The following is a 100,808-nucleotide window of genomic DNA, read 5'->3' as shown; positions in this document are numbered from 1 at the left end:
GCCGGCGCCGGGGCGGCCGCGGCGATGGGCTCGGCGGCAGCGGTGGGCTGGGTCTTCTCGGCGGCGGCGATCAACGTGGACGCCAGCGCGACCGGCTTCACATCGTCGCTCTCGTGCCCACCGGCGGAGGTGATGGCGGCGAAGGCGGCAAGGGCCAGGGTGGCTGATCCGGCGGTACGCGCGACCGCCTTGGCTCTACTGCTTGTCGTGGTCTTCGACATTCGATGTTCTTCCCTACTGTGTGTCGGCCTCGGTGGCCTGCGGCAGGCAGCACTGGACCAGGGCGGGCCCGGTGGGACTCACCTCGCGTACTGCATGCTTTTTTCGGATGACGATCCGGCTACTGACTCAGACTCGACGTCTGACAACCAACGAGGTCACAGGATGATTGCGGTAGGTGAACGTAAACTGAACTCAAGATGAACAGACGGTGCCGCTACCCGCATTTCGCATCGATTGCCACTCGCTATATAGCGCTGACCTGGGAATCTCCCAGTCTCGAGGCAGTGCTGCGCATCACAGAAAAATAACGCGTGTCGTTGCAAACGAGGGTGTTTTGTCCGCTTTTCCGGCCGTTCGGCAACTGTTCGGTAACGATCGATAACGCTCGGTAACCCCCGCCGAGATGCGCTCGATGAACAAGGTTTGCGGACCGATCGGATTCGCCGGCCAGGCACGCCGCGCGCGGCGACACGGTGAACGGCCGGCAGATCGGCCGCGGGGACCCCGAAACGCGCTCACCCGGCCGCAGGTGCGCGGCCGGGTGAGCGCGGGGTCGAAATCTGCTGTTGTGCGCCTGACGGGATCAGTGCGTGGGCAGACCCGATCCGCTGAGGAATCCGAGCAGATCGTGGCGCGTGATGACGCCGATCGGCTTACCGTCCTCGACGACCATCAGCGCGTCGGTGGATTCCAGCTCCTTCGTCGCCGCCGACACCGGCTCGCCGGACCCGATCAGAGGGAACGACGGGCTCATATGCTTCGACACCGGATCGGTCAGATGCGCCCGGCCCTCGAACACCGCCGACAGCAGATCGCGCTCGGTGACGCTGCCGGCCACCTCGCCTGCCATCACCGGCGGTTCCGCGCCGACCACCGGCATCTGGGATACGCCGTATTCGCGCAGGATCTCGATGGCGTCGCGCAGCGTCTCCTGCGGGTGGGTGTGCACCAGATCCGGCAGCGCGCCGGACTTGCCGCGCAGGACGTCGCCGACCGTCGGCTCGGCGGTGCTGCCGTCGAGGCGGCTCTGCAGGAAGCCGTAGGAGCTCATCCAGTTGTCGTTGAAGATCTTCGACAGATAACCGCGGCCGCCGTCGGGCAGCAGCACCACCACGACCGCCTCCGGATCGCGCTCGGCCACGCGTAGCGCGGCGACCACCGCCATGCCGCAGGAGCCACCGACCAGCAGCCCCTCCTCGCGGGCGAGGCGGCGGGTCATCTCGAAGCTGTCGGCGTCGGAGACGGCGATGATCTCGTCCGGGATCGCGGGGTCGTAGGCCGAGGGCCAGAAGTCCTCGCCGACACCCTCGACCAGATACGGCCGGCCGGTGCCACCGGAATAGACCGACCCCTCCGGATCGGCGCCGACGACCTTGACCTTGCCGCCGGACACCTCCTTCAGATACCGGCCCGCGCCCGTGATGGTGCCGCCGGTGCCCACGCCGGCCACGAAATGAGTGACCTTGCCCTCGGTGTCGCGCCAGATCTCGGGACCGGTGGTCTCGTAGTGGCTGGCCGGACCGCCCGGGTTGGAGTACTGGTCGGGCTTCCACGCGCCCGGAATCTCACGGGTGAGCCGGTCCGAGACGCTGTAGTAGCTGTCCGGATGCTCCGGCGGCACCGCGGTCGGGCAGACGACCACCTCGGCGCCGTAGGCGCGCAACACGTTGCGCTTGTCCTCGCTGACCTTGTCCGGGCAGACGAAGACGCATTTGTAACCGCGCTGCTGGGCGACCAGGGCCAGACCCACTCCGGTGTTTCCGGAGGTCGGTTCCACGATGGTTCCGCCCGGCTTCAGCAATCCCTGCTCCTCGGCGGCGTCGATCATCCTGACCGCGATGCGGTCCTTCGAGCTGCCACCGGGGTTGAGATATTCGATCTTCGCGGCCACCACCCCGGAGTTCGGGCCCACCACAGAGTTCAACCGAACGAGCGGGGTATTTCCGATCAGGTCGACGACGTGGTTCGCGATACGCATAGCTACATCGTCGCAGAACCGCGCGGACGACTTGCGTTTGGTACGGCGAGCGCTGCGTTTGATCCGGCGAGGACATGGCCGTGCGGTTACTATGCCGAACGTGAGGATGCCGAAGACAGCTCGCGCCGCCGCAGCGGTGGCCGCGACCGTCGGGGCCGTGACCGCCATCGCGTCCGCCTCGGCCAGCGCACAGACCGTCGAATTCCCCCAAACGCCGAGTGTGTTCTACGGCGGACTGTGCGGGGGCAATATCCGGACCTGGGTGGATACCAGTCCCGACTGGCCGGGCCGGGCGGTGTTCAACGTCCAGGCCCTGGCGATTCAGGGTGTGGGCCCGGGACAGTATCCGCTGGCCCCGCTGTGCAACGTCGACACCACCGTCGCGTGGCGCAACACCAATACCGGTGCCGCCGGCGAGTACCGCCTGAACGTCGTCTCCGGGATCTACGGCAGCATCCTGTACGCGGAGTTCCAGAACACCGGGCCGGGTCATATCGAGGTCACGGTCACCACGAACAACCTCAACATTCCCGCGCACGGCGCATTCGACGTTTCCTGACGCGCGCCGCCTCGTCCCTGGTCGGCGCGTCGCAGGCACCGCATAATCGGTAGGGCCGGACCGGACGCGCCCCCTCGTGGCCGCACCGGATTCACACCGCCGCGGGCACCGGGGCCCGCCGCGGGAGTCCGGTCGGTGGCAGCGTCGGAGTGAGACGGGAGGTTGGCGCGTGGCTTCCAGGACGTGGCGGACGGTCGCGGCGAGCGCGGCCGCCGCGGTGGCGGTCGGCTCCGGGGCGGGCACCGCGGGCTGGGCGACCTATCGCCTGCTGATGTCGCAAGCGCGCGCGGCGCGCACCGTGATCGGCCGCGACACCTCCAAGCCGCCGGAGGCCGACGGCGTGTACACCCGCGACTGCGCCGCTCCGGAACCGTGGCGCGCGGGCGTGCCGTTCGACCTCCATCTGATGATCTTCGGCGATTCGACGGCCGCCGGAGTGGGCTGCGCCGATGCCGAGCAGGTGCCCGGCGTCCTGGTGGCCCGCGGACTGGCCGATGCCACCGGCCGGCGAATTCGCTTGAGTACCAAGGCGATATCGGGCGCCACGTCGAAGGGCCTGGCCGGTCAGGTCGACGCCATGTTCATCGCGGGCCCGCCGCCGGACGCCGCGGTGATCCTGGTCGGCGCCAACGATGTCACCAAGAAACATTCGATCTGGCGTTCGGCGCAGCGGCTGCGGGACGCGGTCGGGCGCCTGCACGAGGCGGGCGCGGTCGTGGTGGTCGGCACCTGCCCGGATCTCGGCACCGTGGCCGCGATCCCGCAACCGCTGAGCACGGTCGTGCACCGCTGGAGCTCGCGGCTGGCCCGGGCCCAGGTCGGTGCGGTCCGTTCGGGCGGCGGCACGCCCGTGGCGATGGGCGATCTGCTCGGTCACGACTTCCGCAGCACCCCGGAGGTGCTCTTCTCCGCCGACGGGTTCCATCCGTCGCCCGCCGGATACGCGTTGGCGGCTCGGCACCTGCTCCCGGCGCTGCTGCGTGAGCTCGATGAACGGGATCCATCCCGACCGGGTGTTCCGAGCCACACCGCGGCGACGTAGATTCGGGGTTGAATTGTCGTACCCCTGTACCGAAACGGTCGGCTGACCGATTCGGCGACCCCGATATAAGGAGTCCTCATGCCAGAGGCCGTCATCGTTTCGTTCGCCCGCTCCCCCATCGGCCGCGCAGGCAAGGGTTCGCTGGTGACCATGCGTCCCGACGACCTCGCCACCCAGATGGTCCGCGCCGCCCTGGACAAGGTTCCGGCGCTGAACCCCGCCGACATCGACGATCTGATGCTCGGCTGCGGACAGCCCGGCGGCGAGGCCGGATTCAATATGGCCAAGGTGGTCGCCACCCAGCTCGGCTACGACTTCCTGCCCGGCGTGACCCTGAACCGGTACTGCTCGTCGTCGCTGCAGACCACCCGGATGGCGCTGCACGCCATCAAGGCCGGTGAGGGCGATGTGTTCATCTCCGCCGGTGTCGAGACCGTGTCGCGGTTCCCGAAGGGCACCTCCGACGGCTGGCCGGACACCCACAACGAGAAGTTCGGCGAGGCCGAGGCCCGCACCGCCAAGCGCGCCGAGGGCGGCTCCGACGGCTGGGCCGACCCGCGCGAGGGCGGCGACCTGCCCGACATCTACATCGCGATGGGCCAGACCGCCGAGAACGTGGCGCAGTTCACCGGTATTTCGCGCGAGGACCAGGACCACTGGGGCGTGCGGTCGCAGAACCGTGCCGAGGAGGCCATCAAGGCCGGCTTCTTCGAGCGTGAGATCACGCCGGTGACGCTGCCCGACGGCACCGTCGTCTCCACCGACGACGGCCCGCGCCCCGGCACCACCTACGAGAAGATCTCGCAGCTCAAGCCGGTCTTCCGCCCGGACGGCACCATCACCGCCGGTAACGCGTGCCCTCTGAACGACGGCGCCGCCGCACTGGTCATCATGAGCGACACCAAGGCCAAGGAGCTGGGCCTGACCCCGCTGGCGCGCATCGTGTCCACCGGCGTGTCCGGTCTGTCGCCGGAGATCATGGGCCTGGGCCCGATCGAGGCCGTGCGCAAGGCACTGAAGATCGCCGGCAAGACCATCGACGACATCGACCTCTACGAGATCAACGAGGCCTTCGCCGTGCAGGTGCTGGGCTCGGCTCGTGAGCTGAAGATGGATCTGGACAAGCTGAACGTCTCCGGCGGTGCCATCGCCCTCGGCCACCCGTTCGGCATGACCGGCGCCCGCATCACCGCCACCCTGATCAACAACCTGCAGACCCACGACAAGCACTTCGGTCTGGAAACCATGTGTGTCGGCGGTGGCCAGGGCATGGCCATGGTCATCGAGCGCCTGAGCTAGGAGTACCGCTGTCGGCCGGTTCCGCACCGAAAGGTGGGGAGCCGGCCGATTGTCGTTGCGGGGCCATCGAGTCGGTGGGCCTTACCCGAGAGGTAATCGACTCGGCTACGTCAGCGCGGAAGTATCAATGGCGTCAACACAACTCGGTTCGAGGAGTTCGAGATGCCTGCCTACGCCGTTGCCCACCTGCACGATGTGGATGTCAATGCCGAGATCGTCGAGTATCTGCGCCGGATCGACGGCACGCTGGCACGGTTTGGCGGCAAGTTCATCGTCCACGGCGGCCGGCAACTGGTCGCCGAGGGACCCGCGAGCGCCGTCGCGATCGTCATCGAATTCCCCGATTACGAAGCGGCACAGGCCTGGTACGCCTCGCCGGAGTATCTGGAGATCCTGCCGCTGCGCCTGAACAATGCGGCCGGAGTCGCGATTCTGGCCGATCACTGCGGCAACGACCACGTCGCCACCGATGTGCTCCCGTGATTACCACAGACCGACGAAACGGTATCTCCAGGTATGGCGGGACACCGAAACCCATTACGAGCGAAGACAGCGCGGTCGAGGGCGAGTCTCAGCCGGCAGTCTCGGCGCTCAGCCGACCATAGGGCACGAGGTGGTGCGGGTCTATCCGGCTCTGCCACCCCCACTCCGTCGGCTCCAAGGCGCGCCCACCGGCCAGCGGGTCTTTCGGCCACGGCTCCCGTAGGTGAATTTGGATGTCGTCCTGAAGAATTCGAACCAACTCCATCGCGAATCCCTCAGCTGTCGTACTGCCCGGCTCGGTCGGGTCGAGCGCGGCAGTAGTGCCGACCTGCGGCACGGCGATACTCACCCAGGCACCAGGTGCGGCACGCCCAGTCTGCTCGTCAAACCGCTGCCAGTCCTCGGTGTATTCGGTGGTGACCCGCGCCTCGAACCCCAGCGAGCCTTCGATATCAGCGGCCAGTAACCGAGCCCCGCGAACCGCTTCGTCAACGTCCACAATCCCATCCTGCCATCCGGGTCAGGGAACCGAACACTTGTTGAGTGGCGTGACGTAGACAGTTCCGTCGGGTGCGGTATGGAGTGCGTCTACATGGAGGATGTCACCGCTGAACCAGAGGTACTTACCACTGGCATAGCGCGGCTGTCCGAAGTGGAGCATGTCGTCCTTGTCGGCACTTTGTATCCTGGTGATCGGCGAACCGTTGACGAATAGTTGCCATTCGTACTTTCCGGGCCGGTGTTCGAGGTCATCGATGAACCACCACCACGTGTAGTAGCCGATGGGATCGCCCTCGTAAGGCCTGATTTCGGATTTGATCGACCCGTACTGTGTACCAACTTCGTAATTCGTGCACGGTGGTGGTCCAGCTACAGCTGTTGCCGTATAGACGGCCTGGCCTACTACGCAAAGGAATACGATGATGCTTGTAACAAGTAGGCGGAGCATACTTGATGGGTACCAACGAAAAGAACGCATGATCCCCCCCTGGATCGTAAAGCCGGCAAGGCAATCGCTGTATCGCGTGCCAACCGTATCCGCTCGAGTTGCCGTCCGAGCGCGGGTTTCATGCACCCGGTGGGCTATTCGCGCCTACCATTCACGAAACCAACAGGAGAATAGCGTGATTCATCGTGGGGTGCAATGGATTTAAGCTGTCGGAGTCCCGATCGACCGCCCTCAGCGATCGTCGGGGACGCTGTGGCGCAGTTCCGGAAAAGCTCTCGCGATGACGAAGCCCGATTGTCCGAACGAACTGGATCGGAGGGCCACAACAGCGGATCGCTGTAAGAGACGGTCGAACGCGCCGGCGAACAGAACGATCACGAAAGCGGTTCACTACCCGCCGCATACCGCGGACCGGCGCGGAGTGCCGTTGCAGCCGAGATATTCGGCAATTCTCATGCTCACGTGTGCGGTCACCCGCCATTGACCGGCCTCCAGGGATCCGATGCATGCCTATGTCCTTGGGACCTGCTGAATCGACGTGTGGCACGGAGGGAAATGGCAAGGGCAAGAACTGGCGGACGAGTTACGGTGAAAAGGTCGTCGGTGTAGACGAATTGGTGGTCCGGGCTCAGTGCGAGCCCTTCCGAACGCGGGACCAGTGACCACTTCGGTCTGGAAACCATGTGTGTCGGCGGTGGCCAGGGCATGGCCATGGTCATCGAGCGCCTGAGCTAGGAGTACCGCTGTCGGCCGGTTCCGCACCGAAAGGTGGGGAGCCGACCACTGCGGCAACGACCACGTCGCCACCGTGCTCCCGGCCGAACTGCTCGCATGAGCACCTCCCGATACGCGAACGGGTGGCTGCCAGACGGCAGCCACCCGTTCATCGTCCGGTCGGGAGCAGGTCCCGCCAGGATCAATCGTTCTGCAGATAACTCAGCAGGCGCAGGATCTCCAGGTACAGCCAGACCAGGGTGACGGTCAGGCCCAGGGCGACGCCCCAGGCGGCCTTCTCCGGCGCGCCGGCGCGGATCAGCTGGTCGGCGGCGTCGAAGTCGAGCAGGAAGCTGAAGGCCGCGATCGCGATGCAGACCAGGCTGAAGATGATCGCCACGGTGCCGCCGTCGCGCAGGCCGAAGCCGCCGGGGGTGAAGAAGGCGGCGATCAGGTTGCCCAGCATCAGCACGATCACGCCGATCATGGCGCCGACCAGCATGCGGGTGAAGCGCGGGGTGACCCGGATGGCTCCGGTCTTGTAGACCACGAGCATGCCGAAGAACACGCCGAAGGTGCCCAGGACGGCCTGGGCGATCAGACCGCCACCGCCGACGCCACCGAATTCCACATTGGTGAACATGAACGACAGCGCGCCGAGGAAGAGGCCTTCGGCGGCCGCGTAGCTCAGCACGATGGCCTTGTTGTCCTGCTTGCGGCCGAAGGTGGCGACCATGACCAGCACGAAGCCGACCAGACCGCCGACGATCACGAACAGCGGGGCCAGCGCGTGGTTGGCCGCGGTGGCACCGTAGGCGATGATCGCGGCGAGGGTGACCACGCCGAGGGTGATGCCGGTCTTGGTGACGACATCGTCGATCGTCATCGGCCGGGTGGCCGGCGCCTGCTGATACGGCTGCTGGACACCGTACGGGCTCTGCTGTCCGTACTGCGCGAACTGCCCGGCGCCCGCTGCCGCCGAACCGAATCCCGCGTATCCACCGCCCTGTTGTTGCGGCAAATTTTTGAAGATCGGGTTACTTGTGGTGCGCAAGGTCCCGTGCCTTTCCGAAGTAGCGGTCCACGTCCGTCGTGTCCGTTCTGAGTATCCAACGATCCGCTCCGGGAGCAAGTTCCCGAACCGGACATCAAATCGGACATATCAGACTGTACTGCCCGTAATCTACTCTCGCCGGGCGGTGTGCAGGCCACACACGGACCGAGTCACGGTGAATTTGCGATTACGGCCCACCACGTCGGTCGTGCCGACCAAGCGGTCCATGACGCCGCGATAGTTGAGATGGCTGTTGTATACGGTCCACAGTTCCCCGCCCGGGCGCAGTACCCGTCCGGTCTCGGCGAACATCTTGATCGCCGAGCCGGTGTGCACGGCGGCGCCGACGTGGAAAGGGGGGTTGCACAGCACCAGGTCGGTGCTGTGGTCGCCCACCGCCGCCATCGCGTCGTCGCGGACCACGGTGACCCGGTCGCCGACCCCGTTCGCGGCGGCGGTGGCGCGGGCCGAGGCGACCGCCGCGGCGGACTGGTCGGTCCCGACCACGGTGATGTGCGGACGCGCCTTGGCCAGGGCGGTGGCGAGTATGCCGGTACCGCAACCGAGATCGATCGCCTCGCGCGCGTCGGGCTTCATCCGATCGAGGTGTTCGAGCAGGAAGCGGGTGCCGATGTCGAGCCGCGCCCCGGAGAAGGCCGCTCCGTGCGCGACCACCTGCAGCGCGATGTCGTCCAGTTGCTCGCGCAGCGGAAACTGCGGTGGCCCCGGCATTTTCGGCCCTGTCGCGGTGATCGTCCGCGACTTCTGCCGGCCCCGGCTGGCCTGGACACCGGAGAAGTATTCCGCCAATACGTCGTTCATCGCCGGTGTCAGATACTTGTCGCGGCCGCCCGCGATCACGGTGACCTGCGGATCGGCGTAACGGGCGACGGCCTCGGCGATTTCGGCGAGTCCGGACAGCATGCGGGGTAATCGCAACAGGACGACGGTGGCCCCGTCGAGCAGAGCCGGACCCAGATCGTGCGCGGTATAGCGATCGGCCAGATCGATGACGCGGGCATTGTTGGCCAGCGCCTGCTCACCGGTCAGCAGATCCTGATGGACCCGGATACCACGCAGGTCGTGGGCGGCGGCCGCGCCGAGAGTCAGTGCGCCGTAACAGTCGTCGATCACCGCGACCCGGCCCGGGCCGGCCGCGGCGAGCAGTTCCGCGGCGGTATCGAGGATCAGGCGATCGGCGGCATCGACGGCGTAGAGGTTCACTGCTTCCACATCCGGATAGCGCCGCAATCGGCTCAGTATGTCGTCGACCTCCAGCATTCCTCTAGTGTGCTAGACCGTTGCCGTGTCGTCACCACGGCCCCTGGCGCCCGACGGCATACCATCGGCCCCATGCGTAACAGGCTGGCATTGACGGTGGTCGCCGGGCTCGTACTGCTGGCGGGTTGCTCGGACGGCGGCTCGAATCCGGCAAGCCGAACGCCGATGCCGCCCGCGACCGGCGCCGTTACGGCGACACCCGAGCCGAGCCAGGCGCCGCCCTCGGGAACCTCACCACAGCAGGCCACCCCGGCCCCCGATACCCGGCTCACCGTGACCGATGTGCGCATCGGCCACCACGACGGTTTCGACCGGGTGGTGTACGAGTTCGGCGGCACCGGCGGGGCGCCCGGATGGACTGTGCGCTACACCGACCGCGCGGTGCAGAACGGCAGCGGCCGGCAACTGCAGATCGCCGGCGCCTCCATTCTCGAGGTCCAGATCCTGGCCACCGCCTACCCGTGGGACAGCGGGGTGACGCCCTACAGCGGCCCGGACCCGGTCACCGATCCGAGCGCGCCGAATATCGCCGGGGTCTACGGCGCCCAGGACTACGAGGGCACGACGCAATCGTTCATCGGCGTGAACGCGGACCGGCCGCCGTTCTCGGTGACCGCGCTCGACCGGCCCGTACGGCTGGTGATCGACATCGCCACCGGGTGATCGTCGCCACCCATACCGCCCGGGGGTAAGTGAACGATGCGTAGACTGGGGGCCGTGCTCGCAGTGGGTCGCCTCCGTCGCGCGCCCGGATTCGTCCGGGTGCTCGGTGTGCTGACCCTGCTGATCGGCGTCGCCGTGATGCATGCGGTGGTCTTCTCCACCGGGCACGCGATGGGTGCCGTCGCCGAGCCCGCCGCATCGTCTCCGGCCGCCGCTGCGCCGGTGATGGCGGGCCGGTCGGTATCACCCTCGAGCGACTCGCGCCGAGCGCCGATCATGCTTGCCGCACAAGGGATTTCGAAGACCGCTCCCGACGACCACGCGGTGCCGGCCACCGCGCACGTCGAAGCGGCCGCGTCGACCGTCCGGAACGAGCAAGCCCCGGTCGCCGACCGGGACTCGGCCGCGCCCATGCGCGCGCCCGCGGTAGCCCGCGGCTCCGACTGCGACGGCTGCACCACCCACGCCGGTATGCACGCCTGTGTCTTCGTGCTGGTGACCCTGGCACTGGCCCTCGGGCTGGCGGTGATCGCCTGGCTCGGCGCCGATCGGATTCTCGGCGCCGGGCACCTCGCGCGCGCCCGGCTGCGCCGGCGCACCCGGCCACCGCCGTGGACCGTGCTCTCCCTGGCCGAATTGGCGATTCTGCGGATCTGACCGGCCCGCCGGATCGGCGTGCGAACGCGCGCGGATACCGGCCCGGCAGGTCATCGCCCTTCGCAATTCCCCAGGAGCACACTTATGTTCACTTCTCGTATCCGCATGCTGTCGACCGCCGCCCTCGCCGCTGCCGCCCTGATCGTCGCCGGTTGCGGCAGCGACGACTCCGCCAGTTCGAACACCTCCGCACCCGCCTCGTCGTCGCATTCGCCGATGGCCGATATGCCCGGGATGAATCACTCCGGCGCACCGACCACCGCGGCCCGCACCGATGACAACAACGCCGACGTCAGCTTCCTGACCATGATGTATCCGCATCACGCGCAGGCGGTGGAGATGGCGAAGCTGGTACCCGGCCGATCGCAGAATCAGGAATTGATCACCCTCGCCGCGAATGTGGAGAAGGCGCAGGCCCCGGAGATGGAGCAGTTCGCCGCGCTGCTGCACAGTTTCGGCAAGCCCGCGCCGCAGGCGACCATGAACCATCCGATGGACGGCGTGATGACGCCGGAGCAGATGACGCAGCTGCGCGACGCGTCCGGCGCCGACTTCGACCGGATGTGGCTGCAGATGATGATCGCGCACCATCAGGGCGCGGTCGATATGGCGAATACCGAGATCGCCGACGGCACGAACGCCGACGTGAAGGCGCTGGCGCACAACATTCTCACCGCGCAGCAGGCAGAGATTCAGCAGATGCGCGGGATGCTCGGGCAGAACTGATCGCCCGCGGTCGCACCGTCGCATCACGCTCGCACGGTGTCGACCGCGGCTCGCGGACGAGCCCGGGAACCACACGCATGCGGGTGTGCCGGAATATCCGGCACGCCCGCGCGGGTGGGGTCGGTCAGCTCCCGATGACGGCGTTCATGATGGTGCCCGCACTGGTCGCGACACCACCGCCGATCATCGCGCCGGCCACCATCTTCGGCGACTCCAGCCCGCCGCCGCTCCACTTCTCCCAGGCGAAGCGGCCGCCGCCGTAGGTGATGGCGGTGACACCGGACAGCAGGACGAACCAGGTGAAGTAGCGGACCAGCTTCAGCAGTTTGTCCGCGGCCGGCGGAGTTTCCGGCGTGGGGTTGCCGACCTGAGCCAGCACGGTGGTGTACATATCGTGTACGGCGAGAACCATGCTCACGTTCGTTGTCCTCTCGGATGCTGAGGTGATGCCGGTACTGAGGTGATGCCGGTTGGAGCGCAGAGCATGCAGTGACAACTCGTCAAACAGAACCAATTGAACCGCACCGGCGCCTCGCCCGCAGCCGGACACACCGCATTCGCGAAAGCGGCCACTACCTGCGGTTCCAGGTCAACTGACCGGTCCGCCGACGATCATGCGCGCGACCGGCCGCTCTCGGCGATCGAAGCGTGCGGGGAGCGCACCGCACCGGCATCGGCACCGCCGCCGATGTCTCTCGGCGGCGCACCCCGGATTCGGCGTCCGGTGAGCAGCCGAAGGCTCAGCGCGGCCAGCCGGAGGTGCCCCGCCAGCGCGCGCCGGGTCACCGCCACCGACCACACCGTGCGTGTCCCCGGAGTCGTCGGCCGTCCGGCGAATCGGTCGGCGAGCCAGTCGACCATCACCGGGATGGCCAGGAATTCCAGCGGCAGATGTGCGCTGAGCCGATCGCGCAGATAGCCGATATCCGCTCCCGCCGCTTCGTAGCGCCGTACGAGAGCATCGACATCGTCGACGGCGATCACCTCGTCGTGGACCCCCTGCACGATCAGCATCGGCATACGCGGCGCCCGGCGACCGGGCAGGATGTCGGCGAGTACCGCACGCAATTCGGCGGTGTCCAGCAGGCCGGGCAATCCGCCCGCGGCGTAGCGCCCGACATCGCGGCGGGCGAGCCGCGCCAGCAGCGGAAAGGTCGCCGACACTTCGGCTTCGGCCAGCATCGCCAGATAGCGGGGCTGCAGGGTCGCCCGCAGTGCGGTATCCAGATCCGGATAGCCGCGGCGCAGCCCCGCGGTGAAGACCATGGCGAATCCGGCGAACACCGTGCCGTTCAGGCGCTCGAACGCCGCGCCGGGGTCGCCCACCGGCGAGCCGGCCACGGCGCCGACGATATTCAGTTCGGGCGCATGGGTTTCCGCGAGTTCGGCCGCCCAGGCGGTGGCCAGGCCGCCGCCGGAGTAGCCCCACAGCGCGATCGGAGTGTGCGAATTCAAGCCCAGCGGAACGAAATTCAGCGCCGCCCGGATGCCGTCCAGCGCGCGGTGTCCCGGCTCCCGCGCCACCCCGAATCTGCCTTCACTACCACCGTGGTCGGGCACCGACACCACCCAGCCCCGATCCAGCGCCGCCACGATCAACGGCAGTTCGAGTTGCGGGATCGCGCCGACCGCGCGGGCGCCGCGCCGCAGCGCGTAGGACGGAAAGCACTGCGGTGCAACGGCATCGATCGCGCAATGAAAGGAGACCAGCGGCCGCCCGGGCGCGCAGTCCCGGGGCAGCAGCACCGTGGTGACCGCCGCCTCGGCGGTACCGTTCAGATCGCTGGTGCGATAGAGCAGCTGCCAGGCCGAAATCCGCAGCGGGACAATACCGAAGGCCGCCAGCTCCACGACCCGGCTGCGCAGGATGGCGCCCGCCGGTTGCGCTTCGAAGCCTTCCGGCGCTCGATGGAAAGGATCGGCGTCCGGCCGCGGCGGCAGCGGCCGCCGGCCGCTCACAGTCCGCCCCCGCCACCGACGAGCCACGGGTTGAAGCTGCAGCTCAGCGTCGGATTCCGCTGCGGATCGAGCGCGTGCAGCGCGATCGAGAGCGCCCGCGGGGAATACATCATCGTCAGGTGGTCGGACAGGTCCTGCTCGCAGCCGTCCTGGAGGGTGATGTCGTTCACCGTGGCATCCGGCCCGGCCCGCAGGTACGCCAGCTCCACCGGATTCATCACCTCGTCGTAGCGCGAGGCAACAACCGTGTACGCCACGCCGGGCACCGTGTCGCCGGCGACGTTGAGCTGGTTCAGAAACGGCGAGCCGACGGCCTGCTGAATATTCGCCGGGCCGATCAGCGGACGGTAGAAGCCGAGGATATCGATACCCAGATTCGTGATGATCCGGCCCAGCGTGGCCATGCCCAGCAATGTCGTTCCGTGGTGGGTGCCGCCGAAACTGACCAGCTGTCCGACCTTTTCGGCGCCGCCGTCGAATTTCAGATATTGATCGGCTACCGGCGCCCCCTGGGAATGCGCGACAATGTCGACGCGATCGGAATGTGTGGTAGCGCGCACCCGGTCGACGAAGGCCGCCAGTTGCCGCGCCGAATCCTCGATCGGCCCGACCGCATAACGGCCGGGAAGTACCGCGCCGAGACCACCGCCGTCGAGAAGACCGGACCGTCCGTAATTGAAAGCGAAAACACAAAAGCCCGCACGAACGAGTTTCGGGGCCATATAGGCGAAACTGTCGTAGGCGTTGAGCCACGTGCCGTGCACCAGCACCACCGGCTTCGGATGGTCGGCGCTCGGCACACAATCCCAGCGGTTCGCACCCGGCGGTGCGGCATCCGGACGGGTGAGGCCGTAACCGAATGCGGCCAGGTAGGAGGTCATTTCGGGCCCTTCGCCCACCGCCTCGCTGGCGTGGCTGGCGACCCGGCCGCCGGAACCGGAACTGCTGCCGGTGTCCAGCACCGGCTGCGGCACAGCGCCGTCCACGGAATGCAGACCCGCGGCGATCAGTTCGGCGAGCTGTGTTTCCGGGGCGTCGGGCGGCGATGCGGTCGCCGTTCCGGAGCCGATGACGGCCACGCAGATCAGGGCGGCGAGCGCCGGGATTCGATGACGAAGCTTCATTGCAACCTTCCCTACCGGCACGCCGACAAACGTTTTCGGCGGCCGCATTCAGCGTCATCGGCGGGGGCGGGAAAGTCACTGCACTCGGATACACAGATCCAGTGGTGAGATTTGTCGCCGGAAACGAATTCCCGCCGCAGCGCCGCGACCTCTTGCCGCCGCCCATGTGGCCCGCGACAATCGGCGCATGCCGGTTGCCGTCAATTCCGCACCCCCGAGTCTCGCCGCGCGCATGCTCGACCGACTGCCGCAGTTCGCCGAACGCGTCCTGGCCTCCGGCCTGGGTCTGTCCGCATCGGCCGCCGATCTGCCCGCGGACCATTTCGCCGAGGTGCTTCCGGCCATCTACGGATGTGCGCACGCTTTCCTGCACTCCCTCGCGCAACAGCGGCAATTCACCCGTGCGGAGGTCGCCACCTTCGTGCAACCGGTGGTAGAGCGGCATGCGGAGGACCGGCTGCCGCTGCCGCTGCTGATGGAGGCCGTGCACCGTTCCGGCCAGCAGGTTCTACAGGAGGCGGTGGCGGTGAGTGGACCCGCGGATGGGGACCAGCTGATCGAGTTCGGTTCGCGCGCACTCGAATTGCTCATGCACATCAATCTGATCACGGTCGAGGGATACGCGGCGGTCGAGCACTCGATCTACCATCCGGAGCGGGAGGCCAGGCGCGCCCTGTGCGCCGCGCTGGTCGGCGGGCAGCCCGCCGAGGAGCAGGCCGCGCGCGCCGATACCGCCCTGGCCGAACGGTATTCGGTTCTCGCCGTCCAGGTGCGCGCCGATCCACAACCGGCCGCCGCCGCGAATCTGGTTGTCCGCCGCCGCATTCGGATCCTGCAGCGCGTTCTGGACCGGGTGGCGGGGCCGACCGCGCTGCACACCTTCGACGGCGAGACCGCGGTCGTTCTGCTTCCCGGCGTCCTCGGATGGCCGGAGAGCGCCGGCGCGGAGTTGGCCACCGGACTCGCCGAGCAGTTCGGCACCGATGTGGTCGTCGCCGAAACCCCGGGCACCGGGCGCGAATCCGTGCCCGAGGCAGCACGCCAGGCCGCGGAGGTGGCGCAGCTGGCACACATGTCCGGGCGGCCGACCGGGGTGTACCGGCTCGACGACCTGCTCCTGGAATACCAGCTCACGCGGCCCGGCGTGGCCCGCGACCGGCTGGCCGAGCGGATCGAACCGCTGCGCCAGGCACCACATCTCATGGAGACGCTCGACGCCCATCTGCGCCACGGCTCCGATCGCAAGGCGGCCGCCGCCGAAATTCACGTCCACCCCAACACGTTCAGTTATCGACTGCGCCGCATCGGCGAACTGACCGGCGCCGACCCGAGCGATCCGAACGGATCACGATTGCTGTCCGCGGCGCTGGTCGCCCATCGATTGCGTCCGGCGCCCGGCCGGCCGGCCACATCCTGAGCAGTGAGAAGGTAGTACGACGATGAACGCCCGCCCCCGCCACGACGTCCGGGTGCTCTCCCGCCAACTGGTCGGGCATTTCGCCGAACACGTGGCGCCGTGCTCCACGCTGCCCGGTGACGCCCTGCACGGCGACATCACCGCGGTGACGAGGGTCTGCCTGGAACTGACCGTCGACATCCTCGAGGGCCGCGAACCGGACGAGAAGGTCGGGCGCCTGCAGCGCGCGGCCGCGAACTGGGCACGCGAAGGTATCCCGATCGACACGGTGCACCACGCGGTGCACGAGGGCTTCCGGCTGGCCTTCGACCTGCTGCTCACCCAGACCGATCCGAAGCAGCGGCCCGAGAATCCGGCGCAGCTGCTGTTGCGCATTCTCGACACCATCACTCCCGCGGTCGCGCTCGCCTATGTGCGCGAACATCAGGCCGCGGTCACCGAACACCACACCGCGGTGCACACGCTGGTCTCGGCACTGCTGGCCGGGCACCCCACCTCGACCATGGCCCGCGCGAGCGGGATCGAGATCGAACCGGCGTATGTCGTGGTGGCGATGAGCATTCCGCCGCACCCCGACGAATCCCATCCGAACGTGGACGGGAAAGTGGTGGCGCGCCGCAAACTGCGCCGGTTGCAGACCGCCCTGGCCAACCGCAGTGGTGGACGGGTGCTGTCGTTGCTGAGCGTGGACGGCGGCACGATCCTCGTCCCGGAGGCGATGTTCGGCGAGCCCGAACTCGACGAGCTGATCGCCGAACTGTCCGAGGCGGCCCAGGTCGGGCTCACCGCCACCGCGCTCGCGACGCCCACCGAGCAGATCTCCGCGGCCGCCGACCGCGTGCACGAACTGCTCGACACGGTGCTGCGGCTGGCCAGCCCGCCCGGGCTGTACCGGTTCGCGGATCTGGCGATGGAATACCAATTGACCCGTCCCGGACCGGGTTTGGACCGCCTGGGCACACTGCTGGATCCGCTCGACGACCATCCGGATCTGCTCGAGACGCTGCGGCGGCATATGGCCACCGGGCTCTCCCGCCGTCGCACCGCCCGGCAGTTGCAGGTGCACACCAACACCGTCGACTATCGGCTCAAACGGATCGGACAGCTCACCGGGCTGGACCCCTCACAACCGAGCGGCCTCTGGTATCTGCGGGCCGCGCTGGTGGCGCGCACCTATCGGGACGCCGAGGGACCGCCGGTGGCCGAGGTCGCGGATCATTCGCCGGACGGTATGGGCAAAACATTTGCTAGGAGGTAGCCTGTGTCCCGATGGCTACCACTGCGCAACTGCGGGCCGCGCTGGCGGTACTGCACGCCGATACCGACGAAGCCGCCGAGCAGGCCCGTATTTCGGAAATGTCCGGAACCGATTCGGCCGGGGTCGAACATGCCCTGCTCGCCGGTTTGCTGTACCGCATGATGGGTGATGATCTGCGGCACTCCCTCACCGGCGCCCCCGATCTCATCGCACTCGAGGAACGCGCCCGCGCCGCCGGGCCGGGCACCGTCACCGACGCCACCGACGATCCCGGAAACCGCGAAGAGCAGTGTGCGCAGGCGCATTTCGAGGCGTACTGGCTCGCCCATCGGATCGCCGGCCTGCATTTCACCACCGTGCCCTCGGCCCCGGCGCTGCAGGCGGCCGCACACGCCGCCGAGGCCACCCGCACGCTGCTGCGCATCCATCGCGATCTGCTGCACGCGCCGGACGCCGGGCACCCGGCCTGGGAGGTGGTGATCGATCAGCTCGATCGAGCCCGCGAGCTGGCGCTGGCGGCGTATGCGGGTGCCCAGCCCTCAGGTGCCCAGCCCTCTGATGCTCAGCCTTCCGACGCGTGGCCTTCCGAAGCGCGGCCCTCGGATGCCGGCGCGGTAGTGCCGGAGACCGGTGTCGACCGCAACACCGAATGCCGCACACCGTAGGTGAAGTAGACGACCAACCCGACCACCATCCAGATGACGAATCGCAGCCAGGTCTCCACCGACAGATTCAGCATCAGCCACAGGCACGCCAGCACGGCGAGGATCGGAATCAGCGGCACCAGCGGCACCCGGAATCCGCGCGGCAGTTCGGGACGGGTGCGGCGCAGGATGATCACACCGACCGACACCAGCACGAAGGCGAACAGCGTGCCGATGTTCACCATCTCCTCGAGCGTGCCGAACTGCACGAATCCGGCCAGTACGGCACAGACCGTGCCGACACCGATGGTGAGCGTGGCCGGAGTGCCGAAGCGACCGGTCCGGGCCAGGCGACGCGGGAGCAGGCCATCGCGCGACATCGCGAACAACACGCGGGTCTGGCCCAGATACAGCACCATCACCACGGTGGTCAGCCCGGCCAGCGCGCCGACGGAGATGACGTTCTTGGCCCAGGTGACCCCGTGCAGTTTGAACGCGGTGGCGAGGGTGGCGTCGTTGCCGGCGAGCTCGGTGTAGGGCACCATGCCGGTCAGCACCAGCGTCACGGCCACATACAGGATGGTGCAGATCACCAGCGAGCCCAGGATTCCGCGCGGCACATTGCGCTGTGGATTCTTCGTCTCCTCCGCGGTGGTGGCCACGACATCGAACCCGATGAACGCGAAGAACACCAGGCTGGCCGCGGCCAGCAGGCCGTACCACCCGAAGTTGCTGTCACCGGCGCCGGTCAGCCATTGGAACAGCGTCTGGTGCAGGCCCTCCCCGGTACTGCTGGGCTGCGACGGCGGAATGTAGGGCTTCAGATTCGACGGCTTGAAATAGGTCAGCCCCACCACGATCACCACGGCGATCACCGACAGTTTGATCGCGACCGCGATCGCCGACACCCGTGAGGACACCTTGGTGCCGATCACGAGCAGCACCATCAGGATGACGATCAACAGGGCCGCGCCCCAATCGAATGCGACCGACCCGAAATGCACGATCGGCGAACGCGATCCCATCACCTCGCCCAGGTACTGCGACCAGCCCTTGGCGACAACCGATGCGGCGAGGGCGAATTCGAGGATCAGGTCCCAGCCGATGATCCACGCCACCAACTCGCCGAAGGTGGCGTAGGAGAAGGTATAGGCGCTGCCGGCGACCGGAACGGTGGAGGCGAATTCGGCGTAGCACAGCGCGGTGAGACCGCAGGCGATGGCGGCGAAGACGAAGGCCAGCGAGACCGACGGCCCCGCCACATTGCCGGCCGTGCGGGCGGTCAGCGTGAAGATGCCCGCGCCGACCACCACGGCGACGCCGAAGACGGTGAGATCCCAGGCGGTCAGATCCTTGCGGAGTTTGGAATCGGGTTCATCGGTATCCCGGATCGATTGCTCGACCGATTTGGTTCGTAGCAGTCCACCCCACCGGGGGTTCGGCACCGATCCGGCCGTGTCCTGCGTTGGCGTCGGCTCAGCCACACCCGTCTCCTCCGTTGTCACCGTTCCCCCGTGACCCGCAGACAGCAACCTAACAGCACTCGGCAGTCAGTCGTCGCAACATGGTCGTGAAGGCCTTGCCCTCAGCCGATGCGGCCCAAACCGAGCGACCGAGAAAGTAGTTACGGTAAGCGATCCGGGCATTGCGCACCTGCCGACGAGGCGGAATCGTAAGAAAGTAATCGATCTCGGACAATTCGTAGACGATGTGCACGAGTGGGAAGAGGTCCGGCAGCACGTCGCGCTCGACCCGATGCAGCGGCCGGATCTCGCCGTAACCCCGCAGGAACGCGGCGAGCTGCGCGGCCTGCACGCGGGCCGGGCCACCCGCCGCGACCGAGAGCCAATCGATCGCGAAGCGTTCGATCGCGGTGGCGATATCGAAGACGGCCACGGTCCGGTTCGCGAGACCGAAATCAAGGACGGTGGCGATTCCGCCGTCCGACCAGAGCAGATTCGTGCCGTGCCAATCGTTGTGGGTCCACAGCGCGGGCAGGGTCGCGACCGCCGCGGACAGGTCGTCGACGGCCGGGCCGTCCGGGGCCGGCGCGTGGCCGTCGGCGTACTGCGCGACGATCGGCTCCCAGTCCGCTCGCCAGTGTCGCTCTGCCAGGAACCGGGCGACGGGCGGGCGGTGCGCGGCGTATCGCTCGATGCCGGCGATGGGATCGGCGCACAGCGCGGCCGACAGCGGATGCGGCGGGCGCTCCGATGCCTCGAATCCGGTGGCCGCCACATGCAGGCGGGCCAGCATCGCGCCGGCCGCGGTCGCATCGGCGAGCGAGTGATACGGACTCCACGAGAAGTCGTCACGATAGCGGTCCGCACCGATCCCGAGTTCCTGGATCTCGTAGGTGAACTCGCCGTGCTGCTGGACGGATCGCACCCGCGGAATCGGGATACCTTGTCCGCGAAGGTGATTCATGAACGCATGTTCGGGAGCGAGGGTGCCGGGATCACGCAGGGCCGAGGGCATCCGCTTCACCACCACGCGCGTTCCGTCGCCGAGGCGCACCCGCGCCGTGGCAGACAGCGGACGGCGGCTGTGCCACTCGATCACGAGGGCGCCGCCGGACTCGGCCGTTTCCGCCAGCAGCGTTGTCAGCTCGCCGGTCGTCAGCGGCGGGAAATCGGGTGTGGCCGAACCGCTTTCCCCCATCGCGAAGACCGAATCCGCGGCGTTCGCCGGTTCACCGGATCGGGAGTTCATGCCCTGCACTCACGACGCGCGCTCCCGCTCGCGAACGGCCCGCACACGCTCCAGACGGGCCAGCACGCCGGTACACGCGGCGGCGGCCAGGAACGAATACAGCGACGCGGACGACCACCAGCCCGGGTGCACACCGACGATGTCCTGTACCCGCAGCCAGATCCGCGCCCACCACTCCACCGAGCCCGGATTGAGCACCTGATACACCACGAAGCCCAGCAACCACGGCAGCAACAGCAGTGGACGGGCCGGAGCGGTGTCGGACAGATCCCACCCGCGCCGGCCGCGACCGAAGAAGTAGTCGACCACCAGCACCGCGCACAGCGGAACGAACACCGATCCGATCAGCAGCAGGAAATTCGAGAATCCGGTGAAGTCGTGCACCCCCATCGCCAGCACGGTCGCGAGCGCACCCACCGCCGCGGCCAGGAGGCGCCGGTCCACGCGCGGCAACAGATTCTGCAGCGACATCGCGGTGGAGTACACATTGGCGAACGACTGATCCGATTCCCGCAGCACGAGCACCGCGAAGAACAACCATCCGGCCGCGACGCCGAGGAAGGTGTCGAAGATGCGGTCCGGATCGCCGCCGGCCTGCAGCAGCGCGACGATGCCGAGCAGATAACACCAGGTCTGCGCGATCGAATAGCCGACCATCGTGGCCGCGGTGGCGGCGCGGGCGCCGCGGGCGTGCCGGGTGTAGTCGGCGGCCAGCGGCACGAACGACACCGCCACCGCCAGTGCGGTGTCCACGCCGGGGAAGAATCCGCTCCACGACGTGCCCGTCACCGGCGGCAGCGGTTGGCGCAGGAACTGAATTGTGAACCAGCCCATGGCCACGGCCACCGCGACCGTCACGTACTTGCGCAGAATGTGCAGCACGTTCAACGGCCAGATCGCCATCGCGGTACACAGCACGCCGGCGCCGATGATCACCGCGCCGTGCGGCAGCTTCCCGTGTGTGAGGGCCGCGACCCCGCCCGCGATCACGGTCAGCTCGAACACGCCCCATCCGATGCACTGCACGATGTTGGCGACGGTCGGCACATACGAGAGCCGGGTGCCGAACAATCCGCGGAAGTTCGCCATCGCCGGCGCGCCGGTGCGTGCGCCGACCGCGCCGGCGGCCGCCACCATCGCGGTGCCCAGCACCGTGCCCACCGCGGTGGCGAGCACGGCCGCCGCGACCGGCAACTGCGGATGGCCGGCCGGCTGCAGCACGTAGAAAGCCCCGGTGAAGCCGATCAGGCTCACCCCGAGATTGGCCCAGAACGCGGCCTGATCCCCGAAGGACAGGGTGCGGGGCGGCGCGGTGGTCAGCAGCAGCGGGGCCTCGGCCGAGCGGTCTCCCGGCTGCTCGGGCAGAGTCGTCATAGCGGCATTCATGCTATCGGGGTGTCCGGTGGAAATTCGCCCCCAGCTTCGCTCCGGCGCCCGGAGTCGGTAACCTCGTCCCGGATGGTTAGCGTCTCCACATCCGCCCGGCCGCTGCCGGAGCCTCGCATGCCGGGAGCCCACCGCATCGGTCGGCTCGTCTGGCTGGTTCCGGTACTGCTGGTCGCCCTGAGCGTGTTCTGGCTGTTGCGGCCCAGCTGGCCGCTGCTGCCGATCAAGCGCGAATTCATCGACCTCCAGGTGTATCGCCTGGGCGTGCAGGCGATGTGGGACGGCGCCGATATGTACGGCAGCCTGCCGAAGACCACGCTCGGGATCAGCCTGCCGTTCATCTATCCGCCCTTCGCCGCGGTGGCGCTGGGACCGTTCGCGCTGCTGCCGTGGAATGCCGCGGCGATCAGTTTCTTCGTGGTTTCCACGCTGGCGCTGGCGATCACGCTGTATCTGGTGGCACGCCGGGTCTGGGGCAGCGGCGGCACCGAGGTGGTGCTGTGGGCGAGCGCCTGCGCGATTCCGCTGGGCATGCTGCTGGAACCGGTGCACTCGACGCTGGATTTCGGACAGGTCAATCTGCTGCTGATGGTGCTGGTCGCCGCGGACTGCCTGCCCAAACGCACCCGCTGGCCGCGCGGCATGCTGGTCGGCATCGCCGCGGCGATCAAACTGACACCGGCCGCTTTCGTCCTCTACTTCCTGGTGCGGCGCGACTATCGCTCGGCGATCACCGCTGCGATCACCGGTGCCGTCGCGAGCGGTATCGCCTTCGCCGTGATGCCGCACGAATCGGTGAAGTACTGGTTCGGCGGGATGGGCAATGTCTCCGGGCTCAGCGGTTCGGCCTTCCGGACCAATCAATCGATCCAGGGCGTGCTCTCGCGCTTCCGGGTCCCCGAACCGGCCTTCACCGCCCTGTGGGCCCTGCTGAGCCTGGCCCTACTGGTCCTGGTGGTGGCGGCGATGCGGCGCGCGGTCGCCGATCCGGCGCTCGCCCTGGCCTTCAATGCCGTCTTCACCCTGCTGGTTTCGCCGATTTCGTGGTCGCACCACTGGGTCTGGATCGCGCCGGGCCTGCTGGCCGCCGTCGGTGTGGCGACTCGGCTGCCGCGCCGGCCGGCCATGATCTGGTACGCGATCATCATCGCGACCGCGGTCGTGTTCACCATCGGCCCGCAGAACTGGGAACCCGGCGACGACAACCGCGAACTGGCCTGGACGCCGTGGCAGCATCTGGTCGGCGATACCTATGTGTGGCTGAGCGTGCTGCTGGTCGCCCTGTACGTCGTGACCGGGCCGCGGCCCACGACGCAGGAACCGCTGTTGCCCGCGTCGCTGCGTTCGCTGCGGACCAAGGTGCCCACCCGGTCCTGAGCCGACACGCCAGGCGCAATCGATCGGTAAATCTCCGGGCCACCGTCCGCCGGCTGCGAACCGGTGACGGCGACACACCACCGGTGTTTCCACAACACCCCGGTCACGCTGCATTTCCGTCGTACCGTAGATAAATATGGACGACAACACGCCGACCGCGGAAGGTGACGCCACCCGCCCGGATCGGCAGCTGATCCAGCGACGAGAGCAAGCCTGGAGCAACTACCAGCGGGCGTGCGCCGAACTCGCCGGCACCCGGATCCGCGCCAATCTCGACGGATGGAAACGCTGGCTGCGCATCCGGCCGGGCGCCGCAGTCGATCAGGCCGAACGCCGCCGCGACGAGATCCGGGCCGAACTGGCCCGCCATTGCGTCGGGTCCGACGACCATGTGTGGGGTGTGCTGTCGGGCGGCGACACCGGAACCTTCGGTGGTTGTTTCGGACTCGAGCACACCATCGGTCAGCTGGCCGAGCTCTACGGCAAGACCGACTCGCACTGGGTGCGCGCGCTGCGCGAGACGGCCCGCCGGACCACCGATATCCGGCCGCTCGCCGCCGACGGGGACCGTTCGGCCGTCAGCGATCTCACCGAGCGCGTGGTGCAAGCCGTCCGCATGGCGCCCGACGACGAGGCGCGGCGCCGGCTCACCGTCCACTTACCCGGCGAGGCGCGGCCGGTACCCGCGGATCCGGCGACGCTGGCCGAGAAGCAGGGACCGGCGGCGGTCCAGTTCGACATCTATGCCAGCACGATCAAACTCGACCACATCGACGTGATCCCGCCGCTGCGACGGATGGGCCTGGGCACGGCGACACTGCGCCATCTGTGCCGGACCGCCGACGCGCACGGTATGCATATCGTCGCGCAGCTGGTGCCCACCTTCCGCGACGACGATTCGGCGGTCCCGATTCTGGCGCGCTGGTTCCGCGAACAGGGTTTCGAGGTGACCGAACGGCTGGGCGGGCGGGTCGTGCGGGCTCCCGCCAGCATCCGCTAGCCGGCCGTCGCGAATCTGGTGCCGCGTCCGATCACCGTGTGCGCGTGAGGAATTCACCGATCGCCGGGGCGAGCTCGGCGGCGACCGGATCGTTGCTCACGCCGGGCAGCTCCCGCAATTCGGCATTCGGGAGCACCTCGGCCATCGTCTTGGCTCCCTTGGTCAGCGCCGGAGCGGAACGATCGCCGATCAGCAGCAGCGTCGGCTGAGTGAGCGTGGCCCAATCCTCCGGCTGGATCGTCCGACCGCGCGAAAACGGTTTCAGCACAGCGAAATCGTGGGCCGTCGAATCGGCGGTGGCGACCAGCTTCTTCCATACCGACGACATCCGCATCACCGCGACGACCAGCTCCGGCACGCCCATCACCTTGGTCATGTAGTACCGGACCGCACCGCCGCGCTTGCCCGCCGCGATGCGCTCACGCAGCTTCTCCTCCGCATCCTTGGGCGGCACGTGATCCTTCGGGTCGACCACGAACGGCGGTTCGAAGGCGACGACGCCGGTGACTCCCGTGATCGCGCCCGAGCGCGCGGCCAGCAGCGCCAGTATCGCGCCCGAACCCCAGCCGAACAGGGCGGCCGATCCGCCCTCGGCCTCGACCAGCGCGCGAATGTCGGCGATCTCGTTGGCGCTGTCGTAGACACCCGGGGAGTCCGCGCTGTCGCCGCGGCCGCGCCGGTCGTAGTTGAGAACGCGCAGGCCGTAGTTCTCCGCCAGCGCCTGCGCCAGCTCGACGGTGTTGGGGACCTCCCGATAACCGAATGCGCCGCTGATCAGCACAACGGTTCCCGCACTGCCGGAACCGATCCGGTCGAAGGCGATGGTGGTGCCGTCCTGCGACGTCACGGTCTGCATGTCCTACTCCTTCGCGGGCCGGGGTTCGGTTCGAAAGTACGCGATGGGTTCGCGAGCACCGGCAGGGCCGGTCGGTAGGCTCGCACGGACAGTATTCACGGGCGAGGGGGTGCAGTGGTGACGATCATCGCCGGACCGCACGGACTGCCGCGCATCAGCGGATTTCCGAGTTCGGATTTCGATCCCGGCTCGGACAAGTGGTCGGGTGTCGCCATCGGCGAGGATCGCATCCGGGCGCTGGCCATCGGCGCGTATTACGGCCGCAGCTGGAGCTCCTACAACGACACCGTGGCCTTCCAGCCCGAACACCCCGGAAGTTCGGAGACCCGGCGCGAATCCACCATCGAGGGCCTGCACGAATCGTGGGGTGTCGACAACGCCGAGGACGCGCGCGACACCATCGGCCGGCTGCTGAGCGGGATGCACGCGCCGCTGTTCGCGATGGTGCATCCGCTGGCCACCGCGGCCGCTCAGGACACCACCCGCGTCGACCGCACCGGCCTCGCCGACAGCCACCGCGAATTCCTGCACACCGTGTCCGAGGTGCGCGGCTATCGCGGTGTCAACGGCATCGACCGCGATTACGACGCCTGGTTGCAGGCCATCAAATTCGGCATCGTCGACCGGCTGCCGCAACCGCTGAACACCGACGCGACCGCCTGGGACCTCTCGCGCATCGTGTTCATCGCCAGGGCCGCGCACACCGCCGGATATCTGGACGAGGACGAGGCGTGGACCCTGCTGGGCCGCGCGCTCGCCAAAGCCCAGCAGCACTACCGCAATTGGCGGCAGTTCGCGGCCGGCTTCCTCACCGGCGCCATCTTCTGGGCGGCCACCCAGGACCTCGCCGCGGCCAAGGAGCAGGTCGACGAGCGCCGCTGGATGATCCGCGGACTGCTGATGCGCCCGTCGAGTCCGTGGCGGCGGGTGGCGCTGCATCCGGGCGCGCCGGTGTTCGGCCTCTCCCCGTTCCACTGACAGGGTTACTGCGGCATCGCGCGCAGAATGCCGACGCCCTCCCATTTGAACTGCTCGGTGTCGACCATGCCGAGTTTGCGCCGCTCCACCAGCAACTGCCATTCGCCGAACAGGTCCAGCGAGGACGGGCGCGCCATCACGATCGAGCCGTCGACATGTTCGATCTCGCAGGCCAGCCGCACGGCGCCGTCGACCCGCAGCAGATCCTCAGCCTCGGTGGAGACGAATTCCAGATCCGTATTGCCGTCCGAAATGCGCAGCGTCGCTACCGATCCGGGCGGCGCCGCGACATCGGTGCGATCCAGCGCGGCCACCGGGAACTCGTAGGTCGCCCCGGCCGAGACGAACAACAGTCGCAGGGTGGTGATCACGACCAGGCCCGGCGCACCGCGATGCCCGCACGGCGCGCATTCGAGGACGTATTCGTCCGGGCGGGCGTAGGCGTGCAGTGCCGCCAGCTCCCGCGCGCACAGTCCCGGGGTGCGCATCCGCTCGGCCGCCCGCGACACATCGGGGCGGATCGGACCGTACTGCCCCGGAACCGGCCGGGGCGGAGCCAGATTCGGCCGCTGCCGCACGATCCGCCGCATCTCGAGCAGATCGTCGCCGATCGCGCGGACGAGTGTGGCCGCCTGTGTGAACACCTCGGGTTCGAGGAAGATCGTCGCCGGATTGCGCCGGGTGGCAACGCCTTTGATCACATAGTCCGGCGCCCGGAAATACAGCAGGATCAGCAGGTCACCGCTGTCGGCTTCGGCGAGGCAGGCATCACGCAGATCGCAGACCCGCACATCCATGGCGACATCGTCGTCGATGCCCAGCGGTGTGGTGGTGATCCGCCCGTCGGCATATCTGACCGCGGTCCGACGCCCCCACACCTCCAGCACTGCCGCATCCTCCCCACTCCGACCCGGTGAGACCTCATCGGGGACGGATTCTACCGAGAGACCCCCCCTCGTTCCGGGTATCCGGGGAACGCCGATCAGAGGTTACCGGCGAACATGCTCGCGAGTCCGGTGGCGGTCGCCACGGCGGCGCTGCCCGTGCTGAGTGCGGCGATGAGAAGTGCGATGATCACGGCCCCGACCTTTCGATATGGTGCGTACGCTCGAAACGTACTGCGGCCCAAGGGCCTTCACCAGCGTGCGGGCGCGATTCACGGCAACCTCCGCGCCGATTGACAGCACATTGCCAGCAAGGCCGGCGCCGCGATGGGTCGCCCGGGATCGCGGGTCCGGCGCGACACGCGAACCGGATGAGCGTGTCCGGCCTGTGAACTCGAGTGGCACACTGGCCGAATGCTCGGTGTACATCCGGAGACCACCGAAATCGCGGAGCCGACCGTCCCACGGCGGGTGATCCGCTATGCCGTGCGGTTCGCCTACCTGGCGGCCCTGGCCGTGGCCCTGATCACCGGAGCACTTCCCGGTGGCCGGGTCCAGGAGGCGGCGTGGATGATCGGCGGGGTCCTCGCCTTCACCATCGACCGGCCCTGGCGCCAGCACATCCGGGTACTGACCGACTGGCTGCCGCTGATCGCGGCGCTCATGGTCTACGACTACACCCGCGACCTCGCCGACAAACTCGGCATGCCGCTGCGCATGCACGAACTCGTCGACATCGACCGCTGGATGTTCGGCGGCACCCTGCCGACGATCTGGTTGCAGGACCATCTGGCCGGCGACGGTCAGCCGTGGTGGACGCCGATCATCGGCGTGGTCTATACGACCCACTTCATCCTGCCCTGGGCCGTGGCGGCGATCTTCTACGTCTACTCCCGGCCGCTGTGGGTCCGCTACATGCGCCGGATTCTGCTGCTGTCGTATCTGGCGCTGGTCACCTATGTGCTGGTGCCCGCGGCACCCCCCTGGTACGCCGGGCGCGAAGGGGCCATCCCCGAACACGTCCGCCGCATATCCGGATTCGGGCTCGGCGTGGTCGATCCCGATGTGAGCGCGCAGTGGCTCGAGGATCACGGCAACTACGTCGCGGCCGTGCCCTCACTCCACACGGCCTTCTCGGTGCTGGTGGCCGCGACGCTCTGGCCGCTGACGCGGCAGTGGTGGCTGCGCGCGATCCTGGTGATCTACCCGTGCGCGATGGGCTTCACCCTCGTCTACGGCGGCGAGCACTGGGTCTTCGATGTGCTGCTCGGCGGTGTGTACACCGCGGTCACGATCCTGATCACCCGCATGTGGGAGAACTGGCGGGCCGGCCGGCCACTTCTCGGTCCGCTCCCCGCGGTCGGCCGCGGTGACGGGTCGGAGGCGGCGGTGCCCGTGAAACCGGAGGGAATCGAACCGGCCGCGGCGGTGCCCACCGGTCCGGCGAACGCGGCCGCGCCTCGCGGGTCGGAGCGAGCCGGGTAGGGGTGGCCGCATCGGAATCGGTCCGAGCGCGCCGGGGTGTGACGAGCGTCTCTCCGACCCGAACCTCACGGTACAGGCGCAGGTGAGCGAGCATTTCTCGCGGCTATCAGCGCGGTTCGGCACGGAAAATCGGATGCTCGCCTGCCCGATTCACCGGAATACTTGCGCGGCACCGATGAGTTGAGTGGGTCACGGTCGTCAGGTCTGATGTGGCGTTCGAGGCACTACAGGGGTGACTCGGCGTCGGTCAGACATTCTGCGTTCGCGACCACCCGGAGGTACAGATGCCCGCCGAACCAGTCCATCGCCCGGCCGGACGAAGAACCCCCGCGGTGATCCGGCTGCTGGTCCTCGCGACCTTCGTGGTGATCCTCAACGAGACCATCATGATCAACGCGATCCCCCGCCTGATGACCGATCTGCACGTCACCGAGCGGTCCGCGCAGTGGGTGTCGACCGCGTTCATGCTCACGATGGCGGCCGTCATCCCCGTCACCGGATGGTTCCTGCAACGGGTCACCACCCGCCGCGCCTATGCGCTGGCGATGGGCGTCTTCCTCGCCGGCACGCTCTTGTCGGCCGCGGCGCCGTCGTTCGCGATCCTGCTGGTCGGGCGCGTCGTGCAGGCCGGCGGCACCGCTGTGATGATGCCGCTGCTCATGACGACCCTGATGACCGTGGTGCCCGAACACGACCGCGGCCGCGTCATGGGTAACGTCACCCTCGCCATCTCGGTCGCCCCCGCCATGGGTCCGGTCATCTCCGGTCTGGTGCTCCAGATCGGTTCCTGGCGTTGGCTTTTCCTGCTGGTGCTGCCCATCGCCGGTGCGGTGACCTTCTTCGGCCTGCGCAAACTGGAGAACGTCGGCGAACCCGAGAGCGGCGCGATCGATTGGGCCAGTGTCGTTTTCGCGGCCCTGGGCTTCGGCAGCCTGGTCTACGGCCTCAGCCGGTTCGAGGTCGGCAACATCGTGATCCCGGCGCTGATCGTCGCGGCCGGTGTGGCCTTCATCGCGGTGTTCGCAGCCCGGCAGATTCGCCTGCAGCGCACCGGCTCTCCCCTGCTGGATCTGCGAATCCTGTTGTCCGGCACCTACACCAAGGCGCTGGTGCTGATGGCGGTCGCCTTCCTGGCGATGATGGGCTCGATGATCCTGCTGCCGCTGTACCTGCAGAACCTGCGCTCGCTCTCGCCGCTGGAAACCGGCCTGCTGGTGATGCCGGGCGGGCTGGCGATGGGTCTGCTGGGGCCGACGATCGGGCGGCTGTTCGACCGCTTCGGCGGGCGCATGCTGGTGATTCCCGGCGCGGTCGGCATCACCGCGGCCCTGGCCGGTTTCACCCGCATCTCGCTGACCATGCCGTACTGGCAGCTGCTGGCACTGCACATTCTGCTGATGGTGTCGCTGGCCGCGGCCTTCACCCCGGTCTTCACCCTCGGCCTGGGTGCACTGCCGCAGCATCTGTACTCGCACGGCAGCTCGATGCTCGGCACCCTGCAGCAGGTGGCCGCGGCCTTCGGTACCGCCCTGGTGGTCACGGTGATGACCGCGCGCGCCACCACGCTCACCGACCGCGGGATCGAACCGCTCGTCGCCCATCTGTCGGGTATGCGGCTGGCCTTCGCGATCTCCGCCGGCCTGGCGGTGATCGTGATCGTGATGGCGGTGCTGCTGCCCAACCGCTCGGCCTCCTCGGAGGCGGTCGTCCTCGATTCCGAGGACGCCGAAGATACCGAGATGGTCCGCGGCTGACCACGGACCGAAACGCCCGCGAGACCGTCCGCCGGTCTCGCGGGCGTTGTCGTGTTCAGCCGCGATCAGGACCGGGACTGACCGGCACCGACAGCGGTCCTACCGTGAAGAACGAAGGGGTATAAGGGATTTCGGCCGGCTCGATCGCCAGTGTCAGCTCGGGGAACCGGCGATACAGGCTCGACAACCCGAGCCGGCCCTCCAGCCGGGCCAGTGGTGCGCCGATGCAGTAGCGCGGTCCGTGGCCGAATCCGAGATGTGGCCGCGGCGGGCGAGTGATGTCGAATTCGTCCGCGGTGTCACCGTGGTACGCGGTGTCCACCCCGGTCGCCTGGTAGACCACACCGACCGCATTGCCCTTCGGAATCGACACCCCGTCGATGGTCACGTCCGCCAGCGTGAATCGGAAACTCGTCATCATCACCGAGTGCCGATAGCGCAGCGTCTCCTCCACCACGTCGGCCCACCGATCTTCCGCCTTCACCAGGGCCAGCTGGTCGGGATGCCGGCCCAGCGCGACCACCGCGTTCCCGAGCAGGTAGACGGTGGTTTCGTGGCCGGCGATCAGCATCAGCCACAGCACGGCGACCAACTCGTCGGTGGTGAGCCGGTCGCCCTCGTCGCGGGCCCGGACCAGATCGGAAGTCAGATCGTCACCGGGCTCGTGTTGTTTGCGTTCGACCAGCTCGTAGAGGTAGCCGCGCAGCGCCACCTGCGTCGAGAACGCCTCCTCGGCCGAAATCTCCTGCGACAGTGAGGTCAACGTCCACTGCCGCAGCTGCGCCCGCTCCGATTCGGGTACGCCGAACAACTCGCTGATCACCGCCATCGGCAGCGCGTCGCAGAACGCCGGCACCAGATCGACCCGATCACCCGCTGCGGCCACACCGTCGAGCAGGCGGTCGATGATCGCCTGGACCCGCGGCTCCAGAGCCCGGACCCGGGCCGGAGTGAAGCCCTTGCCGACCAGGCCGCGCAGTCGCCGATGGTCGGCGCCGTCCTTCGTCGACAGATGATCACCCTGCACGATCGCCCGGAACGGCCAGTCCTCGGGAATGGACCCGTCGTAGAGCGCGGGCCAGTGTTTCGGATCCCTGGCGAAGGTCTTGTTGTCGCCCGCGAGAATCTCCTCGACCGCCCGATGGGAGAGCGCGAGGTAGGCCGGAACGCCGCCCGGGAAGTCGACTTCGACCACCGGAGCGGTCTTGCGTAGGCGGAGGCAGGTATCGAGGGGACGTTCGTTCGCATCGGGAAAAGCAGGTCGGTTCGTCATCACGGAACCCTTCGACTGTCGACGTGACCGCGCACGCGGGATGAGACCTGTTGCCCGCGAAATCATCTCAGAGTTCCGCCGCGGCCGTGCCGAGTCGCGCACCAGCCGTGGGGAGAGTGCGCGCCGCGGCGCGAAGACGACGCGGCAGCCGTCCCGAATTAGAACGTGTTCTATATTCGAGGGGACCGTTCCGGCCATCCTCGGGAGTTGACGACATGTACAAGTGGTCCGACGAAGATCTGATGCTTCGCGACGCCGTGCGCGGCTTCATCAAGAAGGAAATCGAACCGCATGTCGACCGGCTCGAGAGCGGCGCGCTGCCGCCGTTCGACATCATCCGCAAGTTGTACGCCACCTTCGGCCTCGACGAGATGGCGCGCGAGGGGCTGGCGAAATCCCTGGCCCGCGAGGAAGCCGGAACGCCGGGCAAGTCCGGCGGGTTCAGCGGGTCCGGCAGTATGGGCGTCATCCTCAACAGCGAGCTGGCCGGAGTGAGCCTGGGCCTGGTCGCATCGATGGGCGTGAGCCTGGGCCTGGCCGTCGGCACCATTCGCAGCCGCGGCACCCTCGCGCAGAAGAAGCGCTGGCTGCCGGAGCTGGTGACGTTCGAGAAGGTCGGGGCCTGGGCGATCACCGAACCCGATTCCGGCTCCGACGCCTTCGGCGGTATGAAGTCCTATGTCCGCCGCGACGGCGAGGACTACATCCTCAACGGCCGCAAAACCTTCATCACGAACGGCCCGTACGCCGACGTGACCGTCGTCTACGCCAAACTCGACGAGGAGGACGGCACCGACCGCCGCGACCGCAAGGTGCTGACCTTCGTCCTCGACAAGGGTATGCCCGGCTTCGTGCAGAGCGCGCCGTTCAAGAAGATGGGCATGAATTCGTCTCCCACCGGCGAGCTGGTCTTCGACAACGTCCGCCTGACGCCCGACCGCCTGCTCGGCGAGACCGAGAATCCGGCGAAGGGCGACGGCAAGGACAGCGCGAAGGAATCCTTCGCCGCCGAACGCATCGGCATCGCCTCCCTGGCACTGGGCATCATCAACGAATGTCACCGCCTCTGTGTCGATTACGCGAAATCGCGCACCCTGTGGGGTAAGGAGATCGGCCACTTCCAGCTCATCCAGCTCAAGCTCGCCGAAATGGAAATCGCCCGGATCAACGTGCAGAACATGGTCTTCAACGCCATCGAACGCACCGCCGCCGGCGAATCCGTCTCTCTCGCCGAAGCATCCGCGATGAAGCTCTACTCGTCCCGCGCTGCCACCGAGGTCGCCATGGAAGCCGTCCAGCTGTTCGGCGGCAACGGATACATGGCCGAGTACAAGGTGGAACAGCTTGCCCGCGACGCGAAGTCGCTGATGATCTACGCGGGGAGCAACGAGATCCAGGTGACGCATATCGCCAAGGGTTTGTTGAACGGCTAGTCCACAGGCCCCTGCCCGGCGCGGGCGGGGGCCTCGAATCCGTTCCGCCCCGAACAGGACCTCTGAGGCCTGCATTTTTCGTGCAAACCTGCGACGAATTGCGAGAAACCCGCACAATCGGGCGAGGTTTGCACGATTAGTTCACCCCCTCAGCTCCGATTCGAGTCCGCGCCGGCCGATCCGCCCGGTTCAGATGCGCTGATCCGCGAGCTGCAACACCAGGCAGGCGACGGCCAGGGGCAGGAACAGCCCCACAGCCAGATAGAAGGTCTGCGCATAGTCGGCGACGCGGATGTGGGTATAGGCCGCGCAGACGAAGTAGAGCACCAGGCCGATCGCGGCGGCCGTACCCACGTACGGCACCCCGAGCACACCCAGCAGCAGCCCGGCCGCACCCGCGAGTTTCAGGGTGCCGATCGGGAAGGTGAGCCATGACTGCGGAATTCCGGCGGTCGCCATCGCAGGCGCCAACGTGGCCATGACCGGGGTGAATCGGGTGACGGCGGCGACCCCGGAGAAGGTGTTGGCGGCGATGGTGACGAGCATGACGGTCAGATAGGCGATAAACATCAGAGCCCCGCTCGATCGAAAACTAATACGATTTCCCAACTATATCGTTCTCATACGATATGAGATAGAGTGGATTCGTATCGAGCAGTCGCCGCGGCGACGCTCTCAGCCGAGCAGAGGACCGCACATGTCCGATGACCTCTCCGCATCCTCGATCGACCCCACAACGGTGAATTTCGAGCAGCTCTACCGCGGTGCCGCCCTGGCCCCCGGCCTCCGCCTGGAGAAACCACCGTGGGACATCGGCCGCCCCCAACCACTCCTCGTCGCTGTGGAACGCGCCGGCCGGATCACCGGCGAGGTGCTCGACATCGGTTGCGGCTCGGGAGACACCGCCGTCCACCTGGCCGAACGCGGCTACCGAGTGACAGGTGTCGACATCGCCCCCACCGCGATCGACCAGGCCCGCACCCGCGCCGCCGGCCGCGACCTCCCGGTCACCTTCGCCGTCGCCGACGCCACCACCCTCGCGGGCTACGACAACCACTTCGACACGGTGGTGAGCAGCGCCCTCCTCCACTGCCTCTCCCCCACCCAGCGCCGCTCCCACATCTCCGCCCTCGCCCGAGTAACGAAACCCGGCGGCCACCTCATCCAATTCAGCTTCGCCGCAACAGAACACGCACACCTGTACGCGCCGTACCCGCTCTCCGAATCCGAGCTACGCAACGAATTCACCACATCGGACTGGAACGTCACGACCCTGAGGCCGCAGTACATCGAGGCAGTGAATCCGCCGGACGCGATCCGAAAAGTGTTCGCTTCCAGTGGTTTTCATCCGGAGACGGACGAGACCGGCGAGCTCCGACTGCCCGTCCACCTACTGGAGGCTCAGCGGGTGTAACCGATCCGCTCGCCGGCACCACGGCACACGCGATCAGGGACGTGCGGAATCGTCGAGCCCGCTCACCGCCCGCAAGCCGCTCAATCGAGTCGCCGGCGGCCCGACCGAACACCCGGCCACCACACTCCACAATCAGGGTTTCGGCAGGCTTCGCCGGATGCCGGCCATGTGATGAACAGCGCCCTCCTCCACTACCTCTCGTCCCCCCGGGCGCTCCCACACACTCGATCGAGTCGCCGGCAAACCCCGCCGGCAGCCCGGTTACTCCCGCCATCACGGCACATTTCATCGAGTTCGCCCGGCTACCGGCTGCCGTGCCGAACCGTCACTCAGTGAGCGTCCCGGGCCGCCTGTTCGATCACCCCGGCCACCACATCGGGGTGGGAGACCGCGACGGAATGCGATGCGGCTACCTCGGTGACATGGGCGTGGGCGCGTTCGGCCATGAAGCGCTGGGACGCGACCGGGATGTTCTTGTCCTCGGTCGTGATCACGTCCCAGCTGGGCTTCTCGGTCCACGCGGCAACGGTGGCCTTCTCCTCGAGTGCGGACTGCGCGATCGGCCGTTGTGTCGCCGCCATCAGGGCGGCGCGGTCCTGGGTGACGTCGGCGGCGAACTGGTCGCGGAACTTGTCCTGCTGGATGTAGAGGTCGGTGCCGATGCTGCCGTCGATGTTCGTGACCGGCACCGGATTCAATGTGCCCGGCAAAGTGGAGCCCGGGAACTGATTGGTCAGCCCCAGTGCCGTCTCCCCTGGCGCCGGCAGGAACGCCGCCACATAGACCAGCCCCTTGACCTGATCATTCCCTGCACCCGCCGCGCTGATCACCGAACCACCGTAGGAATGCCCGACCAGAATCACCGGCCCGTTGATATGGCTGATCAAGCCACGCAAACCGGTGGCATCCGCGGCAGGTCCGCGCAGCGGATTCGCCGCGGCGACGACCGGATAGTGGGCACCGCGCAGCCTCTCGATGACACCGTCCCAACTCGAGGCGTCCGCGAACGCGCCGTGCTCCAGCACGATCGTCGGCTTCGGCGCATCCTCGCCGGGCCCCGCCTGGGATGTCGTTTCGGCAGCGCAGGCAACGGCCACACTCCCCGCGACGACAACCGCCGCGACCGCCGAGACCGTCCGGACAACGCGCCGCCGCGTGCGGCCACGTCCGACTACGACCATGTGATTTCGCCCTTCGAACAAGTGATGCGGATACGGGTTCCACTGTGCGAGGCGGGCCTGTCGCCAGGCATCCGTCATATGACGCTGTCGGCGACGTAATAGGAGCCGACACGAGCGATTACGTCGTCATCAGCGTCATGCGACGGATGTCGCGACCGGTTTCCCGGACGACAGTGAAGTTCTGTTCGTTCCCAACCGAGGAGAATTCGATGAGCACCCTTGCCGTCACGAAATCCGAACGCGCCGCGCTGGTTCGGCTGTATCTCGGCCGCGGCGTACTGGCCGTCGCATGGGCGGCCGTCTTCGCCACAGCACACCACACCCTCGACGCACTCGCCGTCGGCCTGCTGGTCGCCTACCCGCTGATCGACGCCGTTTCCTCGCTGATCGACTACAAGGCGACCGACGCCGGTCCCGAACGCCGCGTCACCGGCTTCAACGCCACCCTGAGCACGCTGACCGCCGTCGCGGCCGGGACCGCCGCCATCACCGGTGGCGTAGCCGCAACCCTCGCCACCTTCGGCGCATGGGCGGTCCTCTCCGGTGCGGCCCAGGTCGCCGTCGGCCTGTACCGTCGTGGACCCGAACTCGGCAAACAGTGGCCGATGCTCATCGCCGGCGGCCTGTCGTTCCTGGTCGGCATCTTCTACATCGGCCAATCCCTCGGTGACGCACCGAGTTTGGACGTGCTGTCGGTGTACGCGACGGGCGGTGGCGTGTTCTTCATCGTCCAGGCCGGACTGCTGGCCTGGAAGGGACGTTCGACTTCGCTCGTCGCCGGATGATCGTCCGCGACATCGGCCCACACCCTCGCCCACGTATCCGCAGCCCACGCCCCGGATACGTGGGCAGTCGCGCACTCGGGTGCGGGCGGAGATCGTGCACAGCGCCGGGATGGGGTGCTCATTCCGGGCACCAACGAGCCGCAGCCGTCGTGCGGTGGACGCTCCTATCTGCGGCTTCTGCGGCGGCGTCGAATCACCCGTACGGCCTCCTCGACGCACGCATCGAGGTACGAGTACACATCGGCGGCGGCATATCGCAACACGAACCACCCGGCACCCAACAGGGCGTTCTGCCGCCGCCGATCACGCCGGAACGTCAGCGAATCACTGTGGAATTCACGACCGTCGATCTCGATGATCGTTCGCGACCGTTCATCGACGAGGTCACCGACGTACTGTCCGATCGGCTGATTCGACAGCAGATGAAGACCCCGCCGTGCCAGCGCGCGGGCAAACAACCGTTCCGGCTCCGACGCGGCATCGAATGCCGCGCAACGCAATTGCTCACGCAAGTGCGGCGAGCCGTACTGTCCCGTGGTCAGGCCCGACAACGCGGGTGCCACCGCGCGGGCATGATTGTCGACCATGCGGCCCGCCTCGGCGTCCGGCAGGATCGGCACACAGTCGAGCAACGTGCGAGCCTGTGTGGTCACGGGTAGCCCCCAGACCTCATCGATCGAATCGGGTCGTAATTCGCGGCGGCTCAGCCGAAGCCACTCCGGTGTGGCTCGATACCGGCCCCGGGGCACAGTCGCTTCGACCGATTCGGGTTCCGGCAACATATCCCACAGCCACGCCGCGGTGCGATGACTCAACACCGCCTCGGGCAACCACGCGAGCACGGCCTCACACCTGGTGCGCTGGGTAACCGTCCCGACCGCATAGATCCCCGGCAACACCCGCGTATATTGCCCGCGGCGACAGCGAGCGGCAATCGCGGCCGCCGAAACCTCGCGCATCAACTCCGCCCTGGTTCGAATCATGAACACCGATGATTCCGGGCGGCCGAGAGTGAACCCCGAAGCTCACCTGGGCGAACAACAGACCTGTGGATCAGCGCGAGCCTGTGGATAGGGTGAACAGATCGTGCAAACCTCGGCACGAATGCGAGAAAACCGCAGAATCAAGGCCGGTTTGCACGAAAAATTCACCACTCACCTCCGCCGGTCGTAGCGTGGTAACCATGGGTGTGGGGAAGAAATACGACGACAGCGGCATCCCGCCGAACGACCTCGGCCGCCGCCTCCGCGAAATCCGCGCCTGGCGTGGACTGAGCCTCGAAGCCGCCGCCGGACTCGCCGGAATCTCCTACGGATACCTAGGAAAACTCGAGCGAGGCGAGAAGTCGCTGGAGAACCGTCGCACCCTCGAGGCGATCGCGGCCGCACTACGCGTGGCACCGAGCGAGTTCACGGGGCGACCGTGGGAGGTTACCGAAGGGCCCAGCTCGGAAGCCTACGGAGGAATTGCCGATGCGGAGCAGGCGCTCGACGCGTGCGAACTGGGAGAAGACCCCGGCGTGGCGATTCGGGAGTGGCCCCTCGTTGCCGCTGATCTCGTAACACTCGAAGAGCGGCGAGGGGCGGGCGACTATCAGGGCATCGCACAGATTGCGCCCTCGCTACTGCTCGAACTGCATGCCCTGTACGTGCGCCGACCCGAGCACCGCGAACCGATCCTGTGCGGCATCATCGGCGCGCTGTTCGCGGTGATGGTGATGACCAAGCGTTTCGGTGCCCGTGGCCTGCCGCTGCTGGCCGGGAAAGCAGCGCAAGCGACCGCCGATGAACTGGACCGACCCGAGTGGCGCGGCGCGGCTATGTGGATGCGCAACAACGTGACCGGCTCGCTGTCCCGACCCCAGCACTACGCCCGAGCAGTCGCGACCGCCGACCAACTGACATCGTCGCTGAACGATGAAACAGTTTTGCAGTCCTACGGCATGCTGCACCTTTCGGCCGCACTGGCGGCGGCTGTGCAATCGGACCGGACGACCGCGGCGACCCACCTCGACGAGGCGGCCGCGGTAGCCGAACGTATGGATTCCGATGTCGGCAGCTTCGGACGTATGTGGTTCGGCCGCACCAATGTTGCGGTCTGGCGTGCCTCGGTCGGGATGGAACTCGGCGATGGTCCGAAAGCGCTGGAGTCTGTTTCGGGAATTGGTATCGAGGCTATCCCCGATCGCGCCCGCCTCGCCGGTTTCTACTCGGAGGCCGGACGGATCATGCTCGCGGAACCGAAAACGCGCGACTCCGGCGTCGCAACACTCTTGAAAGCAGAACAGCTTGCGCCACAACGCATCCGCAGTGACCTGTTCGTGCGCGAGGCGATAGCCGACCAACTCCGCTCCGCCCGCCGCGATGCCGGCGGCCGCGAACTGCGGGGCCTGGCATGGCGGATCGGCATCGCCCCGGACTCCGGCGAGACCCGCCGCTGACCTCGTACGGCTGAACTCACACGGTGAGTCCTCGCACTATCCGCTGCACAGCGGGTCCGAGCGTTGGTGGGGTGAACAGACCGTGCAAACCTCCGCACGAATGCGAGAAAACCGCAGAATCAAGGCCGGTTTGCACGAATAGTTCACCACTCCACACGACCCCGTTGAGACTGGCCAACCGGAGCCGTGGTGCAGCAGCGCGCGACGTCGAAACCACCGTCTCGCGATCACCGCGCACCCATCCCGAGCACCGAGCCCGAGCGCTGCCCCGCACGCCAGGTCCGAGCATGGACCCCACACCTCGAGTTCGAGCGCCGAGTCCGTGTCCCCGCACAGTGTCCAGGCAGAGTCCGCACACCGACCCACGCGCTGAGTCCGCACGCCTGGTCCCGAGCCTCCGGGTCCGAGCGCTGCCCGCGAGCGCCGAGCCCGCACGCATCCCTCTGTCGCGCTTGTCCTTTCAGGACAGACGGCGCCTGACTCGTCTCATACGTTGAGCTACGGCCCCATCGCCGGGTCCGTAGCCGGCCGAACCCCGGCTCCTCGGCGGTGGGCGCTCTTACCGGCCGAGGGGATGGAGGGGTGCGTTATGAAAGGCTGTGACTGGATCCTGTTGCTGCTCATCGCAGCACTGCTCGGACTGACCTTCGCCTTAGCGCGCCTACCGCTGCGAGGTGAACGCCGCCGCAAGGACTCCCAGCGGTGACGCCCGCCCACCCGATCGCGCTCGGCTGGGTTCATCCCGAATCCACCGCCCCGGACTGGGACACCGCCCAAGTACGCCGCCTGGCCACCCGCCTCGGCTACCGCCTGGTCTGGCCCCCGGAATCCAGCCGCATCCCCCTACCCGACCAGGTCCGCGCCACCGGCGCCGAAGCCGTAATCGCCCCGTCCACCCACCATTTCGACTTCCTCACCCTGAACGCGCTGATGATGATCGCCGACGTAGAAACCGTCCACCCCAGGCTCTCCTTCGCCCGCTGGGCGACCAGACGATGACGAAACCGCCGCCGCTCCTCCAATTCGGCAGCAGCGGCGACGCCCTCACATGAGCGCGAACGCCCCACCCACGTGACCAGTTGACGACCGCGACCAGCGACGACCCCCATCCGGCGCTGCCGGTGCCAGCGATGTCGTTGGCCTGGTCACCAATGGAGCCGGTCCACATGCGCCTGCCGACAACTGCGTCGCGTCACTAGATCCGACCTTCCGACCGTATGGAACGTGCCGACACCGTACGGAACCAAATCCCATACCCATCACGGACCTCCATAGGAGAACGGACCGATGAACCCCCAACTGCCCGCCTGGAGGGCAGGCGAACATATCCTCACCCCTGGCCAACTCGCCGACCTGGCCGGAAGCTGGGAACGGCGGAACACTGCGCTGACAGCAATCGCCCACGGTTGGCACGTCGATGAGGCCGTTCGCTTCCTCGCCGGTCCGACGGCGGAACCACGCAGCGTCGGTGTGCGTCATATAGTTCAGACCGATCTGTGTCCGGCCGGCGATGTAGGGGAATCAGTGCGGCGATATGTAGCAGCAGCGGCAATCTGTGCGGCGCTGGCGGCGGCGGGGTGCTCGTCGACCACAGAAGGCACACCCACCACCAACGCCGACAAGGCAGCCGACCTGTGGGACCCGTGCTCCCTCGATCAGGCAACGGTCCAAGCGATGGGAGTCGATCCCGCCACCAAGGACAGCGGCATTGCCGGCGTCCAGCAGTCCGGGTGGAAGATCTGTGGATGGGAAGGTAAGCAATACGGGCTCACGGTCTATTCGACCGCCAAGGGTGTCGACCACTACAAGGCCAAATCCGAAAACACAGATTTCGCGCCCGTAACCGTTGCCGGTCGCAGCGGTCAGCAGTTCCGCGTCAATGGCACCACGCGAGACCTGAAGTGCGACATTATCTTTCCGAACAAGCAAGGGGTCGTACAGATCACGTTGCTCGGATGGCCCGGCAACGACACTCCGATCGCAGACCCTTGCGGAAAACTCACAGAGGTGGCCGGGCAGCTGGTTCCGAAGCTGCCTGAATAGCCGAGGGGACAGCGGCAATGAGTGAAGACCTGACGACGTGGCAGAGCCACGCTGCCCAAGCCAAGGCGGGCGAACTGTACCTAGCCGACGAGGCGGTCGCCCGCGAATGCCTCAAAGCGTGCAACGACCGCATCGACGAGCTGAACCACATGCTGCGGCTGGTCGATGCGACCAAAAACGTAGCCGGCTTCGGCGATTTCGAGATGGCCGAACAGCTACGGCAGAAGTTCCTGACCCAAGCGACAGGCACCGACAACTCGATCGACGCGGTGATCACCGACCACATCGAGACGGTGAAGAACATGCGAGAGGTGATGCGGTTGTCGATCTCCCGCATCTCCGGCCAGGACGTCGACAACGCCGGGAACATCAAGAAGACTTGAGGGTTACTTCGATCGGCGACGTGTCATAGGGGTGCGATAGCTTCGGCCCGTGACAAAACTGGGGTGGCCCAAGTACTTTCGCGCCGATTTCCATGTGCAATGGATCGATACCGAGCAAGCAAACGCCGTCTTGCCGATGCTGCGAACTCTGTTCGATCGAGAGGGCATGTCCACCGACGGCACACTCACTCCGCGCGATAGCGACGGACGCTGGCGCTTGGACGGAGTGACCGCCGAACTGGACTACGCGGCGTTCACGGAGCGGCACGGCGGCGGCCGCGGGTTCGAGGATTATCAGTTCGCCGTACAAGACGAACTCGTGGCAGAGATCCGGAAGCTCGCTCCGGACGCCGTCCTGTGGATGGAGTGGGACTACTCCGACTCCTGGGGTCACTACTGCGACGGGCCCGATACCTGCGAGAACTGTCCAGGACTATGAGGCGCGCCATCGTCCCGCAATACCATCCGGCCGAACGTCCTCAACCGGGCGAAAACCGCAGTCCACCTGCACCTTCTCGGTGCCCCCGGTCGGACTCGAACCGACACTGTGCGGATTTTAAGTCCGCTGCCTCTGCCAATTGGGCTACGGGGGCGGCTGGGATAGCGTACCTAAGTCGTACGTCCGTCTCGGAATTGTCCGGGGATTTGCTCAGTGCACGCCTTTCATCAGGCGGCTGACCTGCGGGGCTAGGAAGTAAACGATGATTCCCACTGCGATCGCGACCAGGCCGATGCTGCCGAAGTAGGCGACTTCGTGGCTGGTGTCGTAGAACTCGGACAGGACGCCGGACATCGAGGTGCCGATGCCGACGGAGAAGAAGTAAAGGGCCATCATCTGGGCTCGGAAAGCCTCCGGGGCGAGCTGAGTGGTAACCGCGAGGCCGATCGGGGACAGCAGGAGTTCGGAGATGGCGAAGCCGGCCAGGATGACGAAGACGAGCAGGGCGGGAACGGTCTTGTCGTCGAAGCCGGCCAGGGGGACGAACAGGAGGAACGATGCGCCCATCCCCATCACGCCGTAGGCGAACTTTCGGGGGGTGGTGGGGGCTCGGGTGCCCAGGCGGGTCCACATGAGCGCGAACAAGGGCGACAGCACGATGACCCAGATCGGTTCCTCCGAGCCGATCCAGCTGGCCGGCGCGGTCCACCCGAACAGCGTCCAGTTCATCCGTTCGTCGGAGTAGACGGCCAGCACCGTGAAGATCTGCTGGAACAGCGACCAGAACACGGCGTTGGCGATGAACAGCGGTATGAAGGCCCGCACTCGGACTCGTTCCACCGCAACCACTTTCGGACTGGTCAACATCAATCCGAAATAGAGTATCGATACCGCCGCGATCACGCCGGTGGTTACCCACGACAGATTCGACAACCGGACCAGCCCGGTCCACATCGCGAGGGCGACCACCACCGCGACGACCAGCACGAAGGTGATCACCTTCCCGATCTGGCTGCGCGGCAACGGGTTCGGCACTTCCCGTCCGTGGGTACCCAGATTGCGCCGGAAGATCACGTACTGGGTGAGCCCGAGCGCCATACCGACCGCCGCCGCCCCGAATCCGTAGTGGAATCCGAGGTGGGTCTGCAGCAGGCCGGTGATCAGCGGGCCGACGAACGCGCCCAGATTCACACCGAGATAGAACAGCGTGAAACCACCGTCGGCGCGCGGGTCACCCTTCTCGTAGAGCGTGCCCAGCAGGGAGGACGCATTGGCCTTCAACGCGCCGGAACCGAGCGCGACGAGCACCAGACCCACCCCGACACCGGCCAGTCCGGGCAGCACCGCCAGCGCGATATGCCCGGCCATCACCACGACACCGCCGTAGAAGACGGTCCGCTCCATCCCGAGCACCCGGTCGGCCAGCCAGCCGCCGAGCACGGTCGACAGATACACCAGCCCGCCGTAGGCGCCGACGATGCCCGTCGCGGTGGATTTCTCCAGCCCCAGCCCGCCGTCGGTCAGCGAGTAGTACAGGTAGTACCCGAGGATGGTGAGCATGCCGTAGAACGAAAACCGTTCCCACAGCTCCACTCCGAACAAATTGACCAGCCCGATGGGATGGCCGAATATCGTGCGCGTCTCCGGCAACGCCTGCTCTCCCGGGACGGGTTCCACCCTGCTCATGAGACGCAATTGTCCAGCAACGAGGTACGCCGATCGGGGGAATCGCCGATCACGCGGGGTGTCGGGGCCGCACCATCAGAAGGTGCCGATCGCGCCGGAGGGACCGGACCTGTGTGGTAGCGCCGCGCTGCCGCACTCTCAGGCGATCGACAGCGCGATACCGTCGAGAATGTCGTGCTCGCTCACGATCAACTCCGAAATCCCGGCCCGGCGCGCCAGTTCGTCGGCCAGCACCTCGGTGATCACCGCACCGCCGCCGATCACATCGACCCGGCCCGGATGCATGGGACCCAGGGCGGCGCGTTCGTCGTGATTCATCCCGATGAGGCGGTGGCAGACCTCGCGGAGCTGATCGAACGTGAGCCGGGTCAGATGCACCCGCTCCGAATCGTATTCGGGCAGGTCCAGCGCGACGGCGGCGATCGTGGTCATGGTGCCGGCCACCCCCACCCAGGTGCGGGCGCGCTCGACCGGAACCACGCCGAAGGCCTGGGCCAGCTGCTGCGAGGCGAAGAACCGCGCGGACGCGACCTCCTCGCCGGTCGGCGGATTACCGTGCAGGCAACGTTCGGTGATCCGCACACAGCCGATATCGGCCGAGTAGGCCTCCTGCACGCCGGAGCTGTCGCCGAGCACCACCTCGGTGGATCCGCCACCGAGGTCGACGACCACGAACGGCCCTTCGGCACTGGACAATTCGCCGACCGCGCCCGCGAACGAGAGCCGCGCCTCCTCGTCGCCGGTGATCACCTCGGCCTGGGCGCCGGGCACGACTCGGCCCAGTTCCACCCCGGTCATGGTGAAGAAGTCGTCGCGGTTGCGGGCGTCGCGGGTGGCGCTGGTGGCGACCATGCGCACCCGGCTCACCCCGGCGTCGATCATGCGGTCGACGTAGTCGTGCAGGGCGACGCGGGTGCGTTCGATCGCCTCCGGATTCAGTTCGCCCGTGGCGTCCACGCCCTTGCCGAGCCGCACGATCCGCATCTCGCGGTGCACGTCGGTGAGGTGGCCGTCCGCGCCGACATCGGCGATCAGGAGCCGGATGGAATTGGTGCCGCAGTCGACGGCGGCAACCCGGTCACTCATCACTGTCTCCCGCATCGGTATTCGGTTGGTACTGCTCGTATTTCGGCCAGTCCTGCGGAATCGCGGTGCCGCGCAGTCCGGTATCGGCCGCCAGCGCGACCGCCTCGTCACCGAGCGGGTTCAGTCCCGGCCCCTTGGCCAGCGAATGCGCGATCAGCACGTGCAGGCATTTGACCCGCTCCGGCATCCCGCCACCGCTGAAATCCGTTCCCAGCGACTCGATTTCGTCGCGTTCGGACAGGTAGCTCTCGTGCGCGACGCGGTAGGCGGCGGCCAGTTCCGGGTCGGCGGCCAGGCGTTCGGTCATCCCGCGCATCAGCCCGGCGGCTTCCTGCCGGCTCGCCTCGGCGGTCAGGCGCGGATCGGTGAGGTAGTAGAGCGTGGGGAACGGGGTGCCGTCGGGTAACCGCGGCGCGGTCTTCACGACCGCCGGTCGGCCGTCGGGTGTGCGATAGGCGATGGCGAGCACTCCGCGCGGCTCCCGCCCGAGCTGACGGGCCACGATCTCGAGATCCGCCGCGGCGGGCGCACCCTGCTCCTCACCCGCCTCGCCGGACGAAGGCTCGGGCGTAGCGGGGTCGGTCACCTGGGTTCTCCTTCGGGATGGGGCGGGGGCGGTGGTGGAGGGGGCGGCGGGGGCGCCGGCGTCGTGGGGGTGGGCTGCGGCTCGGACATACTGCGCCACAGCTGGGTGTACCAGGGATCGGGGCGGCGGGCCTGACTCGTCGGCACCGGCACCGCGGGCTGCTCGATACCGGGGACCTGCACGATGTAGGCGGTGTCGCCCGGCATCACCAGCCGCAGCCGGTCGCGGGCCTCGGAGCGGATGTAGGCGGGATCTTCCTGCTGTGCGCGACGGTCGCGCAACCGCGTCAGATCGCTTTCCAGATCGCGGCGCTGTTCGGCCAGCTGCGCCGATTCCGAACGCTGGCTGAAGTAGGTGCGCATCGGCACGGCGAGCGTCAACGCGAGCGCGCACAGCACCGCAGCCAGGATGACGGCCCGGCCGGTGGACAGCCCGAGAATCCGGCGCTCGTGGCGATCCTCGGACTTCTTCGACTTCGCGCGCGTAGTGCGCGGTTCGGATTTCGTGCCGGCCGGACGCCGTTGCGCGGCCCGTTTGCCGGCGGACGTGCGCGCGGAGCCGTTCGCGGCCCGTTCGGGTCTGGGCGACCGCGTCGAGCGGCGGTCACCGCGTCCTGCCGGACTGGTACCGCGCGCCCGTCGCTCCGTCATCCCCACACCTCGAAATCGCCTGCCTCCGCAGCGGTGCTGCGAATCCGTGCAGCAGCGGTGCTGCAAATCCGTGCCGTAGCGGCGCTGCGATTCGACCGCACAGCGCAACGGTTGCGCACGGTGACCGGCCGCTGTGTCGACCGGCACCGCACGCCACACCCGTTGTCGAGGCTACTACCCCTCGAAGACGAACCGGGGGAATGCAACGTCACCGGCGTAGCGAGCCGAATCGCCGAGCGCGTCCTCGATGCGCAGCAGCTGGTTGTACTTGGCGACGCGTTCGCTGCGGGCGGGGGCACCGGTCTTGATCTGACCGCTGCCGACCGCGACCGCCAGATCGGCGATGGTGGTGTCCTCGGTCTCGCCCGAACGGTGACTCATCATGGTCTTGTAGCCGTTGCGGTGGGCGAGCTCGACCGCGTCCAGCGTCTCGGTGAGGGTGCCGATCTGGTTGACCTTCACCAGCAGCGCGTTGGCGGCACCCTTGGCGATGCCGTCCTCGAGCCGCTCCGGGTTGGTGACGAACAGGTCGTCGCCGACCAGCTGGATCTTGTCGCCGATCAGATCGGTCAGCGCGACCCAGCCGTCCCAGTCGTCCTCCGACAGCGGGTCCTCGATCGAGACCAGCGGGTAGGCGCCCAGCAGGTCGTTGTAGAACTCGGCCATCTGCTCGGCGGTGCGCTCGGCGCCCTCGAACTTGTAGCCCGTTCCGGCGGTGTAGAACTCGGTCGCGGCGACGTCGAGAGCCAGCGCGACATCGCTGCCCAGGTTGTAGCCGGCCTTGCCGATCGCCGAAGCGATCAGGTCCAGCGCCTCGCGGGTGCCGCCGGCCAGATCCGGGGCGAAACCGCCCTCGTCACCGAGACCGGTGGACAGGCCCTTGGTCTTCAGCTCGGCCTTGAGGGCGTGGTAGACCTCCGCACCCCAGCGCAGCGCCTCGCGGAAGGTGGGCGCGCCGATCGGGGCGATCATGAATTCCTGCACGTCGACACTGGTGTCGGCGTGGGCGCCACCATTGAGGATGTTCATCATCGGCACCGGCAGCACATGCGCGTTCGGGCCGCCCAGGTAGCGGAACAGCTCCAGCCCCGAGGACTCGGCGGCCGAGCGGGCCACCGCCAGCGAGACACCCAGCAGGGCGTTGGCGCCGAGGCGCGACTTGTCCGGGGTGCCGTCCAGATCCAGCAGCACCTGGTCGACGGTGCGCTGCTCGACCGCGTCCAGGCCGATCACGGCCGGTGCGATCTCGTCCAGCACGCCCTCGACGGCCTTGCGGACACCCTTGCCGCCGTAGCGGTCGCCGCCGTCGCGCAACTCCACGGCCTCGTGCTCGCCGGTGGAGGCGCCGGACGGCACCGCCGCGCGGGTCAGCGTGCCGTCGTCGAGAGCGATCTCGACCTCGACGGTGGGGTTACCGCGCGAATCCAGGATCTCGCGAGCTCCGACCTGTTCGATGATGGCCACGAAACGACACTCCTTCGGCTGCTGGCGATCAATTCAGGGCCCTGCCCACCGCCGTCCATGAGCAGGTCGCACGGCGGGCCCGTGCGTCTGCGAGCCTAATGGGTGCGGTGCGGAACGCACGACACAGGTGGGCGCGCGGTCGCGGTCGTTCGCGCGCGCAACGAATTGCGGCGGGGCCGGAGCGTGCGCGCGGCCGCGGGGCGGGTCTCAGGCGCGACGGCCGACGCTGTACGCCGCCGCCTTCGTCCGCACGGTCGCCATATAGGTGGTGGACTGGTTGTAGGTCAGCACCGCCTTCTGCCACCCCTCCGCTGTGCGCAGATCGCCGCCGCTGGCGCACAGGTAGCGCGCGGCGGTCAGCGATGCGTCGTCGATGCTGTCCGGATCCACCCGGCCGTCCCCGTTGGCATCCACACCCCAGTGCTGCCAGGTTTCGGGCAGGAATTGGAACGGACCCTCGGCGCGCACGTAGACCGGAGCGCCGGCGCGTGCGGTGGCCTCGTTGTCGAGAATCCTTGCGACACCGGGTGATCCGTCCAAGGGGATGCCGCGGATGGGCGGGCGGACCTCACCGTCGGCATCCAGGTCGGAACCGCCGTGGCGGCCGTGCTTGCTCTCCACCCGCGCGATACCCGCGATCGTGGTCCAGCCGATGCCGCAGTCGGGACGCGATCGCTCCATGACCTCGGCCGCGTATCCGTAGGCCTCGAGCGCGACCGCCGGGATGCCGAGCGCGTCCGACTGCCCTTCCGCCCAGCCACGCAACTGTTCGGCACTACGGCCGGGCGCATCGAGGTCGATCAGCGGAACCGGGCTGCCCGCACCGGGCGGGAAACCGTCCGGAATCGGGGGCAGGTTATCGGTTCCCGCACATCCGGACAGCAGCGCGACCGCCGCGACAGCGGCGAACGCGAGGGGCCGGAATCCGGGGATGGTCGAACGCACCTCTCCATCATCCAGATTCGCGCGCGGATGGCACGCATCGTGACGGTGCGCTCCACCCGACTCGGCATACGATCAGCTACCTTTCCCGGCAACCGTTCGATACCGAAACGCTATGTCCAATGACGTACTTTAGGTAAGCCTTGCTTAAGATCAACGGAGCGACTAACTTCGCAGTCCGAGTCTTCACCACCTGCTTCATCCCCATTGCGAGGAAGGGAACTCCTGGTGAAAAACGTTCTCCGCGAACGTAAGACACCCCAGCACGAAGAAACCGCACCGATCGACCGCCGCACGCTTCCGCCCGAGGCCGCGGCGGCCGTCTTCTGTTCGGCCGAAGAGATCGCGATCACACTCGACCACACGCCCGGCGGCTCCGCCCCGATCCGGCGCACCCTCTCCGATCCGGCGCTGATCCGGCTCGTCGACGCCTACGCCGCCGACCTTCCGGCGGCGGTGCGAACCGCGTTGCGCCCGCCCGACACCGCCGCCGGAGCGACGATCATCGGCCGCCTGCCGGTGCGCGACGACGAGCTCGGCCCGACGCCGCCCGACTGGGCCCATGCCGCCGAACCGGCGAGTCCGGCCTCGTTTCGCCTGGATATCGCCCTGTTGCTGCTCGCCCGCTGCGCCGGCGAACCGTTCGGCTGGCAAGGCCAGCAGGGCGGGCGGCTGGTCAACAACATCCTGCCCACACCCGGCCACGAACACGAACAGTCCGGCGCCAGCAGCACCACCCTGCTGAGCCCGCACACCGAGGACGCCTTCCATCCCGAACGCGCGCATCTGCTGCTGCTCGGTTGTCTGCGCAATCCCGATAGGGTGGGCACCACGGTGTCCTCGGTCCGCCGGGTATACCTGGACGCGGACGGGCGGCGGCTGCTCGCCGAACCGATCGTGCCGATCCTGCCCGACGTCTCCTACGGCGAGGATTTCAGCGGGCATCGCCCCGCCCCGGTGGCCACCGTCGCCGCCGGTGACGGTGGGCCGACCCTGCGCTACGACCCCGCCTATACCCCGCTCGACGAGGCCGGCCCCGAATACCGTTGCGCCTACGCCCATCTCGGTGCGGAACTGGAACGAGTCTGTCACCGCGCGGTGTTGGAGCCCGGCGAGTTGCTGCTGATGGACAATGATGTCGTCGTGCACGGCCGGGTTCCGTTCACGCCCCGTTACGACGGGACCGACCGCTGGCTCAAACGGGTCAACATCCGGCTGGCACGCCGCCGCGCACCGGCCGAGGCCGGCGAAAGCGGATACGGGCAGCGGACGGTGCGGCCGTTCGCGCCCGATCCCACTGCGGCACCGAAGATCTCGCACCGATGAACCGACCAGTGAACCGAGGAACGCAGTGAGCAGCCGCCCCACCCCGTTGCGCGTACTCAGCCGCAGCGATCTCGCCGATGTCCCGATCGCCCCCAACGAGGTGGTGCGCGCCGTCGAGGACGCCTATCTGGCCCTGGCACAGGGTGATTCGGACAACCCCCGCAAGCTCAGTGTGGCGCATCCGGACGGCTGGTCGGTGGCGTACGCGATGCTGGGGCGCGACGGGCGCCGCCGGGTGGTGGCGATGAAGACCTCGTACAAATTCGATCCGAGCCACGACCGCAGCACCAAGCGCTACTACACCACCATCACCCTCTACGACGACGCCACCGGCACGCCCATCGCGATGATGGACTGCGCGCGGGTGGGCGCACTGCGCACGCCGGCGGTGTCGGCGCTGCTGGTGCGTGAAACGGTGCGGCCGGGTGCGCGCAGCGTCCTACTGATCGGCACCGGCACCCAGGGCCGAAACGCGTTGCCGCACTTGCTCGCCGCGAATCCGCAGCTGAACCGGCTGATGGTGTACGGCACCCATCCCGAGGGCCTGGAAGCGGTGGGCACCCACCTGCGCGCGCACGCTCCGCACCTGGATCTGGACGTGGTCGAGGATCCGCGCGCCGCGGCGGCGACCGCCGATGTGGTGCTCGCGACCGCCGGTCCGGGCACGCAGGTCGCCCTCGAATCCGATGATCTGGCACCGGGTTCGGTGGCCGTGCTGGTCGGTTACGGACTGGCTCCCTCGACGCTCACCGACGCCGATCGCGTGGTCGCCACCAGCGCCGAGCAGATGGCGCTGACCGGCACCGATATGGCAGGGCCGGATGGGCGGTTGCGCTCGGTCGACGCCGAACTGCCGGCGATTCTGGGCCGCCGCGCGACCGCGCGCACCAGTGCCGACGAACGGCTGTTCGTCTACAACAGCGGCTTGGTCCTCACCGATATCGCCGTCGCGCACGCCCTGGCCGAACGCGCCATCGCCGAGGGCCGGGGCACGGAGGTGCCGCTGTGGGACTGACCGGGACGCCCACCCCTAGCGCTACGCGGTCGTCCCGGCCGACCGCGAACCGGACGACGATCCGGCCGCTCGCTACACCACGTGCGGGCCGACCGGCGACACCGCGGCGAGCGCGCCCATGGGGTATGCCCACTGCGCAAACAACTTTCGGTGACTCGAAGCGGTCGTCGGCCTCGGAGACGAGGCGGTGACCGCGAGCCGGAGTACGCAGGCGCCCAAGGATACGTTGACCCCTCGTTCGATCACCGCACCTCCCCTCCCCGCACACCGAGACGAATGGGAGCACCGGCTGCTGGCCGACGCCCGTCTGCTCGACGACATCGCCTACGCGGTCGGCGGCCCGTTCCACGTGCTGTCCCCGCAGCGGGTGGGCGTGAATATCGACGGCTTCCGCGAACAGTTCCGCCGCCACGGCGTCGACGGCGCGATCTACTACGGCAAGAAGGCCAACAAGTCCACAGCCGTGGTGCGGGTCTGCGCCGAACACGGCGCCGGCGCCGATGTCGCCAGCGTCGGTGAGCTGAGTTCGGCTCTGGCGCATGGCATCCGGGGCCACGATCTGATGGTGACCGGCCCGGCCAAATCCGATGAGCTGCTGTGGCTGGCCACCCGGCACGGCGCCCTGATCGCCATCGACGAACCGGGCGAACTCGACCGGCTCGCGGGCCTCGGCGCCACCGCCCGGGTGCTGCTGCGGGTACTGCCGCCGGATTCGACCAGCCGATTCGGCATGACCGACATCGAACTCGACACGGTGCTGCACCGCACCGATCCGGCACCGATCAAGGTGGAGGGCTTCAGCTTTCACCTGTCCGGCTACGACCCGATCGCCCGCTCGGAACTCGCGGCGGCGCTGGTCGAGCGGTGCCTGCACGCGCGCGCCCTCGGACATCCGGTCACCACCGTCTCCATCGGCGGCGGATTCGGCGTGGACTATCTGCCGGATACGGCCTGGCGCGCCTTCACCGAGGACCACGATCCGCACTGGTTCCACGCGGACAAGACCTTCGATTCGTACTATCCCTACCATCAGCGTCCCGCCGGACCGGCCGCGCTGGCCGCCGTCCTCGACCACGACGACCTGGCGAAAGTTCTACGCGCCCACGCTATCCGGCTCGCGATCGAACCCGGGCGCGCGCTGCTCGACCGCGCCGGAAGCACGGTGTTCCGCGTCCAAGGCGTGAAAACCCGCACGGCACAGTCATTTCCCTACCAGCTGCTCACCGTCGACGGCACCAGTCTGAGCCTGTCCGAACAGTGGTTCGACAGTGAATACCTGCCCGATCCGGTGCTGTGGCCGACGCGGCCGGGTGCGGTGACTCCGGCCTGCGTCGGCGCGGCGACCTGCCTGGAGTCGGACATGCTGAGCTGGCGGCGCATTCCACTACCGCGTCCGGCGGTCATCGGCGATCTGCTCGTCTATCCGAATACCGCCGGATATCAGATGGATTCGAACGAATCGTCGTTCCACGATCTCCCCCTCCCGCCGAAGGTGCTGCTGTCGAGCAGCCCGGACGTGGATCCGGCGCAGCCGCCGCGGCTGCGCTGGACGCTCGAACGCTGACTCCCCTTCCCATCACACTCTCGAGGAGACTCGCATGCCGATCGTCACGCGCGTGACGGACCTGATCGGAAACACTCCCCTGTTCGAGCTGGCCGTCACCGAGGGCGGCACCCGGCTACTACTCAAACTCGAACAGTTCAATCCGACCGGCGCGGCGAAGATCCGGATGGCCCGCGAAATGGTGCTCGATGCCGAACGCCGAGGTTTGCTGAGAAGTGGCGGGCATATTATCGAGTCCACATCCGGGAATACCGGACTGGGACTGGCGGTGGTCGCGGCCGAACGCGGTTATCGATTCACCGCGGTCGTGGACCACCACGCCTGTAAGGACAAACTGCGCGCGATGCGAGCCATGGGTGCCGACCTCGTCTACGTCGCCGCCGAGGGCGACGACAGCCTGGCCACCTCCGCCCGGGAGGACCTGGCCGAGGCGATGGCGGCCGCGCGGCCGGACGCCTACTTCACCGAACAGCACAACAACGAGGCCAATCCGGTCGGCTACTACGCGGTCGCGGAGGAGTTGCTGGCCGATCTCGGCCATGTCGACATCCTGGTGTCCGCGGTCGGCACCGGCGGATCGCTGTTCGGCACGGCGCGGCGGCTGCGCGACCTGGGCCATCCGGCGCGGGTGATCGGCGTGGAACCGGTCGGGTCGATCGCGTTCGGCGGGCCCGGCGGACCGTACTGGCAGTCGGGCACCGGCACCCCGCCCGGCGCGACCGTCGGTACGGCCGTGGACTACTCGCTGCTGGACGAGGGAGTCACCGTCTCGGATGTGGACGCCTTCGCCACCGCCCGCGCGGTCGCGCAGCGTTCCGGTCTGATGATCGGCGGGTCGGCGGGCGGGTCGGTATATGTGGCGCTGCAGCGACTCGAGGAATTCGAACCGGGCTCGACGATCGTCACCATCGTCTGCGACGGCGGGGAAAAGTACCTCGACACGGTCTTCGACGACGAATGGATGAGCGACCGCGATCTGCTCGACCGCACCGCCGAGCACGCGGTCACCGACCTGCTGGACCGCTACGCACCGGGTACACCAGCGGTATCCGAGCCGCGAAACCTGGTGGGTGTCCGATGAATCAGATGACCGAGGGTCGCCGATGACCGCGGTCGCGGCCCGCGGCGACGGGCGGCGGCTGACGGCGCTGGCCACGCCGATCGCGCTGACGCAGCTGGCCCAGGTCGCGATCTCCACCACCAATATCGCGCTGATGGGCAGCCTCGGCGTCGACCAGGTGGCCGCCGGCGGGCTCGCGCTGGTGTTGTTCAACCAGATCCGGACCATGTGCGTCGGGTTGATCACCGCCAGCGGCAATCAGGTGGCAACCGTGGTGAGCCGGGCCGAGAAGCAGCGCCGCGACCCCGAACACGAGATCCGCGATGTGGTCCGATCGAGCTTCCTCATCGCCACGGCGGCGGGGTTGCTCGGCGGCCTGATCCTGGTCGGCCTGGGCTGGTCGCTGCAATGGCTCGGCCAAGACGCCGCGGTGCTGGCCGAAGCGCGGCCGATGATGGTGGCGCTGGCCCCGGGTCTGCTGCCCTGCCTGTGGTTCCAGGTGTTGCGGCAATACACCGTCGGCATGCAACGGCCGCAGGCGCTGCTGGTGGTGACGCTCGGCTCGGTGGCCGTGAACGCGGTGGTCGCGCTGGCCCTGATCCACGGCTGGGCCGGACTGCCCGCCCTGGGCCTGACCGGTGTCGGCGTGGCGTCCTCGGTCGTCTTCCTCGTCACCTTCGCGGTGTTCTGGGTGATGGTGCGCCGCGACGCGGCGCTGGGGCCGACGCTGCCGGTGCGGATGTGGCCGGTCCGCCGGCGAACGGTCACCGCGGAACTGCGGCTCGGCGCGCCCATCGCGCTCACCTACGGCTCCGAGGCAGGCATGTTCTCGGTGCTGGCGCTGGCGATGGGCACGCTCGGCCCGGCGGCGCTGGCCGCGCACAACGTGGTGTATCAGCTCGTCTACATCGTGTTCCAGGTCGCGGTGGGGCTCTCGCACGGGGTCTCGATCCTGGTGAGCCGGGCCGTGGCCCGCGAGGAGTTCCGCCGCGCCCAGAACCTGGCCTGGCTGGCATTGCGGCAGGCGGCCGTGGTGGCCGCGGTCGTCGGCGTGCTGTACGTCGCCGCGCCCGATCTGGTGCTGCGCCCGTTCCTCGCCGGCCGCGACGGCGCCACCGTCGAACTCGCGCACAGCCTGCTGCTGATCGCCGTCGTCCTGCAGTTCTTCGATGCCGCACAGAACATCGGCAACGGGCTGCTGCGGGGTGTGAAGGACACGCGCGCCGGATTCCGGCTTTCGCTGGTGGGGTATTGGCTCGTCGGCCTGCCGACCGCACTGCTGCTCGCCTTCCCGCTCGGCCTGGGCGCGAACGGAGTCTGGTGGGGTCTGACCGCGGGCTTGGCGGCCACCGCCCTGCTGATGCTGCGCCGGTACTTCTCCCTGCTGCACCACCGGGAGGACAGCGAACCACGCGAGCTCGCCGATAGCATGAACTGACGGTTCGTCCCGATCCGATCCACACTTACGCGCGACGCGGGGCCGACCACCCGTTCGCACCCCTACCACCAGCGCCGCTCGAATCCGGCCTGCACACCCAGCACGTAAGCGGCACAACGGTTTACACTGGGGTGCCAGTCGCGGCCGACGCCGCCGCGTAAGCCGACCGTGAGGTGACGAGATGGTAGCCAGTGCCGGAGAACGTCAACAGCCCGCGGCCGAGCATCCCGAACTGGACGTCCTGCCGACCTGGCCACTGGACACCATCGCCGTCCTGGTGACCACCGATCCGTCGCCGCACGCGATACCCGTCAGCTGGCCGGTGCGTGCCGACGACCGGCGAATCCTGTTGAGCCTGAAGTTCGATCGCGGTTCGCTGGCGCGGCTGCGCAAACGTCCCGATGTCGCGCTGCTGATCCTCGGTGGCGGCAATGTGGCACTGTGCGCCCGCGGTCGGGCGCGCGTCATCGCCGATCCGATGCCCGGCGCCGAGGACTATGTGGCCGTCGCCATCGATGTCGAGGTGATCGACGACCACCGCCAGGGCGCGTTCGAGGTCGAAGCGGGCATTCAGCGCACGGTCCTCGACGAACCGGAACTCGAATACCTCCGCTCGCGTGTCGCCACCCTGCAGGAGATGGTCGACGCGAAGAATTGACGCCCATGATCGCCGCCTTCTCGGTCACCCCGATCGGCACCGGCGCCGATGTGGGCCGCGCCGTCGCCGAAGCCGTCCGCATCGTCCGCGCCAGCGGGCTGCCGAACGAAACCAATGCCATGTTCACCACACTCGAGGGCGAATGGGACGAGGTGATGGGGGTGATCAAACAGGCCTCCGACGCCGTCCTCGCGGTCGCGCCGCGCTGCAGCCTGGTGATCAAGGCCGACATCCGTCCCGGCGTCACCGGCGCCCTGACGTCGAAAGTCGAGACCGTCGAACGCTATCTGGCGGAAGGCTCCTGACCACCCGACACGGGCGAGCCGACCGGGCGTGACCTCACGGCCGGCGCTGCCGGTCCCCCAGCGCGTCGGCGAAGGTTTCCCAGTGAGCGCGCCACTCGTCGGGACCCAGTGGTCCGCGTACGCCGCGGGTCTGCTCGGCCGCGTCCTCCGCGGCCCGGATTCGCGCCGCGAAGTCCAGCGTGGCCTTGCGGAGCCGCTCCTCGGCGCTTTCGGGTCCACCCAGGTGAATCACCCGCAGCTCCTCGGGGACCAGATCCTGGGGTAATCCCGCCTTCGCGCTGCGGGAGCGAATCTTCTCCGCCAGCGCCAGCGCGGGTTGCGCCATCGCGATCCCGTCCAGGCAGGAGCGGCGCGCCTTCTCGGTGAGTTTGCGTTCCTCCCAGGCTCGTTCCTGCGCGGCGACCTTCGCGGCCACATCCGCTCCGGCGTCCACCGCCGGATCGGACAGATGCGGGCTGCGGTGCACCAGTTTGGCGACCAGCGCGGCGGCCACCTCGTCGATGGTGAATTCGCCCGCGGCCTCGGCGATCCGGGAATGGAACAGCACCTGCAACAGCAGGTCGCCGAGTTCCTCCTTGATCGTCTCCGCATCGCCGTGCTGAATGGCGTCGAGGAGTTCGTAGGTCTCCTCCAGCAGATACGGCCGCAGCGAATCGTGGGTCTGGGTGACCTCCCAGCCGCCGAAATTCCACAGCCGGTCCATGACCTCGACGGCCTCGGTCAGACCGTGCGCGACCCGCGCGGAATCAGCCGCGGCGTCGTCGGAGCCATCCGACGGGCGCTCGACCCGGTCCTCGCTCACCCGACCGCGACCTCCGCGCGCACCGCGAGATCGACCATGCCCTTCGGCTTCCCGTCGAGCGCCAGCAGCAGATCGGCGACGAACTGCAACAACTGCACATCGCGCACCCGCGCCGCGCCCACGCTGTCCTCCACGCGGGGCAGCGGCAGTTGCACGATGCCGGTGGTGGGCCGATAGCTCGCACTCGGATACAGCCGCTTGAGCCGCATCTGCTTCGAATCGGGCAACTGCAGCGGCGATACCTTCAGTGTGGTGCCCGTGACGCCGACCTCCTGGATGCCGTACTCGCGGCACAGCAGTCGCAACTTCGCGACCGACACCAACCGGCCGACCTCCACCGGCAGCGGGCCGTACCGGTCGACGAGCTCCTCCACCACGGCGGCCAGCGCCGAATCATCCTGTGCCGCAGCCAGTTTGCGGTAGGCCTCCAGCCGCAGCCGGTCGCTGGCGATGTAGTCGGGCGGAATGTGCGCATCCACCGGCAGGTCGATCCGCACCTCCTTGACCTCTTCCTCGGTCGTGATCGGGCGGCCGTCGGCGGCGGCGCGATAGGCCTCCACCGCCTCACCGACCAGTCGCACATACAGATCGAAGCCGACGCCGGCGACATGGCCGGACTGTTCGGCGCCGAGAACGTTTCCGGCGCCGCGGATTTCGAGGTCCTTCATCGCCACGGCCATACCCGCGCCGAGATCGGAGTTCTGCGAGATGGTGGCCAGGCGGTCGTAGGCCGTTTCGGTGAGCGGCTTCTCGGCCGGATACAGGAAGTAGGCGTATCCGCGTTCCCGGCTGCGCCCGACCCGGCCGCGCAGCTGGTGCAGCTGCGAAAGGCCCAGGGCGTCGGCCCGTTCGACGATCAGCGTATTGGCGTTGGAGATGTCCAGACCGGTTTCGATGATCGTGGTGCACACCAGGACGTCGAATTCGCGCTCCCAGAAGCCCTGCACGGTCTTCTCCAGGGTGTCCTCGTTCATCTGGCCGTGCGCCACCGCGACCCGCGCCTCGGGAACCAGATCGCGAATTCGCTTGGCGGCCTTGTCGATCGAGGACACACGGTTGTGCACGTAGAAGACCTGGCCGTCGCGCAGCAGTTCGCGGCGCACGGCGGCGGCGACCTGTTTGTCGTTGTAGCCGCCGACATAGGTCAGGACGGGGTGGCGCTCCTCGGGCGGGGTGAGGATGGTCGACATCTCCCGGATCCCGGCCAGGCTCATCTCCAGGGTGCGCGGAATCGGGGTGGCCGACATGGTCAGCACGTCGACGTGGGTGCGCAGCGCCTTGATGTGTTCCTTGTGCTCGACGCCGAACCGCTGTTCCTCGTCGATGATCACGAGGCCGAGTTCCTTCCACCGCAGACCGGTCTGCAGCAGCCGGTGGGTACCGACCACGATGTCGACCGCACCGGTGGCCATACCGTCGATCACCTCGCGCGATTCGGCCGGATCGGTGAAGCGCGACAGGCCCTTCACCGTGACCGGGAAGCCGGCGACGCGTTCGGTGAAGGTCTGCAGATGTTGCTGTGCCAGCAGCGTGGTCGGCACCAGCACCGCGACCTGCTTACCGTCCTGAACCGCCTTGAACGCCGCCCGCACCGCGATCTCGGTCTTGCCGTAACCGACGTCGCCGCAGATCACCCGGTCCATCGGCACCGGGCGTTCCATATCGGCCTTCACCTCGGCGATGGCGGTGAGCTGATCGTGGGTCTCGGTGAACGCGAACGCGTCCTCCATCTCCTGCTGCCACGGCGTATCGGAGGCGAACGCGTGACCGGGCGCGGCCTGCCGCGCGGCGTACAACTGCACGAGTTCGGTCGCGATCTCACGAACGGCCTTGCGCGCCTTGCGTTTCGTATTCGCCCAGTCGGAGCCGCCGAGTTTGGACAGACTCGGCATCTCCCCGCCCACGTAGCGGGAGAGCTGGTCGAGCGAATCCATCGGGACGTACAACCGGTCGCCGGGCTGACCGCGCTTACTGGGCGCGTACTCGATCACCAGGTACTCGCGTCGCGCGCCGCCGACGGTGCGTTCGATCATCTCCACGAACCGGCCGATGCCGTGCTGATCGTGCACGACCATATCGCCGGAACTCAACGCCAGCGGATCGACCTGATTGCGCCGGCGAGCGGGAAGCTTCTTCCCCTCGCCGGGCGCGGTGACGCGGTTGCCGGTCAGATCGGATTCGGCGATGACGACCAGTTTCGCGTCGTCGAACACGATGCCGTCGTGCAGCGAACCGCACAGCACCCCGACCAGCCCACGCACCGGTTCGGTGCCCGGCTCGAGCGCCGCGGCCGGAACCTCGGCATCGGCGAGCCGCTCCTGAATGCGTTGTGCCGTACCGTGTCCCGCGACCACGATGACCGCGCGTCCACCGGTGGTGACGTGCGCGCGCAACGAGGCGAAGACGGTCGCGACCAGCTCCTCCGAGCCGCGGGCCGCCGGCGCCGACAGCACGGGCAGCACGACCTCCGCGGGATCGTCGGCGGCCAGCGGGCTCAGCGTCCACCACGGCAACCCGCGCGCCTCGGCATCGGCCCGCACGACGTCCAGACCGCGATACGCCGAGGACGCCAGATCCAGGCCGTGCGCGCCCAAGGGGGCCGCCCCGCCGAAGGACGCGGCCGTCCACGACGCCTCGAGGAATTCCTGTCCGGTGCGGACCAGATCGGCGGCGCGGGTGCGGATCTTCTCCGGATCGCACAGCAGCACATGCGATTGCGTCGGCACCACATCGGTGAGCAACTGCAACTCACCCGGCCGCAGCACCGGCAACAGCGCCTCCATCCCCTCCACCGGAATGCCCTGCGACAGCTTCTCCAGCATTTCGACCAGCGCCGCGTCGGCCGGATTGTCCGCGGCCACCTTCGCCGCGGATTCGCGCAGCTCCTCGGTCAGCAGCAGTTCCCGGCAGGGCTGCGCCACAACGAGATCCACCTCGACCTCGGTGAGCGAACGCTGGTCGGCGACGGAGAACGCGCGCAGTTCACTGATCTCGTCGCCCCAGAATTCCACGCGCACCGGATGATCGGCGGTGGGCGGGAAGATGTCGAGAATGCCGCCGCGCACCGCGAATTCGCCGCGCTTGCCGACCATATCGGCGCGCTCATAAGCGAATTCGACCAGACGCGTGGTCAATTCGTCGAAATCGAATTCGGCGCCGACGCGCAGCACGATGGGTTCGATCTCGCCCAGGCCCGGAGCCATCGGCTGCATCAGCGACCGGACCGTGGTCACCACCACCTGCAGCGGTTCCGGGTGGCCCGGATCCTCCGGATGCGCCAGCCGCCGCAGCACCTGCAACCGCCGGCCCACGGTGTCGGCACTGGGCGACAACCGCTCGTGCGGCAGCGTCTCCCAGGACGGGAACAGCGCGACCCGATCGCCGATGATCTCGCTCAGCTCGACGGTCAGATCGTCGGCCTCCCGCCCGGTGGCGGTCACCACCACCAGCGGCCGCGCGGCCGCGACGGTCGCCGCCACGAACGGCCGGATCGCGGACGGCGCGACCAGCTGCACCGAGGAGCGCCCGATCAGTTGCCGAACCTGGCTCAGCGCGGCATCGGCACCGGCCACCTCGGCCAGTCCCGCAAGAGGTGGGCGATGGCTCGGCATGAAAGAAACTCCCGCTGCACAGATCGGCGATTTTCAGAGCGACCAATCGAGTGTAGTCACGCGAATGCGCCGCCAGCACGGTGGTCCCCGCCACTCCACGCGACCAGCACGTGCAGGGCACACCAATACCCGAAGAAATACCACCAAGGCGTACTTCTACGGGCCGAGACCCCGCCGAAGCGAAGCGAGGGCCAAAATTACGGCACGTAGCGACGCAACCGCCGCGCGGCGAATTCCCGGAAGTACGCCACCTTCTCGTCCGGCACGATCGAGGGCAGCAGGAAGTACCACATGCGTTCCATGCGCACTGCCATCTGGTCGATGGATTCGGTACCGACGGCGGTGATGTGGACTCCGGCGGTCATCTCCTGCAGGAGAAGGCCGATGGTTTCGGGGTCCAGGTCGGGTTTGAGGTCGCCCTGCGCGATGGCCCGCTCGGCGAGCAGGATCTGGGTTTCGCCCCAGGTCTTGGTGATGTTCTCGCCCGAGGCGCCGCGGTAGTCGCCGATCTGGTGGGTGAGTTTGAGCATCGCGCCGACCATCGGATCGTTCATGGTGAGGTCGGCGACGACGTAGGTGATGCCGATGGCGGCTTCGAGTGCGGGTACCCGCGGGTCGAAGAAGCCCTGACAGGCGCCGCGCAGTCGTTCGTTGCCCTGGTCGACCACGGCGCGCGCCAGTTCTTCCTTGGATCCGAAGTGGAAGTACAGTGCGCCCTTGGTGACGTTGGATTGCGAGATGATCTCGCTGAGGCTCGCATTCGCGTAACCGAGTCGCAGAAAGACGTCGGCCGCGCCTGCCAGCACCGAATCGCGGGTGATTTCCGCACGCGCTTGCCTAGCCATCAGATCCGCCTGTCCTCAAACCAGCCATCCTGAAGTAGACCGATATCCCGAAGTTGACCGACATCACAGCTCGAACAGCACTTGAAGGATGGGTGAACCGTACCATCCGACCGGCCGTCGCCAGCGGAATCGAGCATTAAGACCAGTCTCCTTCGCAAACAATGGGCTAACCGTCCAGTTCGGTCCCCTATTACCCCCCGGCGGCGCCACCGCCGGTCAGCCGGGTGTCGTGCTCGGCCATTCGGAGCCGAGCTGGGGATCGGCCTCGAGGTGGGTGAGCCCGTTCCAGCACAGGTTGACCAGATGCGCGGCGACCACCTCCTTGGACGGCTGCCGTTCGTCGAGCCACCAGGTGGCGGCGGTGGCGACCATGCCGACCAGGGCCTGCGCGTAGAGAGTGGCGAGACTGGTGTCGAAGTCGCGGCGCTCGAAATCGCCGGCGAGGATGTGCGCGACCTGGTTGACCGCCTCGTTCAGCAGGCTCGAATAGGTACCGGCGGCCGCCGAGGCGGGCTGATCGCGCATCAGGATGCGGAAACCGTCGGTGCGCTCCTCGATATAGGTCAGCAGCGCGAGGGCGACCTGTTCGAGCCGGACGCGGGAGCGGTTCTGGGTCAGCGACGAGGTGATCATGTCCAGCAGCGTCGACATCTCGCGGTCGACGACCACCGCGTAGAGTCCTTCTTTACCGCCGAAGTGTTCGTACACAACGGGTTTCGACACTTGGGCGCGCTGGGCGATCTCCTCGATGGAGGTGGCGTCGTATCCGCGTTCGGCGAACAGCGCGCGTCCGATCTCGATCAGCTGCTGCCGGCGCTGCGTTCCGGTCATCCGCGGACGCGGCGCCCGTATCGGGTCGCCCGAAGTCATCTCCCCCGCCTCTCTCCCCCGCCTCTCCGGGAATCTTGCCGGTCGTAGGTGTCTGGAGATTTCTCGGCCGGGCCGGCGGTCGGCGACGCCCGAGGTCAGGCGTACCCGCCGAGTTACCCATGTGCTTTCGAAATCAATTGTTGCGTTGCGCAAATTTACCCGATCGCGACCGGGCCATCTCCTCGACCCGCGACCCGCGCAGGGAAATCTGCCCGTAATTCGCGAAGCGATGGGGAAACGTGCGAGGATATTGCGCGCATGCCGTGGCGCAGCGGTGGATCCAGAGGGTTCATCGGTGCGACGATCCGCCGTAGTGTAATGGCAGCACCACTGATTTTGGTTCAGTTAGTTCAGGTTCGAGTCCTGGCGGCGGAGCTGGCGATGGGGCTGTGACCTGCGTGAATACCGGGCAAAGCCCCGAGCCGGTGCTCAGGCCCGGGTGGACTAGGGTGTGGGCGGACGGCCAGCCGCCGAGCCCGCCGCAGACCGAACCTGCGAAGGCCCGGCGCAGGCAGCGACAGCCGCAGGCCGAAGACAGCGCAGACCAGCACGATGACAGGCAGCCGAGGGAGATCCATGCCACAGCAGACCGCCGTCGTCGTTCTCGCCGCCGGTGCCGGAACTCGAATGCGGTCCAAGACACCGAAAGTGCTGCATTCGCTCGCCGGGCGCAGCATGCTCGAGCACGCCCTGCACGCGGCGAACGAGATCGACCCCACCGACCTGATCACGGTGATCGGCCACGACCGCGAGCAGGTCGGCGCCGCGGTGAATTCCGTTGCGGCAGAACTGGGTCGCGAGATCACCTCCGCGGTACAGGAACAGCAACTGGGTACCGGACACGCGGTGCAGTGCGCCCTGTCGGCGCTGCCCGCGGGCTTCACCGGAGATCTGCTGGTGACCTCCGCCGATGTGCCGCTGCTGGACGGGCACACCCTCTCGGCGCTGCTGGACGAACATCGCAGTTATCAACCGCGTTCCGCGGTCACGGTTTTGACCTTCGTTCCCGAGGATCCGAACGGTTACGGCCGGATCGTGCGCGATCCCGACGGCGGCGTCCTCGAGATCGTCGAACACGCCGATGCCACCCCGGAACAGGCGGCGATCAACGAAGTCAATTCCGGTGTCTACGTTTTCGACGTCACCGTGCTGCGGACGATGATCAGCCGGCTGACGACCGCCAACGCCCAGCACGAGCTGTATCTGACCGATGTCCTGAAGCTGGCGCGCGAGGCCGGCCATCCGGTGCACGGCGCGCGCCTGGTCGATGCCGCCAAGGTCACCGGCGTCAACGACCGGGTGCAGATGGCTCAGGCGGCCCGCACCCTGAACCGCTACATCCTCGAGCGCCATATGCGCGCCGGAGTCACCGTCATCGATCCGGCCAGCACCTGGGTGGACGCGAGTGTGCGCATCGGCCGCGACGCGGTGCTGCGCCCCGGGGTCCAGCTGCTCGGCAACACCGTGATCGGCGAGGACGCCGAGGTGGGACCCGATTCGACCCTGACCGATGTGCTCGTCGGCGAGGGCGCGAAGGTGGTCCGCACCCACGGCGAGGGCGCCACCATCGCCGCGGCCGCCACGATCGGGCCGTTCGCCTATCTGCGCCCGGGGACGATCGTCGGCGAATCCGGCAAGATCGGCGCATTCGTGGAGACCAAGAACGCCTCGATCGGCGCGCATTCGAAGGTCCCCCACCTGACCTACGTCGGCGACGCCACCATCGGCGAGTACAGCAACATCGGCGCATCGAGCGTGTTCGTCAACTACGACGGCGTGAAGAAACACCACACCGTCGTCGGTTCGCATGTGCGCACCGGCAGCGACACCATGTTCGTCGCGCCGGTGACCGTGGGCGATGGCGCATATTCGGCAGCGGGTACTGTGCTGCGTAGAAACGTTCCGCCGGGAGCGCTGGCAGTATCCGGCGGGGCGCAGAAGAACATTGAGGGCTGGGTGCAGCGGTATCGTCCCGGGACGGCCGCGGCGCAGGCGGCGGCGGAGGCGATCGCGGCCGATGACAGAGCGAGTCAGGCAACCGAGCAAAAGGATGGCAACACAGAGTGACCGCGTTCTCCACCGATAACCAGAAGAACCTGATGCTGTTCTCGGGGCGCGCTCACCCCGAACTGGCCGAGCAGGTCGCGAAGGAACTCGACGTCGCGATCACGCCGCAAACCGCCCGCGAGTTCGCCAACGGCGAGATCTTCGTTCGCTTCGAAGAATCGGTGCGCGGCTCGGATGCCTTTGTGTTGCAGAGCTTTCCGGCTCCGCTGAACCAGTGGCTGATGGAACAGCTCATCATGATCGATGCGCTCAAGCGCGGTTCGGCCAAGCGGATCACCGCCGTCCTGCCGTTCTACCCCTACGCCCGCCAGGACAAGAAGCACCGCGGGCGCGAGCCCATCTCCGCCCGCCTGGTCGCCGATCTGCTCAAGACCGCCGGCGCGGACCGCATCATCACCGTCGACCTGCACACCGATCAGATCCAGGGCTTCTTCGACGGCCCGGTGGACCACATGCACGCTCTGGTCCAGCTGTCGGAGTACGTGCGCAACCACTACAGCACCGAGAACGTCACCATCGTCTCCCCCGACGCCGGTCGCGTGAAGGTGGCCGAGAAGTGGGCCGACGCGCTCGGTGGCGCGCCGGTGGCGTTCATCCACAAGACCCGCGACCCGCTGGTGCCGAACCAGGTCAAATCGCATCGTCCCGTCGGTGACGTCGCGGGCCGCACCTGCATCCTGATCGACGACATGATCGATACCGGTGGCACCATCGCCGAGGCCGTGCGCGTGCTGCGCGAGGCCGGGGCCGGCGATGTGGTCATCGCCGCCACCCACGGCGTGCTGTCCTCCCCCGCGGCCGAGCGCCTCGCCTCCTGCGGCGCCAAGGAAGTCATCGTCACCAACACCCTGCCGATCACCGAGGACAAGAAGTTCCCCTCGCTGACCGTGCTGTCGATCGCCCCGCTGCTGGCGCGGACGATCCGCGAGGTATTCGAGAACGGATCGGTCACCGGCCTGTTCAACGGTTCAGCCTAAGCTTCCCCGCCTCTCCGCGTATTCAGCGTGTCGTTGGGTGGGCGGTGAGTCGGCAGCCGGTCTCGCCTCGGGTGCGTGTCGGCTTTTGGGCGTGCCCGGGGCGTTACCCACGTGCTCGCGAAATCGGTCGTTCCGTCGGATGTCCATCCGTCGGGGCGACTGATTTTGTATTGGTCTTTGTCCTCTCCTCTTCTTTCGTGATCAGCGGTAGCGTTGGTTGTAGGGTGCACCGCGAAATGTTGAGGGTGTGCCGGCCTGCGAGAGAGGTGGGCCTGATGGCCGACGACGACACTTACCCGTTGATGGACGAGGTGTTCGAGATGGGCGATGACGAGCGCGAAGACCTGGACTACGACCTCGGGGACGATGAACAGGCCGATGAGATCCGCGAATATCAGCGCTACATCGACGATCCGCCGGCCGATCTGGAAATCAGGTATCACGAGAACGACGACGACGGCCGCCTGGGGATCCGCAGCGAACTCGACCAGGAATGGACTCGTCGCCGGCATCGTCAGGAGTTGCGCGACGAGGACGAGCGGCCCGCCGAAGTCGCCGCCATCGAGGTGGTCGACGAGCCGGGGGACTGAGCGGCGGGCGGGCGCCGCGGAAGGTGTCCGCGGCGGTCGCTAAGTTGGCGGTATGAGCGGATTCGCGGGGTTCCCGTTCGCCGGGCTCGACTTCTACGAGGATCTGGAAGCCGACAACTCGAAGGCTTTCTGGACCGCCAACAAACATGTCTACGAGCAGTCCGTGCGGGCGCCGATGGTGGCGCTGACCACGGAACTGGAAAACGACTTCGGACCGGCGAAGATCTTCCGGCCGTATCGCGACGTGCGGTTCTCCAAGAACAAGGCGCCCTACAAGGACCATCAGGGCGCCGTCGTCCGTACCGCCCCGGGAGCGGGCTGGTACGTGCAGATCGGCGCGCCCGGACTGTACGTGGCCGGTGGGGTGTACGCACCGACGCCCGAACAGCTCGCGCGGCTGCGCACCACCATCGACGACGAGGTGCGCGGTCACGAATTGCGGGCGCTGCTGGACGGTGTGGCGGCGGTCGGCTATGTGATCGGCGGGGAGCAACTGAAGACCCGGCCCAAGGGTTTTCCCGCCGACCATCCACGCATCGACCTGCTGCGCCACAAATCCCTGGTCGTCCACAAGGACTTCGGCGCACCGCCCTGGCTGGAAACACCCCGCGCCGCCACCGAAGTCCGGGCCGCGTGGGAGGATCTGCGGCCCGTCGTCGAGTGGCTGGCCGCGGTCATCGGCAACTGACCTCGGCGGACAACCCGGGCCGGGCGATCAGCGTCGTTCGGCCAGGACCAGCACGAAACGCTCGTCCGGATCGGTCCACACCTGTTCGGTGGCGAATCCGGCGCTGTCCAATTCCCGGCCGAGGCCGTCCACGCGGAACTTGGCCGAGATCTCGGTGCGCATCTGCTCACCGTGGGCGAAGTCCACGATCAGGTCGAGATCGGCGACGGTGACCCTCATATCCCGGGTCGCCGCCAACCGCATCTCGATCCACTCGTTCTCCGCGTCCCAGTGCGCGATGTGCGCGAAGGCTTCCGGGTCGAAGTCGGCATGCAGCCGAGAGTTCAACACGTGCAGGACATTTCGATTGAATTCGGCCGTCACGCCCGCGGCATCGTCGTAGGCGGGCACCAGCACCGCCGGATCGGTGACCAGGCCGGCCCCGAGCAGCAGCTGCTCACCCGACTCGAGGACCTGCTGAATGCCGGCCAGGAATTCGGCCCGCTCCTGCGGGACCAGGTTGCCGATGGTGCCGCCCAGGAATGCGATCATCCGCCGACCACCGCGCGGGAGATTGTGCAGGGTTTCGGTGAAATCGCTGACCACCCCGTGCACCGCGAGATTCGGGAATTCGGTACCGATCTGCTCGGCGGCACCGCGCAGCGCCGAGACCGACACATCCTGCGGCACATACGTTTTCAGTGGACTCTCGGCCAACAGGGCCGACAGCAGCAGACGCGTCTTGGCCGCCGAGCCGGCGCCCAGTTCCACCAGCACCTCGGCCTGGGCGGTGCGCGCGATATCGCCGACCACGCGCTGCAGCAGCGCGCGCTCCGTGCGGGTCGGGTAGTACTCCGGAAGTTCGGTGATCGCTTCGAACAGTTCGCTACCGCGCGCGTCGTAGAACCACTTCGGCGGCAACGTCTTCGGATCGGCGGTGAGTCCGGTCCGAGCGTCCGACCGCAGGGCGGCGTCGAGATCGTCGTCGGTGAGATGGATGTCCAGCGTCGGTTCGCTCATGAACGGGCCCTTTCGGATTCATCAGGTCCTGCGGAGAGAGTGGGTTGTGCGGCGTCCAGCGGCTCGACCACGAGAAGACCGGGCCGCACCGTCACCACCTGCCGGTCGGTGATCGCCTGCCAGCGTGGATCGTCGTCGTACGGTTCGGAGGAAACCACCGCGACCTCGTCGGTGACCAGCACCGACAGCGAGTGGTGAACAGTTGTCGCCCACAGCGTTTCGCCGTCCCCGAGCAGCAGGTTCAGCCGCGCGCTCGGCGCCTGCGCCAATACGGCCCGCACCGTCGCCGACACCGCCGCCGCGACGGCCCGGAGTCGGGCATCGGACTCGCTGCGACCCTCGAACGACGACGACAGCGCGCCGATGCCGTCCAAGGCGGCGCGCAGCACCACCCAGAGCGCGGCGGAATCGGTCGCGGATTCGGCATCCAGCAGATCCGGCGACCCGAATTGCTTTGCCACCACGGGCAACACCGTGCGCCAGTTCTGGACCACGCCGTTGTGGCTGAACGCCCATCCACCGTCGGTGAACGGAGCGCAGGCGGACCGCTCCACCGGCATGCCGACCGTCGCCGAGCGCACCGCGGCCAGCACCGCCGGTGCGGACAGTTGCGGCAGCACCTCCTCCACCGCGGGGTCGGTCCAGATCGGCGCGGCATTGCGGTAGCGGCTCGCGGCACCTTCGCCGGTCCACCACGCCACCCCGAAACCGTCGGCGTTGACGGTTCCCCCATGACGCATATCGTTCGGCGCCCACGACTGGGTGCGCAGCGAATGCGTTCCGCGAGTGAGCAGTTCACCGACCGGAGCCGGTGGTCCCAGATAGCCGAGATGTCGGCACATCAGCGCTCGTCCGGTCGCAGGTCGCGGGCGAGGCGGAAGCCGGAGAAGATCTGGCGGCGGATCGGGTGGTCCCAGTTGCGGAAGGTACTGCGGCAGGCGACCGGGTCGGTGCCGAAGGATCCGCCGCGCAGGACGCGGTAGTCGCCGCCGAAGAACACCTCGGAATATTCGCGGTAGGGGAACGCGGCGAATCCCGGATACTGCTCGAAACCCGAAGCGGTCCATTCCCATACGTCGCCGATCAGCTGATGCACCCCGGACGGCGACGCACCGGCCGGATAGGCGCCGACATCGGCCGGTTCCAGATGGCGCTGCCCCAGATTGGCGGTGGTGTCGTCGGGTTCGGCGTCGCCCCACGGATACCGACGGGATCGCCCGGTAACCGGATCGAATCGCGCGGCCTTCTCCCATTCGGCCTCGGTGGGCAAGCGCTTGCCCGCCCAGTTGGCGTAGGCCTCGGCCTCGAACCAGCACACGTGCACCACCGGCTGCTGCGGGCGCACCGGCGCCGACGTCCCGAAACTCCGCCGCCACCAGCGATTGTCGCTGTCGCGCTCCCAGAACTGTGGCGCGGTCAGATCGGCCTCCATCCGGTGGGCCCAGCCCCGCGGTGACCACAACTCGGGCCGGTGATAACCGCCGTCCTCGATGAACGCCAGATATTGCGCATTCGTCACCGGCGCCGCATCGATCGCGAAGCCGGGCAGGTGCACACGATGTTCGGGCCGCTCGTTGTCGAGGGCCCACGGATCCGAGGAGGTGCCCATGGTGAATTCGCCCGCGGGCACCACGACTTCGTCGCCGACCGCGACACGCGCTCCCGGTGCGGGCGCGGCGGTCAGCACCGCGGCGCCGGCGCGCAGCTGATGGGTGGCGAGCATGGTCTCGTCGTGCTGCTGTTCGTGCTGGGCGATCATGCCGAAGGCGAAACCACTGTCCACCAGGCGGTTTCCGCGCAACGGGCTGGAATTCAACACATCCAGCACCTTGTCCCGCACGGTGCCCACGTACCCGCGTGCCTGCGCGGGATTCAGCAGCGGCAACGCAGGGCGGTCGGCGCGGGCATGCCGGAAGGCGTCGTAGAGGTGGTCGATATCGGCCCGGACCGGCTCACGCCCGCCGACATCGCGGACCAGCCACAGTTCCTCCTGGTTGCCGATATGCGCCAGATCCCACACCAGCGGGCTCATCAGCGGCGAATGCTGGGCCACCAGTTCGGCCTCGTCGACCGCCTCGGTCAGCACCGTCGTGCGGGCGCGGGCGCGGGTCAGGACCTCCGCGATCTGTGCGCGTAATCGCTCGGTGGCGGCGTGATCGGTTCCCGTGTGAACGGTCATCAGTGCTCTCCCAAGGGTCGTGCCCGGCGGCCTCGTCGCACCGAGGCGCCGGTCGTACTCATTCGGCCGTCTCGGCGGGTGCGCAGCGGGCAATCTCCCCGTCCGGAATGCGCCCGCTGCGACATCGCCGTACCGCGGCCCAGATCTGCTCGGCGGCCTCGTCGCTGCGGGCATGCTCGGCGGCGAGGGTCAGCAGTTCCACCGCGACGGAACGGATCTGGGGGTCGGCCAGGCCACAGCGGGCGGCCGAGGCCCATTCGTCGGCGACCGGTTCGGCCAGCGCGGTCGCCTCCTCGACCACCGCCGGAGTCGACATCAGCGCATCGATGACGTGGATCGGCACGGTCCACTGCTCACCCGGCTGTGCGTCCAGATAGCGGACCTCCAGATGTCCGGACGCGCGCACGGGAGGAAAGACCGTGGTCAGGTGGTAGTCGAGATCCTCGACTTCCGGGCGGCGGCCGATCTCGTCGTCGAGCGCACCGCACAGCCAATCCGCGAAGGTGGCGCCAGGCGGCGCCGTCCAATCCGCCTCGGCGGGGCCGCGCCGCACGCACAGCAGCGGGGTGTCCAGCGCCCAGCGGCCGTAGTCGGTGACCGGATCGGCCCAGCTCCGCACCGGCGGCCGGGTGCGGGCGTGATCGAGCCGCAACCAGGTGCGCATCCGCTGCGACGCCCAGGCGCCGGTGGGAGCACCGTGCAGATCAGGGGAACAGGCGAAGGCCGCCACGAGAGCCGGACCGACCGCGTAGAGCGCGTTCCAGCGGGCCGCGATCTCGGCGGGGTCGGCCCCCGCGTCCACGCTGACCTGCGTGGCGGCGGTATTGCACATCATCAGCTTGCCGTACGGGCCGAGGCCCGCGAACGCCCGTTCCATCGCGCGATAACGCGGCAGGCGAAGCACCCGGCGGGCCTGCCGACCGGCATCGGCGGCGGCGGAATACGTTCGGATGGACCGGGTTTCGAGCAAGTCGGAGAGAAAGCGAGAATCCTCGAGCAGCCGGGCGCAGAGTTGCGCGGCATCGGCGAAGGGGGCGCTGGACAATTCGATCTGGCCACCGGGTTCGAGGGTGATCCGGCTGCCACCGGGAAGTGCTTTGGCGGGTGAATCGGGCGAAACAGACTGCGGGGCATAAGGCCCCAGCGCATCCGCGAACATCGACAGACGCGGACGCGAATCCGGCGCCGACAGCTCCCCGCGAGCGGTGAGCCACTCCAGTTCGGCACCGATCAGCGTGGGCGGGCCCTGTTTGAAACAGACACCTCCCACATAGGCCTCCGCCGCGGCGCGCGAAGACAAACCGGCACCCAATCCGGCCGGCGCCTTGTCCACCGTTACCGCCATGCCAACCTCCGCTCGAGCCTACGGGGATCACCCACCGCGTTCCGCCCACCCGGAGCCGATATCGGCGACAGTGCCGCATCGACCGAGTGCCGGTATTGCGTGTAGCAGTGCAACGAGAGACCGCGCCCGGTTCTTCCGTCGCTCGAACCAGGGTAGCCGCGCGCACCGACACAGAATCCGTCGAAACGGTGAACATGCTGTTCGCAGCGGCACCACCAGCACCACAGCCCCCAGCCGGCCGCCGCTGTTTCGCCTCTCGCCGGCCCCCTCGGCGGCGGCGCCCGCGCAGCTGATCCGGCCGGTTCCCGGGACGGCCTCGGGCGTCGGCGGCCGACGATGGCCTACCGTCGACAGGGTGCTCGATATTGACCGACTGCGCGCCGACATACCCGCCTACGACACCGCCGGACCGCCGCCGGTCTTCCTCGACAGCGCGGGGTCCTCGCTTCCCCCGCGGATCGTCGTGGACACCGCCGTGGCGCATCTGCGGCGCGAGGCCGAGATCGGCGGATATCGCGCCGCCTCGGAGCGGCTCGACGATCTGGCGGCGGTCAAGACCGCGATCGCCACACTGATCAACGCCGACGCCTCGGCGATCGCCCTGAGCGACAGCGCCTCCCGTTCCTGGTCGGATTTCTTCTACGCCGTACCGCTGCGGCCGGGCGATCGCATTCTGGTCTCGGGTTCGGACTACGCCAGCAACGCGATCGCGGCCCTGCAGCGGGCGCGGGCGGCGGGTGCGACCGTCGAGGCCATTCCCAGCGACGAGACCGGGCAGATCGACCTGGTGGCCCTCGACAGCATGCTCGACGACCGCGTGAAGATCGTCTCGCTGCTGCACGCTCCCACCAACGGCGGGCTGGTCAACCCGGTCGCCGAGGCCACCCGCATCGCCCATCGCGTCGGTGCGCTGGTCCTGCTGGACGCCTGCCAATCCGTCGGTCAGATCAGCATCGACGTCGCGGAGCTGGGCGTCGACGCGATGTCGGCCACCGGACGGAAGTGGTTGCGCGGCCCGCGCGGCACCGGCTTCCTCTACGTCCGCCCGGACGTCTGCCGCGAACTGGAACCCAGCCGTCTCGATCTGCACAGTGCCGTGTGGACCGGGCCGCAGGACTACCGTGTGGCCTCCGATGCGAGCCGCTTCGAATTCTGGGAATGCGACGTGGCGGCACGACTGGGCCTCGGCGCGGCGGTGAACTATCTGCTGGAGCTGGGACCGGAGAACGTCTACGCCGATGTCGCCGCCAAGGCGCGGCATCTGCGCGAGAATCTGCCGTCGATCCGGGGAATCACGGTGCGGGACCTGGGAACCGAACATTCCGGCATCGTCTCGTTCACCGTCGACGGCGTCGATCCGGGCGAGGTGCGCGAGACGCTGCGTGCCGCCGACATCACGGTGACGGTCAGCTACCGTAGCTCCACGTTGCTCGACATGTCCGCGCGGCGGCTCGAATCGGTGGTGCGAGCCTCGCCGCACTGCTTCGTCACCCTCGAGGAGCTCGATCGCTTCCTCGAGGCCGTCGACCGCCTCGCGGGTTGAGGCGGCCGAACCGAGTTCCGATTTTCATCGTGTTATTCGTAGTGCGACGCTGAAACGATCACGCTCCGGCGCCGGCTAACGCCGCGCCCGCGCACCGAGATAGTGCAGATGTGCCGACCGCCGGTCGGGTGGAGACGGGAGTTCGAGGGTGAGCCGGTTCACCGAGGAAATGTTCGCGACCGCACAACGTTCCCGCCGGGGGCTGATCACCGGGGAGCCGGAGACGCCGCTACGCCGGGGTTGGGACGAGATCCACCGCCTCGCCCGGCGCATGGCCGGCGGGCTCGCGGCGGCCGGGATCGAGCACGGCGACGCCGTCGGAGTGCTGGCGGGTATGCCCGCCGATATCGCGCCGGCCTGCCAGGCGATCTGGATGCGCGGGGCGTCGATCACCATGCTGCATCAGCCGACGCCGCGCACGGATCTGCAACTGTGGGCCCGCGACACCGAGACCGTGCTGCGGATGATCGAGGCCCGCGCGGTGGTACTGGGCGCGCCGTTCGAGGTGGCGGCACCGCTGCTGGCCGAACGCGGCATCACCGTGGTCCTGACCGACGAGCTGGCCACCGGACCCGACACCGATCCGGTGCCGACCGGGGAATCCGATATCGCGCTCCAGCAGCTGACCTCCGGTTCCACCGGATCGCCGAAGGCGGTGCGGATCACCCACGAGAACTTCTACGTCAACGCGTACGCCATGTTCGATCGGGTGAAGTTCCAGCTCGATCAGGACGTGATGGTCAGCTGGCTGCCGCTGTTCCACGACATGGGCATGGTCGGATTCCTCAGCGTGCCGATGCAATTGGGCGCCGAGGTGGTCTGTGTGACGCCGTTGGATTTCCTGAAACGGCCGATCCTGTGGGCCGAACTGATCTCGAAATACCGCGGAACGGTCACGGCCGCACCCAATTTCGCCTATTCGCTGCTGACCCGCCGCTTGGCGCGCGCCGAGGACGGCATCGTGGATCTGAGCAGTGTGCGGTACATGTGGAACGGCGCCGAACCGGTCGATCCCGACACGATGGACGCCCTCGCGGCGGCCGGGAAACGTTTCGGGCTCAGCGCGTCCGCGCTCACGCCGGTGTACGGCATGGCCGAAACGACGCTGGCGGTATCGATTCCGGACCCGGGCGTCGGGCAGGTCGTCGACATCGTCGACGCGGATCTGCTCGAGGCGCTCGGCAAGGCGGTTCCGGCGACGGATCCGGCGGCCCATCACGGCAATCTGCGCCGCCTGCCGCTGCTGGGCCGCCCGGTGGACAATCTCGAGATCCGGGTGGTCGACGACGAACACCGGCCGTTGCCGACCCGAACGGTGGGCGTGCTCGAGGTGCGGGGGCCCGCGGTCACCGCGGGATATGTGACCGTCGAGGGCTTCCGGCCCGCTCGCGACGCCGAGGGCTGGCTCGACACCGGCGATATCGGCTACGTGACCGAAGACGGATCCGTGGTGGTCTGCGGCCGGATCAAGGACGTGATCATCATGGGCGGGCGCAACATCTTCCCGACCGATATCGAACGCGCCGCGCTGCGCGTCGCCGGGGTGCGGCCGGGCAACGCGGTCGCGGTGCGCCTGGACGCCGGGCAGAAACGCGAGAGTTTCGCGGTCGTAGTGGAGAGCAACGACTTTCAGGATCCCGAGGCGGTGCGCCGGATCGAGCACGAGGTCGTGCACGAGGTCTTCACCGCGGTCGGCGCCCGCCCGCGCAGCGTCACCGTCCTCGGCCCGGGCGCGCTGCCGAAGACGTCCTCCGGCAAGTTGCGCCGCTCCGCCACCGCGGCGCACCTGAACTGATCGGCACGAGAGTTACTGCGGTACCCGATCTTCCGGCGCGTCCACCGGATAGCGGTCGCCGAGGGGGTTCCGGTCGCGGTACACGAAAGCGGCGACCAGATCGTCGGCGACGCGGGCCAGATCGTCGCGGCCCTCGACCGCACCGCACCAATCCAGCGGCAGCGCGTCGAGGCCGTGGCGGGCGCCGAGGATATTGCCGGCCACCGCACCGGTGGAATCGGAATCACCGGAGTGGTTGACCGACAACAGGAATGCGCGGCGCACATCCCCGGTCCGCTCGGCATCGAGCGCGCAGTAGACCCCGACGGCCAGACATTCCTCGGCCACCCAGCCCGCACCCACCTGTTCCACGCCCTCCGAGGTTCCGGCGCCCGCGTCGGCGGTGGCCACGGCCTTGCGCAGGGCGGCGGCGGTTTCCGCGCCACCGGCCACCACCTCGACCTGACTCGTGGTGTCCTGCACCGCCGTTCGCAGATCGGCGCCGTTCACGAGCCGGTCGATCAGGGCCGCGAACGCCCCGGCGGCCAGATATCCGGTGGGATGGCCGTGGGTGAGCTGGGCACACCGCGCCGACGCCTGGAAGGCGGCCTCGGGTCCGAGGGCGGCCAATCCGAACGGCGCGGACCGCATGACCGTGCCGCATCCCTTGGAATCCTCGTTCACCGGACCCGGGACGCCGAAGGGATGTGGTTCGCGATAACTCTGCGCCTGCCGGTTCAGCCCGCGCATACACGCGTTGCCCGGTGCGCGCACCGCGTACAGATAGGGCAGACTCGCCAGCCAGCCGTCGGGACGCGGGTCGGGCGCGTGTTCGCGTTGCGTCCGCAGCCAGCGCAGATAGGCGCGCCGCAGGACAGGCACCGGATCCGCCCCCGGCGCACACCGCAACAGCCCCTCGGCGGTGAACAACGTCATCTGGGTGTCGTCGGTGATCTGCCTGGGCGCGGATTCGTCTGCCGCCGGCGCGAATCCGGTGAGCCCGTCGGGACCGAACCGGTCCCGGATCTGTTCCAGTTTCAGGAATTCGATCGGCCAGCCCAGGGCATCACCGACCGCCCCGCCCAGCAGCGTGCCCCGATACCGATCGAAAATCGTCGTGTAGTCCTGCACGGCCACCGATCTTCGCAGAGGATCGCTCAGTGCAGTTGGTTCTGGGCGGTTTCCAGACCCACGCGCAGCAGCAACTCCACCGCGTCGGCGGTCTGTTCGACCAGCACCGGAACCTCTTTGCGTTCGGGCGCGGAGAACGGTTTGAGCACGAAATCGGCCGGATCCTGCCGGCCGGGCGGGCGGCCCACACCGAACCGCACCCGCAGATAGTCCTTGGTGGACAGGGCATTCGAGATCGAACGCAGCCCGTTGTGACCACCTTCACCGCCGCCGCGTTTGAGCCGGATGCTGCCGAACGGCAGATCCAGTTCGTCGTGCACGACGATGACCTCGGTGGGCGGGACCGAGAAGAACCGTGCCACCGCCGCGACCGGGCGGCCGGACAGGTTCATATAGGTACGCGGCTTGGCCAGCAGCACCTTGCGCCCGTCGAGCCGGGCCTCGACCAGGTCGGCGCCCGACTTCTTGTGCACGGTGAACCGGCCGCCGATGCGCTCGGCGAGCACATCGGCGACCAGGAAACCGGCATTGTGCCTGGTGCGCTCGTATTCGGGCCCGGGATTACCCAGCCCCACCACGAGCGCGGGGGCAGTAGATTCCGTCATCGAAATCCGTTGAACGACCGAATTATTCGGCGCTCTCGGCCTCGCCCTCGGCCTCGCCTTCAGCCTCGCCCTCGACGGCCTCGGCGGACGGAGCGACGATGATGTTGACGATCAGCTGTTCCGGGTCACCGGCCAGGGTGGTGCCCTTCGGCAGCTCGATCTCACCGGCGGTGATCTGGGTGCCGGCCTCGACGCCCTCGATCGAGATCTCGATGGACTCGGGCAGCTTCATGGCCTCGGCCTCGACCGACAGCACGGTGGTCTCCTGGGTGACCAGGGTGCCCGCTGCGGCATCGCCGGTCAGCGCGACCGGCACGTCGACGACGACCTTCTCGCCACGCTTGACGATCAGCAGGTCGGCGTGCTCGATGTAGCGGCGGATGGGGTGCACGACCACCGACTTGGTCATCGCGACCTGCTTCTTGCCGTCGATCTCCAGCTCCAGCACGGCGTTGGTGCCGTGCTCACGCAGGATCGCGGCGAAGGCCTGGGCGTTGACGGCCAGGTGCTTGGGCGCCTCGCCGTGGCCGTACAGGACGGCGGGAACATTGCCGTCGCGACGGGTGCGGCGCGCGGCGCCCTTGCCGAATTCGGTGCGGGTCTGAGCTGCGAGAACGCTGACGTCGGACATGACTGAAATACTCTCCTACGGCTTTCCGGGGCGGACGGTGTGCTGGCCAGGTACTGTCCTGAATTCGGACGGCCCTGGCGAAAGGGTCTGCTCGTCGGGCGATGACCGCACGACAACGGCCGGAAGCCGAGCCGCGTCGATCACGGTGTGCACTGGGTGCGACACCCTCGCCGAGACAACCTGAGAACAATAGCATGTAGCGGAAATCGCTTCCGCGCAGCACCCCGATGCGGTAATGCACACCGGACGGGCAAACTCCCACCCCCTCGGCTCCGGGCCCGGTTCAGGCGGATTCGGCGCGGAAGTGCGCCGCGTAGCAATCCACGTAGCGGCGGCCCGAACGCATCGCCAACTCCACCATGAGGTCGTCGGTCGCGGTGCGGACCGCGTCCCGATCCACCGGCAGGAAGGTGCGAGGCGCACCGAAGACGATGCGAACCTTGCCGAAACGCAGCAGCCGCCGCCCACGCCGATTCACCCGATCGGTGCCGCTCAGCGCCACCGGCACGACCGGTGCGCCGGTCTGCATCGCCACCCGGATCACCCCGGTGCGGCCGCGATAGACCCGGCCGTCCGGCGACCGGGTCCCTTCCGGGTGAATACCCCACACCCCGCCCGACTCCAGAATTCCGACCGCCGCGGCGAGCGCATCCGCCGAGGCGGAACCACCGGAGCGATCGACGCGCACCTGCCCGGTCGCCGTCATCACCCAGCGATTGATCCGCCCGCGCCATCCCGGCTCGTCGAAATACTGACTCTTGGCGAGAAAGGTGATCCGCCTCGGCAGCACGAGCGCCAGATAGAGGGAGTCGATCGCGGCCAGGTGATTCGCCGCGATGATCACCGGACCGTCCTTCGGAACGTGATGCAGCCCTTCGACTTTCGGCCGCCCCAGGATCCGCAGTACCGGTCCGAGCAGGACGAACTTCAAAAGCCAATACCACATACACCCTCCGTGGCCGGATCGTAGACACTGTCTACGCAAGCGTAGTAGACAATGTCTACGCACACAATGTCTATGCCGTCACGCTCGGTGAGGGCGACCACCGCGGCACCGCACGCGACAATATGCGGCATGGGTGTGGACGAACCGGTGCGGGAACGGCTGGTGAGTGCGGGTGTGGGCTTGCTGGAGGAGGTCGGAGCCGCGCAGCTCGGACTGCGGGCTATCGCGCGGGAGGCGGGGGTTTCGCACGGCGCGCCGCGGCGGTACTTCCCGACCCACAACGCACTGCTGGCCGCCGTCGCGGTACACGGATTCGCCGATCTGAGTGAGCGTTTCGCGGCACACGAGAGCGAGATCCCGCGGGTGCGGATCGACCGCATGGCCGGTGAATACATCGACTTCGCGGCACGGCGGCCGGAGATGTTCACGCTCATGTTCCGGCACGATCTGCTGCAGGGCTCCGGAGAGAACCTGCGCCGCAAGACGATTCCCATCTACCGGGCGTGGGCGGATCTGGTCGCCGGTTGTGTGCCCGATCGCGCCGAGGAACGGGCCTTCGGACTGTGGACGAATTTGCACGGAGTCGCCACGCTCGTGGCGAACCGGAGCGTGGAACTCATCGCGCCGGGCATCGACCTGGAGCGGCTCGTACTGCGGACCGTCGCCCGGCACCTGTCCGACTGAGCTCGCGCCCCGGCACACCCGCCTTGACCGGCGGCTTTCCCCTGCCCGGCGCGGGCCGGGCGGTGTCGTTCACGTATTCTGATGCTTTGCCCTGTCCCGTGAAGAGGAGCCGATCGGTGAATTCCCCCTCAGCCAGCACGACCACATCCGGGCGGGTGGCGCAGGAGGCGGAACGGCGGCGCACCTTCGCGGTGATCTCGCACCCGGACGCGGGTAAATCGACGCTGACCGAGGCCCTGGCCCTGCACGCGAAGATGATTTCCGAGGCCGGCGCCATTCACGGGAAATCCGGCCGGAAATCCACCGTTTCCGACTGGATGGAAATGGAGAAGGCGCGCGGTATTTCCGTCAGCTCGACGGCGCTGCAGTTCGAATACGGCGAGTGCGTGATCAATCTGGTCGACACGCCCGGCCACTCCGATTTCTCCGAGGACACCTACCGGGTGCTGACGGCCGTCGACGCCGCGGTCATGCTCATCGACGCCGCCAAGGGCCTGGAGCCGCAGACGCTCAAACTGTTCCAGGTGTGCCGCCACCGCGGCATCCCGGTGATCACCGTGATCAACAAGTGGGACCGTCCCGGACGGGCGCCGCTGGAACTGCTCGACGAGATCAGCGAGCGCATCGGCCTGACCCCCACGCCGCTGTTCCTGCCGGTCGGCATCGCGGGTGATTTCCGTGGGCTGCTGCGCCGCGGTCCCGAGGGTGCCGCCACCGAATACATCCACTTCACCCGGACCGCGGGTGGCGCGACCATCGCGCCGGAGGAGTCGTACACGCCCGACCAGGCCGCCGCCCGCGAAGGCGAGCCGTGGGAGACCGCGGCCGAGGAGAGCGAACTGCTCTCGGCCACCGGCCAGGACCACGATCAGGAACTGTTCCTCGCCGGGCAGACCTCGCCGGTCATCTACGCCTCGGCGATGCTGAACTTCGGCGTGCGGCAACTGCTCGACACGCTGGTGGCGCTGGCCCCGCCGCCCGGTTCCCGCGCCGACGTCGACGGCTCCCCGCGGGAACCGGCCGACCCGTTCAGCGCGGTCGTGTTCAAGGTGCAGGCGGGTATGGACGCCGCGCATCGCGACCGGCTGGCGTTCATGCGCATCGTCTCCGGGGAATTCGAACGCGGGATGGTCGTCACGCACGCTCAGACCGGACGCCCGTTCGCGACCAAATACGCGCTCACCGTCTTCGGCCGCGAGCGCGCCACCGTCGACACCGCCTATCCGGGCGATGTGGTCGGTCTGGTCAACGCGACCGCACTCGCTCCCGGCCACACCCTGTTCGTGGACAAGAAGGTGGAGTTCCCGCCGATTCCGTCCTTCGCGCCGGAACATTTCGCCACCCTGCGCGCGCGCAGCGCGGGCAAGTACAAGCAGTTCCGCAAGGCCATCGATCAACTCGACTCCGAGGGCGTGGTCCAGGTGCTGCGCAACGACCTGCGCGGCGACGCCTCCCCCGTCCTCGCGGCGGTCGGCCCGATGCAGTTCGAGGTGGTCACCGCCCGCATGCAGGCCGAATTCAACGTCGAAACGCAGCTGGACTTCCTGCCCTATCAGCTGGCCCGGCGTACCGACGCCGCCTCGTCGGCGGAGCTGGACCGCCAGCGCGGAGTCGAGGTCTTCACCCGCAGCGACGGCGTCATCCTGGCTCTGTTCAGCGACAAGTGGCGGCTGCAGTACATCGAGAAGGAAATGCCGGAACTGACGCTGGAACCGCTCGTCGCGACCGCGGACTGACGGGTCGACCGGAGGCGGCAGCGGAGCGTCACCACCTGACGGGTCGGCCGGGGACTGTTACCCGATCGCCTCGTCCGGTTCTTCCTCGGCCGGCCCGCCCGGAGTGTCCTCGATATTCGACACCACGGCCGGGATATCGGGCACCGAACCCGGCTCCCCGGTGATCACGCCCCACCGGCTGGCGGTCAGGCGCAGACTCGGCAGGTCCGACAGCGACAGCACCACCTCGTAGGTCCGCTCGTAGCCGGTGTGGGCGATGCGCCAATGGCCGTCGTCGCAGCGGACATACCGGTCGTTGTAGAACGCCGCCCCGCGCAGCAGCATGTTGTGACCGGGGATGAGCACGGTGTCGGCCAGGTACCAGGTGCCGGTCGCCGCATCGCCATCGATATCGATCTCGGGGTGGTCGCACCGATGTTCGGTGATGACGTGGGGCCCGAGGGTGTTGCGCATGAATGCCAGGAACGCATCACGCGACTCGAACTGCAGGTACTCGCTGTAGGTCGCCGTCGCCTCCGGGATCATCGTGTCGGCGAAGTCTTCCCACGATTTGGTGTCGAGGGCTCTCAGGTACCGGAACTTCAGCCGGCTGATCGCGGAGACGGCATCGGAATCCATACCCTCAACAATCCCACCGGATCCGGCGAATCTGCGCAGATCGGAAAATAGGTATCGGATCGCTACACACCGTTGACCGGCGGTAGCGGTTCAGGACCCGTTGATGGTGAAGCAGGTTTTGCAGAAGTCCTCGCCGAATTCGGTGAGGCGCAAGCTCTTTCGCACGATCTTGGGCACCCGGCCGGCCTGCTTGAGCGCCGATTCGACGATCGGCTGTACCTCGAGCACCATATAACGGCTCAGCACCACCGGATCGTCGGAGGTGGTCAGCAGACCGAGCCGGTTCAGATTGATCAGATACAGCCGCGACCGGTCCGGATACCGCACGCCGGCCTGCTCCGGAACCGAGGTCAGATCTCCGGCGACCAGCTCGGAACCGATCCCCAGCGGCCGGTTGGTGCGCACGTCGACCGAGGGCTGCGGCCCGTTGATGGCCATGAACCGCAGAATCCGCGCCTCGTCCGAGGACAGTTGATCGAGGATGCGGTCGTAGGCCGGGTGCACTTCCTCGGTGAAGTACACGTCGGCCGAGCGCGCGAGCAGATTGTCGCCACGGCGGCGCAGATCGACCAGGGTCGACGAGCGGACCAGCCCGCCGGCCGACGGGCCGGGCGCCTGGCCGTTGGTGGGGACGTAGCTGACGATCTCGCGCACCGAGCCCTCGGTGACGCCGAGGACACTGCGGGCGACGGACTGCAGTGCGGCTCCGGTGCGTTCGGCGATCTCGGTGGAGGATTCACCGTCGAGCGCGGCCTGGGCGATCTGCTTGGTGACCTCGAGGCCGGTGCCGACAGCCCATTGGCCGCCGCGGACCGCGGTCCCGGCAGCCAGGCCGGCAGCCCGGAAAACACCGCGGATCATGCGGGCTTCGTTGCTGATCTGCCGCTTCTCCACGTCCGAGCTGCGTTCCACAGCGCGGGAACCGGGTCGGACCACATCCTGTCCGGTCCTGTCGTCTGTCACGTCATTCTCCGAATATCGCCAGGTGAACGAGTCCGCTCACATATTCTTACCGCACCCCGACGGCCACCGGCCATGTTCGGCGGCTCTCGGCCATGAGCGCCGACACCCGCCCAGCGATAGCGGCATGAATGTGGTTCCGGTCATTCTTGCGGCTGCCGCTGTCCGGTGCGACATTCCGATCACGCGATGTGATCGAAGTCTCCGCCATACGCTACCGCGTACCAGCTTTCCAACCCGAATTGGACCCGTTTCCGGAATTCACAGTAAGGTTCGCCTGGCCGACGGGGTACGTTGTAGTGCCGGTGTGACGGCGGTCACCGGTAAGGGGTCGGCAGGAGGGTGTCGTGCTGGATAGTTTGCTGGGTTTTCACCCGACGATTTTGCTGGAACTGATCACGATCCCCCTCTTCACGGGTGTCATCGGCTATATCACCAACTGGACCGGCATCCTGATGCTGTTCAAGCCGCTACGCTTTCACGGGTTTCGGGTACCGGGTCTGAAATGGTTGTTCCCCTATCTTCCCAAGCGCATTCAGGTGCTGCCGTTGCTGCAGTACGACGGGCGCATGGGCTGGCAGGGAATCGTGCCCTCGCGCGCGGACAAGATGGCCTCTATCGCTGTCGACAAAGGGCTCTCGAAACTCGGTAGCGTCGCCGACTTCTATCGCGAACTCGAGCCCGACGAACTGGCGGCGCATCTGACCGATATGGCGCAGTCGCAGATCCGCGAGATCGTGGAGGATATCGCCCAGCGCGAACATCCGCAGCTCTGGTACAACCTGCCCGTACAGGTACGGGAGCTGGTGCACGAGCGGGTCCGTGAACAACTGCCCGAGATCCTCAAGGAACTGACCGACGAACTCGGGTCCAACATCGAACAACTGCTCGATGTCAAACAGATGGTGATTCGCTATTTCCAATCACGGCCGCAGCTGCTCAACACGGTATTCCAGGTGCTGGGCGCCAAGGAGTTGCGGTTCATGCAGAACTTCGGCTTCTATTTCGGCGCGCCGATGGGTGTCGTACTTGTCGGCGTGTTGCATCTGACGCATTGGTCGCCGCTGGTGGTGCTGCCGATCGGCGGGGTGATCATCGGGTGGGTGGTCAACTGGATCGGGCTCAATATGATCTTCGAACCCGCCTATCCGAAGTGGTGGTGCCCGTGGCGGCAGGGTTTGCTGATCAAGCGGCAGCCCGAAATCACCGAGGGTTACGCCGAATTGGTGGCCACCCAGATCATCACCATCGCCAACGTCGGTGACGAACTGCTCAACGGCCCCCGCTCCGACCGCACCATGCAGGTCCTCGAGGACACTCTCCGCCCGGCCACCGACCGCGCGCTGGGTCCGATGCGCGGGGCATTCAAATTCATGATCGGCAGCCGCGACTACGCCACCTTGCAGACCCGTTTCGCCGACGAGGCCAAGTCGCTGGCGCCGGCGGCCTTCGCCGATCCGGGCTTCAACGCCCAGCAGAGCAAGCAGGTCAGTCGCTACATCGCCAAGCAGATGGCGGCGCTGAAGCCGCCGGACTTCGTCGACATGTTGCGCGCGGCGATCAAACAGGACGAGTGGCTTTTGTTCGTCCATGGCGGTGTGCTGGGGCTCATCGCCGGTTACGCTCATCTTCTGATCTTCGGAACGGAAGTAGCGAACGTATGGCTGTGAGCGGATCCGCACCGGAAACCGGTGACGGCGCCGAGTTTTCGATCGAGTACGCCGAGGTGGTCGCCGAGTCCGGCGACGCGGCGGCCGGCACCGGTACGACCGAGATCGAGACGGTCCTCCCGGAACCGGACGCCCGCACCACCGACCTCGTCGCACGCCGGTCGGCCGAATTGATGCTGCCCGAGGATGCCCGCCCCGGCTGGGCCGGTCCCGTCCGCACCACGACCGGTGTGGTGCGAGTGGCACTGTCCGCCGTCACCGAGGCCGCGGCCTGGAGCCTGGGCACCGCGGTCGGCGTGACGGCCACGGTGGTGCGCGGCAGCATGTCCGGGCAGCCGCCGCGGCATGTGCTCTCCGAGGCCGGCGAGCAGGTTCGCGACTCGTTGCGGCGCGCACTCGGCATCGACGCCACCTCCGGCGGCGCCCCCGCCCCGACGGCGCCGAGCCTGCGCGATCGCGGCGCCGAACTGCTGCGCCGCTCGGCCGATGTGCACTGCGAGGACAGCGACCATCCGGCCTTCGCGCGCATCCTCGCCGAACTGGCGCCCGACGAGGCCCGGATCCTGCGCTTCCTCTACCTCGACGGGCCGCAGCCGGCGCTCGACATCCGCACCGGGCGGCCGCTGAGTTCGGGCACCCAGCGCATCGAGGTCGGCATGTCGCTGATCGGCGAGACCGCGGCACTGCGCTTCGCCGACCGCGCGATCACCTACCTGACGAATCTGCGCCGCCTCGGACTCATCACCGTCGAGGGCGATCAGCTGGACAATCCGGTCCGCTATCAGCTGCTGGAATCGCAGCCGGAGGTGCGGCGGTTGCTCAAGCGCGGATTCGGCACCAAGGTCGCCTACCGCAGCATCGCGCTCACCTCGTTCGGCACGGATTTCACGTGTGCGTGCCTGCCGGTGCCGCCCCTGGGCCACGCCCTCTGAGAGCCCGCCCCCGGACCTACGCTCAGCCGACCTCTTCGGCGAGTTCGAGCCAGCGCATCTCGGTCGATTCCTTCTCGGCCTGCACCTGCTTCAGTTCCGCGCCGAGGCTCACCAGCTTCTCCGGATCGGTGGCGGCTTCGGCCAGCGCGGTGTGCAGGCGTTCCTCCCGCTCGGTGAGTTTCTCCAGCGTCCGCTCCAACCGGCCGAACTCCTTGCGTGCGGCGCGATAGGCAGCCGAATCCGTTGCGGGAGCAGATGTCTCGGGCTGAGCCGAGGTTCCGGAGGGACGCCGCGAAGTGTCGGCGAGCGCTGCGCGACGACGCAGATATTCCTCGATGCCGCCGGGCAGGTTGGTGAGTTTGCCGTCGCCGAACAGGGCCCAGGTGGAATCACTGATGCGCTCGATCAGATACCGGTCGTGGGAGATCACGACCAGAGTGCCGGGCCAGCCGTCGAGCAGATCCTCGAGTTGCTGCAGGGTGTCGATATCGAGGTCGTTGGTGGGCTCGTCGAGCAGCAGCACGTTCGGCTCACCCATCAGGATGCGGGTCAGCTGCAGACGGCGGCGCTCACCGCCGGACAGGTCACCGACCGGAGTGCGCTGTTTGGCCGGTGTGAACCCGAGCCGCTCGGCGAGCTGCCCGGCGCTGATCTCCTTGTCTCCCAGCATCGTTCGCTCGGCGACCTCGGCCACCGCTTCCAGCACCCGCATATTCGTGGGCAGATCGTCGAGTTCCTGCCGCAACCAGCCGATCCGGACGGTCTGGCCCTGAATTCGCTTACCTGCGGCCGGTTCCGCGTCACCGGCGAGAGCGCGCAACAGGGTGGTCTTGCCCGACCCGTTCACGCCCACCAAGCCGACACGCTCCCCCGGCGCCAACCGCCAGGTCAGATCGCGCACCAATTCGCGGCCGTCGGGAGTGGTGAGCGTGGCGTCCTCGAGTTCGATCACGACGCGGCCCAGGCGTTTCCGCGCGAAGGAGGCCAGCTGCACGGTGTCACGCGGCGGCGGCACATCGGCGATCAGCGCCTCGGCGGCCTCGACCCGGTAGCGGGGCTTCGAGGTGCGGGCCTGCGGGCCGCGACGCAGCCACGCCAATTCCTTGCGGGCCAGGTTGCGCCGGCGCGCCTCGGTGGCATCGGCTTGGCGGGCCCGTTCGGCGCGGGCGAAGATCCAGTCGTTGTAGCCGCCCTCGTAGCTTTCCACCTTGCCGCCGACCACTTCCCAGGTGCGAGTGGCGACGGTGTCGAGGAACCAGCGGTCGTGGGTGACCACCACGAGCGCGCTGCGGCGCGCGAGCAGATGTTCGGCCAGCCACTGCACGCCCTCGACGTCGAGGTGGTTGGTGGGCTCGTCGAGCACCAGCAGATCCAGTTCGCGCACCAGAGCGGCGGCCAGCGCGACGCGGCGGCGCTCGCCACCGGACAGATTCGCGACCGAGGCGTCCATTCCCAGGTCCGCGATGCCGATACCGTCGAGCACGCTGCGGATGCGCGGGTTGGCGGCCCACTCGTGTTCGGCGACACCGTCGGTGCGCGCGTCTTCGGCGAGCCCGGCCAGTACCACCTCCCCGACCGTGGCCCCTTCCGGCAGCACACCGCGCTGGGTCACCACCGCCATGCGCAGGCCGTTGATGCGGCTCACCCGCCCGCTGTCGGGCTGTTCGAGCCCGGTCAGCACCTCGAGCAGTGTGGTCTTACCCCCGCCGTTGAGACCGACGACCCCGATCCGCTCACCCTCCTGTACGCCGAGGGACACCGAGTCCAGCAGCGGGGTGATTCCGAAGCTCTTGTCGACCTGCTCCAGATTGATCAGATTCGCCAAGGGGTCAGTCCTCTCCGAGTATGGCGGGCCTTCGGGTGTGCCACGAGCTCGGCGCAGGTCCGGCCGCGTCGCGCGCGCCGGCTGCGCTTCCGCAGCGGCGGGACCACGCCCGTCGGCTTCACCCGTGAACATTACGGCACGAGGATGCGCCCTTCCGGCGCGGGTGAACCGGGCCGGAGCCCGCACTCCCCGAATACGCCGCCCTGACGGCGACCGCCGGTGGTGGGTTCCAGGGAGCTCGCGGGAGACGCCGGATCGCGGCGGACCGAACCGCAGCGGTACCGCGTGGCCCGACAGGGCTCGCGGTTGCGAAAAAGGTTGAGGCATAGGTAGTCTGCTTGCAATCCAGATGGGTTCTCCAGAAGTTTGGCCGTAGTGTGGGAGCCCCGCCTGATGAGGCGCGGAGTGGGCGGCGCTGATTTGTCGACCCCACATTCGAAGGATTCTCATGACCGACTCGTCATCTCCCATCGCCTCGTCGTCCGCTTCGACATCGCACGACCGCGCACCCAGCAATTCCGGGCTGCCGGACGCGATGCGCGCGGCCCACGGCGTCAAGGTCGGGATCGGGCTGCCGATCGCCGATCCACCATCACTCGTCGAATGGGCCGAGCGGGCCGAATCGGGCCCGTTCTCCACCCTCGGACTGCTCGACCGGCTGGTCTACGACAATCCGGAACCCCTTGTGACACTGGCCCTTCTGGCCGGCGCGACGCAGCGGATCCGATTGCAGACCGAAGTGCTCATCGCGCCGCTGCGCGAGACCGCGCTGCTCGCGAAACAAACCGCCACCCTCGACCGGCTCTCGGGCGGCCGGTTCACACTGGGTCTCGGTGTCGGCGGCCGCGCCGACGACCATGAAGCGTCCGGCACCGAATTGCGTACGCGCGGAAGGCGTTTGGACCAGCAGGTCGCGACGATGCGCAAGCTCTGGTCCGGTGAACCGTACAGCGAGAGCTGCGCCGCGATCGGCCCGCGACCGCAGACCCCCGGCGGCCCCGAGTTGCTGTTCGGCGGGTTCCAGACCGCCGCCCTGGAACGCGTCGCGCGCTGGGGCGGTGGCTTCCTCGCCGCCGCCGCACCCTCGTGGGCGCCGGGCCTGTTCGATACCGTGCACCGCTTCTGGCGCGAATACGATCGCCCGGGCGAACCTCGCATCGTCGCGCAGGTCAACGCCGCACTCGGCTCGGACACGGTGATCGACGAGGCACGCTCGGCCATGGCCGCCTACTACGAATTCAGCGGCCGCGCCGAGTTCATGGTCGAGGGCATGCTCACCACACCGGACCAGATCCGCACGGTCACAAAGCAATTCGCCGATCTCGGCGCCGACGAAGTGATCTTCTACTGCTACGGACGAGACCCGGAACAGGTCGACCGCCTCGCCGACGCTCTCGGCTGAACGCCGGCACGTCGACAAGGCCGGGCGGGCAACACGCACGCGTGCCGACCGGACAGAGGCGAACTCAGTGACGCCCGTCGGCCAACACCCGCGCACCCGGTACCGGCCCGGTCGCGACGCGGACGCTGCGGCACACACCCGCACCGGACAGTTCGGCCGATACCGCCACGGCATCGGCTTCGCTACCGCACAGGAAGGCGCAGGTGGGCCCCGAACCGGAGACGATTCCGGCGAGGGCGCCCGCCTCGACGCCGGCCCGCAGGGTGCGGCGCAGGGCCGGATTCAGCGACAGGGCGGCGGCTTGCAGATCGTTGCCGAGCAAGGGCGCGAGTTGGGTGGCGTCGCCGGAGGCCAAAGCCTGCAACAGTTCCTGCGGATCGCCGAGGCGCGGCGGTTCGCCGTTCTCGCGCAGCCGGTCCAGTTCGCCGAACACCTTCGGCGTCGACAACCCCTCCTTCGCCAGCGCCAGCACCCAATGAAAGGTGTTGCGCGACAACACCGGAAGCAGTTTCTCGCCACGGCCGCGCCCCAGTGCGGTGCCGCCGTGCAGGGCGAAGGGCACATCGCTGCCGAGTTCGGCCGCGACATCGGCCAATTCGTCGCGCGACATCTCCAGACTCCACAACTCGTTGAGTCCGACCAGCGTCGCGGCGGCGTCCGCACTGCCGCCGGCCATTCCCCCGGCCACCGGAATACCCTTCTCGATCTCGATCTCCACCAGCGGAGCGCGGCCCGCCAGATGTCCGAGCCGGACCGCCGCCTGCCACACCAGGTTCGTGCGATCGGTCGGCACCTGCGCGGCACCCTCCCCGTGCACGCTCACGGCCAGCGATCCGGCCGGGGCGATCCGCACGTCGTCGGCGAGCGACAGTGCCTGGAAGACCGTGGTCAGTTCGTGGTATCCGTCGCTACGCAGGTCATCGACCCCTAGATGAAGGTTCACCTTGGAGGGGGCGCGCACAACCACGGAACTGGGTACTACAGACAGCACGGGGCTAGGTTATCCGTCCGCGCGGCAAACGGTCGGTTTGCCGCGCGACGCGGGCTCCCGCGGCTGGGAACTCGCCGATGCCGGGCGGCTGCCGCAGACCGGCGGCGCCGGACCAGCGGCCGATGACAGGCTCGCTACCAGGGCGGACAGATTTCGGCGGAGATGCGCATCACCGCGGCCGAATTTCCTCGCCCGCACCCTTGCATCAGGTACCCATGGGGGGTATGTTCAGACATGTCGCGGGATACCCCCGCACCGTATAAGAGCGAGCGAAGGAAGCGATCATGGCTACCAGCACCTACACCGTCACCGGGATGACCTGCGGCCACTGCGTGGCGTCGGTGCAGAAGGAGATCGGCAAGATCGACGGTGTCACCAGTGTCGACGTAGACCTCGCCTCCGGCCGCGTCCAGGTCGAATCCGCCGCACCGCTGACGGACGCCGAGGTCGTCGCCGCCGTCGACGAGGCGGGATATCAGGTGGCGAGCTGAATGAACGACAGACTGAAGTTCGCCGCCTTCGGCGGCGCACTGGTCGTGTTGTTCGGGGCCGCGCTCGGCATCGGCGCCCTGGTGGGCGATCCGGCCGAGCCGGCCCCCGGGCACGGCACCGGACTCCAGGCCACTCAGGAGGGTTACACCCTCTCCGACGTGGCCGCACCTACCGAACCTCGAACCCCCGGCACCCTCCGATTCCGCATCACCGGCCCCGACGGCGCACCGGTCACCCGGTACACCGATCTGCACGAGCGAGACCTGCATCTGATCGTGGTCCGCTCCGATGCCACCGAATATCGGCACGTGCACCCGGTCCGCGACGACACCGGTACCTGGTCGATCGATTGGCAGTGGGCCCAGCCGGGCACCTACCGCATCTTCGCCGATTCCCGGCCCGCCACCGCACCGGATGAACTGGTGCTCAGCCGCACCGTCACCGTGGCCGGCGCGACCGCCGATCGGCCGCTGCCGCCCGTATCCCGCACCACGGCCGTCGACGGCTACCAGGTCCGCATGGACGGCGATCTGTCGACCGGCGGCGGTGAGGTGGGATTCACCGTCACCCGCGACGGACGGCCGGTCACCGATCTGCAACCCTATCTGGGTGCCTACGGGCATCTGGTCGCACTGCGCGCGAACGATCTGTCCTACCTTCATGTTCATCCCGAAGGAGAGGCCGGCTCGACTCCCGCCGGGCCGCGGGTCGCCTTCCACGCCCAAGCGCCCAGCGCCGGCGCCTTCCGGCTCTACCTGGACTTCGCCCACGACGGCGCGGTGCACACGGCGGAATTCACGGCCGAGGCGGTAGCCGGACAGCAGAGCGGGCAACACGACAACGAGCACAACGGACAGCACGGAGGAGGTCACCAATGAGCGCGCCCACGACAGAGCGCTCCGTCGAGCTGGATATCGGTGGGATGACCTGCGCCTCCTGCGCCGCACGCATCGAGAAGAAGCTGAACCGGATCGAGGGTGTCACGGCCACGGTCAACTACGCCACCGAGAAGGCGAAGGTCAGCTTCCCGGAAACGGTGACGCCGGATCAGCTCATCGAACGTGTCGTCGACACCGGCTACACCGCCACCGTCCACGACACCCGGCCCGCGGAAACGGCTGCGGCCGAGGAGGTTTCGGCCGATTCACCGCTGCGGCAGCTGCGGAATCGACTGCTGGTCAGTCTCGCCCTGGCGCTTCCGGTCATCGCGCTGGCGATGATTCCGGCACTGCAATTCCGGAATTGGCAATGGCTTTCGCTGACGCTGGCCACGCCGGTCGTGTTCTGGGGCGGCGCGGCGTTCCATCGCGCCGCCTGGATCAACGCGCGGCATGCCACCGCCACCATGGACACCCTCATCTCGCTGGGCACCCTGGCGGCCTACTCGTGGTCGGTGTACGCGCTGTTCTTCGGCGATGCCGGAATGCCGGGAATGAAGCACGGCTTCAGTTTCGCGGTCGAACGCTCCGCCTCGGCGTCGAATATCTACTTCGAGGTCGCGGCCGGTGTGATCGTGTTCATCCTGGCCGGGCGGTATTTCGAGACCCGGGCCAAGGAACGCGCCGGTTCGGCGTTGCGGGCGCTGCTGGAACTCGGCGCCAAGGATGTGGCGGTGCTGCGCGACGGCGCCGAACATCGAATCCCGGTGTCGGAGTTGCGGGTCGGCGATCTGTTCCTGGTGCGTCCGGGTGAGAAGGTCGCCACCGACGGCGTGGTCACCGACGGCAATTCGGCGGTCGACATGAGCATGCTGACCGGCGAATCGGTGCCGGTCGAGGTCGGTCCGGGCGATCCCGTGATCGGCGCGACCGTCAACGCCGGCGGTGTGCTGACCGTGCGGGCCACCCGCATCGGCGCCGACACCCAGCTGGCCCAGATGGCCGCACTGGTAGAGGACGCGCAGAACGGCAAAGCGCCCGTGCAGCGGCTCGCCGACCGGGTCGCCGGGGTGTTCGTCCCGATCGTGATCGCGATTTCGGTTGTGACGCTGGGCTTCTGGCTCGGCAGCGGCGCCGCGGTGGCGGTGGCCTTCGGTGCGGCGGTCGCGGTGCTGATCATCGCCTGCCCGTGCGCGCTCGGCCTGGCCACGCCCACCGCACTGCTCGTCGGCACCGGCCGGGGCGCGCAACTCGGCATCCTGATCAAGGGTCCGCAGGTGCTGGAATCGACGCGACGCATCGACACCGTCGTGCTGGACAAGACCGGCACCGTCACCACCGGCACCATGTCGCTGACCGAGGTGATCCCCGCCGAAGGTCAGGATCGCGACGAGCTGCTGGCCGTGGCCGCGGCGGTGGAACATGGATCCGAACATCCGGTGGCCCGGGCCGTGGTGCGCGGCGCCGCCGAGCAGGGTCTGGCCGAGGAGCCGGTGCAGCAGTTCGTGAGCCACGGCGGTAAGGGCGTGCAGGGCCTGGTCGGTGAGCGCGCGGTCGTGATCGGCCGCACCGAACTGCTCGCGGACTGGTCGATCACGCTGCCGGAGTCGTTGGCGCAGGCCAAGTCCGAGGCCGAATCCGCCGGGCGCACCGCGATCGTGGTGGCGTGGGACGGGCAGGCGCGCGGCGTGCTGGTCATCGCCGATGCGATCAAGGCCTCGAGCGCCGAAGCCATCGCGGATATGCGGTCGCTCGGACTGACCCCGGTGCTGTTGACCGGTGACAATGCCGCCACCGCCCGCACGGTCGCGGACCAGGTCGGCATCGACGAGGTGATCGCCGAGGTGCTGCCCGCCGACAAGCTCGACGTGGTGAAGCGCCTACAGGATCAGGGCAAGGTCGTCGCGATGGTCGGCGACGGTGTCAACGACGCGGCCGCCCTCGCCCAGGCCGACCTGGGTCTGGCGATGGGCACCGGCACCGACGTGGCGATCGAGGCCGGCGACATCACCCTGGTCCGCGGCGATCTGCGGACCGTGGGCACGGCCATCCGGCTCTCCCGGGCCACCCTGCGCACCATCAAGGGCAATCTGTTCTGGGCCTTCGGCTACAACGTGGCGGCGATCCCGCTGGCCGCCGCCGGACTGCTCAACCCGATGCTCGCGGGTGCGGCCATGGCACTGTCGAGTGTGTTCGTGGTGAGCAACAGCCTGCGCCTGCGGCGCTTCCGCTGAACGAATCCGCCGAATGTCGGCGTCCGATCGGACGCCGACATTCGGCGTTCCCGCGCCGGTCCGCCATACTTTTTGTCCGAAGAGATGAATGCGCCGCCGCGTCGACCGGACACCCGACGCCGCGCACGAGGACAAGGCAGGGACCACATGAGCATCCTGTTCGGGATCGGTTTGGTGATCTGGTTCGTCAGCATCGCCGCGATGTTTCTCGCTCGCGCCCTCGACGACCTCAGACAGCAGGCCTTCCGAGCGAGCCTGGGCATGTGCGCGGTGGGGTCGCTCCTCCTCGCCATCGGCACGCCGTTCGTCAGCGGCAATTCGACAGGGAAGAACATCCTGGTCAGCGGTGGATTCGTCGTGATGACGACCCTGTGCGCCTACTCGGTGGTGATCATGCGCCACCGCCCCGCCACTCCCCCGATTCCCCTGCCGATCCCGTTCACCCCGCCCACCGATACGCCGCTACCCGGGTCACAGGACTCGAAAGCCCGCGTCCCGGCCGCGGACTCCCGCCCCCACGATCCGAGTCGCATGTGACCAGCGACGAATCGCATCGGCGGAGTGGGACGCACTCGAGCAGCTTTGCACGAATAGTTCAGCCCAGCCGGCAAGGCGCCCAGTACGTTTCGCCGCGCGTGTGGCCGGCTTCCGAATCAGGGCAGAATGTTCGGCACGATTTGCGGCGCCTGTTCCGCCACAATGGTTCCCACCGCGACCCCGGCGTAGTACCCGGCGAAAGTCCCCGCGACCGCGCCGACCACACCACCCGCGACGGCACCCACCGGGGCGCCCACCACCGTAGGACTCGCGAGCGCGGCGCCGGCGGTACCGCCGACAACAGCTCCGGTCAGACCGCCCACCACCTGCCCCGCGGTCGCGCCGATGTATGTGGCGTTCTCGAGCGGACTCGCGATGGGAGCCGCCACCACCGGTGCGGTCTCGCCGACAGCCGTCGCGGACGCGGTCCCCGCCTCGCCGAGGGTCACCGCCGCGGGAAGTGCTACGGCAACCGGAAGTCCGCGTAGGAATGTGCTGCGCTTACTCACCGCGCGATGACGACCGGCCATGACATCCGCCCTTTCCGAGACTCGCTGTACTGCCGGACTTATCGTCGGCACGAGCGCGGTTACAACACGGATGTGAGCAGCCGCGCACGATCCGACGCACCGCTATGAATCACCGCCCGCTGCGCCCGGACGACCCCTTGATCTGAATCGCAGTTGAGGTTCTAGCGTCGGAAACGACAGTCGCGATTTATGCGGATTTTCCCCGATTCCGTCGAGTTTGCACGAAAAGTTCGGGGCGAACCACCGTCCGCCGCGCGTCAGGTTCACCCCTGCTCGGCGAGGTGGACGAATGCCGCGGTGTCGAGCGTTTCGCCGCGGGCAGTGGGGGCGATTCCCGCGGCGACCAAGCGGCGTTCCGCTTCGGCGGGGGATCCGGCCCAGCCTGCGAGCGCGGCGCGTAATGTCTTGCGGCGCTGGGCGAATGCGGCGTCTACCACGGCGAAGACCCGCTCGCGGTGGGCCGTGTCCAGCGACCATGGTGGTTCGGTGAATCGCTCGATGCGGACCAGTCCCGACTCCACCTGTGGGACGGGCCAGAACACCTGGCGGCCGACGGCTCCCGCGCGGCGGACGGCGCCGAAGAAACCGGCCTTCACGCTGGGGACGCCGTAGATGCGGGAGCCGGGTTCGGCGGAGAGGCGGTCGGCCACCTCGGCCTGCACCATCACCAAAGCCGTTCGGAGGCTGGGCAATTCGGCGAGCAGGTGCAGCAGCACGGGCACCGCTACGTTGTAGGGCAGGTTCGCCACCAGTGCCGTCGGCTCGCCCGGAATATCGGTGGCCGACACGCGCAGCGCATCGCCGGGAACCACGGTCAGCCGCCCGGCGAGCTCGGGAGCGCGGTCGGACACGGTTTCCGGAAGATGCTGCGCGAGAACCGGATCCAGCTCCACCGCGATCACCCGGTCCACGACGTCGAGCAGTGCCAGCGTCAGCGAACCGAGCCCGGGGCCGACCTCGAGCACCACGTCGTCGCGTCCGACGCCCGCCGTCGCGACGATTCGCCGCACGGTGTTCGCGTCGTGCACGAAGTTCTGTCCGAGCTGCTTGGTCGGGCGCACGCCGAACCGCTCCGCCAGCACCCGCACTTCGGCGGGGCCGAGCAGTTCGGCCAGGCCACGGGCTTCGCTCACAGGTTCGGACACGCCCGACAAGGTATCAGGGCGCGTACGGCGTGGACTGCACGCGCGCGACGAACGCGTCCATCGCCGCCCACATCTGCGGATTCAGGTCGCAATGCTGCCCGGTGCCGACCACCGACCGCGCATCCACGCCGTTCGCGGCCAGCTGGGCGGCCAGCGCGGCGTGCAGCGGCGACGGCACGGTGCGGTCGGTGGCGTTGAGCAGCAACAGAATCGGCGCGTCGTAGCCGCTCGTGGGCACGGCCAGATAGTCGGTGAGCGCGGCCGTGAACCGCGGATCGCCCAGCGGTCGCGACAGCAGATCCCCGAGGGAGGCGCCGTTGACCTGCTCGACCATCCCGTCCAGGCACAGGGTTCCGATGCTGTCGAGCAGTTGGCGCCCACGCGGGCTCAGATAGCTGTCGACGTCGACATCCGGCCGGGTCTCCCGCATCCCGACCAGCACCCCCGCGATGAAGGCGGTACTGCCGTCGCCGAGCTGCGGGATATTCGGCACCCACGGCCCGGCGATGGGCAGCACATGTTCCAGATCCGATTCCGGGTCGACCGCGATGGTCCCGCGGAAGTCCAGCTCGGGCGCATAGCTCTGCTGGAGATGACCCGTGCCCAGCGCGGCCTGACCTCCCTGCGACGCACCGACGGCGATCCACGTGCGCGACAACTGCGGATAGGTCGCCCGCGCCGCCCGCAGCAGATCGATGGTGGCGGTCGCCTCGGACTGCCGCTCCAGATACGGATGCGGCCCGGTGTCGAACGCGCCCAGTCCGAGATAGTCGGGCGCGACCACCGCGAATCCCTTGGACTGGAAGTACTGCAGAATGCGGTCTTCCTTGGCGCGACCGGACGGATAGGGCGCGGTACCCGGATTCGAGATGCCGCTGCAGCCCATGCCGAGTCCGCTCGTGCCGTGGTCGTAGGCGACCACCGGCCAGCCACCCGCCGGCGGCTCACCCGGCGGAAGGAACACCGCACCACTGGCCGGCGCGGGCGCCCCCTGCGAAGTCGTCGTCCGATAGTCGAGCAACGCCCCTCCGGTCATGCCGTGCCAGCCGTCCGGCTGCGCGGTGACCGACATCGTCGTTCCGGCCGGCTCGGCCGCGGCCTGCGGCACCGCGACGACCGAGGCGGCCGCCAGTGCGGTGAACAGGGCCGCGGCCGTGAGCGGCCGACGGATCCGAGCCGAACATTTCGACAACCGCATGGGGCCACCTCACATCGTCGGGATCTGCTGATTTTACGGTGCACACACCGCACGGTCCGGAAATCCCCAGGCCGGAGCGTCGCGGAGCGTTGACGTCAATTGATACACGTTCTAGTTTCGGTGTACTCGCGGAACAGGCGGTGGCACATCCGGTCTCACCGCGCGCGACGCAGCAGGAGAGGACGGCCGCAATGATGCGCAGGCACGAGGGACGACGGGTGGTGGTGACCGGGGCGGGCTCGGGCATCGGGCGGGGCATCGTGGTGCGCATGCTCGCCGAGGGAGCGCACGTGGTCGGCGCCGACATCTCCGAGCCCGGGCTGAAAGAGACTGTGGCGGAGGTGGGTTCGGATCGCGATCGGCTCCATACCGTCACCGTCGACGTGGCCGATCCGGAATCGGTGCGCCCCGCCGTGGCCGCGGCCGTCGATCATCTCGGCGGATTGGACGTACTGGTCAACGCGGCCGGGATCATGCGCACCGCGCATACCCACGAGATGGCGTTCGAGAGCTGGAATCAGGTGATCGGCATCAATCTCACCGGCACCTTCCTGATGATGCAGGCGGCCATCCCGACCCTGCTGCAGTCCGATCATCCGGTGATCGTGAACTTCTCCTCCACCGCCGCACTCGGCGCGAACCCGTACATGGCCGCCTACGCCGCATCCAAGGGCGGCGTGAACGCGATGACCCATGCGGTCGCACTGGAGTATTCACAGAAGGGCCTGCGCGCGGTGAACATCGTCCCGGGCGGCATCACCAGCGGCATCACCAACAACCTGCAAACTCCCGAGGATGCCGACTGGAACCTCTTCTCCCGGCTGACCGGCTGGCTCAACGGCGGCGCCCTGGGCGAACCCGCCGACGTCGCGGGCGTGGTCGCCATGGTCGCCTCCGAGGACGGCCGCTACATCACCGGCTCGGAGATCCGCGTCGACGGCGGGGCCTTGATGTGACTAGCTGATCCCGAGGCGACTCGTGCACGCGGGCCAGGCACCCCAGCCCTGCCGGGCCCGCGTCACCTCGGCGATCGCGATCTGCTCCTCCCGGGTGGCGAGATCCGGCCGCTCGGCGTACTTCAGACCGCCCTGCCGGGACCAGGTGCTCTGGTCGAACTGGATGCCGCCGAAGTACCCGTTGCCGGTATTGATGGCCCAGTTGCCGCCGGATTCGCATTTGGCCAGCGCGTCCCAGACCGCACCGTCGCGCACCGGCGGCACCTCGGTGCCGGGTTTGGCGCCCTTGCGGACGGTCTTGGGCTGGGCGGGCACGACGACGGTATGCCCGACGGCCTCGCGCGACTCTTCCCTGCCGTTGACGATCGAGACCGCGTAGGTGACGTCCTGCACCCCGGCCTTGCCGGGATTCTCGACGACGGTCCGGCTCATGTTGAGGTCGGTGTCCTCGATGATGTTCTCGGTCGGGTCGAGCGGTTCGCGTTCGGTGACCTTCTCGGTGTGCTTGCGGGTGACGGTGATCTTCATACCGTCGTGCAGCGGGGTGACGGCCGCGGGCTGCACGGTGTCCTCGCCGGTCAGTGGCACGCCCTGCACCTGCAGAAGCTCCCCGACCGTCGGTGCGGCCAGCCGCACGTAGCTCATCGGTTCGCCGTTGTCAGACAGCTGCACGGTGCGCGGGCTGGTGACGGCCAGCGCGGCGCCCTGCAGCGGCAGCGGGGTGGGACGCGAGGGCGAGACGAAGACGTCGCCGGGCAGCTGCAGTTGAGTCAGCGCGTCGGCGACGGTGTAGGCGGTGGTCCACACCTGTTTGGTCTTGCCGTCGAAGGTCAGCGCGATCTGCCGGGCACGGTTGAGCGTGATGGTGGCGCCGTTGGTGACGTCGGCATCCCCGGACGGCGACACCGAATCCTTACCGGCCAGCTTGTAGCCGCCGGCCTTGAGCACACCCTTCACACTGGCGGCCATGGTCGTGACGGTCGTGCGCTGACCGTCAACGACCAGGGTGACGGTCTTGCGGCTGACGATCGCCAGACTCGCCCCGATGATCAGGGTGATCAGCATCGCGGCGATCGCCGCATACAGCAGCGGCGAGCGCGACGCGTTGATCCGCTGGAGAGCGGATATCCGAAACTCCGGCATGGTCACAATACGATAACGAGGGGGTCAGTCCCTGGCAACTACATGCCGTGGAACAGGGGATTTCCACATCACGATTCGATATCGACGATCCGGAAATATCACGACCGCGCAATCGTAAGTGAACTGGAGCACACCTCGCATTCCGGTCGCGTTTTATGTGACGCACCGCACGCGCCGGGCTCAGCGCCTCGGCAACCGGTAGACCCGCTCCGCATTGGCGGTGGTGATCTCGGCCAGCGCCGCCGGATCCTGTTCGCGCAGCTCGGCCAGGGCCCGCACGGTGTAGGGCAGGCAGTACGGCTCGTTCGGCGCGCCCCGGAACGGGTGCGGGGTCAGGAACGGCGCATCGGTCTCCACCAGGATCAGCTCGTCCGGCACCAGCTTCGCGGCCTCGCGCAGTTCGTGCGCGTTCCGGAAACTCACCGTCCCGGAGAAGCTGAGCAGATACCCCTCGGCCACGCAGGCCAGCGCCATATTGGCGTCGGAGGAGAAGCAGTGGAAGATCACCGTCTCCGGCGCGCCCTCGTCCAGCAGGACCGCCAGCACGTCGTGATCGGCCTCGCGGTTGTGGATCATCAACGGCTTGCCGAGTCGCTTCGCGAGGTCGATATGCCAGCGGAAACCCTCGACCTGATCCTCGATATCGGCGCAGCCGTCGAGTTTGCCGGGCCAGTAGTAGTCGAGCCCGGTCTCACCGACGGCGACCACGCGGGGGTCGGCGGCCAGCTTCTCCAGTTCGGCGCGGGCGGCGTCGTCCAGGGCATTCGCCCGGGTCGGATGCAGTGCGACCGCCGCGTACACGCGCGGATCCCAGTGCGCGGCGTCGACGGCGAAGCGGGCGGCATCGAGGTCGTCGGCAATGGTCACCACCCGGCCGACACCCACGGCGGCGGCCCGATCCACCATGGCGGCAACCGATTCCGCGTCCTCGGCGCCGCACGCATCGAGGTGGGTGTGCGCGTCGATCAACGGCGACAGCGGTTCGGGCGGCTCGGGTGCGGGTCGTTTACCGGGCATCGGACCAGATTAGACACACCGCACCGACGGCAGGTGACCCCGGCGGGACCGCCGAGCGGACGACGGGATATCGACGCGAGGGATTATGGGCGGCGGATTAGAGTGGACACACCATGAGCGCACCCGAACGCACATCACCGGCCTTCTACATCACCACGGCGATCGCCTATCCCAACGGCGCGCCGCATATCGGCCATGCCTACGAGTACATCTCCACCGATACGCTGGCCCGGTTCAAGCGGCTCGACGGCTACGACGTGTTCTTCATGACCGGCACCGACGAGCACGGCCAGAAGGTGCAGCAGGCCGCGCGCGCCGCCGGCGTCTCCGTGGAGGAATACGCCGCGCGCAATTCGGATGTGTTCGAACGCATGGACAAGGCGCTCGACATTTCCTACGACCGGTTCATCCGCACCACCGACGAGGATCACCTCGCCGCCAGCATCGCGATCTGGGAGCGCATGCAGGCCAACGGCGATATCTACCTCGACACCTATTCGGGCTGGTACTCGGTGCGCGACGAGGCCTTCTACACCGAGGAGGAGACCACCGTCACCGAGGACGGGACGCGCCTGGCGACCGAAACCCGGACCCCGGTGGAATGGACCGAGGAGTCGAACTACTTCTTCCGGTTGTCGAAATATCAGGACCGGCTGCTCGAACTGTACGAGACCACACCGGATTTCATCCTGCCCGCGACCCGGCGCAACGAAATAGTCAGCTATGTGAAGGCCGGTCTGAAGGATCTGTCGATTTCCCGCACCACCTTCGACTGGGGTGTGCCGGTGCCCGGCGATCCGGCGCATGTGATGTACGTGTGGGTGGACGCGCTCACCAACTATCTGACCGGAGTCGGATTCCCGAATACCGATTCGGCCGCCTTCCAGCGGTTCTGGCCGGCGAATGTGCACATCATCGGCAAGGACATCACCCGCTTCCACACCGTCTACTGGCCGGCATTCCTGATGTCGGCGGGTATCGAATTGCCGAAACGCGTTTTCGTACACGGCTTCTTGTTCAACAAGGGCGAGAAGATGTCGAAGTCGGTCGGCAATGTGGTGGATCCGCTGGCGCTGGTCGACCAGTACGGTCTCGACGCGGTGCGATTCTTCCTGCTGCGTGAGATCTCCTACGGCCAGGACGGTTCCTACAGCCACGACGCCATCGTCGGGCGGATCAACACCGACCTGGCCAACGAGTACGGCAATCTGGTGCAGCGCAGCCTGAAGATGGTGGCGCGCGATTTCGATTCCGCCGTACCGACTCCCGGCGAATTCACCGACGCCGATCGGGAACTGCTCGATCGCGCGAACGGCCTGCTGGAGCGCTGCCGCACCGAATTCGACGGGCAGCAGCTGCATCTGGCGCTCGAGGCGGTCTGGCTGACTCTCGGCGAGACGAACAAGTACTTCTCCGCGCAGCAGCCGTGGGCGCTGGCCAAGTCGGGCACGCCCGAGGATGTGGCCCGCGAGGCGACCGTGCTGTACGTGACCCTCGAGGTGCTGCGGATCGTGTCGATCCTCGTGCAGCCGGTGATCCCGGGTTCGGCCGGGCGGATTCTCGACCAGCTCGGCCAGACCGCGCGCACCTTCGCCGATCTCGCGACACCGATCGAGGCCGGACTGGCCCTCCCCGCGCCGGAACCGGTGTTCCCGAAGTACATCGAACCGAAGTAGAAGCAGGCGACCGGAGCCGGTTATGGATGCGGATTTCGCCGAGCGCCACCGCAGCGTTCGCGCCCACGCGCTCGGCACCCCCCGGGGCCGGCTCATCGGCGCGATGGTCGAATGTGTCGGCGCCCGAGGCTTTTCCACGGTCACGCTGACCGATATCGTCGGCCGCGCCCACGTCTCACGCAGTACCTTCTACGAACATTTCGGCAACAAGGAGCACTGCTTCATCGAGGCGGTGCACACCGGTGTCGAGATCATCCGCACCCGGATCGCGGAGGAGCTGGCACACCTGCCCGAGGAGGTCGATCCGCGGCAGCGCATCGCCACCATGATCAGCACGTTCTGTTCGGTGGTGGCGGCCGAACCGGATTTCGCGCGGCTCATCCTGGTGGAATCGTTGCTGGTCGGCGATGCGACCGCGGAGTTCCGCGATCTGGCGGTGGACCACTTCGCCACCCTGTACCGCACTTTCCACGATCAGGCGCGCGCCGCCGATCCCGGGATTCCGGCACTGCCGGACGAGGTGATCGCCCTGGTCCCCGACGCCATCGGCGAACGCACGCGGCGAGTGCTGGTCCGTGAGGGCGCGCATCGCGTTCCCGACATGGCGCCCACCTTCATCGAATTCGCGAATACCGTGCTGGGGCTCGCGCCGGTCGTCGCGCGCGTGTGATCGAGACGGGCGCGGTGGTGGATGCCCCGCCGGGCCCGGTCGAGCGGATCTGCGCTACTCCGCGCGGGCGGCCAGGACCGCGTCGTAGAGTTCGCGTCGCGAGACTCCGCCCGCCCGCGCGGCCACCTGCGCGCAGGCGTCCTTGAGGCGGGTGCCGTCGGCGACCAGTTCCTCCACCTCGTCGACCAGATCGACCGGGTCGGCCGAAACCGGTTGCGCCCCTTCGACCACCACCGTGATCTCTCCGCGCGCGCCTTCGACGGCCCATTCCGCCAGCTC

General features: G+C 67.9%; 93 protein-coding genes, 2 tRNA genes and 2 pseudogenes (1 of these 97 cut by a window edge). 50 read left to right on the top strand and 47 right to left on the bottom strand.

The features are described 5' to 3' along the window. Positions 1-221, bottom strand: a pseudogene (locus NK1_RS01365) (hypothetical protein); the annotation flags it as partial. A gap of 584 nt (positions 222-805) precedes the next feature. Continuing rightward, entirely contained in the window at positions 806-2,200 is a 1,395-nt protein-coding gene (locus tag NK1_RS01360; protein WP_063006775.1) for a cystathionine beta-synthase, read from the bottom strand. A gap of 106 nt (positions 2,201-2,306) precedes the next feature. On the opposite strand from NK1_RS01360, the gene NK1_RS01355 reads away from it, so the two are divergent. From NK1_RS01355 to NK1_RS01340, 4 genes are all read left to right on the top strand, one after another. After that, entirely contained in the window at positions 2,307-2,759 is a 453-nt protein-coding gene (locus tag NK1_RS01355) for a hypothetical protein (RefSeq protein WP_228534489.1), read from the top strand. Positions 2,760-2,928: 169 nt separating this feature from the next. Beyond that, positions 2,929-3,801, top strand: coding sequence for an SGNH/GDSL hydrolase family protein (locus tag NK1_RS01350; protein ID WP_063006774.1), 873 nt, complete (start codon positions 2,929-2,931; stop codon positions 3,799-3,801). A 78-nt stretch (positions 3,802-3,879) separates the two neighbouring features. Further along, positions 3,880-5,100 carry an acetyl-CoA C-acetyltransferase gene (locus NK1_RS01345; RefSeq protein WP_063006773.1) on the top strand — a complete coding sequence of 407 codons (1,221 nt, stop codon included), beginning with the start codon at positions 3,880-3,882 and terminating at the stop codon, positions 5,098-5,100. A gap of 162 nt (positions 5,101-5,262) precedes the next feature. After that, positions 5,263-5,583, top strand: coding sequence for a DUF1330 domain-containing protein (locus NK1_RS01340; RefSeq protein ID WP_063006772.1), 321 nt, complete (start codon positions 5,263-5,265; stop codon positions 5,581-5,583). Between the two features lie 88 nt (positions 5,584-5,671). Here NK1_RS01340 and NK1_RS01335 read toward each other — a convergent pair whose 3' ends face one another. Beyond that, a complete protein-coding gene (locus NK1_RS01335) occupies positions 5,672-6,082 on the bottom strand; it encodes a hypothetical protein (protein ID WP_063006771.1) in 411 nt (136 codons plus the stop codon). Between the two features lie 21 nt (positions 6,083-6,103). Further along, on the bottom strand, positions 6,104-6,532 hold the full coding sequence (locus tag NK1_RS34160; protein ID WP_157104028.1) for a hypothetical protein: 429 nt from the start codon (positions 6,530-6,532) through the stop codon (positions 6,104-6,106). A 666-nt stretch (positions 6,533-7,198) separates the two neighbouring features. Here NK1_RS34160 and NK1_RS36295 point away from each other — a divergent pair. Next, positions 7,199-7,267: pseudogene (locus tag NK1_RS36295) on the top strand (hypothetical protein); the annotation flags it as partial. 181 nt (positions 7,268-7,448) lie between these two features. Here the strand turns inward: NK1_RS36295 and NK1_RS01330 are convergent. Beyond that, a complete protein-coding gene (locus NK1_RS01330; protein WP_063006770.1) occupies positions 7,449-8,300 on the bottom strand; it encodes a Bax inhibitor-1/YccA family protein in 852 nt (283 codons plus the stop codon). 129 nt (positions 8,301-8,429) lie between these two features. After that, entirely contained in the window at positions 8,430-9,581 is a 1,152-nt protein-coding gene (locus NK1_RS01325; RefSeq protein ID WP_063006769.1) for a class I SAM-dependent methyltransferase, read from the bottom strand. A 72-nt stretch (positions 9,582-9,653) separates the two neighbouring features. On the opposite strand from NK1_RS01325, the gene NK1_RS01320 reads away from it, so the two are divergent. The 3 genes from NK1_RS01320 (at position 9,654) to NK1_RS01310 (ending at position 11,627) form a co-directional block, all read left to right on the top strand. After that, on the top strand, positions 9,654-10,244 hold the full coding sequence (locus NK1_RS01320; protein WP_063006768.1) for an AMIN-like domain-containing (lipo)protein: 591 nt from the start codon (positions 9,654-9,656) through the stop codon (positions 10,242-10,244). A gap of 54 nt (positions 10,245-10,298) precedes the next feature. After that, positions 10,299-10,901 carry a hypothetical protein gene (locus NK1_RS01315; protein WP_157104027.1) on the top strand — a complete coding sequence of 201 codons (603 nt, stop codon included), beginning with the start codon at positions 10,299-10,301 and terminating at the stop codon, positions 10,899-10,901. Between the two features lie 84 nt (positions 10,902-10,985). Beyond that, positions 10,986-11,627, top strand: coding sequence for a DUF305 domain-containing protein (locus NK1_RS01310; RefSeq protein WP_063006766.1), 642 nt, complete (start codon positions 10,986-10,988; stop codon positions 11,625-11,627). Positions 11,628-11,751: 124 nt separating this feature from the next. On the opposite strand, the gene NK1_RS01305 is transcribed toward NK1_RS01310, so the two are convergent. The 3 genes from NK1_RS01305 to NK1_RS01295 all read right to left on the bottom strand — a co-directional run bounded on the left by NK1_RS01305 (position 11,752) and on the right by NK1_RS01295 (position 14,710). Next, positions 11,752-12,039, bottom strand: coding sequence for a hypothetical protein (locus NK1_RS01305; RefSeq protein ID WP_039780637.1), 288 nt, complete (start codon positions 12,037-12,039; stop codon positions 11,752-11,754). A gap of 200 nt (positions 12,040-12,239) precedes the next feature. Further along, positions 12,240-13,586: a lipase family protein gene (locus NK1_RS01300; RefSeq protein WP_063905868.1), complete on the bottom strand. Its 1,347-nt coding sequence runs from the start codon at positions 13,584-13,586 to the stop codon at positions 12,240-12,242. Further along, a complete protein-coding gene (locus tag NK1_RS01295) occupies positions 13,583-14,710 on the bottom strand; it encodes an esterase/lipase family protein (protein ID WP_063006765.1) in 1,128 nt (375 codons plus the stop codon). The genes NK1_RS01300 and NK1_RS01295 overlap by 4 nt, the downstream gene beginning before the upstream one ends. 187 nt (positions 14,711-14,897) lie before the next feature. Here NK1_RS01295 and NK1_RS01290 point away from each other — a divergent pair, with 187 nt between their 5' ends. Genes NK1_RS01290 through NK1_RS01280 form a run of 3 tightly spaced genes read left to right on the top strand, consistent with a single transcriptional unit; the run spans position 14,898 to position 18,050 of the window. Then, positions 14,898-16,127, top strand: coding sequence for a PucR family transcriptional regulator (locus NK1_RS01290; RefSeq protein WP_063006764.1), 1,230 nt, complete (start codon positions 14,898-14,900; stop codon positions 16,125-16,127). Between the two features lie 22 nt (positions 16,128-16,149). Further along, positions 16,150-17,385 (top strand): PucR family transcriptional regulator, encoded by a 1,236-nt coding sequence (locus tag NK1_RS01285; protein WP_063006763.1) that lies wholly within the window; start codon positions 16,150-16,152, stop codon positions 17,383-17,385. Positions 17,386-17,396: 11 nt separating this feature from the next. Further along, on the top strand, positions 17,397-18,050 hold the full coding sequence (locus NK1_RS01280) for a hypothetical protein (protein WP_063006762.1): 654 nt from the start codon (positions 17,397-17,399) through the stop codon (positions 18,048-18,050). Here the strand turns inward: NK1_RS01280 and NK1_RS01275 are convergent. The 3 genes from NK1_RS01275 to NK1_RS01265 form a co-directional block, all read right to left on the bottom strand. Beyond that, positions 17,948-19,474: an amino acid permease gene (locus NK1_RS01275; protein WP_157104034.1), complete on the bottom strand. Its 1,527-nt coding sequence runs from the start codon at positions 19,472-19,474 to the stop codon at positions 17,948-17,950. The genes NK1_RS01280 and NK1_RS01275 overlap by 103 nt on opposite strands. A gap of 88 nt (positions 19,475-19,562) precedes the next feature. Next, a complete protein-coding gene (locus NK1_RS01270; protein WP_157104026.1) occupies positions 19,563-20,741 on the bottom strand; it encodes a phosphotransferase enzyme family protein in 1,179 nt (392 codons plus the stop codon). 9 nt (positions 20,742-20,750) lie between these two features. After that, positions 20,751-22,115 carry a purine-cytosine permease family protein gene (locus NK1_RS01265; RefSeq protein ID WP_218023034.1) on the bottom strand — a complete coding sequence of 455 codons (1,365 nt, stop codon included), beginning with the start codon at positions 22,113-22,115 and terminating at the stop codon, positions 20,751-20,753. 129 nt (positions 22,116-22,244) lie between these two features. Between NK1_RS01265 and NK1_RS01260 the strand changes: the two genes are divergently transcribed. After that, positions 22,245-23,504: a glycosyltransferase 87 family protein gene (locus tag NK1_RS01260; protein ID WP_063006759.1), complete on the top strand. Its 1,260-nt coding sequence runs from the start codon at positions 22,245-22,247 to the stop codon at positions 23,502-23,504. Between the two features lie 136 nt (positions 23,505-23,640). Further along, the gene (locus tag NK1_RS01255) at positions 23,641-24,504 is read left to right on the top strand and encodes an N-acetyltransferase (protein ID WP_063006758.1); all 864 of its coding nucleotides are present in this window, start codon (positions 23,641-23,643) and stop codon (positions 24,502-24,504) included. Between the two features lie 31 nt (positions 24,505-24,535). Here NK1_RS01255 and NK1_RS01250 read toward each other — a convergent pair whose 3' ends face one another. Continuing rightward, on the bottom strand, positions 24,536-25,360 hold the full coding sequence (locus NK1_RS01250; protein ID WP_063006757.1) for an alpha/beta fold hydrolase: 825 nt from the start codon (positions 25,358-25,360) through the stop codon (positions 24,536-24,538). Positions 25,361-25,477: 117 nt separating this feature from the next. Here NK1_RS01250 and NK1_RS01245 point away from each other — a divergent pair, with 117 nt between their 5' ends. Then, entirely contained in the window at positions 25,478-26,338 is an 861-nt protein-coding gene (locus tag NK1_RS01245; RefSeq protein WP_063064420.1) for a DUF1266 domain-containing protein, read from the top strand. 5 nt (positions 26,339-26,343) lie between these two features. On the opposite strand, the gene NK1_RS01240 is transcribed toward NK1_RS01245, so the two are convergent. Beyond that, positions 26,344-27,225: a hypothetical protein gene (locus NK1_RS01240; RefSeq protein ID WP_063006756.1), complete on the bottom strand. Its 882-nt coding sequence runs from the start codon at positions 27,223-27,225 to the stop codon at positions 26,344-26,346. A 411-nt stretch (positions 27,226-27,636) separates the two neighbouring features. Here NK1_RS01240 and NK1_RS01235 point away from each other — a divergent pair, with 411 nt between their 5' ends. Together NK1_RS01235 and NK1_RS01230 are read left to right on the top strand one after the other, a co-directional pair. Further along, positions 27,637-28,707 carry a phosphatase PAP2 family protein gene (locus NK1_RS01235; protein ID WP_084460482.1) on the top strand — a complete coding sequence of 357 codons (1,071 nt, stop codon included), beginning with the start codon at positions 27,637-27,639 and terminating at the stop codon, positions 28,705-28,707. A gap of 284 nt (positions 28,708-28,991) precedes the next feature. After that, positions 28,992-30,461, top strand: coding sequence for an MDR family MFS transporter (locus tag NK1_RS01230; protein WP_063006755.1), 1,470 nt, complete (start codon positions 28,992-28,994; stop codon positions 30,459-30,461). Positions 30,462-30,516: 55 nt separating this feature from the next. Here NK1_RS01230 and NK1_RS01225 read toward each other — a convergent pair whose 3' ends face one another. Continuing rightward, positions 30,517-31,734 (bottom strand): cytochrome P450 family protein, encoded by a 1,218-nt coding sequence (locus NK1_RS01225; protein WP_167354206.1) that lies wholly within the window; start codon positions 31,732-31,734, stop codon positions 30,517-30,519. A 215-nt stretch (positions 31,735-31,949) separates the two neighbouring features. On the opposite strand from NK1_RS01225, the gene NK1_RS01220 reads away from it, so the two are divergent. Then, positions 31,950-33,167, top strand: coding sequence for an acyl-CoA dehydrogenase family protein (locus NK1_RS01220; RefSeq protein WP_062964731.1), 1,218 nt, complete (start codon positions 31,950-31,952; stop codon positions 33,165-33,167). A gap of 189 nt (positions 33,168-33,356) precedes the next feature. Here NK1_RS01220 and NK1_RS01215 read toward each other — a convergent pair whose 3' ends face one another. Continuing rightward, positions 33,357-33,737, bottom strand: coding sequence for a DoxX family protein (locus NK1_RS01215; RefSeq protein WP_063006753.1), 381 nt, complete (start codon positions 33,735-33,737; stop codon positions 33,357-33,359). A 127-nt stretch (positions 33,738-33,864) separates the two neighbouring features. On the opposite strand from NK1_RS01215, the gene NK1_RS01210 reads away from it, so the two are divergent. Then, entirely contained in the window at positions 33,865-34,581 is a 717-nt protein-coding gene (locus NK1_RS01210) for a class I SAM-dependent methyltransferase (protein ID WP_084460480.1), read from the top strand. A 329-nt stretch (positions 34,582-34,910) separates the two neighbouring features. On the opposite strand, the gene NK1_RS01205 is transcribed toward NK1_RS01210, so the two are convergent. Then, the gene (locus NK1_RS01205) at positions 34,911-35,762 is read right to left on the bottom strand and encodes an alpha/beta fold hydrolase (RefSeq protein WP_063006751.1); all 852 of its coding nucleotides are present in this window, start codon (positions 35,760-35,762) and stop codon (positions 34,911-34,913) included. Between the two features lie 209 nt (positions 35,763-35,971). Between NK1_RS01205 and NK1_RS01200 the strand changes: the two genes are divergently transcribed. Beyond that, positions 35,972-36,547 carry a hypothetical protein gene (locus NK1_RS01200; RefSeq protein ID WP_063006750.1) on the top strand — a complete coding sequence of 192 codons (576 nt, stop codon included), beginning with the start codon at positions 35,972-35,974 and terminating at the stop codon, positions 36,545-36,547. A gap of 164 nt (positions 36,548-36,711) precedes the next feature. Here the strand turns inward: NK1_RS01200 and NK1_RS01195 are convergent, their stop codons facing one another. Then, positions 36,712-37,530 (bottom strand): DUF559 domain-containing protein, encoded by an 819-nt coding sequence (locus NK1_RS01195; RefSeq protein ID WP_245660297.1) that lies wholly within the window; start codon positions 37,528-37,530, stop codon positions 36,712-36,714. Positions 37,531-37,730: 200 nt separating this feature from the next. On the opposite strand from NK1_RS01195, the gene NK1_RS01190 reads away from it, so the two are divergent. The 5 genes from NK1_RS01190 (at position 37,731) to NK1_RS01170 (ending at position 41,852) form a co-directional block, all read left to right on the top strand. Beyond that, positions 37,731-38,987: a helix-turn-helix domain-containing protein gene (locus NK1_RS01190; RefSeq protein WP_063006748.1), complete on the top strand. Its 1,257-nt coding sequence runs from the start codon at positions 37,731-37,733 to the stop codon at positions 38,985-38,987. Positions 38,988-39,689: 702 nt separating this feature from the next. Next, entirely contained in the window at positions 39,690-39,986 is a 297-nt protein-coding gene (locus NK1_RS01185) for a hypothetical protein (protein WP_063006747.1), read from the top strand. A gap of 288 nt (positions 39,987-40,274) precedes the next feature. After that, entirely contained in the window at positions 40,275-41,030 is a 756-nt protein-coding gene (locus tag NK1_RS33400; protein WP_084460478.1) for a DUF3558 domain-containing protein, read from the top strand. A 17-nt stretch (positions 41,031-41,047) separates the two neighbouring features. Continuing rightward, positions 41,048-41,413 carry a hypothetical protein gene (locus NK1_RS33395; protein WP_063006745.1) on the top strand — a complete coding sequence of 122 codons (366 nt, stop codon included), beginning with the start codon at positions 41,048-41,050 and terminating at the stop codon, positions 41,411-41,413. 49 nt (positions 41,414-41,462) lie between these two features. After that, positions 41,463-41,852, top strand: coding sequence for a hypothetical protein (locus NK1_RS01170; RefSeq protein WP_063006744.1), 390 nt, complete (start codon positions 41,463-41,465; stop codon positions 41,850-41,852). 80 nt (positions 41,853-41,932) lie between these two features. Here the strand turns inward: NK1_RS01170 and NK1_RS01165 are convergent. From NK1_RS01165 to NK1_RS01135, 7 genes are all read right to left on the bottom strand, one after another. Continuing rightward, positions 41,933-42,006 (bottom strand) — tRNA-Leu (locus tag NK1_RS01165). A gap of 56 nt (positions 42,007-42,062) precedes the next feature. Continuing rightward, positions 42,063-43,538: a peptide MFS transporter gene (locus NK1_RS01160; RefSeq protein WP_063006743.1), complete on the bottom strand. Its 1,476-nt coding sequence runs from the start codon at positions 43,536-43,538 to the stop codon at positions 42,063-42,065. A gap of 138 nt (positions 43,539-43,676) precedes the next feature. Then, entirely contained in the window at positions 43,677-44,624 is a 948-nt protein-coding gene (locus NK1_RS01155; RefSeq protein WP_063006742.1) for a Ppx/GppA phosphatase family protein, read from the bottom strand. Continuing rightward, the gene (locus NK1_RS01150; RefSeq protein WP_084460477.1) at positions 44,617-45,210 is read right to left on the bottom strand and encodes a DUF501 domain-containing protein; all 594 of its coding nucleotides are present in this window, start codon (positions 45,208-45,210) and stop codon (positions 44,617-44,619) included. Before NK1_RS01150 ends, NK1_RS01155 begins: the two co-directional genes overlap by 8 nt. After that, positions 45,207-45,860: an FtsB family cell division protein gene (locus tag NK1_RS01145; RefSeq protein ID WP_063006808.1), complete on the bottom strand. Its 654-nt coding sequence runs from the start codon at positions 45,858-45,860 to the stop codon at positions 45,207-45,209. The genes NK1_RS01150 and NK1_RS01145 overlap by 4 nt, the downstream gene beginning before the upstream one ends. A 174-nt stretch (positions 45,861-46,034) precedes the next feature. Beyond that, positions 46,035-47,324, bottom strand: coding sequence for a phosphopyruvate hydratase (gene eno / locus NK1_RS01140; protein WP_036505145.1), 1,290 nt, complete (start codon positions 47,322-47,324; stop codon positions 46,035-46,037). Positions 47,325-47,531: 207 nt separating this feature from the next. Next, entirely contained in the window at positions 47,532-48,269 is a 738-nt protein-coding gene (locus NK1_RS01135; protein ID WP_245660296.1) for a lytic transglycosylase domain-containing protein, read from the bottom strand. A 225-nt stretch (positions 48,270-48,494) separates the two neighbouring features. Here NK1_RS01135 and NK1_RS01130 point away from each other — a divergent pair, with 225 nt between their 5' ends. From NK1_RS01130 to NK1_RS01100, 7 genes are all read left to right on the top strand, one after another. Next, on the top strand, positions 48,495-49,592 hold the full coding sequence (locus NK1_RS01130) for a TauD/TfdA family dioxygenase (protein WP_063006741.1): 1,098 nt from the start codon (positions 48,495-48,497) through the stop codon (positions 49,590-49,592). Between the two features lie 25 nt (positions 49,593-49,617). Beyond that, complete coding sequence (locus NK1_RS01125) at positions 49,618-50,607, top strand: ornithine cyclodeaminase family protein (protein ID WP_174552680.1); 990 nt, start codon at positions 49,618-49,620, stop codon at positions 50,605-50,607. A gap of 226 nt (positions 50,608-50,833) precedes the next feature. Then, positions 50,834-52,171: a type III PLP-dependent enzyme domain-containing protein gene (locus tag NK1_RS01120; RefSeq protein ID WP_063006805.1), complete on the top strand. Its 1,338-nt coding sequence runs from the start codon at positions 50,834-50,836 to the stop codon at positions 52,169-52,171. Between the two features lie 34 nt (positions 52,172-52,205). Then, a complete protein-coding gene (locus NK1_RS01115) occupies positions 52,206-53,252 on the top strand; it encodes a PLP-dependent cysteine synthase family protein (RefSeq protein WP_063006740.1) in 1,047 nt (348 codons plus the stop codon). A 22-nt stretch (positions 53,253-53,274) separates the two neighbouring features. After that, positions 53,275-54,669, top strand: a complete 1,395-nt coding sequence (locus NK1_RS01110) for an MATE family efflux transporter (protein WP_063006739.1) — start codon at positions 53,275-53,277, stop codon at positions 54,667-54,669. Between the two features lie 181 nt (positions 54,670-54,850). After that, positions 54,851-55,327 carry a pyridoxamine 5'-phosphate oxidase family protein gene (locus NK1_RS01105; protein ID WP_063006738.1) on the top strand — a complete coding sequence of 159 codons (477 nt, stop codon included), beginning with the start codon at positions 54,851-54,853 and terminating at the stop codon, positions 55,325-55,327. Positions 55,328-55,332: 5 nt separating this feature from the next. Further along, the gene (locus tag NK1_RS01100; RefSeq protein WP_063006737.1) at positions 55,333-55,632 is read left to right on the top strand and encodes an MTH1187 family thiamine-binding protein; all 300 of its coding nucleotides are present in this window, start codon (positions 55,333-55,335) and stop codon (positions 55,630-55,632) included. Between the two features lie 34 nt (positions 55,633-55,666). Here the strand turns inward: NK1_RS01100 and NK1_RS01095 are convergent, their stop codons facing one another. The 4 genes from NK1_RS01095 to NK1_RS01080 all read right to left on the bottom strand — a co-directional run bounded on the left by NK1_RS01095 (position 55,667) and on the right by NK1_RS01080 (position 61,721). Beyond that, positions 55,667-56,335 (bottom strand): nucleoside triphosphate pyrophosphohydrolase, encoded by a 669-nt coding sequence (locus tag NK1_RS01095; protein ID WP_084460494.1) that lies wholly within the window; start codon positions 56,333-56,335, stop codon positions 55,667-55,669. A 95-nt stretch (positions 56,336-56,430) separates the two neighbouring features. Next, positions 56,431-60,045 (bottom strand): transcription-repair coupling factor, encoded by a 3,615-nt coding sequence (mfd, locus tag NK1_RS01090; protein WP_063006736.1) that lies wholly within the window; start codon positions 60,043-60,045, stop codon positions 56,431-56,433. 197 nt (positions 60,046-60,242) lie between these two features. Next, positions 60,243-60,890 (bottom strand): TetR family transcriptional regulator, encoded by a 648-nt coding sequence (locus tag NK1_RS01085; RefSeq protein WP_040721767.1) that lies wholly within the window; start codon positions 60,888-60,890, stop codon positions 60,243-60,245. 216 nt (positions 60,891-61,106) lie between these two features. After that, the gene (locus NK1_RS01080) at positions 61,107-61,721 is read right to left on the bottom strand and encodes a TetR/AcrR family transcriptional regulator (RefSeq protein ID WP_174552679.1); all 615 of its coding nucleotides are present in this window, start codon (positions 61,719-61,721) and stop codon (positions 61,107-61,109) included. A 343-nt stretch (positions 61,722-62,064) separates the two neighbouring features. On the opposite strand from NK1_RS01080, the gene NK1_RS01075 reads away from it, so the two are divergent. From NK1_RS01075 to NK1_RS01055, 5 genes are all read left to right on the top strand, one after another. Further along, positions 62,065-62,135, top strand: a tRNA-Gln gene (locus tag NK1_RS01075). Between the two features lie 201 nt (positions 62,136-62,336). Beyond that, a complete protein-coding gene (gene glmU / locus NK1_RS01070) occupies positions 62,337-63,827 on the top strand; it encodes a bifunctional UDP-N-acetylglucosamine diphosphorylase/glucosamine-1-phosphate N-acetyltransferase GlmU (protein WP_063006734.1) in 1,491 nt (496 codons plus the stop codon). Then, positions 63,824-64,804 carry a ribose-phosphate diphosphokinase gene (locus NK1_RS01065; RefSeq protein WP_030515237.1) on the top strand — a complete coding sequence of 327 codons (981 nt, stop codon included), beginning with the start codon at positions 63,824-63,826 and terminating at the stop codon, positions 64,802-64,804. Before glmU ends, NK1_RS01065 begins: the two co-directional genes overlap by 4 nt. 275 nt (positions 64,805-65,079) lie before the next feature. Beyond that, positions 65,080-65,394 carry a hypothetical protein gene (locus tag NK1_RS01060; protein ID WP_051025008.1) on the top strand — a complete coding sequence of 105 codons (315 nt, stop codon included), beginning with the start codon at positions 65,080-65,082 and terminating at the stop codon, positions 65,392-65,394. A gap of 52 nt (positions 65,395-65,446) precedes the next feature. After that, complete coding sequence (locus tag NK1_RS01055; RefSeq protein ID WP_036505166.1) at positions 65,447-66,082, top strand: DUF2461 domain-containing protein; 636 nt, start codon at positions 65,447-65,449, stop codon at positions 66,080-66,082. A gap of 27 nt (positions 66,083-66,109) precedes the next feature. Here the strand turns inward: NK1_RS01055 and egtD are convergent, their stop codons facing one another. The 4 genes from egtD to egtA are packed head-to-tail and all read right to left on the bottom strand — an operon-like array spanning position 66,110 to position 70,605. After that, a complete protein-coding gene (egtD, locus tag NK1_RS01050; protein ID WP_063006733.1) occupies positions 66,110-67,081 on the bottom strand; it encodes an L-histidine N(alpha)-methyltransferase in 972 nt (323 codons plus the stop codon). Then, positions 67,078-67,923 (bottom strand): ergothioneine biosynthesis protein EgtC, encoded by an 846-nt coding sequence (gene egtC, locus NK1_RS01045; RefSeq protein WP_063006732.1) that lies wholly within the window; start codon positions 67,921-67,923, stop codon positions 67,078-67,080. Before egtC ends, egtD begins: the two co-directional genes overlap by 4 nt. Further along, on the bottom strand, positions 67,923-69,260 hold the full coding sequence (gene egtB, locus NK1_RS01040; protein WP_063006731.1) for an ergothioneine biosynthesis protein EgtB: 1,338 nt from the start codon (positions 69,258-69,260) through the stop codon (positions 67,923-67,925). The genes egtC and egtB overlap by 1 nt, the downstream gene beginning before the upstream one ends. 58 nt (positions 69,261-69,318) lie before the next feature. Next, complete coding sequence (gene egtA, locus NK1_RS01035) at positions 69,319-70,605, bottom strand: ergothioneine biosynthesis glutamate--cysteine ligase EgtA (protein WP_063006730.1); 1,287 nt, start codon at positions 70,603-70,605, stop codon at positions 69,319-69,321. Between the two features lie 355 nt (positions 70,606-70,960). On the opposite strand from egtA, the gene NK1_RS01030 reads away from it, so the two are divergent. Together NK1_RS01030 and NK1_RS01025 are read left to right on the top strand one after the other, a co-directional pair. Beyond that, positions 70,961-72,148 (top strand): aminotransferase class V-fold PLP-dependent enzyme, encoded by a 1,188-nt coding sequence (locus tag NK1_RS01030; protein ID WP_063006729.1) that lies wholly within the window; start codon positions 70,961-70,963, stop codon positions 72,146-72,148. A gap of 148 nt (positions 72,149-72,296) precedes the next feature. Then, positions 72,297-73,943 (top strand): fatty acyl-AMP ligase, encoded by a 1,647-nt coding sequence (locus tag NK1_RS01025; RefSeq protein WP_063006728.1) that lies wholly within the window; start codon positions 72,297-72,299, stop codon positions 73,941-73,943. Positions 73,944-73,955: 12 nt separating this feature from the next. Here the strand turns inward: NK1_RS01025 and NK1_RS01020 are convergent, their stop codons facing one another. From NK1_RS01020 to NK1_RS01005, 4 genes are all read right to left on the bottom strand, one after another. Continuing rightward, complete coding sequence (locus NK1_RS01020; protein ID WP_063006727.1) at positions 73,956-75,053, bottom strand: ADP-ribosylglycohydrolase family protein; 1,098 nt, start codon at positions 75,051-75,053, stop codon at positions 73,956-73,958. Positions 75,054-75,079: 26 nt separating this feature from the next. Next, positions 75,080-75,658, bottom strand: a complete 579-nt coding sequence (pth, locus tag NK1_RS01015; protein WP_063006726.1) for an aminoacyl-tRNA hydrolase — start codon at positions 75,656-75,658, stop codon at positions 75,080-75,082. Between the two features lie 22 nt (positions 75,659-75,680). Beyond that, positions 75,681-76,289 carry a 50S ribosomal protein L25/general stress protein Ctc gene (locus tag NK1_RS01010; RefSeq protein WP_063006725.1) on the bottom strand — a complete coding sequence of 203 codons (609 nt, stop codon included), beginning with the start codon at positions 76,287-76,289 and terminating at the stop codon, positions 75,681-75,683. 283 nt (positions 76,290-76,572) lie between these two features. After that, entirely contained in the window at positions 76,573-77,235 is a 663-nt protein-coding gene (locus tag NK1_RS01005; protein ID WP_063006724.1) for a lysophospholipid acyltransferase family protein, read from the bottom strand. A 129-nt stretch (positions 77,236-77,364) separates the two neighbouring features. Here NK1_RS01005 and NK1_RS01000 point away from each other — a divergent pair, with 129 nt between their 5' ends. Both NK1_RS01000 and NK1_RS00995 read left to right on the top strand, forming a co-directional pair. After that, on the top strand, positions 77,365-77,919 hold the full coding sequence (locus tag NK1_RS01000; protein WP_063006723.1) for a TetR/AcrR family transcriptional regulator: 555 nt from the start codon (positions 77,365-77,367) through the stop codon (positions 77,917-77,919). A 116-nt stretch (positions 77,920-78,035) separates the two neighbouring features. Then, positions 78,036-79,655: a peptide chain release factor 3 gene (locus tag NK1_RS00995; RefSeq protein ID WP_036505182.1), complete on the top strand. Its 1,620-nt coding sequence runs from the start codon at positions 78,036-78,038 to the stop codon at positions 79,653-79,655. A gap of 57 nt (positions 79,656-79,712) precedes the next feature. Here the strand turns inward: NK1_RS00995 and NK1_RS00990 are convergent, their stop codons facing one another. Then, positions 79,713-80,273: a nuclear transport factor 2 family protein gene (locus tag NK1_RS00990; protein WP_063006722.1), complete on the bottom strand. Its 561-nt coding sequence runs from the start codon at positions 80,271-80,273 to the stop codon at positions 79,713-79,715. A 90-nt stretch (positions 80,274-80,363) separates the two neighbouring features. Further along, positions 80,364-81,236, bottom strand: coding sequence for a DUF4393 domain-containing protein (locus NK1_RS35510; RefSeq protein WP_062995501.1), 873 nt, complete (start codon positions 81,234-81,236; stop codon positions 80,364-80,366). A gap of 344 nt (positions 81,237-81,580) precedes the next feature. Here NK1_RS35510 and NK1_RS00980 point away from each other — a divergent pair, with 344 nt between their 5' ends. Beyond that, positions 81,581-82,903, top strand: coding sequence for a DUF445 domain-containing protein (locus tag NK1_RS00980; RefSeq protein WP_084460475.1), 1,323 nt, complete (start codon positions 81,581-81,583; stop codon positions 82,901-82,903). After that, the gene (locus NK1_RS00975; RefSeq protein ID WP_245660295.1) at positions 82,900-83,835 is read left to right on the top strand and encodes an Abi-alpha family protein; all 936 of its coding nucleotides are present in this window, start codon (positions 82,900-82,902) and stop codon (positions 83,833-83,835) included. Before NK1_RS00980 ends, NK1_RS00975 begins: the two co-directional genes overlap by 4 nt. A 22-nt stretch (positions 83,836-83,857) precedes the next feature. Here NK1_RS00975 and NK1_RS00970 read toward each other — a convergent pair whose 3' ends face one another. Further along, the gene (locus NK1_RS00970) at positions 83,858-85,660 is read right to left on the bottom strand and encodes an ABC-F family ATP-binding cassette domain-containing protein (protein ID WP_063006721.1); all 1,803 of its coding nucleotides are present in this window, start codon (positions 85,658-85,660) and stop codon (positions 83,858-83,860) included. Between the two features lie 448 nt (positions 85,661-86,108). Here NK1_RS00970 and NK1_RS00965 point away from each other — a divergent pair, with 448 nt between their 5' ends. Then, on the top strand, positions 86,109-87,062 hold the full coding sequence (locus NK1_RS00965; RefSeq protein WP_245660294.1) for an LLM class flavin-dependent oxidoreductase: 954 nt from the start codon (positions 86,109-86,111) through the stop codon (positions 87,060-87,062). 64 nt (positions 87,063-87,126) lie between these two features. Here the strand turns inward: NK1_RS00965 and NK1_RS00960 are convergent, their stop codons facing one another. After that, entirely contained in the window at positions 87,127-88,053 is a 927-nt protein-coding gene (locus NK1_RS00960) for a 4-(cytidine 5'-diphospho)-2-C-methyl-D-erythritol kinase (protein WP_063006720.1), read from the bottom strand. A 284-nt stretch (positions 88,054-88,337) separates the two neighbouring features. Here NK1_RS00960 and NK1_RS00955 point away from each other — a divergent pair, with 284 nt between their 5' ends. From NK1_RS00955 to NK1_RS00940, 4 genes are all read left to right on the top strand, one after another. Further along, complete coding sequence (locus NK1_RS00955; RefSeq protein WP_030515214.1) at positions 88,338-88,544, top strand: heavy-metal-associated domain-containing protein; 207 nt, start codon at positions 88,338-88,340, stop codon at positions 88,542-88,544. Next, positions 88,545-89,423, top strand: a complete 879-nt coding sequence (locus tag NK1_RS00950) for a DUF8832 domain-containing protein (protein ID WP_063006719.1) — start codon at positions 88,545-88,547, stop codon at positions 89,421-89,423. After that, a complete protein-coding gene (locus NK1_RS00945) occupies positions 89,420-91,657 on the top strand; it encodes a heavy metal translocating P-type ATPase (protein WP_063006718.1) in 2,238 nt (745 codons plus the stop codon). The genes NK1_RS00950 and NK1_RS00945 overlap by 4 nt, the downstream gene beginning before the upstream one ends. Positions 91,658-91,804: 147 nt before the next feature. Further along, positions 91,805-92,194 (top strand): hypothetical protein, encoded by a 390-nt coding sequence (locus NK1_RS00940; RefSeq protein ID WP_063006717.1) that lies wholly within the window; start codon positions 91,805-91,807, stop codon positions 92,192-92,194. A gap of 116 nt (positions 92,195-92,310) precedes the next feature. Here the strand turns inward: NK1_RS00940 and NK1_RS00935 are convergent, their stop codons facing one another. From NK1_RS00935 to NK1_RS00925, 3 genes are all read right to left on the bottom strand, one after another. Then, the gene (locus NK1_RS00935; protein ID WP_157104023.1) at positions 92,311-92,724 is read right to left on the bottom strand and encodes a hypothetical protein; all 414 of its coding nucleotides are present in this window, start codon (positions 92,722-92,724) and stop codon (positions 92,311-92,313) included. A gap of 263 nt (positions 92,725-92,987) precedes the next feature. Then, the gene (gene rsmA / locus NK1_RS00930) at positions 92,988-93,869 is read right to left on the bottom strand and encodes a 16S rRNA (adenine(1518)-N(6)/adenine(1519)-N(6))-dimethyltransferase RsmA (RefSeq protein WP_063006716.1); all 882 of its coding nucleotides are present in this window, start codon (positions 93,867-93,869) and stop codon (positions 92,988-92,990) included. A 13-nt stretch (positions 93,870-93,882) separates the two neighbouring features. Next, positions 93,883-95,067: an alpha/beta fold hydrolase gene (locus NK1_RS00925; protein ID WP_063006715.1), complete on the bottom strand. Its 1,185-nt coding sequence runs from the start codon at positions 95,065-95,067 to the stop codon at positions 93,883-93,885. A 194-nt stretch (positions 95,068-95,261) separates the two neighbouring features. Between NK1_RS00925 and NK1_RS00920 the strand changes: the two genes are divergently transcribed. After that, on the top strand, positions 95,262-96,023 hold the full coding sequence (locus NK1_RS00920) for an SDR family NAD(P)-dependent oxidoreductase (RefSeq protein WP_036505254.1): 762 nt from the start codon (positions 95,262-95,264) through the stop codon (positions 96,021-96,023). On the opposite strand, the gene NK1_RS00915 is transcribed toward NK1_RS00920, so the two are convergent. Both NK1_RS00915 and NK1_RS00910 read right to left on the bottom strand, forming a co-directional pair. Beyond that, positions 96,024-97,151: a resuscitation-promoting factor gene (locus NK1_RS00915; protein WP_063006798.1), complete on the bottom strand. Its 1,128-nt coding sequence runs from the start codon at positions 97,149-97,151 to the stop codon at positions 96,024-96,026. A gap of 195 nt (positions 97,152-97,346) precedes the next feature. Continuing rightward, positions 97,347-98,183 (bottom strand): TatD family hydrolase, encoded by an 837-nt coding sequence (locus NK1_RS00910; RefSeq protein ID WP_036505201.1) that lies wholly within the window; start codon positions 98,181-98,183, stop codon positions 97,347-97,349. Between the two features lie 113 nt (positions 98,184-98,296). Here NK1_RS00910 and metG point away from each other — a divergent pair, with 113 nt between their 5' ends. Both metG and NK1_RS00900 read left to right on the top strand, forming a co-directional pair. Next, positions 98,297-99,859 (top strand): methionine--tRNA ligase, encoded by a 1,563-nt coding sequence (metG, locus tag NK1_RS00905; RefSeq protein WP_063006714.1) that lies wholly within the window; start codon positions 98,297-98,299, stop codon positions 99,857-99,859. A 22-nt stretch (positions 99,860-99,881) separates the two neighbouring features. Then, positions 99,882-100,529 (top strand): TetR/AcrR family transcriptional regulator, encoded by a 648-nt coding sequence (locus NK1_RS00900; protein WP_084460473.1) that lies wholly within the window; start codon positions 99,882-99,884, stop codon positions 100,527-100,529. 54 nt (positions 100,530-100,583) lie between these two features. Here NK1_RS00900 and rsmI read toward each other — a convergent pair whose 3' ends face one another. Further along, positions 100,584-100,808, bottom strand: partial view of a 16S rRNA (cytidine(1402)-2'-O)-methyltransferase gene (gene rsmI, locus NK1_RS00895; RefSeq protein WP_063006712.1) — the end only. 621 nt of this gene lie beyond the right edge of the window; the window shows 225 of its 846 coding nt (coding positions 622-846); the start codon falls outside the window, past its right edge; its stop codon occupies positions 100,584-100,586.

This window comes from Nocardia kruczakiae NBRC 101016, from assembly GCF_001612965.1.
Taxonomy (GTDB): Bacteria; Actinomycetota; Actinomycetes; order Mycobacteriales; family Mycobacteriaceae; genus Nocardia; species Nocardia kruczakiae.
Note: the sequence above shows the minus strand (reverse complement) of the source record. Positions and strands in the feature narration are given on the sequence as shown.

Excerpts from the sequence above, each read along its gene's own strand:
- NK1_RS01360 (WP_063006775.1), bottom strand. The coding sequence starts at position 2,200 with ATGCGTATCGCGAACCACGTCGTCGACCTGATCGGAAATACCCCGCTC.
- NK1_RS01355 (WP_228534489.1), top strand. The coding sequence starts at position 2,307 with ATGCCGAAGACAGCTCGCGCCGCCGCAGCGGTGGCCGCGACCGTCGGG.
- NK1_RS01345 (WP_063006773.1), top strand. The coding sequence starts at position 3,880 with ATGCCAGAGGCCGTCATCGTTTCGTTCGCCCGCTCCCCCATCGGCCGC.
- NK1_RS01340 (WP_063006772.1), top strand. The coding sequence starts at position 5,263 with ATGCCTGCCTACGCCGTTGCCCACCTGCACGATGTGGATGTCAATGCC.
- NK1_RS34160 (WP_157104028.1), bottom strand. The coding sequence starts at position 6,532 with ATGCTCCGCCTACTTGTTACAAGCATCATCGTATTCCTTTGCGTAGTA.
- NK1_RS01325 (WP_063006769.1), bottom strand. The coding sequence starts at position 9,581 with ATGCTGGAGGTCGACGACATACTGAGCCGATTGCGGCGCTATCCGGAT.
- NK1_RS01320 (WP_063006768.1), top strand. The coding sequence starts at position 9,654 with ATGCGTAACAGGCTGGCATTGACGGTGGTCGCCGGGCTCGTACTGCTG.
- NK1_RS01310 (WP_063006766.1), top strand. The coding sequence starts at position 10,986 with ATGTTCACTTCTCGTATCCGCATGCTGTCGACCGCCGCCCTCGCCGCT.
- NK1_RS01305 (WP_039780637.1), bottom strand. The coding sequence starts at position 12,039 with ATGGTTCTCGCCGTACACGATATGTACACCACCGTGCTGGCTCAGGTC.
- NK1_RS01295 (WP_063006765.1), bottom strand. The coding sequence starts at position 14,710 with ATGAAGCTTCGTCATCGAATCCCGGCGCTCGCCGCCCTGATCTGCGTG.
- NK1_RS01290 (WP_063006764.1), top strand. The coding sequence starts at position 14,898 with ATGCCGGTTGCCGTCAATTCCGCACCCCCGAGTCTCGCCGCGCGCATG.
- NK1_RS01285 (WP_063006763.1), top strand. The coding sequence starts at position 16,150 with ATGAACGCCCGCCCCCGCCACGACGTCCGGGTGCTCTCCCGCCAACTG.
- NK1_RS01280 (WP_063006762.1), top strand. The coding sequence starts at position 17,397 with ATGGCTACCACTGCGCAACTGCGGGCCGCGCTGGCGGTACTGCACGCC.
- NK1_RS01270 (WP_157104026.1), bottom strand. The coding sequence starts at position 20,741 with ATGAACTCCCGATCCGGTGAACCGGCGAACGCCGCGGATTCGGTCTTC.
- NK1_RS01265 (WP_218023034.1), bottom strand. The coding sequence starts at position 22,115 with ATGACGACTCTGCCCGAGCAGCCGGGAGACCGCTCGGCCGAGGCCCCG.
- NK1_RS01260 (WP_063006759.1), top strand. The coding sequence starts at position 22,245 with ATGCCGGGAGCCCACCGCATCGGTCGGCTCGTCTGGCTGGTTCCGGTA.
- NK1_RS01255 (WP_063006758.1), top strand. The coding sequence starts at position 23,641 with ATGGACGACAACACGCCGACCGCGGAAGGTGACGCCACCCGCCCGGAT.
- NK1_RS01250 (WP_063006757.1), bottom strand. The coding sequence starts at position 25,360 with ATGCAGACCGTGACGTCGCAGGACGGCACCACCATCGCCTTCGACCGG.
- NK1_RS01235 (WP_084460482.1), top strand. The coding sequence starts at position 27,637 with ATGCTCGGTGTACATCCGGAGACCACCGAAATCGCGGAGCCGACCGTC.
- NK1_RS01230 (WP_063006755.1), top strand. The coding sequence starts at position 28,992 with ATGCCCGCCGAACCAGTCCATCGCCCGGCCGGACGAAGAACCCCCGCG.
- NK1_RS01225 (WP_167354206.1), bottom strand. The coding sequence starts at position 31,734 with ATGACGAACCGACCTGCTTTTCCCGATGCGAACGAACGTCCCCTCGAT.
- NK1_RS01220 (WP_062964731.1), top strand. The coding sequence starts at position 31,950 with ATGTACAAGTGGTCCGACGAAGATCTGATGCTTCGCGACGCCGTGCGC.
- NK1_RS01215 (WP_063006753.1), bottom strand. The coding sequence starts at position 33,737 with ATGTTTATCGCCTATCTGACCGTCATGCTCGTCACCATCGCCGCCAAC.
- NK1_RS01210 (WP_084460480.1), top strand. The coding sequence starts at position 33,865 with ATGTCCGATGACCTCTCCGCATCCTCGATCGACCCCACAACGGTGAAT.
- NK1_RS01205 (WP_063006751.1), bottom strand. The coding sequence starts at position 35,762 with ATGGTCGTAGTCGGACGTGGCCGCACGCGGCGGCGCGTTGTCCGGACG.
- NK1_RS01200 (WP_063006750.1), top strand. The coding sequence starts at position 35,972 with ATGAGCACCCTTGCCGTCACGAAATCCGAACGCGCCGCGCTGGTTCGG.
- NK1_RS01195 (WP_245660297.1), bottom strand. The coding sequence starts at position 37,530 with ATGATTCGAACCAGGGCGGAGTTGATGCGCGAGGTTTCGGCGGCCGCG.
- NK1_RS01190 (WP_063006748.1), top strand. The coding sequence starts at position 37,731 with ATGGGTGTGGGGAAGAAATACGACGACAGCGGCATCCCGCCGAACGAC.
- NK1_RS33400 (WP_084460478.1), top strand. The coding sequence starts at position 40,275 with ATGAACCCCCAACTGCCCGCCTGGAGGGCAGGCGAACATATCCTCACC.
- NK1_RS33395 (WP_063006745.1), top strand. The coding sequence starts at position 41,048 with ATGAGTGAAGACCTGACGACGTGGCAGAGCCACGCTGCCCAAGCCAAG.
- NK1_RS01160 (WP_063006743.1), bottom strand. The coding sequence starts at position 43,538 with ATGAGCAGGGTGGAACCCGTCCCGGGAGAGCAGGCGTTGCCGGAGACG.
- NK1_RS01155 (WP_063006742.1), bottom strand. The coding sequence starts at position 44,624 with ATGAGTGACCGGGTTGCCGCCGTCGACTGCGGCACCAATTCCATCCGG.
- NK1_RS01145 (WP_063006808.1), bottom strand. The coding sequence starts at position 45,860 with ATGACGGAGCGACGGGCGCGCGGTACCAGTCCGGCAGGACGCGGTGAC.
- NK1_RS01115 (WP_063006740.1), top strand. The coding sequence starts at position 52,206 with ATGCCGATCGTCACGCGCGTGACGGACCTGATCGGAAACACTCCCCTG.
- NK1_RS01110 (WP_063006739.1), top strand. The coding sequence starts at position 53,275 with ATGACCGCGGTCGCGGCCCGCGGCGACGGGCGGCGGCTGACGGCGCTG.
- NK1_RS01105 (WP_063006738.1), top strand. The coding sequence starts at position 54,851 with ATGGTAGCCAGTGCCGGAGAACGTCAACAGCCCGCGGCCGAGCATCCC.
- NK1_RS01100 (WP_063006737.1), top strand. The coding sequence starts at position 55,333 with ATGATCGCCGCCTTCTCGGTCACCCCGATCGGCACCGGCGCCGATGTG.
- NK1_RS01095 (WP_084460494.1), bottom strand. The coding sequence starts at position 56,335 with ATGGACCGGCTGTGGAATTTCGGCGGCTGGGAGGTCACCCAGACCCAC.
- mfd (WP_063006736.1), bottom strand. The coding sequence starts at position 60,045 with ATGCCGAGCCATCGCCCACCTCTTGCGGGACTGGCCGAGGTGGCCGGT.
- NK1_RS01085 (WP_040721767.1), bottom strand. The coding sequence starts at position 60,890 with ATGGCTAGGCAAGCGCGTGCGGAAATCACCCGCGATTCGGTGCTGGCA.
- NK1_RS01080 (WP_174552679.1), bottom strand. The coding sequence starts at position 61,721 with ATGACCGGAACGCAGCGCCGGCAGCAGCTGATCGAGATCGGACGCGCG.
- glmU (WP_063006734.1), top strand. The coding sequence starts at position 62,337 with ATGCCACAGCAGACCGCCGTCGTCGTTCTCGCCGCCGGTGCCGGAACT.
- NK1_RS01060 (WP_051025008.1), top strand. The coding sequence starts at position 65,080 with ATGGCCGACGACGACACTTACCCGTTGATGGACGAGGTGTTCGAGATG.
- NK1_RS01055 (WP_036505166.1), top strand. The coding sequence starts at position 65,447 with ATGAGCGGATTCGCGGGGTTCCCGTTCGCCGGGCTCGACTTCTACGAG.
- egtD (WP_063006733.1), bottom strand. The coding sequence starts at position 67,081 with ATGAGCGAACCGACGCTGGACATCCATCTCACCGACGACGATCTCGAC.
- egtC (WP_063006732.1), bottom strand. The coding sequence starts at position 67,923 with ATGTGCCGACATCTCGGCTATCTGGGACCACCGGCTCCGGTCGGTGAA.
- egtB (WP_063006731.1), bottom strand. The coding sequence starts at position 69,260 with ATGACCGTTCACACGGGAACCGATCACGCCGCCACCGAGCGATTACGC.
- egtA (WP_063006730.1), bottom strand. The coding sequence starts at position 70,605 with ATGGCGGTAACGGTGGACAAGGCGCCGGCCGGATTGGGTGCCGGTTTG.
- pth (WP_063006726.1), bottom strand. The coding sequence starts at position 75,658 with ATGACGGAATCTACTGCCCCCGCGCTCGTGGTGGGGCTGGGTAATCCC.
- NK1_RS01010 (WP_063006725.1), bottom strand. The coding sequence starts at position 76,289 with ATGTCCGACGTCAGCGTTCTCGCAGCTCAGACCCGCACCGAATTCGGC.
- NK1_RS01005 (WP_063006724.1), bottom strand. The coding sequence starts at position 77,235 with ATGTGGTATTGGCTTTTGAAGTTCGTCCTGCTCGGACCGGTACTGCGG.
- NK1_RS01000 (WP_063006723.1), top strand. The coding sequence starts at position 77,365 with ATGGGTGTGGACGAACCGGTGCGGGAACGGCTGGTGAGTGCGGGTGTG.
- NK1_RS00990 (WP_063006722.1), bottom strand. The coding sequence starts at position 80,273 with ATGGATTCCGATGCCGTCTCCGCGATCAGCCGGCTGAAGTTCCGGTAC.
- NK1_RS00965 (WP_245660294.1), top strand. The coding sequence starts at position 86,109 with ATGACCGACTCGTCATCTCCCATCGCCTCGTCGTCCGCTTCGACATCG.
- NK1_RS00955 (WP_030515214.1), top strand. The coding sequence starts at position 88,338 with ATGGCTACCAGCACCTACACCGTCACCGGGATGACCTGCGGCCACTGC.
- NK1_RS00950 (WP_063006719.1), top strand. The coding sequence starts at position 88,545 with ATGAACGACAGACTGAAGTTCGCCGCCTTCGGCGGCGCACTGGTCGTG.
- NK1_RS00945 (WP_063006718.1), top strand. The coding sequence starts at position 89,420 with ATGAGCGCGCCCACGACAGAGCGCTCCGTCGAGCTGGATATCGGTGGG.
- NK1_RS00940 (WP_063006717.1), top strand. The coding sequence starts at position 91,805 with ATGAGCATCCTGTTCGGGATCGGTTTGGTGATCTGGTTCGTCAGCATC.
- NK1_RS00935 (WP_157104023.1), bottom strand. The coding sequence starts at position 92,724 with ATGGCCGGTCGTCATCGCGCGGTGAGTAAGCGCAGCACATTCCTACGC.
- NK1_RS00925 (WP_063006715.1), bottom strand. The coding sequence starts at position 95,067 with ATGCGGTTGTCGAAATGTTCGGCTCGGATCCGTCGGCCGCTCACGGCC.
- NK1_RS00920 (WP_036505254.1), top strand. The coding sequence starts at position 95,262 with ATGCGCAGGCACGAGGGACGACGGGTGGTGGTGACCGGGGCGGGCTCG.
- NK1_RS00910 (WP_036505201.1), bottom strand. The coding sequence starts at position 98,183 with ATGCCCGGTAAACGACCCGCACCCGAGCCGCCCGAACCGCTGTCGCCG.
- metG (WP_063006714.1), top strand. The coding sequence starts at position 98,297 with ATGAGCGCACCCGAACGCACATCACCGGCCTTCTACATCACCACGGCG.
- NK1_RS00900 (WP_084460473.1), top strand. The coding sequence starts at position 99,882 with ATGGATGCGGATTTCGCCGAGCGCCACCGCAGCGTTCGCGCCCACGCG.